Annotated in this window: 87 protein-coding genes and 2 pseudogenes (1 of these 89 running past the window's edge); 21 read left to right on the top strand and 68 right to left on the bottom strand. The window is 72.4% G+C overall.

Annotated features, from left to right (window positions below):
* Positions 1–353, bottom strand: partial view of a BlaI/MecI/CopY family transcriptional regulator gene (locus ACIRPP_RS22295; RefSeq protein WP_164339234.1) — the 5' portion only. The gene continues 37 nt to the left of window position 1, outside the view; the window shows 353 of its 390 coding nt (coding positions 1–353); the start codon lies at positions 351–353; the stop codon falls past the left edge of the window.
* A 184-nt stretch (positions 354–537) separates the two neighbouring features.
* On the opposite strand from ACIRPP_RS22295, the gene ACIRPP_RS22290 reads away from it, so the two are divergent.
* On the top strand, positions 538–837 hold the full coding sequence (locus ACIRPP_RS22290; protein WP_403645556.1) for a twin-arginine translocase TatA/TatE family subunit: 300 nt from the start codon (positions 538–540) through the stop codon (positions 835–837).
* 152 nt (positions 838–989) lie between these two features.
* Here ACIRPP_RS22290 and ACIRPP_RS22285 read toward each other — a convergent pair.
* Positions 990–1,271, bottom strand: a pseudogene (locus tag ACIRPP_RS22285) (TIGR03943 family protein); the annotation flags it as partial.
* Positions 1,272–1,744: 473 nt separating this feature from the next.
* On the opposite strand from ACIRPP_RS22285, the gene ACIRPP_RS22280 reads away from it, so the two are divergent.
* The gene (locus ACIRPP_RS22280; protein WP_403645902.1) at positions 1,745–3,709 is read left to right on the top strand and encodes an NAD-binding protein; all 1,965 of its coding nucleotides are present in this window, start codon (positions 1,745–1,747) and stop codon (positions 3,707–3,709) included.
* 49 nt (positions 3,710–3,758) lie between these two features.
* On the opposite strand, the gene ACIRPP_RS22275 is transcribed toward ACIRPP_RS22280, so the two are convergent.
* Positions 3,759–5,603 (bottom strand): prolyl oligopeptidase family serine peptidase, encoded by a 1,845-nt coding sequence (locus tag ACIRPP_RS22275; RefSeq protein ID WP_403645553.1) that lies wholly within the window; start codon positions 5,601–5,603, stop codon positions 3,759–3,761.
* 152 nt (positions 5,604–5,755) lie between these two features.
* Between ACIRPP_RS22275 and ACIRPP_RS22270 the strand changes: the two genes are divergently transcribed.
* Positions 5,756–6,130, top strand: coding sequence for a nuclear transport factor 2 family protein (locus ACIRPP_RS22270; RefSeq protein ID WP_403645550.1), 375 nt, complete (start codon positions 5,756–5,758; stop codon positions 6,128–6,130).
* Between the two features lie 122 nt (positions 6,131–6,252).
* On the top strand, positions 6,253–7,143 hold the full coding sequence (locus ACIRPP_RS22265; RefSeq protein ID WP_403645547.1) for an SURF1 family protein: 891 nt from the start codon (positions 6,253–6,255) through the stop codon (positions 7,141–7,143).
* An 80-nt stretch (positions 7,144–7,223) separates the two neighbouring features.
* Here ACIRPP_RS22265 and ACIRPP_RS22260 read toward each other — a convergent pair whose 3' ends face one another.
* The 7 genes from ACIRPP_RS22260 to ACIRPP_RS22230 form a co-directional block, all read right to left on the bottom strand.
* Complete coding sequence (locus tag ACIRPP_RS22260) at positions 7,224–8,648, bottom strand: hypothetical protein (protein ID WP_403645544.1); 1,425 nt, start codon at positions 8,646–8,648, stop codon at positions 7,224–7,226.
* Entirely contained in the window at positions 8,645–9,220 is a 576-nt protein-coding gene (locus ACIRPP_RS22255; RefSeq protein WP_362098649.1) for a SigE family RNA polymerase sigma factor, read from the bottom strand. Before ACIRPP_RS22255 ends, ACIRPP_RS22260 begins: the two co-directional genes overlap by 4 nt.
* Before the next feature lie 572 nt (positions 9,221–9,792).
* Positions 9,793–10,866: an aspartate-semialdehyde dehydrogenase gene (locus ACIRPP_RS22250; protein ID WP_403645540.1), complete on the bottom strand. Its 1,074-nt coding sequence runs from the start codon at positions 10,864–10,866 to the stop codon at positions 9,793–9,795.
* Positions 10,866–12,143, bottom strand: a complete 1,278-nt coding sequence (locus ACIRPP_RS22245) for an aspartate kinase (protein ID WP_192231453.1) — start codon at positions 12,141–12,143, stop codon at positions 10,866–10,868. Before ACIRPP_RS22245 ends, ACIRPP_RS22250 begins: the two co-directional genes overlap by 1 nt.
* 232 nt (positions 12,144–12,375) lie before the next feature.
* Entirely contained in the window at positions 12,376–13,038 is a 663-nt protein-coding gene (locus ACIRPP_RS22240) for a DUF5063 domain-containing protein (protein ID WP_403645536.1), read from the bottom strand.
* Entirely contained in the window at positions 13,031–13,630 is a 600-nt protein-coding gene (gene recR / locus ACIRPP_RS22235; RefSeq protein ID WP_164443860.1) for a recombination mediator RecR, read from the bottom strand. Before recR ends, ACIRPP_RS22240 begins: the two co-directional genes overlap by 8 nt.
* A gap of 59 nt (positions 13,631–13,689) precedes the next feature.
* Positions 13,690–14,031: a YbaB/EbfC family nucleoid-associated protein gene (locus ACIRPP_RS22230; protein ID WP_164334234.1), complete on the bottom strand. Its 342-nt coding sequence runs from the start codon at positions 14,029–14,031 to the stop codon at positions 13,690–13,692.
* A gap of 274 nt (positions 14,032–14,305) precedes the next feature.
* Between ACIRPP_RS22230 and ACIRPP_RS22225 the strand changes: the two genes are divergently transcribed.
* A complete protein-coding gene (locus tag ACIRPP_RS22225) occupies positions 14,306–15,049 on the top strand; it encodes an SLATT domain-containing protein (RefSeq protein WP_403645531.1) in 744 nt (247 codons plus the stop codon).
* Positions 15,050–15,785: 736 nt separating this feature from the next.
* Here ACIRPP_RS22225 and ACIRPP_RS22220 read toward each other — a convergent pair.
* The 3 genes from ACIRPP_RS22220 to ACIRPP_RS22210 form a co-directional block, all read right to left on the bottom strand.
* Positions 15,786–17,708 carry a serine/threonine-protein kinase gene (locus ACIRPP_RS22220; RefSeq protein ID WP_403645528.1) on the bottom strand — a complete coding sequence of 641 codons (1,923 nt, stop codon included), beginning with the start codon at positions 17,706–17,708 and terminating at the stop codon, positions 15,786–15,788.
* 76 nt (positions 17,709–17,784) lie between these two features.
* The gene (locus ACIRPP_RS22215; protein ID WP_403645525.1) at positions 17,785–18,276 is read right to left on the bottom strand and encodes a MarR family winged helix-turn-helix transcriptional regulator; all 492 of its coding nucleotides are present in this window, start codon (positions 18,274–18,276) and stop codon (positions 17,785–17,787) included.
* Entirely contained in the window at positions 18,273–18,878 is a 606-nt protein-coding gene (locus ACIRPP_RS22210; protein ID WP_403645521.1) for a DJ-1/PfpI family protein, read from the bottom strand. The genes ACIRPP_RS22215 and ACIRPP_RS22210 overlap by 4 nt, the downstream gene beginning before the upstream one ends.
* 214 nt (positions 18,879–19,092) lie before the next feature.
* On the opposite strand from ACIRPP_RS22210, the gene ACIRPP_RS22205 reads away from it, so the two are divergent.
* The 3 genes from ACIRPP_RS22205 to ACIRPP_RS22195 all read left to right on the top strand — a co-directional run bounded on the left by ACIRPP_RS22205 (position 19,093) and on the right by ACIRPP_RS22195 (position 22,146).
* The gene (locus tag ACIRPP_RS22205) at positions 19,093–20,448 is read left to right on the top strand and encodes an aspartate aminotransferase family protein (RefSeq protein ID WP_403645518.1); all 1,356 of its coding nucleotides are present in this window, start codon (positions 19,093–19,095) and stop codon (positions 20,446–20,448) included.
* A 166-nt stretch (positions 20,449–20,614) separates the two neighbouring features.
* A complete protein-coding gene (locus ACIRPP_RS22200) occupies positions 20,615–21,316 on the top strand; it encodes a GntR family transcriptional regulator (protein ID WP_164333390.1) in 702 nt (233 codons plus the stop codon).
* 179 nt (positions 21,317–21,495) lie between these two features.
* Positions 21,496–22,146, top strand: coding sequence for a hypothetical protein (locus tag ACIRPP_RS22195; protein ID WP_403645515.1), 651 nt, complete (start codon positions 21,496–21,498; stop codon positions 22,144–22,146).
* 58 nt (positions 22,147–22,204) lie between these two features.
* Here the strand turns inward: ACIRPP_RS22195 and ACIRPP_RS22190 are convergent, their stop codons facing one another.
* On the bottom strand, positions 22,205–23,596 hold the full coding sequence (locus tag ACIRPP_RS22190; RefSeq protein ID WP_403645512.1) for a helix-turn-helix domain-containing protein: 1,392 nt from the start codon (positions 23,594–23,596) through the stop codon (positions 22,205–22,207).
* Positions 23,593–24,135 (bottom strand): hypothetical protein, encoded by a 543-nt coding sequence (locus tag ACIRPP_RS22185; protein WP_403645509.1) that lies wholly within the window; start codon positions 24,133–24,135, stop codon positions 23,593–23,595. Before ACIRPP_RS22185 ends, ACIRPP_RS22190 begins: the two co-directional genes overlap by 4 nt.
* Before the next feature lie 184 nt (positions 24,136–24,319).
* Here ACIRPP_RS22185 and ACIRPP_RS22180 point away from each other — a divergent pair, with 184 nt between their 5' ends.
* The gene (locus tag ACIRPP_RS22180) at positions 24,320–25,327 is read left to right on the top strand and encodes a LuxR C-terminal-related transcriptional regulator (RefSeq protein WP_403645506.1); all 1,008 of its coding nucleotides are present in this window, start codon (positions 24,320–24,322) and stop codon (positions 25,325–25,327) included.
* Between the two features lie 34 nt (positions 25,328–25,361).
* On the opposite strand, the gene ACIRPP_RS22175 is transcribed toward ACIRPP_RS22180, so the two are convergent.
* The 13 genes from ACIRPP_RS22175 to ACIRPP_RS22115 all read right to left on the bottom strand — a co-directional run bounded on the left by ACIRPP_RS22175 (position 25,362) and on the right by ACIRPP_RS22115 (position 57,441).
* Positions 25,362–26,165 (bottom strand): thioesterase II family protein, encoded by an 804-nt coding sequence (locus tag ACIRPP_RS22175; protein ID WP_403645503.1) that lies wholly within the window; start codon positions 26,163–26,165, stop codon positions 25,362–25,364.
* A gap of 14 nt (positions 26,166–26,179) precedes the next feature.
* Positions 26,180–35,953 (bottom strand): amino acid adenylation domain-containing protein, encoded by a 9,774-nt coding sequence (locus ACIRPP_RS22170; protein WP_403645500.1) that lies wholly within the window; start codon positions 35,951–35,953, stop codon positions 26,180–26,182.
* 280 nt (positions 35,954–36,233) lie between these two features.
* Positions 36,234–40,919: an amino acid adenylation domain-containing protein gene (locus tag ACIRPP_RS22165; protein WP_403645497.1), complete on the bottom strand. Its 4,686-nt coding sequence runs from the start codon at positions 40,917–40,919 to the stop codon at positions 36,234–36,236.
* Complete coding sequence (locus tag ACIRPP_RS22160; protein ID WP_164335406.1) at positions 40,916–41,122, bottom strand: MbtH family protein; 207 nt, start codon at positions 41,120–41,122, stop codon at positions 40,916–40,918. Before ACIRPP_RS22160 ends, ACIRPP_RS22165 begins: the two co-directional genes overlap by 4 nt.
* Positions 41,123–41,130: 8 nt before the next feature.
* On the bottom strand, positions 41,131–42,168 hold the full coding sequence (gene sbnB / locus ACIRPP_RS22155) for a 2,3-diaminopropionate biosynthesis protein SbnB (protein WP_403645492.1): 1,038 nt from the start codon (positions 42,166–42,168) through the stop codon (positions 41,131–41,133).
* A gap of 37 nt (positions 42,169–42,205) precedes the next feature.
* A complete protein-coding gene (gene sbnA / locus ACIRPP_RS22150; protein ID WP_403645489.1) occupies positions 42,206–43,189 on the bottom strand; it encodes a 2,3-diaminopropionate biosynthesis protein SbnA in 984 nt (327 codons plus the stop codon).
* Positions 43,186–44,532, bottom strand: coding sequence for a serine hydroxymethyltransferase (gene glyA, locus ACIRPP_RS22145; protein WP_403645486.1), 1,347 nt, complete (start codon positions 44,530–44,532; stop codon positions 43,186–43,188). Before glyA ends, sbnA begins: the two co-directional genes overlap by 4 nt.
* Before the next feature lie 116 nt (positions 44,533–44,648).
* Positions 44,649–45,959 (bottom strand): cation:proton antiporter, encoded by a 1,311-nt coding sequence (locus ACIRPP_RS22140; RefSeq protein ID WP_403645483.1) that lies wholly within the window; start codon positions 45,957–45,959, stop codon positions 44,649–44,651.
* A gap of 72 nt (positions 45,960–46,031) precedes the next feature.
* Positions 46,032–51,311, bottom strand: a complete 5,280-nt coding sequence (locus ACIRPP_RS22135) for an amino acid adenylation domain-containing protein (RefSeq protein ID WP_403645480.1) — start codon at positions 51,309–51,311, stop codon at positions 46,032–46,034.
* Positions 51,312–51,411: 100 nt separating this feature from the next.
* A complete protein-coding gene (locus ACIRPP_RS22130) occupies positions 51,412–53,520 on the bottom strand; it encodes an ABC transporter ATP-binding protein/permease (RefSeq protein ID WP_403645477.1) in 2,109 nt (702 codons plus the stop codon).
* A 6-nt stretch (positions 53,521–53,526) separates the two neighbouring features.
* Positions 53,527–55,935: a M20/M25/M40 family metallo-hydrolase gene (locus ACIRPP_RS22125; RefSeq protein ID WP_403645474.1), complete on the bottom strand. Its 2,409-nt coding sequence runs from the start codon at positions 55,933–55,935 to the stop codon at positions 53,527–53,529.
* Positions 55,932–56,507: a cysteine hydrolase family protein gene (locus ACIRPP_RS22120; protein ID WP_164350014.1), complete on the bottom strand. Its 576-nt coding sequence runs from the start codon at positions 56,505–56,507 to the stop codon at positions 55,932–55,934. Before ACIRPP_RS22120 ends, ACIRPP_RS22125 begins: the two co-directional genes overlap by 4 nt.
* Before the next feature lie 181 nt (positions 56,508–56,688).
* Positions 56,689–57,441, bottom strand: coding sequence for an ArpA protein (locus tag ACIRPP_RS22115; protein ID WP_164338695.1), 753 nt, complete (start codon positions 57,439–57,441; stop codon positions 56,689–56,691).
* A gap of 285 nt (positions 57,442–57,726) precedes the next feature.
* Between ACIRPP_RS22115 and ACIRPP_RS22110 the strand changes: the two genes are divergently transcribed.
* Positions 57,727–57,999, top strand: coding sequence for a hypothetical protein (locus ACIRPP_RS22110; protein ID WP_403645470.1), 273 nt, complete (start codon positions 57,727–57,729; stop codon positions 57,997–57,999).
* A gap of 88 nt (positions 58,000–58,087) precedes the next feature.
* Here the strand turns inward: ACIRPP_RS22110 and ACIRPP_RS22105 are convergent, their stop codons facing one another.
* Both ACIRPP_RS22105 and ACIRPP_RS22100 read right to left on the bottom strand, forming a co-directional pair.
* Positions 58,088–58,894 carry a M48 family metallopeptidase gene (locus ACIRPP_RS22105; protein WP_403645467.1) on the bottom strand — a complete coding sequence of 269 codons (807 nt, stop codon included), beginning with the start codon at positions 58,892–58,894 and terminating at the stop codon, positions 58,088–58,090.
* A 4-nt stretch (positions 58,895–58,898) separates the two neighbouring features.
* Positions 58,899–62,621 (bottom strand): type I restriction endonuclease subunit R, encoded by a 3,723-nt coding sequence (locus ACIRPP_RS22100; RefSeq protein WP_403645464.1) that lies wholly within the window; start codon positions 62,619–62,621, stop codon positions 58,899–58,901.
* 344 nt (positions 62,622–62,965) lie between these two features.
* On the opposite strand from ACIRPP_RS22100, the gene ACIRPP_RS22095 reads away from it, so the two are divergent.
* Both ACIRPP_RS22095 and ACIRPP_RS22090 read left to right on the top strand, forming a co-directional pair.
* Positions 62,966–63,313, top strand: coding sequence for a hypothetical protein (locus ACIRPP_RS22095; protein WP_403645461.1), 348 nt, complete (start codon positions 62,966–62,968; stop codon positions 63,311–63,313).
* 91 nt (positions 63,314–63,404) lie between these two features.
* Positions 63,405–64,037 carry a restriction endonuclease subunit S gene (locus ACIRPP_RS22090; protein ID WP_403645459.1) on the top strand — a complete coding sequence of 211 codons (633 nt, stop codon included), beginning with the start codon at positions 63,405–63,407 and terminating at the stop codon, positions 64,035–64,037.
* Positions 64,038–64,076: 39 nt separating this feature from the next.
* Here the strand turns inward: ACIRPP_RS22090 and ACIRPP_RS22085 are convergent, their stop codons facing one another.
* The 11 genes from ACIRPP_RS22085 to ACIRPP_RS22035 form a co-directional block, all read right to left on the bottom strand.
* Positions 64,077–64,340 carry a hypothetical protein gene (locus tag ACIRPP_RS22085; protein WP_403645456.1) on the bottom strand — a complete coding sequence of 88 codons (264 nt, stop codon included), beginning with the start codon at positions 64,338–64,340 and terminating at the stop codon, positions 64,077–64,079.
* Positions 64,337–64,714, bottom strand: a complete 378-nt coding sequence (locus tag ACIRPP_RS22080; RefSeq protein ID WP_403645453.1) for a DUF6247 family protein — start codon at positions 64,712–64,714, stop codon at positions 64,337–64,339. Before ACIRPP_RS22080 ends, ACIRPP_RS22085 begins: the two co-directional genes overlap by 4 nt.
* A gap of 119 nt (positions 64,715–64,833) precedes the next feature.
* The gene (locus tag ACIRPP_RS22075; RefSeq protein ID WP_403645450.1) at positions 64,834–65,115 is read right to left on the bottom strand and encodes a hypothetical protein; all 282 of its coding nucleotides are present in this window, start codon (positions 65,113–65,115) and stop codon (positions 64,834–64,836) included.
* Entirely contained in the window at positions 65,115–65,528 is a 414-nt protein-coding gene (locus tag ACIRPP_RS22070; RefSeq protein ID WP_403645447.1) for a hypothetical protein, read from the bottom strand. The genes ACIRPP_RS22075 and ACIRPP_RS22070 overlap by 1 nt, the downstream gene beginning before the upstream one ends.
* 166 nt (positions 65,529–65,694) lie before the next feature.
* The gene (locus tag ACIRPP_RS22065; protein ID WP_403645444.1) at positions 65,695–65,883 is read right to left on the bottom strand and encodes a DUF397 domain-containing protein; all 189 of its coding nucleotides are present in this window, start codon (positions 65,881–65,883) and stop codon (positions 65,695–65,697) included.
* A gap of 13 nt (positions 65,884–65,896) precedes the next feature.
* The gene (locus ACIRPP_RS22060; RefSeq protein WP_403645441.1) at positions 65,897–66,751 is read right to left on the bottom strand and encodes a helix-turn-helix domain-containing protein; all 855 of its coding nucleotides are present in this window, start codon (positions 66,749–66,751) and stop codon (positions 65,897–65,899) included.
* 16 nt (positions 66,752–66,767) lie between these two features.
* Positions 66,768–68,000 carry a hypothetical protein gene (locus ACIRPP_RS22055; RefSeq protein WP_403645438.1) on the bottom strand — a complete coding sequence of 411 codons (1,233 nt, stop codon included), beginning with the start codon at positions 67,998–68,000 and terminating at the stop codon, positions 66,768–66,770.
* Positions 67,990–70,680, bottom strand: coding sequence for an N-6 DNA methylase (locus ACIRPP_RS22050; protein ID WP_403645435.1), 2,691 nt, complete (start codon positions 70,678–70,680; stop codon positions 67,990–67,992). Before ACIRPP_RS22050 ends, ACIRPP_RS22055 begins: the two co-directional genes overlap by 11 nt.
* Before the next feature lie 89 nt (positions 70,681–70,769).
* A complete protein-coding gene (locus tag ACIRPP_RS22045; protein ID WP_403645432.1) occupies positions 70,770–71,519 on the bottom strand; it encodes an RloB family protein in 750 nt (249 codons plus the stop codon).
* Entirely contained in the window at positions 71,519–72,820 is a 1,302-nt protein-coding gene (locus ACIRPP_RS22040) for an ATP/GTP-binding protein (RefSeq protein WP_403645430.1), read from the bottom strand. Before ACIRPP_RS22040 ends, ACIRPP_RS22045 begins: the two co-directional genes overlap by 1 nt.
* A 111-nt stretch (positions 72,821–72,931) precedes the next feature.
* Entirely contained in the window at positions 72,932–74,215 is a 1,284-nt protein-coding gene (locus ACIRPP_RS22035; RefSeq protein ID WP_403645427.1) for an adenylosuccinate synthase, read from the bottom strand.
* A 186-nt stretch (positions 74,216–74,401) separates the two neighbouring features.
* Here ACIRPP_RS22035 and ACIRPP_RS22030 point away from each other — a divergent pair, with 186 nt between their 5' ends.
* Complete coding sequence (locus ACIRPP_RS22030) at positions 74,402–75,280, top strand: diacylglycerol kinase (RefSeq protein ID WP_403645423.1); 879 nt, start codon at positions 74,402–74,404, stop codon at positions 75,278–75,280.
* A gap of 25 nt (positions 75,281–75,305) precedes the next feature.
* Here the strand turns inward: ACIRPP_RS22030 and ACIRPP_RS22025 are convergent, their stop codons facing one another.
* Positions 75,306–75,803, bottom strand: coding sequence for a GbsR/MarR family transcriptional regulator (locus ACIRPP_RS22025; protein WP_403645420.1), 498 nt, complete (start codon positions 75,801–75,803; stop codon positions 75,306–75,308).
* 104 nt (positions 75,804–75,907) lie between these two features.
* Here ACIRPP_RS22025 and ACIRPP_RS22020 point away from each other — a divergent pair, with 104 nt between their 5' ends.
* Positions 75,908–76,879, top strand: a complete 972-nt coding sequence (locus ACIRPP_RS22020; RefSeq protein ID WP_403645417.1) for an ABC transporter ATP-binding protein — start codon at positions 75,908–75,910, stop codon at positions 76,877–76,879.
* On the top strand, positions 76,876–78,534 hold the full coding sequence (locus ACIRPP_RS22015) for an ABC transporter permease (RefSeq protein ID WP_403645414.1): 1,659 nt from the start codon (positions 76,876–76,878) through the stop codon (positions 78,532–78,534). The genes ACIRPP_RS22020 and ACIRPP_RS22015 overlap by 4 nt, the downstream gene beginning before the upstream one ends.
* Positions 78,535–78,549: 15 nt before the next feature.
* Here the strand turns inward: ACIRPP_RS22015 and ACIRPP_RS22010 are convergent, their stop codons facing one another.
* The 17 genes from ACIRPP_RS22010 to ACIRPP_RS21930 form a co-directional block, all read right to left on the bottom strand.
* Positions 78,550–79,143 (bottom strand): Uma2 family endonuclease, encoded by a 594-nt coding sequence (locus ACIRPP_RS22010; RefSeq protein WP_403645412.1) that lies wholly within the window; start codon positions 79,141–79,143, stop codon positions 78,550–78,552.
* 82 nt (positions 79,144–79,225) lie between these two features.
* On the bottom strand, positions 79,226–80,446 hold the full coding sequence (locus ACIRPP_RS22005; protein WP_403645409.1) for a cytochrome P450: 1,221 nt from the start codon (positions 80,444–80,446) through the stop codon (positions 79,226–79,228).
* Between the two features lie 107 nt (positions 80,447–80,553).
* Positions 80,554–81,219, bottom strand: coding sequence for a response regulator (locus ACIRPP_RS22000; protein ID WP_403645406.1), 666 nt, complete (start codon positions 81,217–81,219; stop codon positions 80,554–80,556).
* Positions 81,216–82,592, bottom strand: coding sequence for a sensor histidine kinase (locus tag ACIRPP_RS21995; RefSeq protein WP_403645403.1), 1,377 nt, complete (start codon positions 82,590–82,592; stop codon positions 81,216–81,218). Before ACIRPP_RS21995 ends, ACIRPP_RS22000 begins: the two co-directional genes overlap by 4 nt.
* A gap of 210 nt (positions 82,593–82,802) precedes the next feature.
* On the bottom strand, positions 82,803–83,465 hold the full coding sequence (locus ACIRPP_RS21990) for a response regulator (RefSeq protein WP_403645400.1): 663 nt from the start codon (positions 83,463–83,465) through the stop codon (positions 82,803–82,805).
* Positions 83,462–84,745, bottom strand: coding sequence for a sensor histidine kinase (locus tag ACIRPP_RS21985; protein WP_403645899.1), 1,284 nt, complete (start codon positions 84,743–84,745; stop codon positions 83,462–83,464). The genes ACIRPP_RS21990 and ACIRPP_RS21985 overlap by 4 nt, the downstream gene beginning before the upstream one ends.
* 425 nt (positions 84,746–85,170) lie before the next feature.
* Positions 85,171–86,049, bottom strand: coding sequence for an alpha/beta hydrolase (locus ACIRPP_RS21980; RefSeq protein ID WP_403645397.1), 879 nt, complete (start codon positions 86,047–86,049; stop codon positions 85,171–85,173).
* A 510-nt stretch (positions 86,050–86,559) separates the two neighbouring features.
* Entirely contained in the window at positions 86,560–87,792 is a 1,233-nt protein-coding gene (gene kynU, locus ACIRPP_RS21975) for a kynureninase (protein ID WP_403645394.1), read from the bottom strand.
* On the bottom strand, positions 87,785–88,615 hold the full coding sequence (locus ACIRPP_RS21970; protein ID WP_403645391.1) for a tryptophan 2,3-dioxygenase family protein: 831 nt from the start codon (positions 88,613–88,615) through the stop codon (positions 87,785–87,787). The genes kynU and ACIRPP_RS21970 overlap by 8 nt, the downstream gene beginning before the upstream one ends.
* A 149-nt stretch (positions 88,616–88,764) precedes the next feature.
* Positions 88,765–89,178, bottom strand: coding sequence for a DUF3151 domain-containing protein (locus tag ACIRPP_RS21965; protein WP_164332981.1), 414 nt, complete (start codon positions 89,176–89,178; stop codon positions 88,765–88,767).
* An 88-nt stretch (positions 89,179–89,266) separates the two neighbouring features.
* Positions 89,267–90,754, bottom strand: a complete 1,488-nt coding sequence (locus ACIRPP_RS21960; RefSeq protein WP_403645387.1) for an MFS transporter — start codon at positions 90,752–90,754, stop codon at positions 89,267–89,269.
* A 71-nt stretch (positions 90,755–90,825) separates the two neighbouring features.
* A complete protein-coding gene (gene fbaA / locus ACIRPP_RS21955; RefSeq protein WP_403645384.1) occupies positions 90,826–91,857 on the bottom strand; it encodes a class II fructose-bisphosphate aldolase in 1,032 nt (343 codons plus the stop codon).
* A gap of 232 nt (positions 91,858–92,089) precedes the next feature.
* The gene (pyrE, locus tag ACIRPP_RS21950; protein WP_403645381.1) at positions 92,090–92,638 is read right to left on the bottom strand and encodes an orotate phosphoribosyltransferase; all 549 of its coding nucleotides are present in this window, start codon (positions 92,636–92,638) and stop codon (positions 92,090–92,092) included.
* A 10-nt stretch (positions 92,639–92,648) separates the two neighbouring features.
* Entirely contained in the window at positions 92,649–93,437 is a 789-nt protein-coding gene (locus ACIRPP_RS21945) for an aldose 1-epimerase (protein ID WP_403645379.1), read from the bottom strand.
* Between the two features lie 41 nt (positions 93,438–93,478).
* Positions 93,479–94,345 carry an SRPBCC family protein gene (locus ACIRPP_RS21940; RefSeq protein WP_403645376.1) on the bottom strand — a complete coding sequence of 289 codons (867 nt, stop codon included), beginning with the start codon at positions 94,343–94,345 and terminating at the stop codon, positions 93,479–93,481.
* Positions 94,346–94,433: 88 nt separating this feature from the next.
* Positions 94,434–96,101, bottom strand: coding sequence for a polyamine aminopropyltransferase (locus ACIRPP_RS21935; protein ID WP_403645373.1), 1,668 nt, complete (start codon positions 96,099–96,101; stop codon positions 94,434–94,436).
* 168 nt (positions 96,102–96,269) lie between these two features.
* The gene (locus tag ACIRPP_RS21930; RefSeq protein WP_164337406.1) at positions 96,270–96,788 is read right to left on the bottom strand and encodes a DUF2617 family protein; all 519 of its coding nucleotides are present in this window, start codon (positions 96,786–96,788) and stop codon (positions 96,270–96,272) included.
* Between the two features lie 945 nt (positions 96,789–97,733).
* Between ACIRPP_RS21930 and ACIRPP_RS21925 the strand changes: the two genes are divergently transcribed.
* Both ACIRPP_RS21925 and ACIRPP_RS21920 read left to right on the top strand, forming a co-directional pair.
* Positions 97,734–98,915 (top strand): pyridoxal phosphate-dependent aminotransferase, encoded by a 1,182-nt coding sequence (locus ACIRPP_RS21925; protein WP_403645370.1) that lies wholly within the window; start codon positions 97,734–97,736, stop codon positions 98,913–98,915.
* Positions 98,916–99,550: 635 nt separating this feature from the next.
* On the top strand, positions 99,551–99,814 hold the full coding sequence (locus ACIRPP_RS21920; RefSeq protein WP_403645367.1) for a hypothetical protein: 264 nt from the start codon (positions 99,551–99,553) through the stop codon (positions 99,812–99,814).
* 249 nt (positions 99,815–100,063) lie between these two features.
* Here ACIRPP_RS21920 and ACIRPP_RS21915 read toward each other — a convergent pair whose 3' ends face one another.
* The 3 genes from ACIRPP_RS21915 to ACIRPP_RS21905 form a co-directional block, all read right to left on the bottom strand.
* Complete coding sequence (locus ACIRPP_RS21915) at positions 100,064–100,588, bottom strand: YbjN domain-containing protein (protein WP_403645364.1); 525 nt, start codon at positions 100,586–100,588, stop codon at positions 100,064–100,066.
* A 256-nt stretch (positions 100,589–100,844) separates the two neighbouring features.
* Positions 100,845–103,442: an ATP-dependent chaperone ClpB gene (gene clpB, locus ACIRPP_RS21910; protein ID WP_403645361.1), complete on the bottom strand. Its 2,598-nt coding sequence runs from the start codon at positions 103,440–103,442 to the stop codon at positions 100,845–100,847.
* Between the two features lie 546 nt (positions 103,443–103,988).
* Positions 103,989–104,285, bottom strand: a complete 297-nt coding sequence (locus ACIRPP_RS21905; RefSeq protein ID WP_192229836.1) for a (2Fe-2S)-binding protein — start codon at positions 104,283–104,285, stop codon at positions 103,989–103,991.
* A 340-nt stretch (positions 104,286–104,625) separates the two neighbouring features.
* Between ACIRPP_RS21905 and ACIRPP_RS21900 the strand changes: the two genes are divergently transcribed.
* Positions 104,626–105,636 carry a helix-turn-helix transcriptional regulator gene (locus ACIRPP_RS21900; protein WP_403645358.1) on the top strand — a complete coding sequence of 337 codons (1,011 nt, stop codon included), beginning with the start codon at positions 104,626–104,628 and terminating at the stop codon, positions 105,634–105,636.
* A 22-nt stretch (positions 105,637–105,658) separates the two neighbouring features.
* Positions 105,659–106,651: a LuxR C-terminal-related transcriptional regulator gene (locus ACIRPP_RS21895; protein WP_403645356.1), complete on the top strand. Its 993-nt coding sequence runs from the start codon at positions 105,659–105,661 to the stop codon at positions 106,649–106,651.
* On the opposite strand, the gene ACIRPP_RS21890 is transcribed toward ACIRPP_RS21895, so the two are convergent.
* A complete protein-coding gene (locus ACIRPP_RS21890; RefSeq protein ID WP_403645353.1) occupies positions 106,614–107,651 on the bottom strand; it encodes a LuxR C-terminal-related transcriptional regulator in 1,038 nt (345 codons plus the stop codon). The genes ACIRPP_RS21895 and ACIRPP_RS21890 overlap by 38 nt on opposite strands.
* Positions 107,652–107,921: 270 nt before the next feature.
* On the opposite strand from ACIRPP_RS21890, the gene ACIRPP_RS21885 reads away from it, so the two are divergent.
* On the top strand, positions 107,922–108,101 hold the full coding sequence (locus ACIRPP_RS21885; RefSeq protein WP_403645350.1) for a hypothetical protein: 180 nt from the start codon (positions 107,922–107,924) through the stop codon (positions 108,099–108,101).
* A gap of 54 nt (positions 108,102–108,155) precedes the next feature.
* Here ACIRPP_RS21885 and ACIRPP_RS21880 read toward each other — a convergent pair whose 3' ends face one another.
* From ACIRPP_RS21880 to dnaK, 5 genes are all read right to left on the bottom strand, one after another.
* A complete protein-coding gene (locus ACIRPP_RS21880) occupies positions 108,156–109,277 on the bottom strand; it encodes a sugar ABC transporter substrate-binding protein (RefSeq protein WP_403645347.1) in 1,122 nt (373 codons plus the stop codon).
* 305 nt (positions 109,278–109,582) lie between these two features.
* Positions 109,583–110,035, bottom strand: a complete 453-nt coding sequence (locus tag ACIRPP_RS21875; protein WP_164345840.1) for a heat shock protein transcriptional repressor HspR — start codon at positions 110,033–110,035, stop codon at positions 109,583–109,585.
* Between the two features lie 5 nt (positions 110,036–110,040).
* Positions 110,041–111,222 (bottom strand): molecular chaperone DnaJ, encoded by a 1,182-nt coding sequence (gene dnaJ, locus ACIRPP_RS21870; RefSeq protein ID WP_403645343.1) that lies wholly within the window; start codon positions 111,220–111,222, stop codon positions 110,041–110,043.
* Between the two features lie 36 nt (positions 111,223–111,258).
* The gene (gene grpE, locus ACIRPP_RS21865; protein ID WP_192229832.1) at positions 111,259–111,936 is read right to left on the bottom strand and encodes a nucleotide exchange factor GrpE; all 678 of its coding nucleotides are present in this window, start codon (positions 111,934–111,936) and stop codon (positions 111,259–111,261) included.
* Positions 111,933–113,786: a molecular chaperone DnaK gene (gene dnaK, locus ACIRPP_RS21860; protein WP_164334036.1), complete on the bottom strand. Its 1,854-nt coding sequence runs from the start codon at positions 113,784–113,786 to the stop codon at positions 111,933–111,935. Before dnaK ends, grpE begins: the two co-directional genes overlap by 4 nt.
* Positions 113,787–114,261: 475 nt before the next feature.
* On the opposite strand from dnaK, the pseudogene ACIRPP_RS21855 reads away from it, so the two are divergent.
* Positions 114,262–115,343: pseudogene (locus ACIRPP_RS21855) on the top strand (Fe-S oxidoreductase); the annotation flags it as partial.

Genomic DNA, 115,343 nt, shown 5'->3' with positions numbered 1-115,343 from the left:
TCGCGCAGCAGCCGTTCGTCGTCCGGATCGAGTCCGGTGACGAAGCTCGCCAGCACGGCCTCCCGGTCGGTCTCCGCGTCCAGCACCTTGCGCATCTTGTGCGCGGCCAGCCCGGCGTGGTCCGAGGCGGGCGTCCAGGCGAACGACCGGCCGGCCCGCTCCCGGGTGACCGCGCCCTTGGCCAGCAGCCTGGTCAGGATCGTGATGACGGTCGTGTAGGCGAGGTCCCCGCCGAGGCGTTGCTGCACCCAGCCCGCCGTCGCCGGGCCGTCCGCCTCCCGCAAGGCCGACAGCACCAGCGCCTCGAGCTCGCCCTGTCCCCGCCGCCGGGGACGCTGCCCGTGGTCCGACACGGCCTGTCTCCCTTCCGCCGCCTTCCGTCCACCCGGCGGACATCGTATAGATGAGCGGACACCGTCAACTTCTCTACATTGCTGTAGATTCTACGGGCCCCCGCGGCCGCCCCCGCGGCTTCCGCAGCCCCGCCCGGCTCCATCCGGCAGCCGTCCGGTACCGGCCCACGAGAGGAACCGACCCATGTTCGGACTGAGCGAGTTCGCGATCATTCTCATCGTCGTGATCGCCCTCCTCGCCGCCAAGAAGCTGCCCGGCCTGGCCCGTTCGGCGGGCAAGTCGGCCCGCATCCTCAAGGCGGAGGCCCGGGCCGTCAGGGAGGCCGACGAGGGCCGGGGCGACGACCGGGGCACGGGGGCCGCGGACTCCGGCGGGGCCCAGGGGGACGGACCGCGCCCGCGGGTGATCCGGGGCGAGACCGTGAAGCGGGACACTACCGGCACCGGCACCGGCGGGGTCGACGACGGGACGCATCGCGTCTGAGGTGCCCGGGGCTGTCCTGGACGTCAGCCGGAAGCTGCTTCCGGGCCTCCACCCGGTGGCTCCCAGACCGCACCCAGCGCTCCCGGATGTCTCCCCGTGGCTCCCGGACCACCCCACCCCCAGCGCCCCGGGCAGGCCGGTTCTGAGCGGTCTCAGCCGGTCCACGCGTCGTCGTACGGTTCCGACGGCGGCGGCACCGGCCGGGACGCGGTGACCTTCACGTAGGGGACGGGGCCGTCGTTGACGGGGTCCTTCGTCCGGCGGGGCGTGTAGGTGCCGGTGATCTCCAGCCAGCTGTCCGGCCGGAGCACCGGCGGGACGTTTCCGGTGAGCGCGATCTTGACCGGCTGGGCGTCGGCGGCACAGCAGTTCAGCGTCATGCGGACCAGGTAGGGGGCGCCGTCGCGGCCCAGGGTCACGAAGCCGGTGATGCGGCGGGAGTCCTCGGTGTCCCGAGCGCGGCCGGGCTCCCCGGCGGGCTCCGGCGGGACCGTGCCGCCGGGCTCCCGGGTGTCCCGCGGTGCTGACTTGGTGACGGCCACGGGCCGGGGTACCTCCGGGTGCGCATGCCAGTTGTCGGCGGTCAGGGCTGTCGGTGGACGTAGACAGGGACTCGGTGGACGTAGACAGGGACTCGGTGGACGTAGACAGGGACTCGGCGGACAGGAACGTCGGTGGACCAGGGCGAAACAGGGCGCCGGGCCGGGTTCCGGTGGGTGCGCCTGCCGGGACCGCGGGCGCCGCACCCGCTTCTCCCTGGGGTACGTGACGCGGGGCCGTGGCGTTCAGGCCGCTGCCACGCACACCCGACGTGATCATGTCTGGAACCGCCCGCCGGAATGGGGCAGTCTCTTCCCCTGTGGTGAGCCTTCCGAATCAGGTGCTGCCGGGCGGCCCTTCAGCGCACATGGTGGTCTGCGGCGACGACGGTCTGGCCCACCGCCTCGCCGCCGAACTGCGGGGCGTGTACGGCGAACAGGTCACCCTGGTCGTACCGCCGTCCGGGAGGCAGGTGCCGCAACCCGTCGTCGGGCGGGCCCGCGCGGCCTCCGCGGCCCTGCTGGACCGGGTGGTGAACGCCACCGTCAACCGGGGCGGCGGCAACGGGGGCACCGGCGGCGGCCCCGACAGCGCCCCGGACGAGCGTGAGGTGGAGGCCGCCGAACCCACCGAGAGCGTGCTCGCCGGCGTCGGCGTGGACCGGGCCGCCGCGCTGGCCCTGGTGTACGACGACGACGACGAGACCAACATCCGGGCCGCCCTCACCGCCCGCCGCCTCAACCCGCGCCTGCGGCTCGTCCTGCGCCTGTACAACCGGCGGCTCGGCCGGCACATCGAGGAACTCCTCGACCAGGCGGCCGAGCTGGCGCTCGGGGTGGAGGAGCACGAACGGCCGGGCTGGATCGACGACAACTCCACCACCGTGCTCTCCGACGCGGACACCGCCGCGCCCGCGCTGGTCGCCACCGCCCTCGTCGGCACCAGTAAGGTCGTCGACGCGGACGGCCTGCTGCTGCGCGCGGTGGAGCGGCAGCCCCCGGCGGCGGGCGAGGTCGCCGACCCCGGTCTGTGCACGCTGGCGCTGCTGTCCGCGACGAGCAACGACCCGGCCGGCGCGGAGGGTTCGGAGGACAGCGGCGATCAGGGGCCGCAGCTCCTGCCCGACGCGGAGGCGGTGTCGGCGGCCACGGGACGCGGCACGGTGGTGCTGGAGCAGGTGTCCTACTCGGGGCCGCCGCTGCCGCCCGTGCGGGCGCGGGTGCCGCCCATCGCCTCGCTCTTCTCGCGGCGGCTGCGCTGGTCCCTCGCGGGCCTCGTCGCGGCCACCGTCGCCCTCGCCGTCACCCTGACCCTGGTGACCGAGGACGACCCGCTGCACGCCACCTACGTCACGCTGCTCGACCTGTTCGCGATCAACGAGCCCGCGCACAACGACTCCATGGGCCGGCAGATACTGCAACTGCTGTCCGGGCTGGTCGGGTTACTGCTGCTGCCGGTGCTGCTGGCGGCCGTCCTGGAGGCCCGCGGCCTGTTCCGCAGCGCCTCGTCGCTGCGCAAGCCGCCCCGCGGACTGAGCGGGCACGTGGTGCTGCTCGGGCTCGGCAAGATCGGCACCCGGGTGCTGACCCGGCTGCGCGAGCAGCACATCCCGGTGGTGTGCGTGGAGTCGGATCCCGACGCGCGGGGCATGGCGACGGCCCTGCGGCTCAGGGTGCCGGTGGTGCTCGGCGACGTGACCGAGGAAGGTGTCCTGGAGGCCGCGAAGATCCACCGGGCGGACGCCCTGCTCGCGCTGACCAGCGTGGACACCACCAACCTGGAGGCCACCCTGTACGCGCGGTCGGTACGGCCCGACCTGCGGACGGTGCTGCGCCTGTACGACGACGACTTCGCCAAGGCCGTGTACCGCACGCTGCGGGCCGCGCACCCGGACGCCCTGACCCGCAGTCGCAGCGTGTCCCACCTGGCCGCGCCCGCGTTCGCCGGGGCGATGATGGGCCGGCAGATCCTCGGGGCGATCCCCGTGGAGCGGCGGGTGCTGCTGTTCGCGGCGATCCAGGTCGGCGGGCACCCGCAGCTGGAGGGGAGGACGGTCGGCGAGGCCTTCCGCGCCGGGGCCTGGCGGGTGCTGGCCCTGGACACGGCCGCCTCCGAGCAGCCGCCGGCCGGGGCGGGTCCCCCCGCCGTGGCCGGGACGCCCGCGGGGCCCGGCCAGCCGCCGACCGGCACCGCGGCGCGCGACTCGGGCCTGGTCTGGGACCTGCCGGAGACGTATGTGCTCCGGCGCGAGGACCGGGTCGTCCTGGCGGCCACGCGACGAGGGCTCGCGGAACTGCTGGGACGGCGGGGGCGGGCGCGGAGGGGGGTCTAGGGTCTCCCCGCCCCCCTCCCCTCCCCTCCTCCGTCCTCCGTCCTGCGGGTCAGCGGCCGATGTGGCGTTCCGCGAAGTCCAGCTCCAGCCGGACCTGCTTGATCCGCTCGTCCACCACCAGGGAGCCGTGCCCCGCGTCGTAGCGGTAGACCTCGTGAACGGCCCCGCGGGTCTCCAGTCGCTTCACGTAGTTCTCGATCTGGCGGATGGGACAGCGCGGGTCGTTGACCCCGGCGGAGATGTAGACGGGGGCCTTTACCTCGTCGACGTACGTGATCGGCGAGGACACCTCGAAGCGGTCCGGGACCTCCTCGGGGGTGCCGCCGAACAGCGTGCGGTCCATCGCCTTCAGTGCCTCCATCTCGTCGTGGTACGCCGTGACGTAGTCCGCGACCGGGACCGCCGCGATGCCCAGTGCCCAGGCGTCGGGCTGGGTGCCCAGGCCGAGCAGCGTGAGGTAGCCGCCCCAGGAGCCGCCGGTGAGGATCAGCCGGGCGGGGTCCGCGAGGCCGGAAGTGATCGCCCACTCGCGCACCGCGGCGATGTCCTCCAGCTCGATGAGGCCCACCCGGTGCTTCAGGGCGTCGGTCCAGGCGCGCCCGTACCCGGTCGAGCCCCGGTAGTTGACGCGGACCACCGCGTAGCCGTGGTCGATCCAGGCGGCCGGACCGGCCGCGAAGGAGTCGCTGTCGTGCCAGGTCGGGCCGCCGTGGATGTCGAAGACGGTGGGGAGCGGGCCGGTCGTGCCGGCCGGCCGCTGCACCAGCGCGTGGATACGGCCGCCGGGCCCCTCCACCCACACGTCCTCCACCGGCACCGAACCGGGCGACTTCATGCCCGGCGGGTCCAGCACGACCCCGCCGGTCGTGGACCGGACGGCCGGCGGTTCGGCCGCCGACGACCACAGGTACTCCACGCTGCCGTCGGGGCGGACCGTCGCCCCCGAGATCCCGCCGCGCGGGGTGGAGATCTTCTCCAGTCGGCGTGCGGCGAGGTCGTAGCGGAACAGCTCGCCGCGCGCCTCGAAGCCGTGGGCGATCAGCAGGCCCGAGCCGTCCGGGTACCACTCGGCGCTCACGTCGCCGGGCAGGTCCAGCGCCAGGTCGCTCTCCTCGCCGGTCGCCACGTCCCACACCAGGGGCTCCCAGCGGCCGCGGCGCTGGTGGCCGATGAGCAGCCGGGTGTCGCCGGCGACGGGGGCGAAGCCCAGCACGTCGAGGCCCAGCTCGCGGGTGCCGCCCTCGGTGTCGTCGAGCTCCGCGACCGTGCTGCCGTCGGGCCTCACCACGCGGAGCGCGGAGTGCATCGCGTCCCCGTGCTCGGTGTGCTCCACGGCGATCAGCGAACCGTCGTGGGAGAGGTCGCCGACGCCCGCCGACTCGCGGTGGCGGTAGATCTCCACCGGCTGCTCCCCGGTGCGCACCAGGTGGATGGTGGTGCCGTCCTCGTCCGTGGAGCGGCCGACGACCGCAGTGCGGCCGTCCCGGCCCAGGGCGAGACCTGCGGGATAGGAGGGGTCGAGGCCCGGCGTGGCGAGCTCGTCCTCGCCGCCCTCGAAGCGCTGACGGCGCCAGACGCCGAACTCGTCGCCGTCCTTGTCGTCGAACCACCAGATCCACTCACCGTCCGGCGAGAGCACGCCGTCCGTGGTGCCGTTGGGCCGGTGGGTCACCTGTCGTTGCTCACCGGTCGCCCGGTCCCAGGCGTACAGCTCGTACGTCCCTGTCGCGTTGGACACGAACAGGGAGCGGTCGGGTGCGTCCTCCGCCCAGTCGGGGAGGGACACCCTGGGCGCCCGGAAGCGCTTCTCCCAGGCAGGCATGTCCTCGCCCTGTTGCACACGCTCGGTCTGGTCCGCTCGATTCGGCGCGTCGGACCCGTTGCTCTCAGTCATGGATCCATACTGCCCGTCCCGGCGGCCATCGTGCTCCCGAGGTCCCCAGCCTGTGGAAAACCTCGACCGGAACGTTCACCGGATGTCCCCGGATCCCCCGGCGGAAGCGTTCCCGGGGGCCGTTGTCAGTGGCGGGGTGCAGACTGCCCGGCATGACCGATCTCCGAGAGACCGTCCAGCGGTTCTGGGCCACCGCCGAGGCCCGGGACTGGACCGCGTTCGCCGCCACGCTGGCCGAGGACGTCGTCTACACCCTGCCCCAGACCAGGGAGCGGATCAGCGGCCGCGAGCGCTACGTCCGGTTCAACCGCGAGTATCCGGGCGACTGGCACCTGCGGATCGAGCGGATCGTCGCCGAGGGGGACCAGGTGGTCACCTGGGCGCGGTTCACGGTCGGCGAGGAGGAGATGCCGGCCCTCTCCTTCTTCACCGGGGACGGCTCGGGCCGCATATCCGCGATCACGGACTTCTGGCCGGAAGCCTACGAGCCCCCGGCGGGCCGCGAACACCTCGCCGAGCGGTACTAGCGGAGAGGCACCAGGTGGGCGGGTAGCGAGGCGGGCACCGCTCCCGCGGTCGCCCGTGACGGGCCGGGGCGGCGCGTACCCCGCGCACGGGGACGGGCCGCGGGCCCCGTACCGTTGAGGGCGTGTACCGGTTTCTGCTGACGCCCCGATGGTGGGGGATCAACGTCTTCGTGCTGCTCGCCATCCCCTTCTGCATCTACATGGGCTCATGGCAGCTGGGCCGGTTCGAGGACCGGGTGGAGAGCCACGAGGGCGCCCGGGAGCAGGCCGAATCGGGCGCTCGTGAGGCCGCCGAGCCGCTGGACTCGCTGCTGCCCGTGACGAAGGCGACGTCCGGCAAGCAGGCCACCGCCAGCGGGCGCTACGACGAGCAGTTCCTCGTCCCCGACCGGGACCTGGACGGCCGGACCGGCACGTATGTGATGACGCTGCTGCGCACCGACTCCGGCCGGGCCCTGCCGGTGGTGCGCGGCTGGCTGCCCGGATCGCCCGACCCCGCCTCGGTGCCCGCGCCGCCCACCGGTGAGGTCACCGTGACCGGGGCGCTGCAGGCGTCCGAGACGCCCGGCAGCAACGGCGTCAGCACCCGCGGCGGCCTGCCCGAGGGGCAGACCGGTGCGATCAGCGCGGCCTCGCTGGTGAACCTGGTGCCGTACGACGTGTACAACGCCTGGATCACGCTCAACCGCGGGGACTCGGGCATGACGGCGGTGCCCGCGCGGGCGCCGAGCGGCACGGGACTGGACCTGAAGGCGTTCCAGAACCTCGGCTACACCGCCGAGTGGTTCGCCTTCGTGGGCTTCGTGATCTTCATGTGGTTCCGGCTGCTGCGCCGGGAGCTGGAGTTCGCCCGGGACGCCGAGCTGGGCCTGCTCCCGGACGGGGACGACGGCGGGCGCGCGGGCCAGGGCCAGGACGCGGACGCGGACCGGTCCGAGGGCCCGGACGCGTCCGGGAGGCCGGAGGACGCGCGGGAGCAGGAGCGCGAGCGGCCCAGCCCCTCCGGGGTGTGAGGGGGCCCTTCGGGGGGTCGGGGGGTGAGAGACGCCGGGCCCGTGTGTACGGTCCCGGCCGCTCCGCTGTCGGGCGGCCGTCAGGACGCCGTCAGGATGCCCGTCCAGTAGACGGTGCCCGCACAGGCGTTGGCCACCGTCGCGCTGGCCGCGCCGGTCCCGGTGGCCGCCGTGTACGTCACCGTGACACTGCCCTCGACCGTGCCGTCGCCGCGCAGGGTCTGCGGGGAGGCGCCGTCGTCACCGCCGGCGCCCGTGGTGGCACCGGTGGTGGTCGTGCCCCCGCTGGGCGTCGGGTCGGGCGAGGGGCCGCCCGTTCCTCCCCCTGAGGCGCCGCCGGTGGTCGGGCAGGTCTCACTCGGCACCCACGCGAACTTCACCTCGTAGGCCGCGCCCGGCTTCAGCAGCAGCCCCGAGGCGGCTTCCAGGGACGGGTCGGGCAGTCCGGCCGCCGCGTCGCCCGGCGCATGCCGCATGGTGGAGACCTTGGCCGGGTCGGCGGCGCCCTGCGTGGCCACGCCGATCCCGCCCGGGGCGCCGACCGTGCAGGTGTCCCCCGAGTTGTTGGTGACCCGGAACGCGCCGTACACGGTGCCCGTGGAGTCGGGTGCCGCGGTGCTCGCGACGGCGGCACCGAGGTGGTCGGCGGTACACGCGGGGGCGCCGGTGTCGGCGCTGGACGAGGGGCCGGTGCCCTCCGTCGCGCCGGCGCCGGTGCTGTTGCCGGTGCCTTCGTCCTTGCCCTTCTCGCCGCCCTTGCCGGTGCCCTCGATCTCGTCGGAGGAGCCTCCGGCGGTGCTCGCGCCGTTGTCCGGGCCCTTGCCCTGGCTGGTGCCGCCCTGCGCCTGCGAGGCGTGGCCGACGGCGGACGGGTTGGCGTCGGAGCCGGACGAGGTGGACACGTGCACGACGGCGGGGACGGCGGTGCCGACGAAGAGCGCGGCGGCCGCCATGCCGACCAGTGCCTGCCGTTTGCGGGCCCGGCGGGCGGGGACGGCCCGGCGCAGGTAGTCGAGGGTTCCGTCGCTGGGCTCCACCTCGCGCACCGCCTGGTGCAGCAGGTCACGCAGGGCGCGTTCGTCCGCGCCGAGCTCCCCGGTGCTGCCCGGGTCCGCGGAGTCCGCCGGTCCGTGGGAGGCTCCAGCGCGCGCGGACTCCCCGGCGTCGGCCGCGTTCCCGGCGCCGGCGGAGCCCGCCGGCCCCTCGGCGTTCGCGGAGCCCTCATCGTCCGCAGAGCCCCCGGCGCTCCCGGAGCCCTCGACGCTCACAGATCCCTCGGCGCTCACGGGCTCCCCGGAACGCGGACTCGCCGGTTCCGCCGGGCTCCCGGAGCCGCTGGAGTCACTGGAGCCGCTGGAGCCGCTGGAGCCGCTGGAGCCGCTAAGGCTGCCGCCGCTCTCCGCTTCCTTCCCGGGGCCGGGCCGGTCCGGACGTGCGGGATCCTCGGAGGGCCGGTCGCCGCCGCTCGGGCGGTCGTGGTCGTGCATGCCCTTACCGTCGCTCATGCCGGCGCCTCCATGGCGACCCGCAGCGCCGCGATGCCGCGCGAGCCGTACGCCTTCACGGAGCCCAGCGATATGCCGAGCGACTCGGCGACCTGTGCCTCCGTCATGTCGGCGAAGTAGCGCAGCACCAGCACCTCGCGCTGGCGGCGCTGCAGGCCCTTCATGGCCTGGATGAGGGAGTCCCGCTCCAGCTGGTCGTAGGCGCCTTCCTCCGCGCTCGCCATGTCGGGCATGGGCTTGGACAGCAGCTTCAGGCCGAGGATGCGGCGGCGCAGCGCCGAGCGGGAGAGGTTGACGACCGTCTGCCGCAGGTACGCCAGGGTCTTCTCCGGGTCACGGACGCGTTTGCGGGCCGAGTGCACCCGGATGAACGCCTCCTGGACGACGTCCTCGCAGGAGGCGGTGTCGTCGAGGAGGAGCGCGGCGAGGCCCAGCAGGGAACGGTAGTGGGCGCGGTAGGTCTCGGTGAGGTGGTCGACGGTGGTACCGGCCGCGACGGCGTCGTCGGTGCCGTCGCGCTGATCGGGTATGCGGACCGGCCGCGCTGCGGGCATGGGCGCGATCACCGGCATGCCACCGGGCACGCCGGCCAGTCGCGGTCGGAGAGCCTGGCGGGGGGAACGGGGGCGGAGAGCCGCACCGCGCGCCGCTGTGAAGTCGAGTACCTCAGCCACGCCAGTTGGACACGTCTCCCCCCGTAAGGGTTGTACGTGCCGGGCATCACTTTTGCGCCGACCGCCGCGGAGGGTGGCACGCCGGGCGCCCCGGCCGCGGGCCCGTCGGACAGCGACCCGGGTGCCACCGCCTCGGCTCCGCCGGCGTGCCCCACCGCGTCCGACCACGCACTCCATGACCTCATGCGTCCCGCTCTTCCCCTGTGTCTCATATGAACGGGCGTCCCCACGCCCGGTTCCAGACGTCCCCACGTCTGAAAGACCGCGTCCCCACGCACCGGCAAAGGGTGACCGCAAAGACGCTCCCCGCCCGCCGCTCGGTTGCGGCGGGCGGGGAGGTCGATCCTCGGGTTCCCATCCTCGGTTCCCGGACCGGCCGGTTCAAGTGATCGGGACCATCAACCCGGCCCACTCGACTGACACAGATCCTACAAACGAAACCCGCCGGAACCAGGGGGTTTCACGCTCCGTCAGGTCTCGGCCGCCACCAGTTCGGCGATCTGCGCCGTGTTGAGCGCGGAGCCCTTGCGCAGGTTGTCCCCGCAGACGAAGAGTTCGAGCGCCGTCGGATCGTCCAGGGCGCGGCGCACCCGCCCGACCCACGTCGGGTCGGTGCCGACGACGTCCGCGGGCGTCGGGAACTCGCCCGCGGCCGGGTTGTCGAACAGCACCACGCCGGGGGCGGTCGCGAGGATCTCGCGGGCCCGGTCCACCGTGACCTCGTCCTCGAAGCGGGCGTGCACGGTGAGGGAGTGCGTGGTGACGACCGGGACCCGTACGCAGGTCACGGCGACCGGCAGGCGGGGCAGGCCGAGAATCTTGCGGGACTCGTCGCGGACCTTCATCTCCTCCGACGACCAGCCGTCCTCCCGCAGGGAACCGGCCCACGGCACGACGTTGAGCGCGACGGGTTCCGCGAACGGCCCGGTGTTGTCGCCGACGGCCCGCCGCACGTCGCCCGGGCTGGTGCCGAGCTCCGTCCCGGCGACCAGGGACAGCTGCTCGCGCAGCGTGCGGACGCCCGCATGTCCGGCCCCGGAGACCGCCTGGTACGAGGAGACCACCAGCTCCCGCAGGCCGAACTCGGCGTGCAGCGCGCCCAGCGCGACGATCATCGACAGGGTGGTGCAGTTGGGGTTGGCGATGATCCCGCGCGACCGCATCCGGGCGGCGTGCGGGTTGACCTCCGGGACGACCAGCGGCACCTCGGGGGCCATCCGGAAGGCGCCGGAGTTGTCGATCACCACCGCGCCCCGGGCGGCGGCGAGGGGGGCCCACTGCGCGGACACCTCGTCGGGGACGTCGAACAGCGCGACGTCGACCCCGTCGAAGGCCTCCTCGGTGAGGGCCACGACCTCGACCTCCTCACCGCGCACGGCCAGCTTGCGGCCGGCCGAGCGCGAGGAGGCGATCAGGCGGATCTCCCCCCAGATGTCCGCCCGCTGGGACAGGATCTGGAGCATGACCGTGCCGACGGCGCCGGTCGCTCCCACGACCGCGAGCGTCGGCCGTCCGGAGCGGCCGGACCCGGTGGAGGCGGCCATCAGCGGCCGGTGCCCCCGTAGACGACGGCCTCGTCGCTGTCGGAGTCCAGCCCGAAGGCGGAGTGCACGGCGCGGACGGCCTCGTCCACGTCGTCCTTGCGGGTGACCACCGAAATGCGGATCTCGGAGGTCGAGATCAGCTCGATGTTGACCCCGGCGTCGCTGAGCGCGGTGAAGAAGTCGGCGGTGACACCCGGGTTGGTCTTCATGCCCGCGCCGACCAGGGAGATCTTGCCGATCTGGTCGTCGTAGCGCAGGGAGTCGAAGCCGATGGCGCCCTTGTTGCGCTCCAGGGCCTCGATGGCCTTGGGCCCCTCGCTCTCGGGGAGCGTGAAGGAGATGTCCGTCAGTCCGGTGGACGCGGCGGACACGTTCTGCACGACCATGTCGATGTTGATCTCGGCGTCGGCGATCGTGCGGAAGATCGAGGCCGCCTCGCCCGGCTTGTCCGGCACACCGACGACCGTGACCTTGGCCTCGGAGGTGTCGTGTGCGACACCGGAGATGAGAGCCTGCTCCACCTTCTTGTCCCCTTGCTTGATCGGCTCGCTGCTGACCCACGTGCCCTGGAGCCCGCTGAACGACGAGCGGACGTGGATCGGGATGTTGTACCGGCGGGCGTACTCCACGCAACGGTGGAGCAGCACCTTGGAACCGGAGGCCGCCAGTTCGAGCATGTCCTCGAACGAGATCCAGTCGATCTTCCTGGCCTTGGTCACCACGCGCGGGTCGGCGGTGAACACGCCGTCCACGTCGGTGTAGATCTCGCACACCTCGGCATCGAGCGCCGCGGCCAGCGCGACGGCGGTGGTGTCGGAGCCGCCCCGGCCGAGCGTGGTGATGTTCTTGCCCTGCTGGCTGACGCCCTGGAACCCGGCGACGATGGCGATGTTGCCCTCGTCCACCGAGGCCTGGATGCGGCCCGGCGTGACATCGATGATGCGGGCTTTGTTGTGGACGGAGTCGGTGATGACACCTGCCTGGCTGCCGGTGAAGCTCTGGGCGTTGTGGCCCAGGTTCTTGATCGCCATGGCCAGCAGGGCCATGGAGATCCGCTCTCCGGCGGTCAGCAGCATGTCGAGCTCGCGCCCGGCAGGAAGGGGGGATACCTGCTCGGCGAGATCGATCAACTCGTCCGTCGTGTCGCCCATCGCGGAAACCACGACGACCACCTGGTGGCCGTTCTGCTTGGCTTCCACGACCCTCTTGGCGACGCGCTTGATGCCTTCGGCATCGGCTACGGAGGAGCCTCCGTACTTCTGCACGACAAGGCCCACGTGCGCTCCTCGCTCAGTCCGTTGTTGTCCCACGATGTACACACATGTGTGTGATGCGTGGCGGGCTCATTCTATCGAGCGTCCGAAAATCCCCTCGGCGATATCGCATGGTGAGACCTCCGGGCGCCCGCGCAGGGGGCTCATGCCCAGCCCGGCGCAACGCACTCGGAAAAGCGACCTGCGTCACATGGGGAGGCGGTTCGTGAAGGCCCGGGCGGGGCCCGGCGCGCGGCTACCTGACCGGTGAGCGCAGGCCCAGCGGCTCCGCGATCTCCTCCGCCATCACCTGGCCCGCCTCGAACTCCAGGGTGTCGTCGCCCACGCCCTGGTCGGTGTCGAGGCCGTCGAGTGCGGCGAGGGGCTGGTTGAGGCGGACGTGGGCGACGACCGACTGCAGGGCGCGCAGGGTCGCGGACGCCGTGGAGCCCCAGTTGGAGAAGTAGGAGAACTGCCACCACCACAGGGCCTCGGTGGTGCGGCCCGCGCGGTAGTGGACCATGCCGTGCCGCAGGTCGGTGATGACGTCCGTGAGGTCGTCGGAGATCCGGGCGGGCACGGGCGCCGTGCGGGGCTCGTAGGGGTCGAAGACCTCGGAGTAGACGTCGATGGGGTCCAGCATGCGCGCGAGGTTCTCGCGGAGCTCGTCCACGTCCGGCTCGGGGCCCGGGTCGGGCTCGTAGCGCTCGTCGGGGACGATGTCCTCGTGGGCGCCGAGCCGGCCGCCGGCCAGCATCAGCTGGGAGACCTCCAGCAGCAGGAACGGCACCGCCGAGTCGGGCTCGTCGCCCTTGGCGACCTCGGTGACGGCGACGAGGAAGCTCTCGATCTGATCCGCGATCTGGACGGCGAAGTCGTCCGGATCCTGGTCCGTGACATGCAGCGTGGCATCAGACATCTAGGAGTCGTCTCCCCTCGAAGGCGCGGCCGAGGGTCACCTCGTCCGCGTATTCCAGGTCGCCGCCCACCGGGAGGCCGCTGGCCAGGCGGGTGACCTTCAGGCCCATGGGCTTGATCATGCGGGCGAGGTACGTCGCCGTGGCCTCGCCCTCGAGGTTGGGGTCCGTGGCCAGGATCAGCTCGGTGACGGTGCCGTCGGCCAGGCGGGCCAGGAGCTCCCTGATGCGCAGGTCGTCAGGGCCCACGCCGTCGATGGGGCTGATCGCGCCCCCGAGCACGTGGTAGCGGCCGCGGAACTCGCGGGTGCGCTCGATCGCCACGACGTCCTTGGGCTCCTCCACGACACAGATGACCGCGGGGTCGCGGCGGGTGTCGCGGCAGATGCCGCAGAGCTCCTCCTGCGCGACGTTGCCGCAGGTCGCGCAGAAGCGGACCTTGGCCTTGACCTCCATCAGCGCGTGGGCGAGACGGCGGACGTCGGTCGGTTCGGCCTGGAGGATGTGGAAGGCGATCCGCTGGGCGCTCTTGGGACCGACGCCGGGCAGCCTGCCCAACTCGTCGATGAGGTCCTGTACCACGCCTTCGTACAACGGACTGCCGTCCTTCCTGGGGTCACGTCACTAGGTACCGTAGAGGTCCGCGGGCCGTCTTAGAAGGGCAGTCCGGGGATGCCGCCGCCGCCCAGGCCCTGGGCCAGCGGGCCCAGCTTCTGCTGCTGCAGGTTCTGGGCGTTCTCGTTGGCCGCGTGGACGGCCGCGAGGATCAGGTCGGCGAGCGTCTCGGTGTCCTCGGGGTCCACCGCCTTGGGGTCGATCTGCAGGGCCCGCAGTTCACCGGAGCCGGTGACGGTGGCCTTCACGAGCCCGCCGCCCGCCTGGCCCTCGACCTCCGTGCGGGCCAGTTCCTCCTGGGCCTTGGCGAGGTCCTGCTGCATCTTCTGGGCCTGCTGCAGCAGCTGCTGCATGTTGGGCTGGCCACCACCGGGGATCACGATTCAGCTCCTTGTGGTCGGTCGGCCGGGCCGCCGGCCGGTCGGGCCGTCGGTCCGGCGGGCTGTCGGGCGTTCCTGCCGTTCGGCACGAGCCTACGTGGTCGCGGCAGCCGTCGCCCCAGCACTCTTTCGAGTGAGTCCCACGGGGCGCCTATACCTGATCACGGCCCTCTTCCGGGCGGAAAAGGGGCCGAACCCGCCACTGGGCCACCCATTGGGCGGTAGGAAGGGTCCGGCAGGTCGCGGATCAGTCACGGTCAGTAGGGAGTACCGGGTGGGTCAGCCGGAGATGCAGCCCGAGGGACGGCCTCAGGACCGGCACGGCAAGGGGGCCGCACCGCGGTCGGGTGATCTGACCGGGCGGGTCTTCCCGCTCGGTGACTGGGGCGAACCGGCGGCCCGGCTGGACGAGTTGTACCGGTGGGTCGAGCGGGGGGCGCTGGACACGGCCGCCTGGTATCTCACCGACCGGATGTGGAAACGGCGCTGCGGGCAGGTGCTGCGCGCCGGGACGGCGGTGGGCGCGGTGACCGGGGCGGCGCTGCCGCTGCTGGACCTGGCCGGGGCGCTCGGCGGGGTGGCCCCGTGGGGGTACCTGTCGCTGCTGGTGGCGGTGGCGTGCGTGGCCGCGGACCGGTACTTCGGGGTGACGTCCGGCTGGATGCGGGACCTGGCGACGGCCCAGGCGGTGCACCGCCGGCTGCAGGCCCTCCAGTTCGACTGGGCGTCGGAGTGCGTCCGTGAGGTGCTGGGTCCGGCGGACGGCACGGCGAGCGAGGCGGCCGAGCGGTGCCTGTCGGTGCTGCGGCGGTTCTCCGAGGACGTCGCGGAGCTGGTGCGGGTGGAGACGGCCGACTGGATGGTGGAGTTCCGCACCGGGGGCTCGCCCCTGGGCGTTCAGGGGGCGGTGTCGGGCCCGGGCCGTCCGGAGCCGGTGATGCCGCACGGCCGGTTCTCCACCCCGCCCGGGTCGGCCCGCCCGAACATGCCGAGGCAGCGCCCGCCGGAGCCGCGGTAGCGCGTCCGGCGGGCACTGTGCCCCTGGCCGTCGGCCGGCGGCCGTCGACCCGCAGCCGCGGCGATGCGTCCGGGGTCAGCGGGGCCCGGCAGTGCGCGGGCGTCGCGTTCTCCCCGGCGGTAGGAAGTCACGGACGGGCCGGGGCGCCCCCCGCCTGCCGGGTACGGGCATCCGGCCCCCGGCCTGCCGGGAGACGGGCATCCGGCCCCCGGCCTGCCGGGAGACGGGCATCGATCCCTCGGCCGACCCACCGGGCACGGGCACCCGGACCCCCGCCTGCCGGGACGCGGGCATATGGCCCCCCGCCTGCCGGGACACGGGCATCGATCCCTCGGCCGACCCACCGGGCACGGGCACCCGGACCCCCGCCCGCCGGGACACGGGCATCCGGCCCACCGCCTGCCGGGACACGGGCATCCGGACCCCCGCCTGCCGGGACGCGGGCATATGGCCCCCCGCCTGCCGGGACACGGGCATCGATCCCTCGGCCGACCCACCGGGCACGGGCACCCGGACCCCCGCCCGCCGGGACACGGGCATCCGGACCCTCGGCCGACCCACCGGGCACGGGCACCCGGACCCCCGCCTGCCGGGACACGGGCATCCGGCCCACCGCCCGCCGGGACACGGGCATCGATCCCTCGGCCGCCCCACCGGGTACAGGCATCCGCCCCCGGCCCCCTCACCCGCCCCCGCTCAGTCCCGCGCGGACGCGCTCACTCCCGCGTCGACGCGCTCAGTCCCGCGTGTAGGTGAGCTGCTCGCCGCTGCTGGTGTTCACGCGCTGGAGGGTGTCGCCGGGCAGCAGCCGGACCTGGGTCGCGGCGCCCGGGGTGCAGGCGCTGCGCGGCCGGCCGCTGGTCACGCTCGACGGCCCGAGCTGCAGCCCGCCGGAGTCGGAGGCGGAGGTCAGCCGGGCCTCGAACACGCAGCGGTAGGTGCCGTTGCCCGTGGGCCCCTCGGCGAGGAGGGACAGGACCGTGTCGCCGACCCCGCCCTGCTGGATGGTCAGCCGGCGGGAGTGCACCCCGCTCGTGTTGTCGATGGTCGCGGACCAGCTGCCCAGGTAGGCGGCGGGGACGGTGCCGTCGGGCGGGGACGTGGTGCCGGGCCCGTCCGTGCCGGGCTGCTTGCCGTCGGACGGGGTGGCGTCGGAGTCCCCCCGGGCGGCGTCGCCGGAGGCGGACGGTGAGGCGGACGGGCCGCCGCCGGCGCCGGTGTCGCCGTTGCTCATCAGGGCGTACACGGTGCCGCCCGCGGCGAGCGCGACGACCAGGGCGATGACGACGAGCAGTGCGGTGGACCGCGCGTCGCGGCGCGGGTCCCGGGGCGGGCCGTAGGGAGGGGTCCCGGTGAAGGGCGGCGGGCCGTAGGGCGGGGTGGCTCCGGCGCCGTGGCCGCCGTAGGGGTAGCCGTAGCCGGGGTGCGGCTGGGGATGGCCGTACGCGGGCGGGTTCTGCGGGCCGGCGGGGTGGGCCGGGGCGCCCGGGGCCGGCGGCTGGGCGGCGTGCTGCCCGGCGACGACGACGGTGGGGAGGTGGTTCACCGGGGTGCCGGCGCCGGGCGCGCCCGGTGCGGGCGGGGACGGGCGGCCGGGGGTGTCGTCGGCGGCCGGGGCGTGCTCGGGGGTGGCGGCGGGCGCGGGCAGGGCGCGGGCAGCCGGGTCCTGCGCCGCCGGCGCCCCGGGCGCCCCGGGCGTCCCGTCGGGTCCGTCGGGTCCGTCGGGTCCGTCCGGCGTCTCCGGGTTCTCCGTGTCGAGCAGCCGCACCGCGTGGCGGCCGAGCTGCGCGACGAGGGCGCTCGGCAGCCAGGGGTCGCGGGAGCGGCCGTCGGTGACGGTGTCCTCGGCGCCGGTGCGGTCCAGGATCCGGCGGAGCGTGGGCCGCGCGGCGGGGTCCTTCTTCAGGCAGTCGCGGACCAGGTCGGCGATGCCCTCGGGCACGCCGTCGAGGTCGGGTTCCTCCTGGGCGATGCGGAACATCAGGGCGTGCACGCCGCTGTTGGCGGTGCCGAAGGGCAGCCGGCCGGTGGCGGCGTAGGCGAGGACCGCGCCGAGGCAGAAGACGTCGCAGGCGGGGGTGATGCGGTCGCCGCGCACCTGCTCGGGCGCCATGAAGCCGGGCGATCCGACGAGCGCGCCGGTGCGGGTGAGCCCGCCGTCGGTCACGGTCTCCAGGGCGCGGGCGATGCCGAAGTCGATGACCCGCGGCCCGTCGATGGTGACGAGGATGTTGGACGGCTTGAGGTCGCGGTGGACGATGCCGGCGGCGTGGATGTCCTGCAGCGCGTGCGCGAGGCCGGCGCCGAGGATGCGGACCGACCGCTCGGGCAGGGCCCCGTGGTGGTGGCCGACGACCTGCTGGAGGCTGGGCCCGGCGACGTAGCCGGTGGCGACCCACGGCACCGGCGCCTCGGTGTCCGCGTCGAGCACCGGAGCGGTCCACGCGCCGCCGACCTGCCGGGCCGCCTGCACCTCCTGCCGGAAGCGCGCCCGGAACTCCTCCTGCCGGGCCAGCTCCTCGTGCACCAGCTTCACGGCCACGGTCCGTCCCCGGTCGGAACGGGCCAGGTAGACGGACCCCATGCCGCCCGCGCCGAGCCGCGCGAGCAGCCGGTACGCGCCGATGTGCGGCGGATCCCCGGGACCGAGCTTCTCCATCGTTGCGCCGCCTTCCCCCCAGTGAGCAACATCATGAGGATAGTGCGGGGCCCGTGCGGACGGCCGGGGACGACGTCTACGGTTCCGTAACAGGCGCGGGGCCGGTGGCCGGCCGGGCGGTCTCGGGCGGGCCGAGCCCGTCGAGGACCTCGGACAGGCGCCCGAGCAGCCGGACCGTCCGCTCCAGGTCCTCCTGCCCGAACGCCTGCGCGAGCCGGTCGGCGAAGGCCGCGTGCCCGGGGTCGATCCGGGCGACGGCTTCGCGTCCCGTTGCAGTGGGGGTGAGCAGCTTCGCGCGGCGGTGGGCGGGGTTGGTCCGGTACTCGGCGAGCCCCTGGTCGACCAGCAGGTCGGCGATGCGCTGCACGCTCTGCCGGGTGATGCCCATGGCGCGGGCGATCCCGGAGACGGTCAGCGGCTCGGTGAGGACCGCGCCCAGCACCTGCCAGCGGGCGGCGGTGAGCCCGGCGGGCCGGGCCAGTTCCTCGGCGACGGCGAGGAACTGGCCGTTGAGCCGGAACACCCCGAGCGCGCTGCCGCTCAGCAGTTCCTGCCGGGCCCGGCTCACCGGGACAGTGCCTTCTCGTACGCGGCGTAGGCGGCCGGGTCGGAGTCGTGGAACAGCCGGAACCAGGGGTCGATGACGGTCTCGTCGTAGGCGCCGAGCAGGCGGAAGACCTCGCGGGCGAAGGCGACGGGTTCGGTCGGGCCCGCGGTGACGAGGAGGCCGTCGGTGACGGCGTCGGCCTCGGTGTACCGCCCGCCGCCCCGGTAGCCGGTGGCGGCCAGGTAGTGGGGGGAGCCGCTGGTGTGCGCGCGGTCGTCGAGCAGGCCCTCGCGGGCGAGTCCGGCGGTGGCGCCGCAGATCGCGGCGACGGGCACGCCCGCGTCGAGGAAGGCGCGCGCGGCGCGGGCGAAGGGGGCGAGCGTGTCGCCGGTGTCCCAGAGGGACGCCCCGGTGAGGATCAGCAGCGCGCTGTCCTCGGGGCGGAGGGCGTCGAGCGGGAGGCCGGGCAGGACGCGCAGGCCGCCCATGCTGGTGACGGGGCCGTCGGCGGGGGCGACGGTGCGGATCTCGTACCCGGCGAGGGCGAGGTGGGCGGTGGTGTGGCCGGGTTCCCAGTCGGCGTAGGTGTCGTAGACGGCGAGGTGGACGGGCTTGCGGGTCATGACCGCTCCCTGGGGTCTCGACGGGCGGGAGGGCCGCCGGACGGTGGCGGCCGGGGACGATGACGCCCCTTCCCATGACAGCAATCTGTCATGTCGACAGCTTGCTGTCAATGGGGGGCGGGGCGGGACGTTCGACAACCTGTCGCGGAAAGCCCGCGACCGCAGACAGGGCGCCGATGTCGCGGGGCGCCCCGGGCGGCCTACCCTCGGCGGCATGACCGCTCAGCCGAACCCCGAGGCCGGCGCCGCAGTGAAGGCCGCCGACCGTGCCCATGTGTTCCACTCCTGGTCCGCGCAGGAGCTCATCGACCCGCTCGCCGTCGCCGGGGCGCAGGGGTCGTACTTCTGGGACTACGACGGCCGGCGCTATCTCGACTTCGCCAGCGCGCTCGTCTACACGAACATCGGCTACCAGCACCCCAAGGTCGTCACCGCGATCCAGGAGCAGGCCGGACGGATGACGACGTTCGCGCCCGCGTTCGCCGTCGAGGCGCGCTCGGAGGCGGCCCGGCTGATCGCCGAGCGGACCCCCGGGGACCTGGACAAGATCTTCTTCACCAACGGCGGCGCCGACGCCGTCGAGCACGCCATACGCATGGCCCGGCTGCACACCGGCCGCCCCAAGGTGCTGTCCGCGTACCGCTCCTACCACGGCGGCACCCAGCAGGCCGTGAACCTCACCGGTGACCCGCGGCGCTGGGCCTCCGACAGCGGGACGGCCGGGGTCGTGCACTTCTGGGCGCCCTTCCTGTACCGCTCGCGCTTCTACGCCGAGACCGAGGAGCAGGAGTGCGCGCGGGCGCTGGAGCACCTGGAGACGACGATCGCCTTCGAGGGGCCGTCGACGATCGCCGCGATCATCCTGGAGACGATCCCGGGCACCGCGGGCATCATGATGCCGCCGGCCGGCTACCTCGCGGGCGTGCGGGAGCTGTGCGACACGTACGGCATCGTCTTCGTGCTGGACGAGGTGATGGCCGGGTTCGGGCGGACCGGCGAGTGGTTCGCGGCCGACCTGTACGACGTCGTGCCGGACCTGCTGACCTTCGCCAAGGGCGTCAACTCGGGATACGTGCCGCTGGGCGGGGTCGCCATCTCCGGGGCGATCGCCGACACCTTCGGCAAGCGGCCCTACCCGGGCGGCCTGACGTACTCCGGGCACCCGCTGGCCTGTGCGGCGGCCGTCGCGACGATCCGGGTGATGGCGGAGGAGGGCGTCGTGGAGAACGCGGCCCGGCTCGGCTCGGACGTCCTGGAACCCGCGCTGCGCGAGCTGGCGGAACGGCACCCGAGCGTGGGCGACGTCCGCGGGACCGGCATGTTCTGGGCGCTGGAACTGGTCCGCGACCGGGAGACCCGCGAGCCGCTGGTCCCCTACAACGCGGCCGGTGAGGCCAACGCCCCGATGGCCGCGTTCGCCGCCGCCGCCAAGGAGGGCGGGGTGTGGCCCTTCGTGAACATGAACCGCACGCACGTGGTGCCGCCGTGCACCGTCACCGAGGCGGAACTCAAGGAAGGCCTGGCGGTGCTGGACTCCGCCCTGTCGGTGGCCGACGAGTACGTCGCCTGACCCCTCCGGGGCCGGGGAGCGGGCGGGTGCGGGCGGGTGTCCCGATCCCCTCCGTACCGGCCCCGGTCGAACGTTCCTGCCGCACTCGAACGCGTAAGGTGTCGTGCCCGTAGGACACCATGTGCGTGCACGGCACGCGCCACGCGACGAGGGAGCCCCCCGGACCATGCCCGGCAGCAGCGGCAACGCCGCGGTGACCCGCAGCACCCTGCGGCAGCAGATCGCCGACGCGCTCCGCGACGAGGTGCTGGCCGGACGGCTCCAGCCGGGGCGGGAGTTCACCGTCAAGGAGATCGCCGAGCAGTACGGGGTGTCCGCGACGCCGGTGCGGGAGGCGCTGGTCGACCTGTCGGCCCAGGGCCTGCTCGACGCCGACCACCACCGCGGCTTCCGGGTGCACGCGTTCACCGCCCCCGACTTCCGCGGCATGATCGAGGCCCGCAGCCTGGTCATCGACGGCATGTTCCACTCCCTGGCCCACGGCCACCGGGCCCGCTTCCGGCCGGACGAACCCCGTGTGGCCGCCGCGCTCGCCGGGGTCCGGCGGCGCGGCGAGGAGGCCCGGCGCGCCGCGCTCGCCGGGGACCTCGCCATCCTGATCGGCTACGACCTGCGCTTCTGGCGCGAGCTGACGGCCGTGTTCGGCAACCCCTACCTCACCGAATTCCTGCACCGGCTGCGCGTCCAGACCTGGGTGGGCATCGTGCAGCACCTGCGCAACCTGCCCGACCTGCGGGGCCGCCTGTGGTCCCGGCACACCGAGCTGGTCGACGCCCTGTCGCAGCGCGACACCGACACGGCCCGCGCGATCATCGCCTCGTACAACGCCCACTCGCTCGCCCTGATCGAGCGTCTGGCGGACGGGTGAGCAGTTGCGGGGGCCGCGGCCCGCGTCGTCGGGGCTCGCCCGGGTATGGGACGTGCACGAGGAAAACGTCTCCTCGCACCGCGCCGATACCCTTCCATGACCGCTGTGTCCGCGGTGACCACCGCGAGCGCGGCCACCGTGACCGCCGTGACCGCCGTGCTATATGCGAGGAGCCCTCTTTGGCCTGTGACCTGTGGCTGGTACCGCTCGTCGACGTCTTGTGCCACACGCCCGACAATCCGTTCGCCGAGGAACTCGCGCAGTACAACAGGGTGCTCGCGGACGGCGGGCTGCCTCCGGTGCCGGTGTACCAGTACATGCCGGGGCTGTCCGGCGAGGTCGCCCCGGTCGCGGGATTCGACTACGACGCGCTGCACTTCCTGCGCCGCGCCTACCTGCTCCACGTGTGCGGGCTCCCCGTCACCCCGGTGGGCGAACTGGGCGGCGACTACGAGCAGTTGCTGGAGATGTTCGAGTCGACGGCACAGCAGTCCCACCTCGTCTGGCACTACGACCACGCGGGCGCCTACGTGCCCGTCGACTTCCCGCACCCGCTCTCCAGCGACGAACTCCTCGCGGGCGGCGGCCCCCTGGGCTCCTCGCACGCCCTGCTGCGGGAACTGGAGGCCGTGGCCCCCGCCCTCGGCATCGATCCGGCCAACCCCCCGGAGGCCCCCGAGCCTCCGCAGGGCCCGACGGAGCTGGAGGAGCCGGCCGTCCCCGCCCCCTACGATCCCAGCCCCTTCGCCCGCGAACGCCACGTCTGGCTGGGCCTGCACGCGGCGGCGACCCGGAGCCTGGCCCAGGGATCGATGATCGTCTTCAGCTGAGGCGTCCCCGGGGCGCGCCCCGGCCGGTCCCGGCCTCCCCCGCGCCGCCGGGTACGGGTCAGACGTGGGCGACGGCCGCCCGCGGAGCGCGCTCCCGGGCCGCGAGGACCGTGTGACGCACCAGGTTGAGGACCGAGACGGCGGTGCCGCCGCCCGGCAGCCGCTCCTCGCGGATCAGGCCCCGCAGCAGCAGGCCGTGCAGCGCCCGGACCACCTCCTGAGCAGGACGCCCGAGGAGGCGCTGCACCTCTTCCGTGGCCGACGGCTGACGCCGCAGGGCCAGCGCGGTCAGCACGCCGGACTGCGCCGGGCGCAGCCCTCCGACGGCACCACGGATCAGCGCCCCCAGGTCGGCCTCCCCCTCGGACTCCCCGGCGAAGACCGGTTCGAGCAGCGGCAGCGGGTTGTCCCGCGCCTTGTCCAGCAGCTGCTCGGGCGAGTACATCGGCAGCCAGCCCGCCGCGAGGTGGAGGGCGAGCGGGATGCCGTCCAGGAGCCGGCACAGCCCGGTCACCGCTTCCGTCACGGCCGCCGTCTGCTGCATCGCCGGGCGCGTGTAGGCGACGTGCGCCAGCATCAGCCGGACGGCGGGCGACGCCGCGCCCTGGCCCGGCTCCGCCCCCGGCGCGGCCAGGGGCAGCGGGGCGAGCGGCACGGCCCGCACGCCCAGGACGGGCAGCGGGGTCCGCATGGTGACGAGCACCTGGAGGTTGGTGCAGCAGGCGAGCAGGTGCAACAGCCGTCCGCCGTCGGCGACGGGGCCGTCGTAACCGTCGACCACCAGGAGGGTGCGGCGGTCACCGATCAGCCCGGCCAGTTCGTCCAGCGGGCCGTCGCCGCAGAGCCGGTCCAGCATCCACGACGTCAGCAGACTCGGCCCGTGGTCGGCCGCCGGTGCGCTTCCGCCCCCGGGCGCCCGGGCGGGGAGCCAGACGACCCGGCCGCCCCCTCTGGCGGCGTGGCGGTGCGCCACCGCCAGGGCGAGCAGGCTCTTGCCCGCCCCGGGCAGTCCGACGAGGGACAGGATGCGTTCCCGGCCCGCGAGGAGGGCGCCGGCCACCACGTCGAGTTCCCGCTCCCTGCCGACCAGCGGGTGCATCGCCGACGGCGGCGAGGCCGCGTCCTCCTCGTACATCTGCCGCAGGGTGGTGTCCACGGAGACCTGACCGGACGCCTGGTCGAGCAGGAACCGGTGGGAGCCCGTCAGACCGAGGGCCTCGGCCAGCAGGCGGGTCGTCTCCCTGCGGGGGCGGCTGGCCCGCCCCAGTTCCAGGTCCCGGATGGCCCGGACGCTGACGCCGGACGCCGCGGCGAGCTGCTCCTGGGTGAGACCGGCGCGTTTGCGGGCCAGTTGGAGCGCCCTGCCGTACTGCGTGGAACCGGCGGCCTCGGGATGCGTGCGCCGCGCCTGTGGCCGGTCCGGTCCCACTCCGTCCAGGCGTACCGTCATGCGGCGCCGCCGGCTGCCGCGGGGGACGGCCCGGCCGGCGAGCCCTCGGCACCCGGCCCGTTCCAGCCGATGTCCCCGAGCCGCACGGCCGGACGCTCGGCGTTCCAGCCGATGTCCCCCTGGAGCGCACCGGGCTTCGGCCCGTTCCAGCCGATGTCCCCGAGCCGCACGGCCGGACGCTCGGCGTTCCAGCCGATGTCCGCGTGGAGCGCGCCGCGCTTCGGGCCGTCCCAGCCGATGTCGCCGGGCCGGTGACCGCTCCCCGCACTGTTCCAGCCGATGTCCCCCTGCCGGGCGTCCCGCTTCGGGCCGTCCCAGCCGATGTCGGCGTGGAGCGCGTCCCGCTTCGGGCCGTCCCAGCCGATGTCGCCGGGCCGGTGACCGCTCCCCGCACTGTTCCAGCCGATGTCCTTCGCCGACACGCTCGTCTCCTGCCCGCTGCCGTCCGTGCCGAGCGATCCGCCGACGCCCGTGAGCAGGGCTCCGGACCCTGCCAGGAGCGCACCGGCCAGAGTGGCGGCGACCACGGTCCGCCGCACGGGGCGCACCGTCCCGCCCGTGGTGCGTGTTCCCCTGTCAGCAGCCTGAACCATCATGCGAATCACAGTCTCCCCCTGAGCACGCGGCAATGTTTTGTCCTCTGGAGGCTAGGTTTCGGTCAACTAGGATCACCACGGTGCGTAGGGGGCAGATTCCTGCACCGCAAAGATCTGAGGGAGACATATGGGGGCAGATCGACAGGAACCACCGCCGGAACTGTCGGAGGCGGCACTCGTCGTCTACGAGAGGGCTCTGCGGGAGCACGCCGTCGCCCATGACCCGGACGTACCGGAGCTGACCACTCTGGTCCGGTTCGGGCTGCTGGAGCCGGCACCCGGCGACCCGTCGGTCCTGCGGCCGGTGGACCCGCGGCTGGCGGAGGCCCGGCTCGCCTCGCAGTGGCGTACGGAAGCCTGGCAGCTGGAGCTTCAGGCCGCGGAAGTGGAGCACCGTCTCGCACCGGCGCTGCGGCTGTTCATGACCGAGGCCCAGCCCGAGAGCGCCGTGCCCGCCGTCGAGTACGTGCACGGCATGAGCGAGATCCGCGCCTTCATCGACCGGGTCACCGGCGAGGCCAGGGAGGAGATCCTCACCGCGCAGCCGGGCGGCGGGCGCCCGGCCACCGTGCTGCAGGCGGTGCTGCCGCTCACGCTGGAACGGCTGAACCGCGGGGTGGCCATGCGCACCCTGTACCAGCACCCGGCCCGCTTCAACGCGCCCACCCGGGCCTACGTCGAGGCCGTGACGGAGAGCGGCGGCGAAGTGCGCACGCTCGACGAGTTCTTCGAACGGCTCATCGTCATCGACCGGTCGGTCGCCATCCTGGCGACGGGTGAGGACCGCACCTCGGCCGTCGTCATCCACGACGAGGCGCTGGTGCGCTTCCTGACGGACGTCTTCGACCGCAACTGGCAGCGCGCGACGCCCTTCACGCCCGCGCGCACCGGGCACGCGCCCGCCGAGGTCATGCCCGACATCCACAACATGATCAAGCGGCTGCTGGTCGAGGGCCTGACCGATGCCGCCATCGCCCGCCGGATCGGCATCAGCGAGCGCACGTACCACACCCACCTGGCCCGCATCCGGGAGAGCATGGGCGCGCAGAGCCGCCTCCAGCTGGGCTACCTGCTCGCCAAGGAGGAGGCGGGCAGGGGCGAGACCGAGCCGGAGCCCCCGGAGCAGGCCGGCTGAGCCCGGCCCCGCCCCGGCGGGACACCGCCCCGGTTCAGCGTCCCTCGCACGCCGCCCGGACAGCGGCCAGCACCTCGTCGAGCCGGTCGTGCAGGTAGAAGTGCCCGCCGGGGAAGAGCCGCATCGCGTATCCGGCCGTCGTCAGGTCGCGCCACGCTGCGAGTCCGGCCGCCGGGGCACCGCGATCGGCGGCGCCGCCCAGCGCGGTGACGGGAACCCGCAGCGGCTCCCGCGGGGTGAACCGGTAGTCGTCGCACACGCGGTAGTCGGCGCGGAAGACGGGCAGCAGGAGCTGCATCATCTCCGCCGAGCGCAGCACGTCCCGGGGCGTGCCGCCCAGCGCGCGGATCCGCTCGACCAGTTCGTCGTCCCCGAGGGTCTCGGCCGCGGGCCGTTCCCGCCCGGCGGCCAGCGGGGGCGCGGTCATCCCGGAGACGACGAGGTGCGCGGGCGGGTTGCCGGCCGAGGACATGCGGTGGGCCACCTCGTAGGCGAGCAGAGCGCCCATGCTGTGCCCGAACAGCGCCCAGTGCCGGTCCCCGCGCTCGGCGAGGGCGGCACAGAGGCCGTCCGCGATGTCCTCCGCCGTGGTGAGCGCCTCCTCGCCGAAGCGGCCCTCGCGGCCGGGGAGCTGGACGGGCACCACGTCGATGCGGTCGCCCAAACGGCCCGCCCAGGAACGGTAGGCGGACGCTCCGGCGCCCGCGTGGGGGAGGCAGTAGAGCCGCAGCCGGAACGGGTCGGCGGTGCCGCTCCGCGGCGGGAACCACGCACTGCCGGCCGCGGGCCGGGCCGCGTCGGGGGTCGTTCGGCCGGGAGACCAGGTCGTCGTGATCACGGTGTGTTCGCTCCTCAGATCCGGCCGGAGGGGTGGGGTCGGCGGACGGCGTCCGGAGCCGGGCCCTCGCGGTCACCGGGTTCCGTCAGGGCCGTGGCGGGCGCCGACGATGCGGCGGGCGCCGGTGCTGCGGGTGCTGATGCCGCAGGTGCCGATGGGGCAGGTGCCGATGGTGCGGGTGCCGGGGCTGCGGTGTCCGCTGCCGACGGGGCCGCCGCCACCGGCTCCGGTCCCGGCGCCGGCGGAGCCGGGGCGTCGGCGGCGACCTGGGACAGCAGGGCCTCCGCCTCCTCGTCGGACAGGTGCTCGATCTCGGCCAGCAGCGCCTCGACCCCCGCGGCGTGGTCACCGTCCTTCCCGCCCGCGGGGGCGAGGGCGGCGATCTCGGCGGCCAGGGCCTCCACGACCGGCGTCTCGAACAGGGTGCGCAGCGGCAGCTGGACATCGAAGTCGGAACGGATGCGGGCGATCAGCTGCGTCGCCAGCAGGGAGTGTCCGCCCAGGTCGAAGAAGTCGTCGTCCAGACCGACCTGTTCCACCCCGAGCACCTCGGCGAAGAGGTCGGCGACCAGCCGCTCGTCGAGGGTGCGGGGCGCCCGGTACGCGGTGCGCTCGGCCTGGAGGCCGGGCTCGGGCAGCGCGGCCCGGTCCACCTTGCCGTTGGCCGTCAGCGGCATCTCGTCCAGGCACACCACCGCCGACGGCACCATCGCCTCCGGCAGCGTCCGCGCCAGCTCCTGACGGAGCCGCTCCGCACCGGCCGCCCCCGTCACGTAACCGACCAGACGCAGCTGACCCACCCCGTCGACCCGGGACACGACCACGGCATCGGTGACCTCGGGCAGGGCGCGCAGGGCGTTCTCGACCTCGCCGAGTTCGATGCGCTGGCCCCGGATCTTGACCTGGTGGTCCCGCCGGCCCAGGAACTCCAGCTCCCCGCCCGGCAAATACCGCACCACATCACCCGTGCGATACAGCCGCGCCCCCGGCACCGCCCCGAACGGATCCGGCACGAAGGCCGCCGCCGTCTTCACCGGATCGTCCAGATAACCGCGGCCCACACCGGCGCCGCCGACGAACAACTCCCCCCGCACACCCACCGGCACGGGACGCATCGCATCGTCCAGCACATACAGGCGGGTGTTGCGGACCGCCGAGCCGATCGGGACACGGTCGACCTCCGTGGTGAGGGTGGCATGGGTGACGTCGTCCGAGCACTCGGTCGGACCGTAGGCGTTGACGATCCCGATCCCCGGATACCGGGCGAACCAGCGCGCGCACAGATCCGGAGGCAGCGCCTCACCGGTCACCACCAGCTTGCGCAGATCCGCCAGCCCCGGCGCCGAACCCGCCACCGTGTCCCACGCGTCCAGCGCCGCCCGCAACAGGGACGGCACCACCTCCAGCACCGTGACCGCGTCCCGCTCGGCCCGCACGAACAGACCCGTCGCATCAAGGGCGGTCTCATCGCCATAGACGGCGGTGCGGCCGCCCACAACGAGTGCGGCCACCATCTGCCACACCGAGATGTCGAACGTCAGCGCCGCGTTCTGCACCACCACATCCGCGCCGGTCAACGCCAGGTCGTCCACCTTCGCCAGCAGGTGGTTGTTCATTCCCGCCCGGTGCACCATCGCACCCTTCGGCAGACCCGTCGAACCCGACGTGAACAGCACATACGCCAGATCGTCACCCGCACCCCGCAGCGGAACCAGCTCGTCCGGTGTATCCCCCGACCGCGGGCAGACCAGGACCTGCGGGCCGCTCTCGGTGGCGTCGGCAAGGACCCGGGCGGCATCGGCCAGGGCGGGCGGGGCGACGATCCATCGTGCGCCGCACGCCGACGTCATGTGCGCGTTGCGGGCAGCGGGGGCACGGAGGTCGAGGGGGACGTAGACGCCCCCGGCGCCCAGGACACCGAGCAGGGTGACCACGGCGTCGATACCCCGCTCACCGTGGTAGACCACCCGGTCGTCCAGCCCGACACCCGCCGCGAGCAGCGCACCCGACAGGCGGCTCGCCCGCCCCGTCAACTCGGCGTAAGTGACCGCGCCTTCGTCATCGGTGACGGCCACCGCGTCCGGACGGGACACGGCCAGTTCGCGCACCCTGCCCACGAGGCACGTCAGTTCATCGGTGCGGTCGGTCGCGTTCCAGGTGTGGAGCAGCAGTTCACGCTCCGCCTCCGACACCTCGGTCAGCTCACGCACCGGCCGCGCCGGGTCGTCGGCCGCCGCACGGCACGCCCGCAGGACATCGTCCAGCACCGCCCGGGCCGTCGCCTCGAAGAACAGATCGGTGCTGTACTCCAGGGCCAGCGACAGACCGCCGTCCTCCGCCTCCTCGGCCACCAGCATCAGGTCGAACTTCGCCGTGGTCTCCTCAAGAGCCAGCTGTTCCAGCCCCACCCCGCTCGGACCGCTCACCTGGTGCGGTGCGTTCTGGAAGGCCAGCATCACCTGGAAGAGCGGGTTGCGGGAGCGGTCGCGGTCGGGGACCAGCTCCTGCACCAGCCGCTCGAACGGCACGTCCTGGTGCGACAGCGCCTCCACCGCCGTACCGCCCACCCGGCCCACGAGGTCCAGGAAGGATTCCTCACTGGAGATCCGTGTACGCAGCGGCAGGGTGTTGACGAAGAAGCCGATCAGCTCCTCCGTCTCCACCCGGGACCGGTTGGCCACCGGCACACCGATCACCACGTCGTCCTGACCCGCCCGCCGCGACAACACCGCCGACAACACCGACTGCACGACACCGAACAGCGTCGCCCCCTGCTCCCGGGCCACGCCCGCCAGCCGGCTGACGACGTCGGCGTCCAGCACCGCCGCCAACTGCGTGCCCCGGTAACTGGGCACCGCCGGCCGCGGCCGGTCCGTCGGCAGGTCCAACGCGGGCGGGGCACCCTTCAACGCCTGACGCCAGTACGCCAGCTGCTCCTCCAGGACGTCTCCGGAGAGCCAGTCGCGCTGCCACGCCGCGTAATCGGCGTACTGCACGGCAAGCCCGGGCAGTTCCCGGCCGTCGTAGGCGGCCTGGAGGTCCCGCAGCAGGACCCCGACCGACCAGCCGTCCGAGACGATGTGGTGCATCGACAGGGCGAGCACATGCTCGTCCGCACGCACCCGCATGACGACCACGCGCATCAGCGGGCCGTCCACCAGGTCGAACGGCAACCGCGCGACCTCGTGCGCCACCCCCAGCGCCGCCGCGCCCGGATCCACCGCCCCGGAGAGGTCCCGGATCTCGACGCCGACGGCGGGCTCCTCGCCCACGATCTGCACCGGACCCGCGGCCTGCTCCTCGAACCGGGTCCGCAGCACCTCGTGCCGGGCCGCCACCGCGAGCAGCGCACCCCGCAACCGCTCCACGTCCAGCTCCCCCGTCAACCGGACGGCGGCGGGGACGTTGTAGAACGCACTGTCCGGGTCGAGTTGATGCAGGAACCACATCCGCTGCTGCGCGAACGACAGCGGAAGGGGCCCCGCACGCTCCACCCTGCGCAGCTCCGGCAGCGCATCGACGCACTTCGCCGCCATCACCGACGCCGACACCCCCGCGACATCCGACGCCTCGAACAACGCACGCAACGGCAGCTGCACGTCGAACTCGGAACGGATGCGGGCGATCAGCTGCGTCGCCAGCAGGGAGTGCCCGCCCAGGTCGAAGAAGTCGTCGTCCAGACCGACCTGCTCCACCCCCAGCACCTCGGCGAACAGCCCCGCGACCCGACGCTCCACGTCAGTCACCGGCGCCCGGTACACCGCCTGACCCGAACCGAACTCCGGCTCGGGCAGCGCCGCCCGGTCCACCTTGCCGTTCGCCGTCAACGGCATGGCGTCGAGGCGGATCAGCACCGAGGGGATCATCGCCTCGGGGAGCGCACGCGTGAGTCCGGCCCGGATGTCGGCGGTGTCGACACCGCCCACGACGTATCCGACGAGCGCGGTCGTCCCCGAGGGGTGGGGACGGTCCAGGACGACGGCGTCGGTGACCTCGGGCAGGGCGCGCAGGGCGTTCTCGACCTCGCCGAGTTCGATGCGCTGGCCCCGGATCTTGACCTGGTGGTCCCGCCGGCCCAGGAACTCCAGCTCCCCGCCCGGCAGATACCGCACCACATCACCCGTGCGATACAGCCGCGCCCCCGGCACCGCCCCGAACGGATCCGGCACGAAGGCCGCCGCCGTCTTCACCGGATCGTCCAGATAACCGCGGCCCACACCGGCGCCGCCGACGAACAACTCCCCCCGCACACCCACCGGCACGGGACGCATCGCATCGTCCAGCAGATACAGGCGGGTGTTGCGGACGGCCGAGCCGATCGGGACGCGGTCGACCTCAGTAGTGAGGGTGGCGTGGGTGACGTCGTCCGAGCACTCGGTCGGACCGTAGGCGTTGACGATCCCGATCCCCGGATACCGGGCGAACCAGCGCGCGCACAGGTCCGGAGGCAGCGCTTCACCGGTCACCACCAGCTTGCGCAGATCCGCCAGCCCCGGCGCGGAGCCGGCCACCGTGTCCCACGCGTCCAGCGCCGCCCGCAACAGGGACGGCACCACCTCCAGCACCGTCACCGCATCCCGCTCGGCCCGCACGAACAGACCCGTCGCATCCAACGCCGTCTCGTCGCCGTAGACGGCCGTGCGGCCGCCCACAACGAGTGCGGCCACCATCTGCCACACCGAGATGTCGAACGTCAGCGCCGCGTTCTGCACCACCACATCCGCGCCGGTCAACGCCAGGTCGTCCACCTTCGCCAACAGGTGGTTGTTCATCCCCGCCCGGTGCACCATCGCACCCTTCGGCAGACCCGTCGAACCCGACGTGAACAACACATACGCCAGATCGTCACCCGCACCCGGGACCGGCGGACCGTCCACCGCACCACCGTCCTGGGGGCAGAGCACGACCTCCGGACGAGCATCCGTGGCCCCGGCCAGTGCGCGCGCGGCGTCCGCCGTGCCCGGTTCCGCCACGATCCATCGTGCGCCGCACGCCGAGGTCATGTGAGCGTTGCGGGCAGCGGGGGCGCGCAGGTCGAGGGGGACGTAGACGCCACCCGCGCCGAGAACTCCCAGCAGGGTGACCACGGCGTCGATACCCCGCTCACCGTGATAGACCACCCGGTCGTCCAGCCCGACACCCGCCGCGAGCAGCGCACCCGACAATCGCCCGGCCCGCCCGGCCAGTTCGGCGTATGTCACTTCACCGCGGTCGTCGCTGACGGCGACCGCGTCCGGCTGCTCCGCGGCGAGCTGCCGCACGCGCGTGACGAGGCAGTCCAGCCGGTCTGTGCGGTCGGTCGCGTTCCAGGTGTGGAGCAGCAGTTCACGCTCCGCCTCCGACACCTCGGTCAGCTCACGCACCGGCCGCGCAGGATCGGCAATCGCCGCACGGCACGCCCGCAGCACGTCGTCCAGCACCGCCCGGGCCGTCGCCTCGAAGAACAGATCGGTGCTGTACTCCAAGGTCAGCGACAGCCCGCCGTCGTCCGCCTCCTCGGCGACCAGCATCAGGTCGAACTTCGCCGTCCCGTCGCTCACCGGGAGATGCGTCATCTCCACACCGTCGAGGCGCTGTTCGACGGTCGGCGCGTTCTGGAGGGCGCACATCACCTGGAAGAGGGGGTTGCGGGAGCGGTCGCGGTCGGGGACCAGCTCCTGCACCAGCCGCTCGAACGGCACGTCCTGGTGCGACAGCGCCTCCACCGCCGTACCGCCCACCCGGCCCACCAGGTCCAGGAACGACTCCTCCCCCGACACCCGCGTGCGCAGCGGCAACGTGTTGACGAAGAAGCCGATCAGCTCCTCCGTCTCCACCCGGGACCGGTTGGCCACCGGCACACCGATCACCACGTCGTCCTGACTCGCCCGCCGTGACAACACCGCTGCAAGCACCGACTGGATCGCACCGAAGAGCGTCGCTCCCTGCTCCCGGGCCACGCCCGCCAGCCGGCCCACCGCATCGGCGTCCAGGGCCGCCGTCAACTGGGCACCCCGGTAACTGGGCACCGCCGGCCGCGGCCTGTCCGTCGGCAGATCCAGTGCCGGCGGGGCGCCCTGCAACGCCTCACGCCAGTACCCGAGCTGCTCCTGAAGCACCTCCCCCGACAGCCACTCCCGCTGCCACGCCGCGTAGTCCGCGTACTGCACCGCGAGGGCCGGCAACTCCTGTCCTCCGTACGCGGCCTGGATCTCGCGCAGCAGGATTCCGACCGACCAGCCGTCCGAGACGATGTGGTGCATCGACAGGGCCAATACGTGCTCCGTGTCGCCGGTCCGCATCAGCACGACCCGCATCAGCGGGCCGTCCACCAGGTCGAACGGCAACCGCGCGACCTCGTGCGCCACCCCCAGCGCCGCCGCGTCCGGATCCACCGCCCCGGAGAGGTCCCGCACCTCGAAGCCGACGGCGGGCTCCTCGTCCACCACCTGCACCGGACCGGTGTCGACCGCCTCGAACCGGGTCCGCAGCACCTCGTGCCGGGCCGCCACCGCGAGCAGCGCACCCCGCAACCGCTCCACATCCAGCGCACCCGTCAACCGGACCGCCGCCGGAACGTTGTACGAGGAACCGTCCGGGTCGAGCTGGTGCAGGAACCACATCCGCTGCTGCGCGAACGACAGCGGAAGGGGCCCCGCACGCTCCACCCGGCGCAGCTCCGGCAGCGCATCGACGCGCTTCGCCGCCATCACCGACGCCGACACCCCCGCGACATCCGACGCCTCGAACAACGCACGCAACGGCAGCTGCACGTCGAACTCGGAACGGATGCGGGCGATCAGCTGCGTCGCCAGCAGGGAGTGCCCGCCCAGGTCGAAGAAGTCGTCGTCCAGACCGACCTGTTCCGCCACGAGCACCTCAGCGAACAGTGCCGCTACCCGACGCTCCACGTCAGTCTCCGGCGCCCGGTACACCGCCTGACCCGAACCGAACTCCGGCTCGGGCAGCGCCGCCCGGTCCACCTTGCCGTTCGCCGTCAACGGCAGCACGTCCAGGCTCACCACCACCGACGGCACCATCGCCTCAGGCAGCGTCCGCGCCAGCTCCTGGCGGACCCGCTCCGCACCGGCCGCCCCCGTCACGTAACCGACCAGACGCAGCTGACCCGCCCCGTCGGTCCGGGACACGACCACGGCATCGGTCACCTCGGGGACGGCGCGCAGGGCGTTCTCGACCTCGCCGAGCTCGATGCGCTGACCCCGGATCTTGACCTGGTGGTCCCGCCGGCCCAGGAACTCCAGCTCCCCGCCCGGCAGATACCGCACCACATCACCCGTGCGGTACAGCCGCGCCCCCGGCACCGCACCGAACGGATCCGGCACGAAGGCCTCCGCCGTCTTCACCGGATCGCCGAGGTAGCCCCAGGCGACCTGGACGCCTCCGATGAAGAGTTCGCCCGGCACGCCCACCGGCACGGGCACCATGCGCTCGTCCAGGACGTACAGGCAGGTGCCCGCGATGGGGCGGCCCGCCGGGATGCCGGGACGGTCGGGCACGGCGTCGCCGGGGGTGAGGGTGTGGACGGCGCAGCCGACGACGGTCTCGGTGGGGCCGTACTCGTTGACGACGGTCGCCGCGGGTGCCAGCGCGCGGAACTGATCCACCAGCACGGGGGACAGGGCCTCCCCGCCGACGACGAAGCAGGCGTCCAGGTCGGCGAGTCCGCCCTCGGGGAGGAGCCGGCACAGGGCCTGGAGGTGGGAGGGGGTCAGCTTGACGAGGGTGGGCCGGGCCGGGCCGGTCAGGACGGACACCAGGCCGTCCAGGGGGTCGGCCTCGTCGACGAGGTGGATGGTGCCGCCCGCGGTCAGCGGCAGCCACAGGCTGGTCACCGTGAGGTCGAAGGCGACGCTCGAGTGCACCGGCGCCACGGGGGCGCGGCCGGGGCTGTAGGCGTCGGCGGCCCAGCGCAGGTAGTTGGCGAGACCGCGGTGGGGCACGACGACGCCCTTGGGCCGGCCGGTCGATCCGGACGTGTAGAGGACGTAGGCGGTGTCGCCCGCGCCGGGAGTCCGGGGGGCGGGCTGCCCGGGGAGGGCGTCGACGTCGACGACGGGGGTGCCGCCCGCGATGTCGGCGGCCCGCTCGCCGGTGGCGACGAGGGCGGTGGCACCGGCGTCGCGGAGCAGGGCGGCGAGGCGTTCCGTCGGCTGGGTCGCGTCGAGCGCCAGGTAGGAGGCGCCGCACTTCCAGGCGCCGAGGAGGGCGGCGACGAGGTCCACGGAGCGGGGCAGCAGGACGCCCACCACCTGGCCGGGGCGCACGCCCGCGGCGAGCAGAGCGGCGGCGACGCGGCCCGCCCGGCGGTCCAGCTCGGCGTAGGTGACCCGGGTGTCGCCCTCGACGGCGGCGGTGTCGTCCCCGGCGGCGGCGACCTGCCGGTGGAACAGGTCGAGCGCGTTGGTGTCGCCGTCGACGGCGGGGCCGCCGCGCGACCAGCCGGACAGGCGCACCTGGTCCTCCACGGACACGCAGGTCAGGCTGCGCAGGGCGCGGTCGGGGTGGTGGACGGCGTTGGTGGCGAGGGCGAGCACCGCGTCGAGCAGCCGTTCGGCGGTCTGCTCGGTGAACAGTTCGGTGCTGTACTCGAGGGTGAGTCCGGCGCCCTGGCCCGGGGTGTCCGCGACGAACAGGGTGAGGTCGAACTTGGCGGTGGCGTTGGGCACGTCGAACCGTTCGGCCCGCAGACCGGGGGCGAGGTCGAAGCCCTGCGGCATGTTCTCCTCGGCGACCATCGCCTGGAACAGGGGCGGTGCCGTGCGGTCCGTGCCGTGACCGAGGGCCTGGACGACGTCGCGGAACGGCACGTCGGCGTGGTCGAGGGCGGTGGCGAGCCGGGTGCGGACCTCGCCGAGCAGGGTGCGGAAGCCCTGGGCGCGGTCGATCCCGGTGCGGACGACGAGGGTGTTGGCGAAGAAGCCGATGAGGTCCTCGGTGTTCGCGTGGCGGCGTCCGGCGGCGGGGACGCCGATCCGGACCTCGCTCTGCCCGCTGTAGCGGGACAGGGTGGCGGCGAACGCGGCGTGCAGCGCGGCGAACAGGCTGGTCCCCTGGGAGGCGGCGAGTTCGCGGAGCCGCCGGGTGAGGTGTTCGGGCAGCCGGCCGGTGACGCGGTCGCCGCCGCGGGCCGGGCGGGCGGGCCGCGGGTGGTCGGTGGGCAGGTCGAGGGCCAGGTCGTCGGCCAGGTCGGCGCGCCAGTGGTCCAGTTGGCGGGCGGCGACACCGCCGGCCAGCCAGTCGCGGTGCCAGACGGCGAAGTCGGCGTACTGCAGCGCGGGCGCGGGCAGCGCGTCCGCGCCGTGCCGGTAGAGGGCGCTCAGTTCGGCGGCGATGACGCCGGTGGACCAGCCGTCGGTCACGATGTGGTGCAGGGCGAGGAGCAGCACGTGGTCGTCGTCGGCGAGGCGGTAGAGGACCGGTCGCAGCAGCGGGCCCGCCGCGAGGTCGAAGGGGGCGAAGGCGCGGGCGGCGCTGTGGTCGCGGCACGCCTCCTCGGCGGCCTCGCGGGGGAGATGGTCGAGGGAGACGTGTTCCATGCGCCAGGCCGGTGCGGGGTGGATGAACTGGGACACCTCCCCGTCGGCCGTGCCGAAGGTGGTGCGCAGGATCTCGTGGCGTTCGCCGAGCAGCCGTACGGCCTCCTCCAGGGCGGCCGGGTCGAGCGGGCCGGTCAGGCGCACGGCGAGGGGGACGTGGTAGGCGCTCGACGTGGGCTCCAGCTCGCTCAGCAGCCACAGGCCGAGCTGGCTCGGGGAGGCAGGCATGACATAGACCTGGTCTGTGGGCATGGGGTTCCTCGCTGTTCCCTCTCGCGACTCTCGCGACGTTCGCGGTGCTGCCGGTGATCTGTGCTGCCGGTGATCTGTGCAGCCGGTGGATCTGTGCTGCCGGTCTGTGTTCCGGTGCTGCCGGCCTGTGATCTGTGCTGCTGGCCGGTGTTCGGTGCCTCTGGTGGTCCCGCGCCGGGGTGCGGACAGCCGGCGCTGTCGTGCGGTCGGCCGGCGCCCCGGGGCTGGCGCCGGGCGGGGGTGTCCCGCCCGGCGCGCGCCCGTGGGGCCCCGGGTCACCTCACGCGGCGGGTGCGTCCGCCCGGTCGGCCGCGGCCCGTGGTGCGGGTCCGGCTTCCGCCGGCCCGGACTCCGCCGGCCCGGACTCCGCCCGGTCCGCCAGGGAGCGCAGGGCCGCCACCCACCGGTCGGCGAGCGCGTCGGCGTCGGCGGGTGCCTCGCGGTCGCCCGCGAAGGTGAGGACGAGCGCGTCCTCCGCCCCGCGCAGCACGTCGACCCGGACCGGGAACTCGGTCTGCGCGACGGAGTAGCTGCGGTGGGCCAGCGGGTGGTCCGGTGCCGTGGCCTCGGACACGGCACCGAGCGATGCGTCCACCGGGTAGTTGTCGAAGACCAGCACCGATTCCAGCGGGCGCCCGCCGGTCATGACGGCCAGTTCGACCCCGCCGAACTCCTCAGCCTCCAGGCGCTGCAGGTGCAGCCGGCGCACGGCGTCCGTCACCGGCTCGTCCGGTGCGAACCGGAACCGGACGGGCAGCGTGGTGATGAACGGGCCGACCGCGGCCTCCGCCTCGGCGGTCACCGGGCGGCCGTTGGACGTGACGCCGAAGACGACGTCCTCGCTGCCGGTGCGGTCCGCGAGGACCCGCGCCCAGGCGAGCTGCGCGAACGTCGCGTACGTGGTCCCGGCCCGCTGGGCCGCCGCGTCCAGGCGGGCGGTGAGCCGCGGGTCGAGCGCGCGCTGGACCTGCACCGGGCGGCCCTGCGTCCGCTCCGGCTCCCCCGCCCACGGGCCGGGGCTGCCGTCGAGGGCGCGGGCCCAGTAGGCGGCGGCCGCGTCCCGGTCCAGGCCCTCCACCCAGGCGACGTGCTCGGCGAACGGCCGGGCCGGATCGGCGTCCGGCCGGCCGCCCGACGCGAACGCCTGGTAGGCGAGGAGGAGTTCCTGGCGCAGCCGCATGCAGGACCAGCCGTCGAGCAGGCTGTAGTGATGGTGCTGGACGACCAGTTGCAGCTCGTCCGTCAGCCGGTACCGCAGGATCCTCACCAGCGGGGGACGGCCGAGGTCGAAGCCGGCCAGCCGCCGCTCCTCCAGCTCGGACAGCAGCCGCTCCTCCTGCACCACGGGGCCGAGGCCGCGCAGGTCGTGCTCCTCGAACCACGGCTCGACGTGGTCGGCGACCCGCTGCACCGGGCTGTCCGTGTCGAGCCCCTCGTAATAGGTGCGCAGCACGTCGTGCCGGGCGAACAGCCACTCCCAGGCGGCACGGAAGGCCGTCTCGTCCAGCTCGCCCGGCAGCGGGAAGCCGGACTGGATGACGTAAAGGCCGGGGAACGGCCGCTCGCGGGCGGTGGTGAGCATGTGACGCTGGATCGGTGCCAGGCCGTACCGGTCGCGCGGTGCGCCCGTGGCCGGCGGCCCGTCCGTCCCGGCCGGGGCGCCCGCCGGGGTTCCCGGTGCGGGGCCGGACGCGTCGACGGCGCGGGCCAGTTCCTCGATGGTCTGGTGCTGGAACACCATGCGGGGCGTCACCGGCAGGCCCGCGGCCTGTGCCCGGGTGACCATGCGGATGCAGGTCACCGAGTCGCCGCCGAGGGCGAAGAAGCCGTCCGTGGCGCGCAGGCCGGTCAGCTGGAGCAGTTCCTGCCAGACCCCGGCCAGCAGCAGCTCGGTCGGGGTCGCGGGGGCGCGGCCGGCAGAGCGGGCGGCGGTGCCGCCGGTCAGGGTGTCGGGGGCGGGGAGGCGGCCGCGGTCGACCTTGCCGTTGGGGGACAGCGGCAGCCGCTCCAGTGCGACGAGGACGGACGGCACCATGTAGCCGGGCAGCCGGGTCGCCAGGTGCTCGCGCACGGCGGCCGGGTCGACCGGGTCCGCGCCCTCCTCGGGGACGACGTAGCCGACGAGGCGGCGCTGTCCGTCCACGGTGACGGCGGCGGCGACGGCCTGGACGATGCCGGGCCGGTCCCGCAGGGCGGCCTCCACCTCCCCCAGCTCGATGCGGTGCCCGGCGATCTTCACCTGGAAGTCGACACGTCCCAGCAGTTCGAGGCTGCCGTCGGGCCGGTAGCGGGCCAGGTCGCCGGTGCGGTACATGCGGTCGCCGGGGACGCCGCTGAACGGGTTCGGCAGGAAGCGGTCCGCGGTCTGGCCGGGCGCGTCGGCGTAGCCCCAGGCCAGTCCGGTCCCGCCGAGGTACAGCTCGCCGGGCACCCCGGGCGGGACGAGCCGCAGGTCGGGGTCGGTGACGTAGGCGGTCTGATTCGCCATGGGCACGCCGTACGGGATGCTCTGCCAGTCCGGGTCGACCTGCTCGACCTCGAAGATCGTGGAGTCCATCGACGCCTCGGTGGTGCCGCCCAGGCTGATCACCCGGGCGCGGGAAGCGCGGGCGCGCAGCCGGCCGGGCAGGGTGACGGGGATCCAGTCGCCGCCCAGCAGCACCACCCGCAGGTCCGGCAGGGCGTCGACGCCGAGGTCGTCCATGCCGTCGAGGAGCAGGCCCAGCAGGGCCGGTACGGAGTGCCACAGGGTGACCCGGTGCTCCCGCATCAGGTCGAGCCAGTGGCCGGGGTCGCGGTCCCGCTCCGGTGCGGGCAGCACCACCGAGGCCCCGGCGATGAGGGCGCCCAGCAGGTCGTAGGCGGTCATGTCGAAGCCGAGCGAGGACACCGACAGGACCGCGTCGCCGGAGGAGACGTGGAAACGCCGGTTGAAGTCGGTGAAGTTGTTCACCCGGCCCCGGTGGTCGAGGAGGACTCCTTTGGGCCGCCCCGTCGACCCCGAGGTGAAGATCATGTAGCAGAGGTCGTCCGCGCCGGCCGGGCAGGGCAGCGGCGCGTCGGAGGCGGCGTCGAGCTCGCGGCGGGTGTCGTCCGCGTCGAGGACGAGGACCGGCACCTCGGTCGCGGGGAGCCGGTCGCGCACGGCCGCGGTGGTGACGACGGCCCTCACGCGGGCGTCCTGCAGCATCATCGTGAGCCGCTCGGCGGGCTGGTCGGGGTCGACCGGCAGATAGGCGGCCCCCGACTTCAGCACGCCCAGCACCGCGAGCGGCAGGTCCGCGGTCCGCTCCACGGCGACGGCCACGACCTCGCCGGTGCCGGCGCCACGCCCGTGAAGGACACGGGCGAGCCGGGAGCTGCGCCGGTCCAGCTCCCCGTAGGTGACGGTGCCCGACGGGGTGCGTACGGCGGGGGCGTCGGGGCGGGCGGCGGCCTGCTCGGCGAAGAGGTCGGGCAGGGTGCGCTCGCGGGGGTACTCCGCCCCGGTCGCGTTCCACTCCAGGGCGGCGCGGCCCTCCTCCTCGGCGGTGAGCACGCCGAGGTCCGCGACGGTGGTGTGCGGCGCCTCGATCATGGTGACCAGCGCCTGCTCCAGGTGGGCGAGCAGCCGGTCGACGCGCTGCGCCGTGAAGATCCCGGCGTCGTACTCGCAGGACACCTCGATGCCGTCGGGCCCGTCGAGGAGGGACAGGTCCAGGTCGAACTTGGCGGTGCCGTTGTGGGTGTCGAAGGTCTCGGCGCTCACACCGGGCAGGCCGATGCCGCCGTCGACCTGCTGGTAGACGAACATCACCTGGAACAGCGGATTGCGGTCCGCGCTGCGCTCGGTGCCGGTGCGGGCGACGACCTTCTCGAACGGCACGTCCTGGTACTCGTAGGCGGCGGTGACGTCGTCCCGGATCCGGCGGACCGCCCCGGCGGCCGTGTCGGCGGGGTCCAGGCGCAGCCGCAGCGCGAGGGTGTTGGCGAAGCAGCCGATGAGGTGCTCGGTCTCGGCGGTGGGCCGGTTCATGGCCGGGGTGCCGACGAGCAGGTCGCTCTTGCCGCTGTAGCGGCGCAGCACCAGGCCGAGCCCGGTGAGCAGGGTCATGAACGGGGTCGCGCCCTGCTCCCGGGAGAAGGCGTGCACGCGTTCGGCCAGGTCCGGTTCGAGCCGGCGGCGGCGCTTCCCGCCGCTGCGCTGCCCGTCGGCGGGCCGCAGCCGGTCGGTGGGCAGGTCGAGGGAGGTGTCCGCGCCCTCCAGCAGCTCGCCCCAGAACTCGATGCCCTCGCTGAGCCGGGCGGCGCCGGGGCCGGTCTGCTGCCAGCGGGCGTAGTCGGCGTACTGCACGGGCAGTTCGGGCAGGGTGAGCGGCTCGTCCTCCCACACCGAGCGGCACACGGCGGCGAACTCGCGGAACAGGATCTCCACGGACGCGCCGTCGGTGGCGATGTGGTGGACGACGACGGCGAGCACGTGGTCCTCGTCGTCGAGCCGGATCAGCACCGCCCGGACGGGGATCTCCGCGGCGAGGTCGAAGTCGTACGCGGCCCAGCGGTCGACGATCGCGCGGGCCGCCTGCTCGCGCTCGCCGGCGGGCAGGGCCGTGACGTCCTCGGCGGCCAGGGAGAAGCCCGCGGCGTCCGTCGTCACGGCGACGGGGCCCTCGTCGGTGCTCTCGTAGCGGGTGCGCAGGATCGCGTGGCGTTCGATGACGCGCCGCAGGGCCAGGTCGAGGGTGGCCGGGTTGATGGCCCCGCGCAGCCGCAGCGCCATCGGCACGTTGTAGACGCCGGAGCGGTCCGGGTCCTGCTGCCACAGGAACCAGAACTGCCGCTGTGCCGCCGACAGGGGCGCCGGGCCGTCGTCGCCGCTCGGGGTGATCCGGGGCCGGCCGGCCGCCCGGCGGTCCCGCAGCATCCGGGCGAGTAGGGCCTGCTTGGCCGGGGAGAGTCCCGCTATGCGGGTGTCGAGGTCGTTCATGCCGGGACGCTCCGGCGGCGCTCCCGCACGGAGCGGGGGGTGAGGTCGGTCCACACCTCGGCGATGTGGGCGAGGCACTCCTCGCGCGTCCCGGTGAAGCCGGTGTCCGTCCAGCCGGCCGGGAGGGGGCGCTCCGGGAACCAGACGGAGTACTGCTCCTCGATGTTGACGACGACGCGGAAGCGGATGCTGTCGTTGCTCATGGGCTGCCTCACTTGGTGGTGACGGTGGATGCGAAGAAGTCGTCCACGACGCGGCCGGTGCCCGCCGCCCGGGCGCGCTCGTGCACCCAGGAGCCGACGGCCAGGTCGAGGACGCCGAGACCGAACGGGGAGAAGACGACCGGCCGGGACGGGTCGGTGCGGACCTTCCCGAGGAGCACGTCGGCGAGCGTGCCGGTGATGAAGTCCCGGCCGCCTGTGGCCTGTTCGGCCAGGTGCAGGGAGGTGCGCTCGCGGACCGCGTGGTCGGTGTCGTCGGTGATGTTCTGGGCGGCGAGCACCAGGTCCGGGCCGAGGTCGCGCAGGGACAGGTGCAGCACCAGCGGGGCGTGGTCCAGCAGCTTCGGGTCGTGGATGTGGGGTTCGCCGGCGACGGTCGTGAGGACGACCAGGTCGCACTCGGTGAACGCCTCGGCGACGTCGTCGGCGACGGTGAATCCGGGCGCGCCCTCGGCGACGAGTTCCGAGCCGAAGGCGTGCGCCGCCTCGGGGTTCAGGTCGTGGAGGGTGAAGCCGCCGATGTCCCACTTCAGGTCGCGCAGGAACGTCCACACGTGCCGGGCGATCAGGCCGGTGCCGACGATGCCGACGCGGCGGGCGGTGCGGCCGCCGGAGAGGGTCTCGGCGGCGAGGACGGCGGACGCGGCGGTGCGGGTGGCGGAGATGACGGAGGACTCCAGGCAGGCCGCCGGGTAGCCGGTCACCACGTCGTTGAGCAGCAGGACCGCGGAGGCGCGCGGGATGCCGTGGGTGCGCGGGTTGTCGGGGAAGCTGGCGATCCACTTCAGTCCGGCCACGCCGAACTCGCCGCCCAGGTAGGCGGGCAGGGAGATGATCCGGGCCCGCGGCCGGTCGGGGAAGCGCAGGAAGCCGCTCTGCGGGTTGACGCTGTCGCCGCCGTCGTGCGTCAGGTAGGCACGGCGCACCAGGTCGAGGCAGTCCTCGCGGTGGCCCTCGATCTGCGCGGCGACGGCGTCCTCGGAGACGAAGGTGAGCGACGGCGGCGAGTGCGGGATGCGGTCGGACACGGTGGTTCCTTACGTGGTGTGGGAGGGGCGGGCGGGGTCAGGCGGTGGCGGTGGCCACCGTGTCCGAGCTGAGGGTGCGCTCCACCCAGTCGGGGTCGTAGACGGTCTGCGAGTAGGGGATGCCGCGGTCGGCGCAGAGGAAGACGGTGGTGGGCCGCTGCCCGGCGGGCGGCGGGTGCTCGGCGAAGTACCGGCCGATCGCCGCGTACACGCTGCCGGTCGAACCGCCCGCGTACAGGCCGTGGTCGGCGTACAGGGAGCGGCAGCCGAGGACGGTCTCGTACTCGCTGACGCGGACCACGTCGTCGATGACGGCGCGGTCGACGAGCGGGGGCACGATGCTGGACCCGAGGCCGGGGATGTGGCGCCGGCCCGGTGCGCCGCCGAGCGCGACGGAGCCGAGCACGTCGACGGCCACGACGGTCGCGGCGGGGAACTGCTCCTTGATCCGCCGGGACAGACCGGCGATGGTGCCGCCGGTGCCGACGCCCACGAAGAGGTAGTCGAGGCGGGAGAAGGAGCCGCTCAGTTCGTTGCCGGTGGTCTGGTAGTGGGCGTCCGCAGCATCCGTGTTGGCGTACTGGTTGGGCCAGTAGACGTCGGGGATCTCCTCGCGGAGTTCGGCGACCCGCGCCAGCCGGGCGGTGAGGAAGCCGTGGGCTCCCGGGTCGGCGACCTTCTCGACCCGTTCGCAGCAGGAGCGCAGCACGGACTCGGTGAGCGCGTTGCAGTTGGCGTCGATGACGGGCACGAAGGGGATCCCGAGCGACCGGCAGAAGGTGGCCAGGGAGGTGGCGAAGTTGCCCGACGACGACTCCACGACGGTCGTGCGCTCGGTGATCTCGCCCCGCTCGACGGCGTTCTTCAGGATCCAGTAGGCCGAACGGTCCTTGGTGCTGCCGTTGGGGTTGACGTACTCCAGCTTCGCGAAGAGGTTCAGCTCGTCGTCCGGCAGGGCCAGCAGCGGGGTGCGGCCCACGGAGGCGCCGATCATCCTCAGGCGCTTGTGCAGGGGGGTCACGGGCGGCCGTCCAGCCCGTAGCGGGGCAGCGGGAACTGGGCGGTCAGCTTGTCCACCTCGGCCCGCAGGCCGGAGGCGGTGAACTCGTCGAGGACGAAGTCGCGGTCGCCGTCGGGCCGCATCTGGGTGAGGACGGAGTGGATGATGCCGGCGCAGGTCCGCATCTCGTTCGGCCCGAGGCCCCGCTGGGCGACCGCGTTGGTGCCGATGCGCACCCCGCTGGTGACGGCGGCCGGGCGGCCGTCGCCGGGGACGCGGTTCTTGTTGACGACGACGCCGATGGACTCCAGGGCGCGTTCGGCGGCCAGGCCGCTGACCCCGTCCCGGGTCAGGTCGAGCAGCACGATGTGGTTGTCGCTGCCACCGGTGACCACGTCGTGGCCGAGCGCCGTCAGTTCGGCGGCCAGCGCCGCGGAGTTGTCCAGGATGCGCCGGGCGGTGGCCCGGTAGCCGTCGGTCGCGGCCAGCGCGAAGGCCCGCGCCTTCGCCGCGATGACCGGCAGGACGGGGGCGCCCTGGAAGTACGGGAAGACGGCACGGTCCAGGGTCCGGGCGAGCGTCCGGCCGGTGCCGGGCAGGACCATGGCCGCGTCCTTGCCGGACATGATGAGGCCGCCGCGCGGGCCGGAGAGCTGCTTGTGGGTGCAGCTGGTGGTGATGTGCGCGTGGTCGACGGGGCTGGGGTGCAGGCCGGCGGCGACCAGCCCGGCGATGTGCGAGATGTCGGCCATCAGCAGGGCGCCGACGCTGTCGGCGATGGCCCGGAAGCGGGCGAAGTCGACGGTGCGCGGGTAGGCGGTGGCACCGCAGATGATCAGCTTCGGGCGGTGCTCGGCGGCGAGCGCGGCGACCTCGTCGTAGTCGATGCGGCCCTGCGCGTCCAGGCCGTAGTTGACCGGGGTGAAGTAGGTGCCCGAGTAGGCGACGCCGTAGCCGTGCGTCAGGTGGCCGCCGTGGTTGAGGCGCATGCCGAGCACGACGTCGCCGGGGTCGAGGAGGGCGGAGAGGACGGCGTAGTTGGCGGTGGTCGCCGAGTGCGGCTGCACGTTGGCGTACCGGGCGCCGAAGAGGGCGCGGGCGCGGTCGACCGCCAGCTGCTCGACGGGGTCGATCGCCTCGCAGCCGGCGTGGTAGCGGGCGCCCGGGTAGCCCTCGGCGGTGACGTTCATCGAGGAGGTCGCCAGGCAGGCCAGCACCGACGGGTCGGTGACGCTGGAGGAGGCCACCAGCATCAGGGAGTTCTCCTGGCGGGCGTCCTCCCGCTCGATGGCGGTGACGAGTTCCTCGTCGTCCGATGCCAGCAGCCGTGCGGCGTGCGCGGCGAATTCTTCGGTGGCGAGCATGGTGGATTCAGCCCCTCGTGACGATGTGGGAGAAGAAGCGGAAAGTGGAAGGCGGAAGAGGACGGCGGAGCGGAGTGCGCGCGAGGTGGGCGGCCGGGGAGGTGGCCGGTGCCGGCTCAGACCTTCTGCGGCACGGACACCGGCGCCGTGGACGGCGGGGGTCCGGGCGCCGGGTCCGGTGGACGGTCGTCGGCGGCGCGGCGGAGGAACAGGCCTGGCAGGCAGGTGGTGAACAGCGCCATCACCACCATCAGGGTGTAGATCTCCTGGTCCAGCAGGCCCAGGCCGACCCCGATGTTGAGCACGATCAGCTCGGTGAGGCCGCGCATGTTCATCAGCAGCCCGAGCGTTCTGCTCTCCTGCCACGACATCCCGGACAGCCGGGCCGGGAGGGCCGCCCCGGCGAGTTTCCCGGCGCAGGCGACCCCCACCACGAGCAGGGCCTCCAGCGCGTTGTCCGCCGACATCGCGCGCAGGTCGATGGACAGGCCGACGACGATGAAGAACAGCGGCAGCAGGAAGTGGCTGACGTGTTCGAGGGGTTCGAGGGCGTGCTTCTGCAGCTGGGGGTGCACCGGGCGCGGCATGACGAGGCCGAAGACAAAGGCCCCGAAGATGGCGTGCACGCCGATCCACGCGGTCGCACACGCGGAGAGCAGCACCCCGGCACCCACCACGGCCGGCAGGTAGGGGGCGCCCGTCCCCATGCTCATGCGTTCCACCAGCCGGGCCAGCAGCGGGCGCACGGCCAGCACCATCACCGCCAGGAACAGCGCCAGCCAGCCGGCCATGGCGGCCACCCCGAGCAGGGAGCCGGCCGTCACCACGACCACCACCACCGCCAGCGAGCACCAGGCCAGCGCGTCGCCGAACGCGGCGGAGGCGAGCGCGAGCACCCCCACCGGGGAGTGCTGCATCCGCCGGTCGGCCAGGAACTTCGCCAGTACCGGGAACGCCGTGATGGACATGACCACGCCGATGTAGAGGACGAAGGGGGCCTTCGCCACCGGTTCGCCGTCCACCACGCCGTGCCCGCGGTGGAGCAGCAGGGCCAGCGGCAGCCCGAGCAGGAACGGCACGGCCGTCGAGGACAGGGACACGCCCACGACCACGCGCCGCTTGCCGCGCAGCAGCCGCCCGTTGAACTCCCAGCCGATGAGGAAGACGAACAGCACCACACCCACCTGGGCCAGCACGGACAGGTAGGGGCGGGCCGCGGCCGGGAACAGCACCTCGGTCGGGTTGCCCGGCAGCAGGCCGAGCAGGGACGGGCCGAGGACGAGACCCGCGCACAGCTCGCCGATGACGGCGGGCTGCCCGACGCGCAGCGCCAGGCGGCGCAGCACGACCCCGCTGAGGAGGATGACCGCGATGCCCGCCATCACGGTCGCGACGACCGTCTCGCTGTCCTTCACTGGTCCGGCCACGGCCACACCACCTTTCGTTCCTGGTCCGTTCTGTGGTCCGGCGCCCGCCCGCGGCGGGCGCCGGATGCGCGGTCAGCGCGCCGCGGTGCCGCGGGCGTACCGGGCGCGCGGCAGGGCGACCGGGCCGGGCACCGCCTCGGGTTCCGCCACCGCCCCCGCGTCCCGCAGTTCCGTCAGGCGGCGCGCGACACCGCGGGCCGTCGGCTCGTCGAAGAAGGCGTTGAGGTCGAGTTGCACGCCGTGCCGCTCGCGCAGCCTCGTGGTGAGGCGGATGGCGAGCAGGGAGTGGCCGCCGACGTCGAAGAAGTTGTCGTCGACCGCCACGTCGGGCACCCCGAGCACGTCGGCGAGGAGCGCCACGACCTCGCGTTCCAGCGCGGTCAGCCGCTGCCCGCCGCCGGCCGGCGTGCCGGACGCGGCGGCCGGCGGCCGGGGCAGCGCGGCCCGGTCGATCTTGCGGTTGGGGTTCTTCGGCAGCTCCGGCAGCGGCAGCAGCACCGGCGGGATCATGTACCGGGGCAGCCAGTCGGCCAGGTAGGCGGTCAGTTCGCGCGGGTCGGGCGTGCCCGCGTAGTAGCCGACCAGGCGCTTGTGCCCGGCGCTGTCGTCCACCACGGTCAGCGACTCGCGCACGCCGGGGTGGGACAGGACGGCGGAGTCGATGTCGCCCAGTTCGATCCGGTAGCCGCGGATCTTGACCTGGAAGTCGATGCGGCCGAGGAAGTCGAGCATGCCGCCGGGCAGCCACCGCACCTGGTCGCCGGTCGCGTACATCCGGGCGCCCGGCTCGCCGGCGAACGGGTCGGGCAGGAACGCCCCGGCCGTCAGTTCCGGCCGGCCGAGGTAGCCGCGGCCCAGTCCGTCACCGCCGATGAACAGCTGGCCCGGCACACCGACCGGCACCGGGCGCAGCCACGCGTCGAGCACGTACACCCGGGTGTTGGCGATGGGCCGGCCGATCGGCACCCGCCAGGTGCCCTCCGGCACCTCGCGGACGGCGAAGGTGGCGGCGATGCTGGTCGACTCGGTCGGGCCGAAGTCGTTGATGAGCAGCGGCCCGCCCAGCTCGACGACCTCGCGGGCCCGCTTGGGGTCCATCGTGTCGCCGCCGACGACGAGTTCGCGGGCGTTCTCGAACACCGTCGGGTCGTGGGCCGCGACCTCCGTGAACAGCGGGGTGGCGAAGACGACGGTGTCGATGGCTCCCGCGCGCAGCGCCTCGCCGAGCACCGGCGGGTTCAGCACGGTGGCCAGGTCGAAGCCGTGCAGCACGGCGCCGTTCAGCAGCGCGCCCCAGATCTCCAGGGTGGCCGCGTCCCAGGCGGCGTTGGAGATCTGCGCCATCCGGTCGCCGGGGGCGATGTCGATGAAGTCGGTGTTCCGCACCAGCCGGATCACGTTGCGGTGCGTGATGCAGATGCCCTTGGGCCGGCCGGACGAGCCCGAGGTGTACATGACGTACAGCAGCGAGCCGGGGCCCGCTCCCCCGTCGACGGCGGCGTCGTGTGCCGGGTCGGCGGCCACCTCCGGGCCCAGGTACGGCTCGACCGCCACCACGGGCACCCCGTCCGCCAGCTCGGCCAGCCGTTCGCCGGACGGCGTCAGCACCACGGCCGGGCGCGCCTCGTCCAGGATCTGCCGCAGCCGCCGCGCGGGGTGGGAGGGGTCGAGCGGCAGGTAGGCGCCGCCCGCCTTGACCACCGCGAGCATCGCGACGACGACGGCCGGGTCGCGGTCCACGTGCAGGCCGACCAGGGTCTCCGGGCCGACGCCCAGCTCCCGCAGCCGGGCCGCCAGCGCGTTGGAGCTGCGGTCCAGCTCCCGGTAGGTGCGGCGGGTGCCGCCGTAGACCAGCGCCGGGGCGTCGGGCGTGGCCCGCACATGCTCGGCGAACAGGGCGGTGAGCGTGCTGTCCTTCGGGTAGGCGGTGGCGGTCTCGTTCCACCCCGCGATCTCGCGCTGCTCGGCCTCACTCGCGTGCGGCAGCAGGCGCAGCGGGGTGGCGGGGTCCGCCGCGACCTCGGCGGCGAGCCGGACGAAGTGGCCGACGAGCCGCTCGACGGTGCTGCGGTCGAACAGGTCGGTGCTGAAACCGGCCACGCCTTCGAGGCCCTCGCCGGTCTCGGAGAGCGTCATCCCGAGGTCGACCTGCGACACCGGGCGGTTCAGCCCGACCGACTCCACGTCCAGGTCGCCGATCCGGGCGCGCAGTCCGCCCCGGCCGGTCTGGAGCGCGCCGAGGCCCTCCTGCCCCAGCAGGTGGGGGTTGGTGAGGCTGAACATGACCTGGTAGCCGGGCGAGCGGGAGGCGTCCCGGTGCAGTTTCAGCTGCTGCACGAGCACGGGGAAGGGCATCTCCTGGTGGGCGAGCGCGCCGACCACGGTCCGCTTGGTCTCCCGCACGTGCTCCTCGAACGTGGCCTCCTCCCCGACCCGGGAGCGGATGAGCAGCGGGTTGACGAAGTAGCCGATGACGCGGTGCAGGTCCGCGTCGTGCCGGCCGGAGCCGGGCACGCCGACCAGGAAGTCCTTCTCACCGGTGTACCGGTGCACCAGCAGCTGGAAGACCGACAGCAGGGTGACGAAGAGGGTGGTGTCCTCGGCCTCCGCGCGGCGCCTGAGCCGCCGGGTCACATCGGCGTCGAGGGTGAAGGTCACGCTGTCGCCGCGGTGGCTCTGCACGGGCGGCCGGGGCCGGTCGGCGGGCAGTTCCAGGACCGGGTCGCAGCCCTGGAGCTCCGTCGTCCAGTACTCCCGCAGCCGCTCGCCGCGCGGCGAGGCGAGAAGCGCGCGCTGACGGCCGGCGAGCTGGAGGTAGGCGGCCTCCGGCGGGGCGGGCAGCGCGGGCCCCTCGCCGGTCTCCGCCGCGTACAGCCGGGCGAGTTCGTCGGTGAGCAGCGCCATGGACCACATGTCGGCGGCGACGTGGTGCAGGGTCAGCGACAGGAGGTCGCCGCCGTCCCGGCGCAGCAGCAGCGCGCGCAGCACCCGGCCCTCGTCGAGCGCGAACGGGGTCCCGTCGGCGGCCCGTTCGAGGCGGGCGGTGAGGGCGGCGTCGTCCAGGCTGCGCGCGTCCTCCACCGAGAAGTCGACGTCCAGGGCGGGCAGTACGGTCTGGTACGGCTCCCCGTCCGCCCAGCGCAGCGCGGTCCGAAGGACGGGGTGGCGGTCGACGAGCTGCTGGAAGGCGCGGTGCAGGGCGTCGGGCCGCACCTCGGTGAGCAGCCGCACGGCGAGGGAGATGTGCAGGGCGGACGTGCCGGGGTGCTGCTGCTCCAGGAAGACCATGGCCTGCTGGTTGGTGCTCAGCGGCAGACGTTCCCCGGGCGCGGCGGACGCGGGCCGGGCCGCCGGCGCGGCCGGGGCGTCCAGGGTGAGGTCGTCGACGCAGGCGCCGGCGAGCAGTTCCTCCAGGGAGAGTTCCACGCCGGTGGCCCCGGCGACGGCGGCCTGGAGTTCGACGGCGGCCAGCGAGTCCAGGCCCTGTCCGACGAGCGGGGCCGCCGGGTCGACGGTGGCGCCGAGGCGGCGCGCGGCCAGTTCCGCGACGACGGCACGCACCCGGCCGGCGTCCGGAGCCGCGGCCGGAGCCGCCGGGGGCGCCGACGGCTGCGGGGCGCCGGTGTCCGACCGGCGCACCACGGTCAGGGTGCCGTCGGTGAAGGCCGCGCGGGTGGCGGAGCGCTGGATCTTCCCGCTCGTGGTGCGGGGGATGACACCGGGACGCACCAGGGCGACGGTCCCGGCCGCCACGTCGTGCTCCCGTACGAGGGCGGCGCGCACCGCGCCGATCACGGCGTCGGCGGTCTCCGCGACGTGGCCGTGCGCCGTCTCCACGACGAGGCAGATCTCCTCGCGGCCATCCCGTTCGACGGCGAAGGCGGCGGCGCCGCGCCGCAGGCCGTCGTGGGCGGCCAGCGCGGTGGTCTCCAGGTCCTGCGGGTAGTGGTTGCGGCCCCGCACCACGATCAGGTCCTTGCTGCGGCCGGTGACGTGGAGGCGGCCGTCGCGCACGAAGCCGTAGTCGCCGGTGCGCAGGTGGCGGCGCGGGTCGCCGGGCAGCCGGGCCCCGAAGGTCTCGCCGGTGTCCGGGTGCCCCCAGTAGCCGTCCGCGACGTTGTCGCCGGCCACCCAGATCTCCCCGACGGTGCCCGGGTCGCAGGGCCGGCCGGTCGCGGCGTCGGCGACGGTGAGGTCCAGGTCGGCGGCGACCGGCCCGCAGTCCACCACGGGCAGCCCGCCGGGCGCCGGTTCGGGACGGCGGCCGGGGCCGAGCGAGTCCGCGTCGAAGGTCTCCGCGAGGCGTTCGCCCGCCACCCGGCGGCCGGACACCATGAGGGTGGCCTCGGCCAGCCCGTAGCACGGGAAGTAGGCCTCGCGGCGGAACCCCAGGGGCGCCATGCGCTCGGCGAAGCGTTCCAGTGTCCGGGCCCGCACCGGCTCCGCGCCGTTGAACGCCACCTGCCAGTGCGACAGGTCCAGCCCGGCCAGCTTCTCCTCGGGGATGCGGTCCACGCACAGGTCGTAGGCGAAGTTCGGCCCGCCGCTGATGGCCGCGCCCAGCTCGGAGACGAGTTCCAGCCACAGCAGCGGCCGGGTGATGAACGCGGTCGGGGACATCAGGGTGACCGGGGCGCCCGCGTAGACGGGCTGGAGGATCCCGCCGATCAGGCCCATGTCGTGGTACGGCGGCAGCCAGCTGACCACGCCGGTGTCCGGGCCGGAACCGAACCGCTCCTGGATCTGCGCCGAGTTGACCACCAGGTTGCGGTGGGTGACCCGTACGCCGCGCGGGGTGCCGGTGGAGCCGGACGTGTACTGGAGGAAGGCGAGCGTGTCCCCGTCGATGCCGGGCCGCCGCCAGTCGCCGGCCGGGGGCAGGTCGCCGTCGACCGCGAGCAGCGGCAGGCCGGGGGCCCTCAGTTCCCCGGCGAGTTCGGCGGCGCGCGGCAGCTGGTCGCCGGGCACGAGGGCGGCGGCGGGCTGCGAGTCGGTCAGGACGGCCGCGTGGCGGGCGGTGTACTTGCCGCCGCTCGGCGGGTACAGCGGCACCGCGACGGCCCCCGCGTACAGGCAGCCGAGGAACGCCACCACGTAGTCCAGTCCCGGTGGCAGCAGCACCAGGACCCGCTCGCCGCCGAGTCCCCGGCCGGCCAGCAGGGCGCCCACCGACCGGGCGCGGGCGTCCAGTTCGGCGAAGGTCAGCGACGGCCGCTCGTCCCGGCCGGGGCTCACGAAGGTGTAGGCGGTGCCGCCGCCGAGCGCGGCGCGCTCGGTCACGACGTCCACGAAGGTCGGGGCTCGCCGGACGGCGAGGTCCGTGGGCGGGCTCGCCAACTTGGACATGGGCATGTCAGGGGTCCTCACGCGGGAGTACGGGATCGGGACCGGGCGGCGGGGTGCCGCGCGCGGTGGTGCGCTCAGAGGTGACCGGTGCGACCGGGCGCCGGGGTCAGGCGGTGCGCCAGCGCAGCCAGCGGTTGGCACCGGCCAGGCCGACGGCGGTCATCGCGCTCAGGGCGGCGATGTTGAGCAGGAACGCCGTGCCGAAGTCCCCCATCAGCGCCAGGCGCAGGGACTCCGCCGCGTAGGTGGGCGGCAGCAGGTAGCCGAAGATCTGCAGCGGCACCGGCAGCGACTCGATCGGGATGAGCACCGGCGCCACCAGCAGCAGCACGAAGATCATCAGGTTCACGATCACCAGCAGCAGGTCCATGCTGCGCACCAGCGTCCCGATGGCCAGGCCGATCGCCGACAGCGCCATGCACGACAGGGGCAGCACGATCAGCAGCGCGGGCGAGATGACGAAGTCCGTGTCGTACATCAGCTTCGCCGTGATCATCGGGGTGATCAGGCCCGGCAGGATGAGCAGCAGCCGGGAGAAGACCATCGCGGCGAGGAAGGAGATCTTGCTGATGGGCAGCGACGCGTAGTAGACCATCATCCCGTCCTGCCGCAGGACGCCGATGCGCTGGGCGAGCGTGCCGATGCCCTCGTTGGCCACCGAGAAGATCGCGGCACCGCTGACGATGAACAGCAGGCTCTGCTCGTCGGACAGGCCGTTGCCGATCCGGGTCAGGCCGAACACCATGGCGGCCGGCATCAGCAGGCCGAACATCAGCACCCACGACCAGGTGGTGCGGACCTCCAGCATCTGCTCCAGCCACAGGTACTTCAGGTCCACGCCCATCCGCCGGACCCGGGCGGCGATCCCGCGGGCGGGCGCGGCCGGTACGGCTGCCGCAGCCGCCGCGTCCGGTCCGGTCCGGGGCGCGGACACGACGGGCGCGGGGGGTGCCGTCTCCGGCACGGCGGGCGCCGGCACCTCCTCGTCCGTCGCGGTCAGCACCGCCGCCGGGGCGACGGCGGCAGCGGCCGGGGACGGGCCGGCAGACGCGGGCGGGGCTGCCGGGGCGACGGCGGTCGCCGTCGCGGTCGCGGTGACAGCCGCCCCGGCGTCCCCGGCACCCGCCGGGATCCGGTCCGCGTCCGGTCCGGCACCCGCCGGGGTCCGGGACACGTCCGGTCCGGCACCCGGCGCGATCCGGGCCACGTCCGGTCCGGCGCCCGGCGCGGGGCCCGCGCCCGGCTCGGAACGGCCGTCGAGCGTCAAGTAGACGTCCTCCAGCGTCGGCCGGGTCAGCCGGAAGTCGGACACCCGGTCCATCCCCAGCTCACCGTGGACCAGCCGCATCAGGTCCGGCATCCGCGCCGAGTCCGTCTGCACCAGGTAACTGCCCTCCCGCTTGCCCTCGGTGAGCGTGCCGACCGCGCCGAACAGCTCCCGTTCCCGGTGCTCCAGCGGGTGGTCGTCCCGCACGAAGAGCTCCAGCCGGATCCGGTCGCCGAGCGCCTCCTTGAGATGCCCCGGCGTGCCCATCGCGGTGATCCGGCCGCCGTTCATCACGGCCACCTGGTCGACCGCCGACTCCGCCTCCAGCACGTTGTGCGTGACGAGGACGACGGTGGTGCCGTCCCGGGCGCTGCGCCGGGACACCATGTCCCACACCAACCGCCGGTTGTGCGGGTCCAGTTCATTGGTGGGCTCGTCCAGGACGAGCAGCTTGGGCCGCCCCATGAGGGCCATGCCGAAGTTGACCAGCCGGGTCATGCCGCCGCTGAGCTGGTCGACGTAGCGGTCCTTGACGTCACCGAGGCCGAGTTCGTCGATCAGCTCTGCGGTCTGGCGGCGCGTGTCCGCCTCGCCCTGGCCGCGCAGCCGGCCCGTGTAGTGCAGCGCCCGCCGCACCTCCACCAGCCGCATCGACAGGCCGGTCTGCGGCAGGTAGCCGGTCATGGCCTTGACCTCGTCGGGCCGGTTGACGGCGTCGATGCCCTCGACGACGATCTCGCCCGACGTGGGCCGCATCAGGCCGAGGAGCTGCGACACCAGCGTGGTCTTGCCCGCCCCGTTCGCGCCGAGCAGTCCGAAGACCTGGCCGCGGGGGATGCTGAACGTCAGGTCGTCGTTGGCCCTGACGACCGTGTCCGTGCCCCCGGCCGGGAAGACCCGGGTGAGGTTGCGGACCTCTATCGCGTGGTCCCGTGCTGTGCGTGTCATGATTCCTCAGATCTCTTCCCTGGTACGGGCGATGACGGAGTCCTCCGGCAGGAAGCCGAACGCCACCGGGACGGTGTTCCGGGGACGCGGGCCCACCAGTTCGGCCACCGGGGGCGTCAGGCCGAGGCTGTAGTCGGCGACGTCGACCGGCAGCCGGGTGCCGGCCGGCACCTCACAGCCGACCTCGAAGGCGCCCGCACCGTAGTGATGCAGGACGACGTCGTCCGCGCCGCCGGTCTGTTCCGCGAGCGCCGCCCGGTCCAGGCGGGTGCCCCCGACGGTGCAGGCGGCCAGCGGTTTCCGCGGCAGCCGCACCTGCAGGCGCCAGGCGGACCGCTGCGACGCGGCCCGGAAGCGGACCGTGCGGACGTCGCCGCGGGTGCGGTCGGCGACCACGGTGAGCGTCGGCAGCTCGATCGCGAGGCCGGGCGCGGGCGCCACCATGGCCGGTTCGTCCCCGCGCGGCGGGAAGTAGTCGGCCACCGGGGCCCGCTTCGGGTCGTCGCCCAGCACCGTGCGGGTCCAGGCGTCGGGTGCCGGGTCGGCGCTGAACCACAGCGCCTCGCCCTTCACCTCGTCGCGCACGTACAGCAGGGAATTCGGGCGCGGACGGTCCGGGCCGAACCCCTGCGTGACGACGCAGGTCGCCAGCAGGGCCAGCGCGGCCCCGGCCGCGGCCAGCGCGCCCCACCCGGTCGCCGGCACCCGCACCAGCAGCGGCAGAGCCAGGACCGCGCCGGCCGTCACGAAGACCATGGCCACCGAGGCGAGCGGGATGCCGAGCGCCGTCAGCAGGCTGCCGGTGAGCGGCACGAAGAGGACGGCCGCGGCCGTCGGCCCCGCCGACCACAGCAGGGCACCGGCCCACACCCGGCGCGCCCCGGCCTCCGCCTCGTCCCCGGCCCGGGCCCGGCTGCGGCAGGTCCACCACAGCGCGGGCAGCGCGGCCAGCAGCGGCCACTGCAGGAGGTAGCCCGCACCGGGCAGCAGCAGGGTCAGCACCGTCAGCAGCAGTCCGGCGAACAGCAGCACGCCCGCCGCGACCTCCGCCGGGCGCAGCCGGCGCAGCAGCCGGGCGGCCGCCAGCAGCACCGCGCCGGTGACCGCGCCGAACGCCGCCACGAACCAGCCGCCGTCGTACGGTTCGGCCAGCGGCAGCGCGGCCAGGCCGGGGGCGAGCGCCAGCGTCAGCGTCCACAGCCCGTGGACGACGGCGCCGGCGGCCACCAGCGCGCCGCACACCGTGCCCGCCGCGCCGAGAACCCGCCCCGGGCGCAGGACCGCCCGGCGCGTACCCCAGGCCAGCAGTCCGCCGAGCGCGGCCAGGGTGACCCCGGCGAGCGGCAGGGCCCACGCCATGGGGTAGCGCACGAGGACCCGGGCGAAGAGGTCGAAGTAGACCCCGTTGTCGCCCCGCATCCGGTCCGGGCCGGCGCCGTCCAGGGTGCGCACCATGGCGAGCATGGTGTCGCCGTGGTGCTGCATGCTGTCCCGGTCGAGCCGTGCCACGGTGTCGGACCGCGCGTGGTAGTCGTGGAAGCCGTCGATGAACGCGGAGTTCAGGCCCGCCACGCCCTCCCGGCGGAAAACGGTGAAGTCGCTGTCGTTCGGCAGCCGCCGGTACACCTCGTACGCCAGCGAGTTGGCCACCGGGCGCGGGTTGGCCCCGGCGAACGCGTCGACGAGCGGCAGGTTCCCCTCACCGGTCTCGAACATCATCAGCGGGCCGCCGCTGCCCCGCGCCTCCCAGTTGAGCACCGCCCCGAACGCGTCGAGGCCGTGCTCCCGGACGAACAGTTCGGCACCCAGCGCGCCGAGTTCCTCCCCGTCGCTGAACAGCACGACGACGTCGTGCCGGACCCCGCCGGACGCCTTCAGGGCGCGCAGCGTCTCCAGCAGGGACGCGACCGCGGCCCCGTTGTCCGCCGCGCCCGGCCCGGTGGGCACGGAGTCGTAGTGCGCGACGAGCAGCAGCGCCCCGCCGGGGGCGGCCGGCCCGTCCCGGCCGGGCAGCCGGGCGACGACGTTGTGCACGGTCGCCGACGCGAACGGGCTGCCCATCTCCGGCTGGACGGCCTCCCCCGACTGGACGGTGACCTCTGCCCCCAGCTCCCGCGCCGTCCGCACGAGGTACTCCCGCACCCGGGTGTGCTCGGTGCTGCCGACGGGGTGCGGGGCGCGGGCGAGGCCGGTGAGGTACCCGGCGGCACGGGCCGCCGAGAACTCACCCGCCGGCGCGTCCGTGCCCCGGGCGGCCGGCGGTGCCTGCGCCAGCACGCCCAGCACCGCCGTCAGCAGGACCACCGCCAGGCCGGTCAGCGGCGCAAGCACCGCCGTCCGCCGGGCGGCTGCCGCGCCGGGTGCGGAACCGGACGCGGTGTCCGGCGGGTTCGCGGGGGCAGAGGTGGCGGTCATGGCGTGCCGACCGCCTGCGGCTCGGGCTCCTCCGGAGCGACGAAGTCGACCTCGGCGGCCGACTGGAGGCGGATCTCGTACGGCCGGCGGTTGATGTAGACGCCGTAGCCGTCGAGGATCCGGTGGTGGTGGTCGACGATCGCCTGGACGGGCAGGTGGTCGGACGGCGTCGAGTGGCCGTCGGACACCAGGGTCACGTCGTAGCCGAGCGTCACCGCCTTACGGCAGGTGGAGTCGATGCACAACTCGGTGGTCAGACCCGCCACGACGAGGTGCCGCACGCCGCGCGCCCGCAGCAGTTCGTCCAGCTCGGTCTCGTGGAAGGCGTCGCACTCCGCCTTCCGCACCCTGAGGTCGTCGTCCTGCGCGCCGAGCCGCGGGTCGATCCGCCACTCCTCGGAGCCGACCTCGCCGAGGTCGTCGTCCTGCACGTGGACGACGGGGATGCCGAGTGCGCGGGCGCGCTCGGCGAGCGGGCGCAGTCGGTCCAGCAGGGCGTCCGCCTCGGGTACCGCTTCCTCTCCGGCCAGCAGGCCGACTTGGAGATCTACCAGGACAAGGGCCGTCGTCATCCGACTGCTCTTTCTTTTGGGGGGGTTGGGGGGCGCGGGCGGGCCGGTGCCGGCCCGCCCGCGCTTCGGCGCCGGGCGCCGAACGTGCGCAGCGAACCACACCGGCCCGTCGAGCGTGAACGCCTGACGCGACCCGCCGGTCCCGTCGAACGGCGCCGAATTCCGGCAGGAAGGCGCGGAATCAGTTGAACATCGCCTGCATGGTTTCGTGCGTCGCCGACTTCTGCTGGTCCTTCTCGCTGCCCCAGCAGGTGTTGAGAATGATCCGCGTCCGGTCGGCGTTCAGCGGAATGGTGCGGTGCAGGGTGGTGTCCGAACGCAGGAAGTACATTTCCCCGGTCGCGTGCGGATAGGTGCTGATCTGGTGCTTGGCGAGGTACTCGTGGACCCGCGGGTCGTCCTTGTTCCAGTCCGTGTGCGGAATGGCCTGCAGCTGGCCGCCGAACTCCGGGCCCGGGGCCTCGATGATCCAGATGACGGTGAAGCTGAAGTCGCCCCAGTGCCAGCCGTGGGTGTCGCCCTGCTTGTGCTGGCGGATGAGGACGTACTTCTCCTCGTCCCACGGGCAGGGCAGGACCGGCTCGGCCGCGATGCGGGACAGGGTGCCCATCATCGCCTCGGAGTTGTAGATGGTCCGCACGAGCTCGCTGTCCTGCTCGATGGCCTTCTGGCTCACCGTGCTCATGAAGCGCGGCGAGTTGCCGGTCTCCTTGAGGTGGATGTCGATGCGCTGCTGGTGCAGGTCGAGCAGGCGGTGGCACTCCTTCGTGACGGTCGCGAAGAGGTCGCGGCTGACGAAGTCCGGGAGTTTGACGTAGCCGTTGCGGCGGAAGTTCTGCGAGAGCTCGCGCAGTGTGGCGTCGTCGAAACGGTCCGCGAAATGGCTCGCCAGTTCCTTCTCGATACCCTCCGGGGCGATCTCGTCGAATGACATGGGGTTCTCCCTACTCTGTGACGCCGAAGCCCGTTCACGGAAGTCGTCGGGCGAGTCGGGAAGGAACGTAGGCGGATTCCGAGAAGCCGAACAAGGCGGGAGGCAGGGAATGCGGCGCTGTTTGCCGGTGGCGCCGCCGTTCTGCCGCACCGGTGCCGGAACTGCCGGGAAACTGCCGCCCGACCGCCGGTTCGGCTGCCTGGCCCGCACGGCGCGGTCACGAAAGCCTTGGCGGGTTTCCTGCCCCCCGTCCGCAGGACCGCCCCCGAGGGAGGACCCGATGTGATGACCCGATCCCCCGAGCCGCAGGTCGCCTCGGCACAACGTCAGCTGGAAGCGCTGCTGGAGGATGTGGGCCGGCGCGGCACCACGCCGCCCGACCCGTCGGTCCGCGCCCAGCTCAGCTGCCTGCGCACCCTCCTGAGCCTGATGGAGGCCGACGAGCACCTCCGCTCTCCGGGGCAGCGCCTCTCCCTGCTGCGCAGGGCCCGCGCCCACGCCCGCACCACCACGGTCCTCACCGCGCACCTGCTCAACGAGGCCACCCACCCCCGCTGAACCCCCCGCACGCACGACGACGGGACGGCCGGTGCGATCGCCTCGCACCGGCCGTCCCGTGGTGTTCCCGGATGCCCCGGGAGGGGCATCAGAGATCGCCCATCCACACGCGTCGGCCAAGCTCGTCCAGCTCCTTCTTGACCTGCCGGCACTCGGGCAGCGCCCGGCCCAGCAGTCTCCAGTAGTCGGGGCCGTGTCCCGCGACCCGGACGTGAGCCAGCTCGTGTGCGATCACGTAGTCGACCAGGTGGATGGGCAACTGGAACGCGGCCCAGTGCAGGGAGATCACGCCGTTCCCCGAACCGGCGCGGTAGCTCCCCCACCGGTGTCCGAGGTCGCGTACCTGGATCTGCGGCTCGGGGACGTCCATGCGCGCGGCCCAGGGTTGAAGGCGTCCGCGCGTCCACCGCTGCCCTGCCCGGGCGTACCAGTCCGCGAGGGCCTTACGGACGCGTACCGGGTCTCGGGCGATCGAGCGGTTGACGCACAGCCGCCCCGCGACCAGTCGCACGGGCGGCGTTCCGGTGCCGTCCTCCGGTCCCGGTGACTCCTCCCCCTCGACGACGAGCAGTCGGTAGTCCCGCCCGAGGTACCGGTGGATCTCGCCGTCCTGGAGCGTACGGACCGGGTGCAACTGGCGGCGGTCCTCGCTGAGCCGCGTCTTGCCGTCGATCCAGGCGCTGCTGCCGCGCACGAACTCCTCGAGCCGTCGGACCTCGCAGCCTCGAGGAACGTGCACCGTGAGTGATCTGTCCCGTTCCACGGTCAGACCGATGCGGCGGCGCCGGGCACTGATCCGCACGCGCAGCTCACGTCCGTCCACCATCAGAGAGCCGTCCTCGATGAGGACCGGCTCACCGAGTCGCTTCTCGGACTGCTCGGGATGCTTGGGCACTGGCCTATTCTCGCCGTGCCTCCGCCCGGAACTCCTCAAGGCGGTCCACGGCATAGCCGGCGAGCGCCGAAGCCAGTTTTTTCACCTCCTGGCGTCCCTCTCCTCCGAGGCGGTACCCGGCCGCCCTGAGGCGCTCGTACAGGCGTGCCTCCAGTTTCGTCACATGGGCCTCACGCCCGCCGAAGGACGCCAGCCGGACCTGGCTGGTGATCTCGTCGTACACCTCGGTCACGAGTCGGCGGCGCTCCTCGGGCCCGGGGTCGTCCAGGATGTCGCTCTCCGAGAGCTTCTCGCCCAGCAGCACGTACAGCCGATGCTCCATCGGGCTCAGGTCGGCCAGGGCGGGATCTCTCCGCTCCGCCTGCCGGGCCCGCTCGACCAGCGGGCCGAGCCGGTCGCCGATCTCCTCCCAGCGTCCGGCGAATTCCCTCAGCACCCGCTCCAGCTCCTTCGAGAGCTGGGTGTAGACAGGCCGGTCCTCCACCGCGCGCCGCTCCTCCAGGTGGTAGCGCAGCGCCTGAACCTGCTCGGCGGCGGCCTCGCGCACCGGAAGGGTTCCGACGATCTCGTCGAAGTCGGGGGCGAGGATCGACACCGGCGGGATCTTCTGCTCCACCTCCTGGGCCTGAAGATGCTCGGCGATCAGCGCCCGCACCTTCCGGCCGTAACCGCGCATCGCGAAACCGCCGCCGGTGTCGTCCCGGTAGTGACGGCGGACCCGCATCTGCAGCACGCTCCACGCTCGCAGGTCCGGCAGGTGCTCCAGGGCGTCTTCATGCGGCAGGACACGGTTCACGGCATCCAGGAACGCACCGAGGCAGGTGTCGAAGGCGGCGCGGTCCTCCGGGTCCTCCAACGCCATCACCGCGCGGGCGAGGGCGGCGGCAGTGGTCAGGCCGTCCGGGGCGACGCCCAGACGGCCGAGGAAGGCTCGGAAGTCCTTCGCCGTCCGCCTCAGCTCCGGGATCTCCCCCTCCATGCTGTGCAGCGAGTCCAGGGCCCTCGGGTTGCCCCGGTACGCGGCCAGGGTCGCGCCCAGGTTGTTCAGCACGCCGTAGTAATCGACCACCAGACCCTCGGTTTTGCGGCGGGCGGTGCGGTTGACGCGGGCGATCGCCTGGAGCAGTTCGGCGTCGCGGATGGGCCGGTCCAGGTACAGGGCCTGCTCGATGGGGGCGTCGAAGCCGGTGAGCAGCATGGATTTCACGATGAGGAAGGCAATCGGCGGTTGCTCGGCCTCCTGGTCCCCGCCCCACACGAGGTCGCTCCACGGGTTCATCCCGCCCACCGAACCGGCAGGCACGGGGTCGGGCTCGACGACCGGCCTGGTGATCCACGGGTTGTCCGGCGGCAGCTCGGGGAAGGGCGCCAGGAAGCGCGCGATGTGGTCCTGCTGTCGGTCCTCGTCGGTCCACTCCCGCCACAGCCCGTCCTTCTGCTCGGCCCCGGCGGAGATCACGGGCACGAAGTCGATCCGGCGCAGCAGCTCCTGGTACTGCCAGGCCCGCAGCAAGAGCGTCTCCTCGGCGGTGTACGTCTCCGGTTCCCGCCCTCGCAGCGCCTCACGCCGACCGCTGTCGTCAAACTTCGAGACCCGGCGCAGCAGATCGGCCCGCGCGTCCCGCAGCGCATCCCGGTACAGAACCGCGGCCCGTCTGCTGACCGCGGCCACCTGGGCCTTGAACCCGCCGGTCAATGGCCCAGTGACGTAGTGCGCCAGCATGTCGGCGGCCTTGCGGCGGATCAGCGGCGTCGACTCGGCGACAGCCCGTGCGGACGGTGTGCCGTACTTCCTGCGCACCCGCTCGCGCTCGGACTCGTCCAGCGGCTCGATCAGGTCCTCGAAGCACTCGTCCATCCGCTCCCGGTCGCGCACCTCGGCAGTGGTGGCCCGCCCCTCGTAGCGCACGGGGACGACGACCCCGTCCCGTTCGGCCTCGGTCATGCGGTACGTGTCGAGGAACTCCGGCGCGCCACCGGGCAGGCTGCTGGGCTCCAACCCGAAGATGCGCCCGGTGTCGTCGAGCCGGCCTCGCATGAGCGGCGTGCCGGTGAAGCCGATCCGGGCGGCGTTGGGCAGGGCCTTGCGCAGGCAGGCGTGGAGGACGGAGGTATGGGACCGATGCGCCTCGTCGACCAGAACGACCACGCGGTCCCCGTCACTGCACTCCGGGAAGATCCGCTCGGCGCGGCGCAGTGTCCGCTCGTCCGGGGCAGGGTCGGCGACCTCCTCGGCATCCTCCCCCGCCGCCACGCGCCTGCGCGCCTTCTCGAAGTCCTCGGCCAGTGCCCGGTCCTCCCCGTCGGCCGTGTCACCCGTTCCGTCCCCGGAACCGGGCGCCAGGTCGCCGAGGAACTTCTGGATCGTCGCGAACACCACCATCCGGCCACCGGGCCTGCCCGCTTTGGCCAGCAGGTGTTCCAGGTCGGTGCGCGACTTGGCCTGCACCACCTTGGAGTCGCTCAGTTCCACCGCCTTGCGCAGCTGCCGCTGGAGGTCGGTGCGGTCGGTGACGGCGACCAGGGTGATGCCGTTGAGGGCGGGGTCCCCGCTCATGTGGAGGCGACGGGCCAGGAATTGCATGGTGAAGCTCTTGCCGGCGCCCTGGGTGTGCCAGACGACACCGCCCCGCTCGTCGCGGTCGCGTCCGGTGACGCGTCGGCTGGGGCGGGTGCGCAGCCGCTGGACGATCTTCTCGGTGGCCCGGTACTGCTGGTGGCGGCAGACCACCTTCGCCGTTCCGGACTTCCGCTGCGCCGTCCCCGCCCGGCGGCTGTCGTCGTTGTCGTCGCCGAGCGGTTTCTCGAAGACGTAGTGCCGCACGATGTTCAGCAGGCTTCCCGGCCGGAGCACCATGGCCGTCAGCCGGTGCTGGAGCGTGGGCTGCTCGTCCGGTCCGAGCAGGCCCCAGCCGCGCAGTTCGCGGCGCAGTGCTGCCGTTCCGTCGTCGCCGGGTACGGCGGGGTCGGCGTAGTCGGGGGTCAGGCTGCGCCACAGCGCGTAGTGCTCCTCGGAGGAGGAGTACGTGCCGAGCGCGGCGTCCCTCCCGTCGGCGGCCACGAGCAGCTGTACCGGCGCGAACAGGTGCGGTACGCCTCTCGGGGCGCCGGTGCCCTGCCGGGTGTCGTCGTCCAGGGGGCGGCCGGTGTAGGCGCGCAGATCGCGTACGGCCCGGCCGAGCGGGTCGCGGACGTACGGCGACTTGCACTCCACGACGACCAGCGGGATGCCGTTGACGAACAGCACGAGGTCCAGCACGGCCGGCCTGCCGTCCGCGTCATGCACCCGCAACTGGTCGACGACGAGGTAGTCGTTGCGGCCGAGGACCTCCTCCCGGCTCCCCTCCAGCGCCTCCTGCGACCAGTCCACGAACTGTGTCTTGAAGTCCTTGTCGCCCGGCCCTGGTTGCAGGATGCCGTGCAGGAGGAGCGTGGTGGCGTCCCGGTTGGCCTGGGCCAGCGATCCTGCGGCCACATGGCGGGCGGCGGAGCGCAGCCTGGCGACGGCCTGCTCGGCCTGCGTGTCGCTCGTCATCCAGGACGAGTTGCGCCGTACGGCCGCACGCAGCCGCTTCTCCAGCAGCACCGTCCGGAAGTCGTCCCGCTCGCCCTCGTCCCGCAGCCGGGCGCCCTCGACGTGCTGCCATCCCATCGCCTTGAGGTGGTCCAGGAGCGGCCGTTCGGCCTCGTCCTTCTCGGCCGTTCCCCCGACCGCCCCGGCAGCCATGCCCTACGCCTCCCCATGTCCCGGTGACCCGTGAGAGGCCCATTGTGGGTCAGGGCGGAGTCGGTTCACCTTGCGTGAGCGTCACGAGCTCTACTCATGCTGCCGACGGAACATGGCGCAAGTTTCTTTCAGGCCAATGATGCTGACGTGACGTCGATCAAATCACGAACCCCGACAACCGGACCAGCCGCCCTTCGCAGTGGACTATGAAGGTGCGACTTGCACGGGCTCCCGACCCCCGGCTACCTTCATGCCCGGTTGATACGGGGTGGGCGGCTGAGGCTCAGGTGCCGGCCGCGCCGTGCATCGCTGCGCGCAGGGCGCGACGAGAAGTGGGGGCAGGAATGGGAAGCGGCTACGAGGAGCTCCGTGCGGCTGTCACGGCCGACGGTGGTCTGCACGTCATCACTATGGGCGTGCTCCGCGACATCCAGGGGGCCGGTCGACTGGGCAGCCGGGTACTCGGCACGATCTCCGGGCAGCTGTCGTCCCACGGCATGGGTCATCTCCCCAAGGAACTTCCTGCCAGCCAGGACAGTCCGGTCCGTGTCTACCTTCTCGGGACCCCGATCGCCGAGATCGTCGACGCCGTCCACCACCCGAGCCTCAAGGGTGACGAGGTACTGCGCGGCGTCGACGGCTCCGAGGCGCGCGCTCTACTTCAGAAGATCCGCGAGATCGTTGGCGGCTGACCCCAGTGCATCGCCCGGGCCCCGTTCCAGTGGGTTCACTCGAACATCTCGAATGTAATCGGCACAGCAACAGCAAGGACGGACCGTCGAAATGCCCCCCCGTCAAGCCCACCGCCTCATCGACCTCTGCGAGATCGTCTCCGGGCCGTCCGGGCAGCAACTGGGAGGGCTTTCCACGAGCTCGGAGGGCGTCCCTGTCGTCTCGCCCTCCGATCTGACAACCGAGCACAAAATCGACGCAAGCAACATCAAACATGTCAGCCGCTGGACCGCGGCTGCTCTGGAGCGGTTCCAGTTGCGCAAGGGCGACCTGGTCTACGTACGTCAGGGGACACCCGGAGGAGCCCTGGGCCGGACAGCCCTCATCGGTTTCGCGGAGGCCACGTGGCTCTTCGGTGCCGCCTGCCTGCGCATCAGGCCGAGAAGCTCGGCGGTCCTGCCCCAGTACCTTCTCCACTACCTCGGGCATCCGCTCGTCCACGGCCGGATCACCTCACAGGCACACCAGAGCGGGACAGTCGAGACCCTTCCTTCCCGGGCGCTCGCCATGACACCGGTCTTCGTTCCTTCACTGGAACGACAGCGGGCCATCGCCGGGGCACTGAACGAGATCGACACGCAGATCGAGGCGCACAGGCAACTGATCACAAAGCACGATGCGCTCCGACAAGGCCTCTTGATGGACCTGCTCAGTGACGCGTTCGCCGAGCCGGGTACGCCATGAGATCGACTGCTTCTTCCACGAGCCGCGCGCTGCTCACGCTCACCCGAACCACACGATGGTGCAGATGTAGACGCACTCGTGTCCGGGAACGGCGAGGAACTGGAGGAAACCACGTCCACCGAACAGTGGGAAGTTCCTCAGCCCTCCGGGCCTGTCCTCCGGCCTGCTGCCCGCCAGCTCGGAGTCACGTCCGAGCGCGGCCAGCTCGGTGGCGATCCGTTCCACCTCTGCGACCACACCGACGGGAAGGCCGCCGGTCAGGTGCTCCGCGCTCGGGTTGTAGTCCCATTTCCAGTCGCTCATAGCCCGGCTTCGGCCTCGGCGTCCACATGGATCTTCCTGATCTCGGCCATGGCATCGGCCGGATCCTCCGCCCCAGCGCTCACCAGCTCTTCCAGATGGCGTAGGCGGGCGGCCCGCGAGGGATAGCGCTGGATCGCCACAAAGACACCCCACGTACGGACGAACGTACGCAGCGGCGCGAACGACTGGAGTTCCTGGGCGCGCGTAGTGGCGCTGACAAGATCGCTCACGAACGTCGGCATCCGGCTCGGCGTCAGGGTCTCGACGGCGGTCCGCAGCGCACCGGGCGTGAGCGCGGGCATGGGGATGAGCGGCTCGTCGGCCTGTGGTTCCGCGGGGAGGGCGGTCACGGCGTGCTCCTGGTCGGTGGACATTCGCTGTGTTGTCGACGGTACCCGCAGGCGTCAGGAAGACGAAGAGATACGAATGGCCTGCGGCTGTGTGGGCGACACCCCGTTGATCGGTGTGCCGCCCACACGCGGAAGATCCGACTCTACGGCCGGTGAGCTCCGTCGCCGCCCACCACAGGCTTGCGACAGTCGGGCCGCTTGCTCTCCGGCACGATGAGGGCGGCGGTGTCGTCGTCGAGGGCGTAGCAGAGCTGGGCGTGCAGCACTTCGGCCTCGGTGGGGGTGAGCTTCAGCGCCACGTCCGAGTCGAAGACCCCGTCCCGGCGCAGCCAGAGGTCGATGGCGATGGTCCCGTCGCCCTGGCGGCGGACGGGCTTGCTGGGGACGCGGTCCACCTGGACCCGCGCGTTCGGCGTCGCGCCCATCAGGCCGCCACCCCCAGGGACACGGCGGGCGTGCCGAGGCGGTGACCGTGGATGACCCACGGCCCGACGTCGATCCCGTCGAGGGCGAGGACGAGGGCGGCACGGCGTTCGACCTGCCGCTGCCGCCGTTCATGGGCGAGCAGGTAGGGACGGACGAGGGGGCCGGTGTCGTCGAGCGGGACGGAGTCGTCCGACCGCCTCCCGCTCCTGGACGTCATCCTTTGCGCGAGGAGTTCGGCCAGGGCGGGTACGGCAGCACGGTGGACGAACAGCCGCAGGCCGGAGAGGGTGCGCTGGGCCGCGTGGGCGGGCCGGGGCCGACCACGACGTCGGCGCCGGCCGGTGGCGGGAAAGAGGAGGGCGAGGATCAGGGCGAGTGCCCGTTCGAGGGCATGCCGGATAGGCTTGGGCATGTTGACGCTCCTATGCAGCGTTGGCCTGCCCCGGGGTGCTGGAGACACCGCCGGGGCATCTAGCATCAGGGGGTAACCACGTGACTACCGCCCGAAGTCAGGCTAGCGCCAACGCTGCTGATGCATCAACATTGATGCACTTTTTTTCCGTGGCTGGTGACCCGGGTCAGAGCAGTTCGTCGAACTCGCCGGCCTTGGCTCCGGCCAGGAAGGCCGCGAGCTTGGCACGGGTGGTCCTGACGACGACGTCGGGCTCGTCGCTCTCCCTGACCAACACCTGCCCGTCGATCACTGCCAACTCCAGGCAATTTCCCGCCTGTTCGGAGTAGGACGACTTACGCCACTGAATGTCCATCCGATTCACGCTCTCACAGTTCGTGCAGCACCTTGCGTATGAAGTCACGCGAGGGTCCGGGCTCCAGGGACCGCTGCTCCATGCGGTCAAGTACAGCGCGGTAGTTCGTCAGATGCGTCTCCGAGTCCAGGAACGTCACGCCGTTCGGCACATCGATTTGAACGGTGTCGAGCTGCCGGACGGGACCGCAGGCGTACATGGTCGAGCTGCCCGCGCTCGGGAACCCGCCTGCCGAGAAGGGCACCACACGAAGCGTGACGGCCTCACGCTCCGACTGCTCCAGCAGGTACTCCAACTGCCGCTTCACGACAACCGGTCCTCCGAAGAGCATCCGCAGCGCGGCCTCATGGAGCAGGAAGGAACACGCCGGAGGGTCCGCGCGGTCCAGCAGCGCCCGGCGACGCATGCGGAAGTCGACCTGGAGGTCCAGGGCCTCCGAGGACAGCGGCGGCACGGCCTCTCCGAACACTGCCCGTGCGTAGTCCTCGTGCTGAAGCAGACCGGGAAGATGCGTGATCTGTACGTGGCGAAGAGCCACAGCGTGATGCTCCAGCTCGGCCAGGTCGAGCATGAACGAGGCGATGGAGTCCCTGTACCCGTCCCACCAGTGGGAGCCGGCCCGCTCCTTGGCCATGCCCGCGAGAGCATCGACGTAAGCGGGATCGGGACAGGAGTAGTTGGCCGCCCACACCCGCACGCGATCAGGGCTCACGCCGAACCGGGCGGACTCGGTGTTGCTGATCGCCGTCTTGTCCACGCGATGCAGCGCGGCAGCCTCGGTGAGGGAGAGTCCGACATGTTCACGCATCCGCCGAAGCTCGGTTCCGAGGCGCCGCTGCCGAGCGGTAGGCGGCTTCCGAATAGGCAAATTGATCTCCTACACCCTAAGCAGCCCGGCTGATCTTTGCCTCATCTAGCAACTCAGAAGCGAGCGTCCGCTTCAAAATTCGCAGCTTATTCAACTCATTCACCTCTTCATGAATACGTCGGTCGCAGGCCGCGAGTGTCGCGACAAAGCGACGCTGCTCAGCAAGGTCAATAGGGACATCGATCTTCAACTCGCGGAGCCGAGAGGGATTCACATTGACCTGTTGGACAGCGACGGTCGCTACTGCCTGAACGCGCTGCCGGATGACCGGGTGCTGAAGCCATTCCACCAAGTACTGCGGCATCACCCGATTGGCATCGATATTGAGTCGCACTAGGTACGAGGCAAACGTTGCCTCCTTGAGCTCCCCTCTCCATACTCCAGCCCTACCAACATGCTCCATACTGTTTGTTCTGTTGAAGAGAACGTCACCGTCTCGCAAGATGAGACGAGGATGCACTGGCTGTGAACAATAGCGCAGATCTGCGAGATAAGGGCGACCCTCCTTAAGGTTATTCATCCGCAGAGTGGGGAGGCCGCGACTATCCCTATTCAGCGGACAGGAGATACCGTAGTCAATTGAAGGTACAATTTCCTTAAGTGGGACACGCTCCCATCCAGCCCGAGCGCTGGGTTCTACTACTGACGACATCCCCTTCAAAAGGATTGCATTGCGTGCAATATTCAATTTTTCAATCATTGCTTCAGCGGAACGCTCTGAACTAGCAAGTGAATCTAGGAATGCGACAATTTCGCGCTGCTCGCAAGCGGGGATGTCGGGGATCATTAGCGCCGCCAACGCACGACGGCTGATTGTATAGAGGCCCGAACTAGTACCCGCATTGGCTAGCCAATAGCGTCGGACGTTGGCCGAATTCAACAATTCCGCAGCGAGTCGCGGAATTATCCTCTCACCCCGAAGTCTGAACAAATGGTTCTGATGCAGGAGCCCTGCAGAATCAGCACCCGCTACAGCACACCGGCCGATTTCGTTCGGGTTTGCGTGTCCTTCAACAACAAGCAGATCACCCTCAGCCACAGCATAACGCTGATCGTCTCCAGGAAGCTCCTCGATATCCATCACATCACTTAGATCGATCCGGCCTCGCTGAACATTCGCTACTCGAAGATAACCACGTGTACGCTTCACCGGTTTCCGTGCCGGCCCGACAGTAATGCCCGAGTTGATTTCGAAAAGTTCGTCGACTCGACGGTGCTTCCACACGCTCTTTTTCGGCTCATCCGACATAGCCAAGCTCCTTCAGGAACCCGTTCAGCTTTTCCGTCGAAACCTCGCGCCGCTTTTCGATGTCACGCAGCGACATTAGATACTTTCGTTCCCACCTCAGGTATGCGTCGATCACCACTCGACGCCTGCGCACCGCATGGCCTTCCAGCTTCAATGCCAGGTCGTCACGAAGGATGCTGAGCACAATCTCGCGGGCTCGGTCATCACTCAGTTCTTTCCGGGCATTGCGCAGACGAGGAGCCGGGCAACCCTCAGGTTCGCCTGCCACGGCTACAGCCAACTCGGTCTGACCTGACACGTCTTCTTCCGCCGCCTTATGCTTTTTCTTCGCTGTGGGCGCCAACCGACCCCCCATCCCCTCAAACGGATAGAACGCCTCCTCCAGCGTCTTCACCGCCTTGTTCGCCGCTGTGCGTTCCCGCTTCAGCTTCTTCAGGTCCGCCTCGCTCAGCAGCGCTTCCGCGATCGCCGGGTCGAGGCCCGGGGCCTCCCCATCACCGCCGGTCTCGGCGCCGTCCTCCGCGCCCCCCACCGCCGCAGCCGCCCGCGCGGCCTCCGCCTCCTCCGCAGCCTTCACCTTCGCGTCCAGTTCCGCCTTGCGGGCGTCCGCGTCCGCGAGTTCCTTCAGGAAGTCAGGGACGAGACGTGCCACCACCTTGTGCGCGTACGCCTGGCGCCGCTCCGCCGCCGAGCGCTTACGGGCGCCACCGGTCCACGGGTCGGGCTCCGGCTCCAGCATGGTCTCGACCGTCTCGACCCAGCCGTCGACGACTCCCCGGAAACCGTTCCCCGCCAGGGCTTTCAGCTCGTTCTTCGCGTCCTGCCACCACCCGGCGACCGCTCCGGCCAGTGCAAAGCGGTCCAGCACGCCCACCCCGAGCAGGGTGTCGCGGAAGGAGTCGATGAGATCGGCCCGCAGCCGGGCCAGCTGGGCCCGCTTCTCGAACTCGGTGCGGTCGTCACCCTCGCAGGGGGCCAGCGCGGCGATCTTCTCCGTCTCCCTCGCCCACCACTTCTCGAACGCCTCCGACAGCTCCTTTTCACGCGCCGCCGCCAGCTCGGTCAGGCGTTCCGCGTCGGGACGCCGGCCTTCGGGCAGGAAGTCGACGTACTCGGGGTCGTCCGGGCGCTCGACGAACAGGTCGGTCAGCTCAATGCCGTACGCATCCAGCAGCTGCTTCTTCTCCGGCGCCTCGATCTCCGCGCGGGGCACCCCGCCCACCAGGTGGGCGCGTACGTCCTGCGGCTCGGGCGGCGGAGTGTTGTCCACGTACCGGCGGATGTTGAGGTTGTACTTGTTGTCCCGGAGTTCCTTCCGCTCCACCCAGCGGGCGAAGCGCGGCACGTCCTCACCGCCACGGAAGGTGGAGACGATCTTCTCCACGTGCTCCGGGAGCAGCACGTTCTGCGCCCGCTCCGCGTGGAATTCGCGGTCGGCGTTGATGAAGAGGACCTTGTCCTCGCGCTCCGGCCGCTTGCGGCCGCGCGAGCGCAGCACCAGGACGCAGGCCGGGATGCCGGTGCCGTAGAAGATGTTCGACGGCAGGCCGATGACCGCCTCCAGCAGGTCGGCCTCGATGAGCCTGGCGCGGATCCTCTCCTCCGCACCGCCGCGGAACAGCACGCCGTGCGGCATGACCGTGAAGACCGAGCCGCCCCGGCGCTCCACCATGTGCAGCATGTGCTGGAGGAACATCAGGTCGGCCTTGCCCTTCTCGGACGTCTGGCCGTACGGCATCCGCTCCTCGATGTCGAGGATCTGATCGGCCTTGTAGTCCATGGAGAACGGCGGGTTGCTGAGCACGATGTCGTACGACTCGTCCAGGTGCGCTGGACTGGTGAGGGTGTCCCCGATGCTCAGGCTGAAGTCGACGGCCCCGTGGAACAGCATGTTCATGGTGGCCATGACCCAGGAGCCGTTGTTGGCGTCCTGGCCGGCGAGCGCCAGGTCCTCGGTGTCGCCGCCGTGCTCCTCGATGTACTCCTTGGCGTGGATCAGCATGCCGCCCGAGCCGACGCACGGGTCGTACACCCGCTGGCCCGCGCGGGGCCGCGCCAGCTCGACCATCATCCGCACCACCGCACGCGGGGTGTAGAACTCGCCGCCCTTGGCGCCGGCCGAGTCGGCGAAGTCCTTCAGCAGGTACTCGTAGGCGGCGCCGATGACGTCAGGGAACTCGAAGTCCTCACCGCGCAGCCGCATGCCGCCGAAGTGCTCGATGAGGCCCTGGAGCCGTTTGTCGGCGAGCTTGGCCGCCGCCGTGCCGGTGCCTCCGCCACCGCCGATGCGGTTGAAGTTCACGTGGTCGAAGAGGTGGCGCAACCGGGGGTTGTCGGCCTCCATCGCGTCGAGCGCGGGCTGGAGGTGCTTGGTCGCCACGTCGTCCACCGCACCGGCCAGCTCGCTCCAGCGAGCGGCCTTGGGGACGTACATCACGTTGCGGGCGGTGTACTTGGCCGGCTCCTCGGCCTCCTCCTCCGCCTCCTCGCGCGTGGCCCCCGCCGCCAGCTCCTCGGCGATCACCTTCTCCCGGAGCGCCTCGAACTCGTCGTTGGCCCGCTTGAGGAAGAGCAGGACGAGCAGGAAGTCGCGGTACTCGGCGGCGTCCATGGTGCCGCGGAGGATGTCCGCGGCGGCGAAGAGGTGACGCTCCAGCTGTTCGAGCGTGATCCTGGCCACGTTACGGCTCCCTGTTCACGTGTGACGAGTGGTGGAGGTGGCGGCGGCCGACGGAGTGCGCCGGGCCGCCGCGTGTGCACCCATGCAGCCTAGTAGCCGCTGAGGAGCAGTCCGTCCTCCACGAAGCGCCACACGTCCGTGTACGGGTCCCAGCCGTGGGGATGCGCCGTGGAGTGACCGTCGTTGATCTTCTGGGCGTGCTTCCTGGCCGTTCTGTACCGGCTGAGGGCGTCGTCGGTGGCGGGGGTGAGTACCTGCTCCTCCCGCACATGCTTCGACTGCTGCGCGGTGACCGTCCGCACCCCTCGCCCGTACGTCGCCGCGAACCCGGGGCGTGAGCGCAACCGGCTGTTGGCGTCGTTGCAGACTCCGCCGAAGGTGGCCGTGTAGTTGGTGTAGTGCAGCAGCCGCCACAGTTCGAAGCACGGGTGCGAGTAGGCGACGCGGACGCCCTCCTTCTCCGCGAGGCTGAGGGCCTCGGGGATGCCCTGGTGGTCGTCGCGGTCGAAGAGGACCCACACCTGGGGCCAGTTCCAGTCCTTGCCCTGCCGCAGCCCGGCGTCCTTCGCCTCGCGCTCGACCTTGCGCAGGGTGCGGACGGCGTCCTGGACCATCCGTAACGGCTTGCGGTGCTTGCCCTCGGCGTTGGGGTTCGCGATGTGGTGCTGCACTGTCCGGCCGGATTCGGCCCACGTCCCGTTGCGGACGATGATGTCGATGTACTCGGGCTCGGTCACCTCGCCCTCGGTGTAGATGTACACCTGGCGCGCTCGGCTCCCCCGGCCCTTCGCGGCGCCCTTCCTGCGGGAGACGCTGTCCCCTCCCCGTGCCCTCGCCATCAGAGCCCTTCCGTCCCCGTCCGTACGTCGTCGTCCGCCGGGCCCTCGCCCAGCGCGGCCGTCTCCTGAGTACGCAGCAGCCGTCGCCCGACCTGCCCCTCCGACACCTTCGGTACGGCCCCGAAGGACCCGGCGAGATAGGAGGACATCAGGTCTTCCTCCGCCGTCGGTTCCCAGTCGGCGACCGAGGTCAGGCTCGTGGCACCGCGCTCGTCCTTCTCGGTGAGCCAGATCTGGCCGGGGTGCAGCAGCCGTCCGCCGCCCGGGGTCCGCAGAAGGGAGAGGTCGTGGGCGGTGAAAATGAGCTGTGCTCCCTTGCGGTTGAGCCAGGGAGCCTGGAAGAGGCGTACAACCTCGGCAGCGAAGCGCGAGTGGAGACTGGCGTCGAGTTCGTCGACGAGGAGAACCGCTCCGGTGTCGAGGGCGAGCAGCAGGGGGCCGATCAGGGCGAACCAGGAGCGGGTCCCCCAGGACTCCGCCTCCCAGTCGAGCGCGGTCGGCTCACCCCCGCCCTCGTGGACGAGCCGTACCAGAGGCTTCCCGGAGGAAGTCCGTTCGACCTCCACTCCGGCAATGCCCAGATCGGCGACCTTCAGGAGTTCCTCGGCCCGGAGCCGGAAGCCCTCGTCCTGCAGCAGCCGCAGGGCGGTGTAGTCCTCGCGCTGAGTCCGCTCGGTCTCGGGCGTGACATCCCAGAAGTTGTTCTTGAACCAGTCGAAGACCGGGGTGAGCTGCTCATGCCCGTCGTTCGCGGCGCGTGTCAGGAGCAGGGCGTCCCGACGTGTCGTGCGGGCCAGTCTGGCGCGGTCGCGAAGCCGGTCGCCGGGGAAGTCGAAGTTCTTCTCACGGGCGGCGTCCCGCTCGAACCACACCTGGCGGCGGCCCTTGGGATAGGCGTAGAGCCACTCGGCCTCCACCCGGTGCTGTCCGAGTTCGAAGCCGTACGTCCAGCGCACCCCGTCGGCGAGGACGAAATCCGCCTCGTACAAGGAGGTCTCGGCGGCAGCCTTCGGATCGAGAGCGAACTCGTCGCGTGGGATGCCGTCATAGGACGTCCAGTCGGCGTACGAACGCAGTACGCAGCGGCGCATGTTCCGGAGGGCGGCGATCAGGTTCGACTTGCCGGAGGCGTTGGGACCGAAGACGCCGAGGACGGTGTGGACGGGGATGCGCCGGCCGTCGGACAGTTCCGTCTCTCGTGCGGTGGCCCACTCGTTCTCGTCGTCCTCGGGCGCGACGAACGACAGTTCCTGCTCGTCGCGCAGGGACCGGACGTTGGCCACCCGGAATCTCAGCAGCATCCCGCTTCCTTCGCGACGGTCACAAGGGGCGCCCCCTCCGAGCGAGATGGCCGGCCGGTGTCACCCGCACCGGCCATCTCATCAGATCTCCAAGTCCTCCGGAAGGAGAACTCAGAGGAAGGAGTTGATCTGAATCGTCTCGTCGCGGCCCGGTCCCACGCCGATCGCGGAGATCGGGGCGCCGGACATCTCCTCCAGCGCCTTCACGTAGCCCTGCGCGTTCTTCGGCAGGTCGGAGAAGGACTTCGCGCCGGTGATGTCCTCGGACCAGCCCGGCAGCATCTCGTAGACCGGCTTGGCGTGGTGGAAGTCGGTCTGCGAGTACGGCAGTTCCTCGACGCGCCGGCCGTCGATCTCGTACGCCACGCACACCGGGATCTGCTCCCAGCCGGTGAGGACGTCCAGCTTGGTCAGGAAGAAGTCGGTGAGGCCGTTGACGCGTGTGGCGTAGCGGGCGATCACCGCGTCGAACCAGCCGCAGCGCCGGTCGCGGCCGGTGGTGACACCGCGCTCGCCGCCGATGCGCCGCAGGGCCTCGCCGTCCTCGTCGAACAGCTCCGTCGGGAACGGTCCGGCGCCGACCCGGGTCGTGTACGCCTTGAGGATGCCGATGACCCGGCTGATCTTCGTCGGGCCCACGCCCGCGCCCGTGCAGGCGCCGCCCGCGGTCGGGTTCGAGGAGGTGACGAAGGGGTACGTGCCGTGGTCGATGTCGAGCAGCGTGCCCTGGCCGCCCTCGAAGAGGACCACCTTGTCCTGCTCCAGCGCCTCGTTCAGCACCAGGACCGTGTCGGCGACGTAGGGGGCCAGCTTGTCCGCGTAGCCCAGCAGCTCCTCGACCACCTGGCCGACGGCGATGGCACGCCGGTTGTAGAGCTTGGTGAGCATCTGGTTCTTGACGTCGAGGGCCGCCTCGACCTTCTGCGTCAGGATCGACTCGTCGTAGAGGTCCTGGACGCGGATGCCGACCCGGTTGATCTTGTCGGCGTAGGTGGGGCCGATGCCGCGGCCGGTGGTCCCGATCTTGCGCTTGCCGAGGAAGCGCTCGGTGACCTTGTCGACCGTCACGTTGTACGGCGTGATGATGTGGGCGTTGCCGCTGATCAGCAGCTTCGAGGTGTCGACGCCGCGGTCGTTCAGCCCGCTCAGCTCGGAGAGCAGGACGGCGGGGTCGACGACGACGCCGTTGCCGATCACCGGCGTGCAGCCGGGGGAGAGGATTCCGGAAGGCAGCAGGTGCAGGGCGTACTTCTGGTCGCCCACCACCACCGTGTGGCCGGCGTTGTTGCCGCCCTGGTAGCGCACCACGTAGTCGACGGAACCACCGAGCAGGTCCGTCGCCTTTCCCTTGCCTTCGTCACCCCACTGAGCACCGAGCAGCACAAGTGCGGGCACGCGCGTACACCCCTTCCGGGCGGGGCATGTCCAGGGTCAGGGGCGTACGCGGAGGATCTCCGCCGCGTGCACCGCGACCATCGTTGGCCGCCGACCGTCGGACCGGGTGCCCCGGAATAGACGAAGCCCCTGGCGCAATAGCGCAAAGGGGCTCTTGCACAAAGATGCTACCCGAGGAAGCGAGGCATGGCCGAGGTGGCGACTTCCGCGACGTCCGATCAGCTCCTGGTGGTCATCGATCCGGTCGCGCGGCGAACGGACGGCGAATCCGTCCGTATCGCGAAAGACGTGCTCAGCGGGGGTGCGGCCGGCACCAAGGTGTGCCTGCCGGACGGCCCGGAGGAGTTCGACCGGGCGCTGGCCCGGCGCGGCGCCCGGCGCCCGGTGGTGGTCGGCGACGACCGGGCGCTCATACGGGCGGTGGGCCTGCTGCACCGCCGGCGGGAGCTGGCCGGATGCGTGCTGTCCCTGGTGCCGGTGGGCGGCGCGCTGTCCCTGGCCCGCTCGCTGGGCGTGCCCACGGGGGCGGTGGGCGCGGCGCGGGCCGTCCTGGAGGGCGCGGAACGGCGCATGGACCTGCTGGTCGACGACAGCGACGGCGTGGTCCTCGGCAGCCTGCGCATCCCGCCGGTCGGCGCGACGGTGCGGGAGGCGGCCGACACCGCCCGCCCCTGGCTGCGGACCTGCCACTCCCTGGTGCGGACCCTGGTGCCCGCCCGCCCCTCCCGCACCGTCTCCGCACCGGAGGCGCGGCACGCGCGGCTGCGCGTGGAGGTGGACGGGCACACCCTCGTGGACCTGCACCAGCCGGTGGAGGCCGTGTCGGTCGTCCCCGCCGCCGCGGGCACGGCCCGCGTGGAGGTACGGCCCCTGTCGGTGGGCGCGGAGGCGTCCCCCCTGCTCGCCGAGGGCCGCACGGTGACCGTCTCGGGCGCCCACTTCCGCTACCGCGCGGACTCGCTCGTCTCGGGCCCGGTCCGGACCCGGACGTGGGAGGTGCGGGAGGGGGCGTGGGGTCTGACGGTGCCGACGGCGCAGGGGACGGGCCTCTTCAGGGGGCCGTGAATCGCGTGGCGGGTCACCGGACCGCTCACGCCCGCCCGAAGCGCTTCTCCCTCTGCACCCGCCAGCGCTCCATCATCCCCTCGAACTCCTTCTCGACGAACTCGAGGAAGGCGAGGGTCTCCGCCAGGCGGCGGCCCGCCGGGGTGTCGGCGCCGACGCTGACGACGCCCTCCCGGAGGGCGTCCTCCCAGCGCCTGATGACCGCCTCACGGTTGGTCAGGGCCTCGTACCACTGGTCGCCGTGGACCCGGTACCGCTCCCGGCGGGAGCCCGGAGCCCGCTCGCGGGAGACCATGTGCTGCTGCGCCAGGTAGCGCACCGCACCGGACACCGCGGCCGGGGAGATCCTGAGCAGTTCCCCCAGTTCGGCGGAGGTCAGCACCCCGGTGTCGGACGCGAGCAGGGCCGCGAAGACACGGGCGGGCATCCGCGGCAGCCCTGCTTCCACGAGTTGCGCCGCGAAGTGCTCCACGAACCGCGAGACCGCTTCCGGGTCCCGGGCCGGTCCGTTCGGTTCCGCCATGACCCGACCATCTCCCCTGCTCAGACACCGCGGGTCAGTCTAATCAACGATTCATACGTTTCCTTAACTTCACAAATTTCTGAATCTCGCGTACGTTCCGAAGCATGACGAAGGCCATCACCGTGTCCGGACTGCGCAAGTCGTTCGGCCGCACCCGCGCACTGGACGGTCTCGACCTGGAGGTCGCGACCGGCGAGGTCCACGGCTTCCTCGGGCCCAACGGCTCCGGCAAGTCGACCACGATCCGCGTCCTGCTCGGCCTGCTGCGCGCCGACTCCGGAACCGCCCGGCTGCTCGGCCGGGACCCGTGGACGGACGCCGTGGAACTCCACCGGCGCCTCGCCTACGTCCCCGGCGACGTGGAACTCTGGCCGAACCTCACCGGCGGCGAGGCCATCGACCTGCTGGCGCGGCTGCGCGGCGGCCTGGACGGGAAGCGGCGCGCCGAGCTCCTCGACCGCTTCGACCTGGACCCCACCAAGAAGGGCCGCGCCTACTCCAAGGGCAACCGGCAGAAGGTCGCCATCGTCGCCGCGCTCGCCTCCGACGCCGAACTGCTGCTCCTGGACGAGCCGACCGCGGGACTGGACCCGCTCATGGAGGTCGTCTTCCAGGACGTCATCGGCGAGGCCAAGGCGGCCGGCCGCACCGTCCTGCTGTCCAGCCACATCCTGGCCCAGGTGGAGAAGCTCGCCGACCGGGTGAGCATCATCCGGCTCGGCCGCACCGTGCAGTCCGGCAGCCTGGACGAGTTGCGTCATCTGACCCGCACCACCGTCGAGGCGGAGACCGAGCGGCCGGCCACCGGCCTGGACGGCCTGCCCGGTGTGCACGACCTGCGCACCCTCGACGAGGCGACGGGGCGGATCCGCTTCACCGTGGACGGCGGCCAGGTCGGCACCGCGATCCGCCTGCTCACCGAGTCCGGCATCCGCGTCCTCGTCAGCCACCCGCCGACCCTGGAGGAGCTGATGCTCCGCCACTACGGCGACGAACTCGCCGCCAACGGCCACGGCGACGACCGCTCCGACGCCCCGTCCGCCGGGCACGCCGCCACCGACGGAGAGCCGCGATGACCACCGCGACCGCCACCGGAGCACCGGTGCCCGCCGGGCGGGCCGCGCGCGGCACCACGCTGACCGGCACCGGGACGCTGATCCGGTTCGCCCTGCGCCGGGACCGCGTCCGGCTCCCGGTATGGGTCCTGGCCCTCCTCCTGTCCACCCTCGCGACGGCCGACAGCTTCCGGACGCTGTACCGCGACCCGCAGGACCGGGCGAACGCCGTCGAGAGCGTCGACAGCCCGGCCGGCCTGGCCATGTCCGGCCCCCGCCACTACCTCGTCGACGACGGTTTCGGCTCCATCCTCAGCCACCAGATGCTGGGCTTCACCGCCGTCCTCGTCGGCCTCATGAGCGTGCTGGTCATCACCCGGCACACCCGCGCGGAGGAGGAGACCGGCCGCGCCGAGCTGGTGCGCTCGGGCGTCGTCGGCCGCCACGCCCAGCTCGCCGCCGCACTCTCCGTCGCCCTGCTGGCCAACGTCGTCCTCGCCTTGCTGCTGACCCTCGGCCTGACCGGCCTCGGCATGGACGGCGTCGACGCCACCGGCTCCCTGGTCTACGGCTCCGCCCACGCCGCGGCCGGCCTCGTCTTCGCCGGCGTCGCCGCGGTCACCGCCCAGTTCACCGCGCACACGCGCGCGGCGTCCGGCACGGCCCTGACCGCCATCGGGGTGGCCTACGTGCTCCGCGCCGCCGGGGACAGCGGCGAGAACGACACCCTGTCCTGGCTGTCCCCGATCGGCTGGGTGCAGCGCAGCTACCCGTACGTCGACAACCGCTGGTGGCCGCTGCTGCTCTGCCTGGCGCTCGCCGCGGCGTGCGCGACGGCGGGCTTCGCGCTCTCCACCCGGCGGGACGTGGGGGCGGGCCTGCGTCCCGAGAAGCTGGGCAGCCCCACGGCCTCGGCCGCGCTCACCACCCCCGTCGGCCTCGCCCTGCGGCTGCACCGCGGCATGCTGACCGGCTTCGGCGCGGGGCTGTTCCTGATGGGTGCCATGTACGGGGCGATCCTCGGGGACGCCGAGGACATGCTGGCCGGCATCGACGAGATCGAGGAGGCCCTGGAGCGCCTCGGCGGGGCGAGCATCGCCGAGTCCTTCGCCTCGATGGTCATGGTCGTCCTGACGGTCGTGGCGGCGGTGTACGTCGTCATGGCGGCGCTGCGGCCCCGGTCCGAGGAGACCGCGGGCCGTGCGGAGCCCCTCCTCGCCACCGGGCTCTCGCGCACCCGCTGGGCCGGCGGCCACCTGACCGTGGCCGTGGGCGGCGGTACGGCCGTCCTGCTGCTGGCCGGGCTCGGCTTCGGCATCGCCGGCGCGGCCTCGACCGGTGACGCGGGACTGGTGCCCGACCTGGTGGGCGCGGCCCTCGTGTACGCACCCGCCCTGTGGGTCACGGCCGGCGTGGCCGTGGTCCTCTTCGGCTGGTTCCCCCGGGCCGTGCAGGCCGCCTGGATCGTGCCGGTGTACGCCTTCGTGGTCGGCTACCTCGGCCAGATCCTCCGGTTCCCGGGCTGGATGAACAACCTGTCCCCGTTCGGCCACGTCCCCCGGCTCCCCGCGGCCGACCTGCACTGGACCCCGCTGGTCCTGCTGACCCTCGTCGCCGCCGGCCTGATGTGGCTGGGACTGACGGGCTTCCGACGCCGGGACCTGGAAACGAAGTAGGTCACGAGAGGGCCGTCAGTCCATGTACGGCTTGAGCTCCTCGGTGTCGAACTCGATGGCGACGGGCTCGGGAAGCGCCACCCTCTGGCCCACCTGGCGCTTCTGGACGTTCCGGTAGCCCACCAGGGGGTCCGGGTCACTGTGGACGAGGACCGAGCGACGGTCACGGTCGATCAGCAGGTGGACGGGAATCCCGGATTCGGCGTAGGCCTGGGGCTTCTCCACACGGTCGCGATCGTGGGTGTCCGCGTCGAAGGAGGTGACCTCCACCGTCATCAGCACGCCGCGGGTGTCCGCCCAGTCCCCCTGCCCCGCGAAGTGGGCGACCGGAGCGAGCACGGCGTCCGGCAGGGCCCGTCCCTTGCGGTAGGACTCCGCCTTCAGCCCCTGCACCGGGCTGAGGTCGAGATCCGGCCTGGCCTGCATGCACTGACGGACCAGACACATGATGATCGCGCCGTGATTGCCGTCGGCCGGTTTCCTGAGCCCGATCCGTCCGTTGATGAACTCGAACCTGACCGTCTCGTCCTCACGTTCGGCGAACTCGGCGATCCGCTCGAACATGTCCACCGACAACCGGGATGACCCACGTTCTGCCATAGCCGTCATGGTGCCTCCCTCCGCAGGCAGACACCTTGACGAGCCCCTGACGTCCATCGCCCGGAACCGCCGGGATCACCCGGACGGGGGATCACCGCACCTCGACGGCCAGCCCCTCCAGCCCCCTGATCACGAAGTTCGGCTTCCGCAGCGGCTCCGCCGCGAGGCGGAGACCGGGGGCCTTCTCCAGCAGGGCCGTCATCGACGCGGCGAGCTCGATGCGGGCCAGCGGGGCGCCGATGCAGTAGTGGATGCCGGCGCTGAAGGAGATGTGGGGGTTGTCGGCGCGGGTCAGGTCCAGGCGGTCCGGGTCGGTGAAGACGGCCGGGTCGTGGTTGGCGGAGCCGAACAGCATGGCGATCTCGGCGCCCCGGGGGATGACCTGCCCGTCGATCTCGATCTCGTCCAGCACCCAGCGTTCGAACAGCTGGAGCGGGGTGTCGTAGCGCATCAGCTCCTCGACGGCCCGCGGCACCAGGGAGTGGTCCGCGCGCAGGGCGGCGAGCTGGCCGGGGTTGCGGAACAGCGCCCACCAGCCGTTGACCGTGGAGTTCACGGTGGCCTCGTGGCCCGCGTTCAGCAGCAGGACGCAGGTGGAGATCATCTCCTGCTCGGTGAGGCGGTCGTCCTCGTCGTGGGCCGCGATCAGCCCCGAGACCAGGTCGTCGCCGGGGTTCTTGCGGCGCTCGGCGATCAGCTCCCGCAGGTACTCCGAGAACTCCAGCGACGCCCGCACGGCCTTCTCGGCCGCCTCCCCGGACGGGTTCAGCTCGTACATCCCGCAGATGTCCGCCGACCAGGGACGCAGCGGCGCCCGGTCGGACTCGGGGATACCCAGCATCTCGGCGATCACCGCGACCGGCAGCGGCTCGGCCACGTCCCGCAGCAGGTCCCCGCCGCCCGCGTCGACGAGCGCGGTCACCAGCTCGCCGGCGAGCCCCTCCACGTACGGCTTCAGCCGCTCCACGGTGCGCGGGGTGAACGCCTTCGACACCAGCCGCCGGATGCGGGTGTGGTCCGGCGGCTCCAGGTCGAGCATGCCGTGGTCGTTGAGCGTGTGGAACGGCTCCTGCTCGGGCGGGGGCGGGGTCCGCCCGAACTCCTCGTGGGTGAAGCGGTGCAGGTAGGTCCGGCCCAGGCGGCGGTCGCGCAGCAGCGCCGACACGTCCGCGTGGTGCGGGACGAGCCACTGGTTCGTCGGCTCGAACCAGTGCACCCGGCCCCGCTCGCGCAGCTCGGCGTAGGCGGGGTACGGGTCGGCGACGAAGGCCGGGTCCCACGGGTCGAACGCGAGGTCGGGCTGAGCCATCATGCCCGGACCTTAGAACGCCCACCTGCCGTGTGCCAGTGCCCGGCCCTTGCGGACTCCGGTCGCCGCGGTGTCCGACGGGGCCCCGGATGCGCGGGGCGCACATCCGGTCAGCCCGGGGTGACCAGCCGGGCCTCGTAGGCGAAGACGGCCGCCTGCGTGCGGTCCCGCAGGCCCAGCTTCACCAGGATGCGGCTGACGTGGGTCTTGATCGTCGACTCGGCCACCACCAGCCGTCCGGCGATCTCCGCGTTGGACAGGCCCTGCGCGATCAGCACCAGCACCTCCGTCTCCCGGTCGGTGAGGTCGCCGTACGCGGCGTGCGCGGCCGGCATCAGGCGGGGGCCCTCGGACAGCTTGGAGAACTCGGTGATCAGCCGCCGGGTCACCGTCGGGGCGAGCAGGGCCTCGCCGGAGGCGACCACCCGGACCCCGTCGGCGAGCTGGCGGGCCGAGGCGTCCTTGAGGAGGAAGCCGGAGGCGCCCGCCCGCAGGGCCTGGTACACGTACTCGTCGAGGTCGAAGGTGGTCAGCACCAGCACCTTCGCGGTGCCGTCGGCGGCGACGATCTCCCGGGTCGCCTCGATGCCGTTGAGTTCCGGCATGCGGATGTCCATCAGGACGACGTCGGGACGCAGCTCCCGCACCCGCTCGACCGCCTGCCGCCCGTTGACGGCCTCGCCGACGACCTCGATGTCGGGCATCGCGTTCAGCAGGACCGAGAAGCCCTCGCGCACCATCATCTGGTCGTCCGCGATCAGCACGCGGATGGTCATGCCGTTTCCCCGCTCGTCTCGTGGGCCACGGTGACCGGCAGGAACACCGCGACCTCGTAGCCACCGTCGTCGGTCGGTCCGGCCGTCATCTCGCCGTTCAGCATGGAGACCCGTTCGCGCATGCCGGTGATGCCGTGTCCGGCACCGGGCGAGGGCTTGATCAGGCTGGGGGAAGGCGCGGGGCCGTTGACGACGCGGACGCCGAGCCCGCCGAGGACGTAGCCGATCTCCACGCGGGCGCTCGCCCCGGGCGCGTGCCGCAGGCTGTTGCTCAGCGCCTCCTGCACGATGCGGTACGCCGACAGCTCCACGCCCTGCGGCAGCTCCCGCACCGCGCCGGTCACCACCTTCTCCACCTCCAGGCCGGCGTCGCGGACATTGGCGAGCAGGGCGTCCAGGTCGGCGAGGGTGGGCTGCGGGGCGTCGGGGGCCTCGTAGTCCTCGGCGCGCACCACACCGAGGACGCGGCGCAGCTCGGTGAGGGCGGCCACCGCGTTCTCCCGGATGGTGGCGAAGGCGCGCTCCAGCTCCGGCGGCGGGTTCTCCACCCGGTACGGCGCGGCCTCGGCCTGGATGGCGACCACCGACATGTGGTGGGCGACCACGTCGTGCAGCTCGCGGGCGATGGTGGTGCGCTCCTCCAGCAGCGTGCGCCGGGACCGCTCCTGCGCGGTGACCGTCTGCTGCGCGGTCACCTCCTGCCTGGCGGTGTGCCGCACGTGCCACAGGGACACCGCGAGCAGGGCGAAGGCGGACGTCACCATCATGGGTCCGCTGTTCGTGTAGTAGTACGGCCCGCCGAAGACCACGTCCGACAGGAGCGCGTACAGGGCGGTCAGCGCCCACATCCAGGCGGCCGTCCGCGGCCGGGTGCGCAGCGCCACGACGACCAGCACGGTCAGGTGGCAGAGGAAGGCGCCCGGCATCCACGGCCAGTCGCCCGCGCCGCTGCCGCTGAGGACGGCGACCACCGGGGTCACGCCCAGCGACAGCCAGAACGCGCCCACCGGCCGGACCAGCGTGGCGAGCACCGGGAGCGCGCACAGCATGCCGGTCAGCAGGGCGAGGGCGTCGCCGCCGGGGATGCCGCCCGACACCGCCCCGACGAAGAGGGCGAACAGCGCGATGCCTCCCACCACGGCGTGCGGCAGGTGCCGCGCGGCCGACCGCAGCCGCCCGGGCAGCCGGCGCACGAACGGGCCGTCGGTGCGCCGGGGCGGCAGCGGGCGGTAGGCGAAGGGGTCGTGGAACAGGTCCTGGCGCAGGCCCTGCAGGACGTTCTGGGCCAGCCGGTACTCCGGGCTGCGGGAATCCGCCCCGTCCCCGGCGCGGCGCGGGCCGCCCGGGGGCTGCGTGTGGGTCGTCTCGGTCACGCTCACACGGTAGGCCGACCGGGTGACCGCGGTCGTCCCCGTGGAGACGGGTTCCCGGCCGTCCGTCTCAGGTACTACACGGCTGCCGTACGCGGCCGGCACGGGCCCGCCCCCGAGGCCGGGCACCCCGTCGCATGGCTCCCGGGCGGCACCCCGGGCGGTACGGCGCCCCCGGTGTACGCAGGGTCCGGGCCACCCGGCCGTCGCCGCTCAGTACCCGGCGGGCCGGACCAGTCCCGACTCGTAGGCGAAGACCGCCGCCTGGGTGCGGTCCCGCAGGCCCAGCTTCACCAGGATCCGGCCGACGTGCGTCTTCACGGTCTGCTCGGCCACCACGAGACGGACGGCGATCTCCGCGTTGGACAGGCCCTGCGCGATCAGCACCAGCACCTCCGTCTCGCGGTCGGTCAGCTCGGCGACCCGCTGTGCGGGCGGGGTGCGAGGCCGGGGGTCCAGCCGGGAGAACTCCGCGATCAGCCGCCGGGTGATGCCCGGCGCGAGCAGGGCGTCCCCGGCCGCGACGACCCGGACCGCCTCGGCGAGCTGCTCGGCGGAGGCGTCCTTCAGCAGGAAGCCGGACGCCCCGGCGCGCAGCGCCTCGTACACGTACTCGTCGAGGTCGAAGGTGGTCAGGACGAGGACCCTGATCTGCGGGGTCGCCGCGGTGATGCGGGCGGTGGCCTCGATGCCGCCGAGTTCGGGCATACGGATGTCCATGAGGACGACGTCGGGGGCGAGGTCGGCGGTCCGCCGGACCGCGTCCAGCCCGTCGACCGCCTGCCCGACCACCTCGATGTCGGGCTGCGTGTTGAGCAGCACGGTGAAGCCCTGCCGGACCATCTGCTGGTCGTCGGCGACGAGTACACGGATCATGCGGTGCCGTTCCGGAGAGGGAGGGGCGAGGTGTGCGGCGCGGGCGCGGGGAGGTAGGCGTCGACCCGGTAGCCGCCTCCCGACCAGGGGCCGGCCGTCAGCCCGCCGCCCAGCATGACGGCCCGCTCCCGCATGCCGAGCAGTCCGTGGCCGGCCCCGGCCGACGGCGGCGCCTCCCGGGACGGGCCGGTGTTGACGACCTCCACGCGCAACCCGCCCGGGTCGTAGGCCAGGACGACGCGCGCGGTCGCCCCGGGCGCGTGCCGCAGGACGTTGCTCAGCGCCTCCTGCACGATCCGGTACGCCGACAGCTCCACGCCGGGCGGCAGCGGGCGCCGCCCGCCGCTCACCTCGGTGGTGACGGCGAGCCCGGCGGCGCGGGTGTTCTCCACCAGCGCCTCCAGCCGGTCCAGGGTGGGCTGCGGGGCGTGCCGGGAGGTCTCCGGGCCGCCCGGGCCGTCGTCGGGGACGGGATGCTCGGAGCGCAGCACGTCCAGGACGCGGCGCAGTTCGGTGAGGGCGTCGACCGCGTTCTGCCGGATGCCGGCGAGGTTCTCCTTCAGCTCGCCGGGCGGGTCCTCGACGAGGTGCGGGGCGACCTGCGCCTGGATGGAGATCACCGACATGTGGTGGGCCACCACGTCGTGCAGTTCCCGCGCGATGCGGCTGCGCTCCTCCAGGAGGGTGCGGCGGGCGCGTTCCTCGGCGGTCAGCGTGGTCTGTTCGACGAGTTCGGCGCGGGCCTCGCGGCGGCCCCGCAGGGCGATCCCGAGCACGACGGCGACGGCGGACAGCATTACGGCGGCCTCACCGGTCGGCGAGTGGTACCAGGCGCCCCACACGCCCTGGAGGACGTAGGTGAGCAGTGCGGTCAGGGCCAGCGCCGCGGCGGAGGCCCGGGTGGGCACCCGCAGGGCGAGCAGCAGCAGCACGAGCAGGTGGGCGGCGAGGCCCCACGGGTTCCAGGGCCAGGGGAAGCCGAGGATCTGGTACCCCATCAGCAGGGGGCGCAGCAGGACGGCTCCGGTGAGCGTCGCGGTGAGCGACAGCCACAGCGCCGGCACCGGGCGGTGCAGCGCGAGGGCGACCGCCCCGCACTGTCCGGCCGCGATCAGCAGGGACGTGGCCGTGCCCAGCTTCCCGTCCCCCTGGAGCTGGTTGACGTCGCCGAGGAAGAGGGCGACCGCCGCCAGGCACACCACTCCGTGCGGCACCCAGCGCAGCCACACCGACGGGGGCATCGGGTCGGGCCGCAGCGTCAGCAGGTCGTGCCGCAGCATCAGCAGCAACCGCAGTCCGCGTCGTCCCCCCCGTGTCCGTCACGCGCTTCAGCCTAGACATGGCGTACTCCTTTCGAGGTCGGCCGGCGGGCCGTCCGGTGCCGGAGGAGTACGGCCGTCGCGGAGAGGTCGATGAGCGCGGCGGGCAGGCCCCTCCCCCGCGCGCGGCACGCCCCGCCCCGCCCCGGCGCCGTCGCAGTCGCCGTCGCCGTCGCCGTCGCCGTCGCCTGGGCCACGCTCCCCCGCCGCATCGCCTCTCCGCCTCCGTGCGGCGCCCGGCCATCGGGCCCGCTGGGCAAGGAAGTTACGCAGCCGCGGGGTGATCCGCGTCCCGCCGCGGGACTCACCTGCGGGGTAGCTCCCAGGTATGAGGGGTACGACGGGCGACCGCCCCGACGGCGGGGCAGTGGTCCGGAACCGAGCCGTCACCAGGCCAGTTGGGCGATCTCCTCCGCCACCACCGCGCACGCGTCGGCCGCCGGGTCGATCAGGGGGAAGTGGCCGACGTCCTCCAGCAGGGTCAGGCCCACCACCTCGCCCGCCTTGGCCGCGGCGTCGGCGTAGGACTCGGCGACCGCCTGCGGCACGTCGAGGTCGGTGCGGCCCTGGACGATGGTGGTCGCGATGCCGGTGGGCAGCAGGACCGCCGGGTCGGCGTACGGCAGGCGCTCCGCGAACCGCTCGTCGCCGCCGAGGAGTTGGCGCACGGCGCCCCCGCACACGGCCAGCTTGTCGGCGACCTCGAGATCCGCGACGGGGGCGAGGGCGACGACGCCGCGCAGCGGGGCGGGGCGGTCGGTGCGCCAGGGCGCGTCGGCGGGCAGCAGGTGCCGGGCGGCGGCCCACAGGGCGAGGTGGCCGCCCGCCGAGTGGCCGGTGACGACCGTGCGGCCGGGATCGGCCTGCGGCAGGTGCCGCCGGGCCAGGGCGGGGAGGGCGTCCAGGGCGGCGGCGACGTCGTCGAAGGTGTCCGGCCACCGGCCCGCAAGGTGCTCACCGGCCGCGTCCCGGCCCGCGCCGCGCCGGTACTCCACGCCGGCCACGGCGAAGCCCCGCCGGGCCAGGAAGGCCGCGAACGGGCTGATGTGCCGCCGGTCGTAGGGGTCCCGCCAGGCCCCGCCGTGCAGGACGGCGACCAGAGGGGCCGGACCGCCCGGGCCGGCCGCTGCGCGCGGCGCGTAGAAGTCGACGACCTGGTCGGGGCCGTCGCCGTAGGCCGCGCTCGTGTCCGGGTCGACGGGCGCGTGGGACAGGGCCGCCTCCTCCTCGGCGGCGGCCCGGGCGGCTGCGGCGGCGTCCGTCATGCTCGACCTCTCAGCGGTGCGATGTGAATGCGGACCGGTGAAGGATCCGGCCGTTTGGCCGGGACGGTATCAGCACCACGACCCGCGTGGACATGGGGATATCACGCTCGGTGAACCTCCGGGTCCGACGGTGCCGGCCCACCCCGCACCGGGGGGCGGGGTGGGCCGGAACACGGCTGCCGGTACGGCGCGCGGGGGGCAGTCCCCGTGCGCCGCCGGCACCCCGGCGAGCACCGGCGTGAGCCGGAACGCGGCACGCAGCCACCACGCGCGGAGTCAGCCCCCATCCGCCGCCGGCACCCCGGCGAGCAGCGGGGTGAGCCGGAACGCGGCACGCAGCCACGACGCGCAGGGTCAGTCCCCGTCCGCCGCCAGCACCCCGGCGAGCAGCGGGGTGAGCCGGAACGCGGCACGCAGCCACGACGCGCAGGGTCAGCCCCCGTCGGCCGTCAGCACCTCGGCGAGCAGCGGGGTGAGCCGGAACGCGGCACGCAGCCACGACGCGCAGGGTCAGTCCCCGTCGGCCGTCAGCACCTCGGCGAGCACCCGCGCCGCCCGCTCCACGTCCGCGAAGCCGAGGTACAGCGGGGTGAAGCCGAAGCGCAGCACGTCCGGGTGCCGGAAGTCGCCGACCACCCCGCGGCCGATCAGCCGCCGCATCACGTCACCGGCGTCCGGGCAGCGCAGGGCGATCTGGCTGCCCCGCTCCCCGTGCGCGAGCGGGGTCAGGCACTCGACCCGGCCGTCCGGGACGTACGCGGCCACGCACTCCAGGAAGAAGTCCGTCAGCGCGAGGGACTTCGCCCGCACCTGTTCGACCGACACTCCGTCCCAGACGTCCAGCGCCGCCTCCAGGGCGAGCATCGACAGGATGTCGGGGGTGCCGACCCGCCCGCGCAGCGCACCCGGCGCCGGCTCGTACTCCGGTCGCATCCCGAAGGGCTCCGCGTGGGAGTTCCAGCCGGGCAGCGGGGAGTCGAAGCGGTCCTGGAGCTCCTCGCGGACGTAGAGGTACGCGGGTGAACCCGGGCCGCCGTTCAGGTACTTGTAGGTGCAGCCGACCGCGAGGTCCACGCCGTGCCCGTCCAGGCCCACCGGCAGCGCACCCGCGCTGTGGCACAGGTCCCACACCACGCGGGCGCCCGCCGCGTGCACGGCGGCGGTGAGCGCGGGCAGGTCGTGCAGCCGGCCGGAGCGGTAGTCGACGTGGTTGAGCAGCACGGCGGCCGTCCGCTCCCCGAGCACGCCCGGCACCCGGTCCGGGGTCACCGGCCGCAGCGTGCAGCCGGTCATGCGGGCCGCGGACTCGGCGATGTAGCCGTCCGTGGGGAAGGTGGTCGCGTCGACCACGATCTCGTCCCGGCCGGGGTCCGCGAGCCGGGTGAGGCGCACCGCGCCGACCACGGCCTTGAACACGTTGACGCTGGTCGAGTCGCCGACGACGATCTGTCCGGCCGCCGCGCCCACCAGCGGGGCGATCCGGTCGCCGATCCGCTCGGGCGCGGTCCACCAGCCGCTCTCCGTCCAGGACCGGATGCGCAGCTCGCCCCACTGCCGGGCCACCACGTCCGCCACCCGGGCGGGCACGGCGGCGGGCAGCGCGCCGAGCGAGTTCCCGTCCAGGTAGACGCCCGCGGTGCCGGACGCCCCGTCGGACGCGGTGTCCAGTACGAACTCGGCGCGCTTGCCGGCCAGTTCGTCGGCCCCGTCCAGTTCCTTGGCCCGTATGCGCAGCTCAGACATAGGACCGCGCCGTCCACAGCTCGGGGAACACGCTCTTCTGCGCCCGCTTCTCCAGCCAGGCCACCCCGGCGGAGCCTCCCGTCCCGGTCTTGGCGCCCATCGCGCGGCGGGTGGCGACGAGGTGATCGTTGCGCCAGCGCCACACCAGCTCGGCGACGTCCGTCAGCGCCTCGCCCAGGCGCGCGGTCGCGTCCCGCTCGTCACCCGCGTACACGGCCGTCCAGACGGCCTCCACCTGCGGGGACGGCTCGTAGCGCTGCGCGACGTCGCGGCGCAGCACCTCGTCCGGGACGGGGTGCCCCTGGCGGGCGAGGTACCGCAGCACCTCGTCGTACAGGCTCGGCTCGTGCAGCGCCTTCTCCAGCTCGGCGTGCACGCGGGGCGCGCCCCGGTGCGGGACCAGCATGGACGCCGACTTGTCGCCGAGCAGGAACTCCATCCGCCGGTACATCGCCGACTGGAAGCCGGACCCCTCGCCGAGGGCACCCCGGTAGGAGTTGAACTGCGCCGGGGTCAGCCCGCTCAGCGGCTTCCAGGAGGCGTTCAGCGCCTCCAGCTCGCGCACCGAGCGCTTCAGCGCGTCGGTCGCGGTCGGTACGTCGTCCTCCCGCAGCGCCTTCGCGGCCGTCTCCCACTCGTGGACGATGACGGTGAACCACAGCTCCATGACCTGGGTGGTGACCAGGAAGACCATCTCTCCGGGATCGTCGGAGAGGGTGTGCTGGAGGTGGGTGAGGACATCGGCCTTGACGTAGTCCTCGTACGGGGTCGTGCCCTGGAAGTCGAGATGCGGGGTCTCGGGCTCGTGAGCCTCGTGGGACATCGCTGTCTCCTGAAATGTGCTCCGGGTAGCGGTCCGCCCCTGCCGTTACCGGCACGGGGGCCCCGGTCCCCATCGCATCCTGCGCACGAGCCCCACTGATCCGCAAGGCCCGCCCGCTCACGGGCGGGCCTCGACGCGGTCACGACCGCTCAGCCGAGGACCTCGGCCGCCGTCGGGGAGGAGTCCTTCAGGAACTGCGAGCAGCGCTCGTACTCCTCCTTCTCGCCGATGGCCTGGGCGGCCCGGGCGAGGGCGTGCAGGGCGCGCAGGAAGCCGCGGTTGGGCTCGTGCTCCCACGGCACCGGGCCGTGGCCCTTCCAGCCGTTGCGGCGCAGGGCGTCCAGCCCGCGGTGGTAGCCCGTACGGGCGTAGGCGTACGACTCGACGACGCCGCCCCGCTCGAACGCCTCGTCGGCCAGCCGGGCCCAGGCCAGCGACGAGGTGGGGTACTGCGCGGCGACGTCGGTGGGGGTGGCGCCCGACGCGAGCAGCTCGCGCGGCCCGGGGTCGTCGGGGAGGTGCGTGGGGGGCGGGCCCCCGAGGAGGTTCTCGTGAATCGACATGCCCCCAGTCTCGTACATCGGGCAGGACGTCGCGCCGGTGCGTCGGGCCGCGACGGGAGGCGTGGCACCGGCCCGCGCGCCCCGCCTCTCAGCGGGGCCCGCGACCGTCCTCCCGCAGCGGTCCGGCACCGGTGCGGGGCTCCAGCGGGGGGACGGTGACACTGCCGTGGACCCGGCACTCGGGGCGGCGGCAGTCCGGGGCGGGACGCCGCACGGTCGCGAAGGCGAGGACCGCGCCGGCCACCAGCAGGCCCGCGCACCACAGCATCGCCCGGCCGAACGCGGCGTCGAAGGCGTCCGGCCGCCGGTACGCCTCCGGGCCCATCCCGGCGAGCAGCGGCAGCGCCGCCACTGCCAGCAGCCCGGCCGCGCGGGCGGCGGCGTTGTTGATGCCGCTGGCCAGCCCGGCCCGGCCGACGTCCACCGAGGCGAGCACGGTCGCCGTCAGCGGCGCCACCAGGGCGACCATGCCGAACCCGAGGACCAGCAGCGCGGGCAGCACGTCGGCCGGGTAGGAGGCGCCCGGCCCGACGCGCAGCATCAGCAGCATGCCCGCCGCGCACAGCAGCGGCCCCACGGTGAGCGGCAGGCGCGGGCCGATGCGGTCGGCGAGCTCACCGGAGCGGGCGGAGAGCAGCAGCATCAGCGCGGTCGTCGGCAGCAGGGCCGCGCCGGCGGCGAGCGCCGAGTAGCCGACGACGACCTGCAACTGGAGCGCGGCGAGGAAGAAGAAACCGCCGAAAGCCGCGTACACGCACAGGGTGAGCAGGTTGACCGCGGTGAACTGCCGGGAGGTGAAAATGGCCGGCGGCATCATGGGATCCGGGTGGCGCCGCTCGACCCACACGAAGGCCACCGCGGCCGCCAGCCCCGCGGCCCCCGCGACGGCCACCGCGGGGGACGCCTCCTCGGCGCCGATCAGCGCGTACGTCACCAGGGCGAGCGCCAGCGCGCCGAGACCGGCGCCGGCCACGTCGAACCGGCCGTGCCGGCCGCCGCCGGAGGACTCGGGCACATGGCGCACGGCGACCGGGGCGCACACCAGGGCGACCGGCACGTTGATCAGGAACACCCAGCGCCAGCCCGGCCCGTCCACCAGCCAGCCGCCGAGGAACGGGCCGACCGCCGCCCCGATCCCCCCGAAGCCGGACCACAGGCCCACCGCGCGGCCCCGGTCCTCGGGGTGGAACGACGCCTGGATGAGGGCGAGCGAGCCGGGCGTGAGCAGGGCGCCGCCGACGCCCTGCAGCGCGCGGGCGGCGATCAGGGTCCCGGCGTCCGGGGCCAGCCCGCACAGCAGGGAGGCGGTGGCGAACCACACCACGCCGACGACGAACACCTTCCGCCGGCCGAACCGGTCCCCGAGCGCCCCGCCCAGCAGGATCAGCCCCGCCAGCGTGACCATGTACGCGTTGACGGTCCACTGCAGGGCGGCGAGGTCGGCGTCGAGGTCGCGGCCGATGCGCGGCAGGGCGACGTTGACCACCGTGGAGTCGAGCATGGCCATGCCGGAGCCGAGGACGGTGGTGAGCAGGATCCACCGGCCCTGCGGGGAGGCCAGCCGGACGTCGGACATCTTCGGAGCATACGGAAGAACCCGGCACCGCGGAGGGTGCCGGGTTCTTCCGCGGGTGGTCCGCTATCCGGTCACTTGATGCGGGTGCCCGTGGAGCGCAGGTGGCGGCAGGCCTCGACGACGCGCGCGGACATCGACGCCTCGGCCAGCTTGCCCCAGGTCCGCGGGTCGTAGGTCTTCTTGGAACCGACCTCGCCGTCGACCTTCAGGACACCGTCGTAGTTCTTGAACATGTGGTCGGCGACGGGCCGGGTGAAGGCGTACTGGGTGTCCGTGTCGATGTTCATCTTGACCACGCCGTTCTCCAGCGCGGTCAGGATCTCCTGCTCGCTGGAGCCGGAACCGCCGTGGAAGACGAAGTCGAACGGGCCGGGGGAGGCCTGCTTGCCGAACTTGGCGGCGACGCCCTCGTTCAGCTCCTTCAGCAGCTCCGGGCGCAGGCGCACGTTGCCCGGCTTGTACACGCCGTGCACGTTGCCGAAGGACGCAGCCAGCAGGTAGCGGCCCTTCTCGCCGAGGCCGAGGGCCTCCGCGGTGCGGATCGCGTCGTCCACGGTGGTGTAGAGGGAGTCGTTGATCTCGTGCGAGACGCCGTCCTCCTCGCCACCGGTCGGGGTGATCTCGACCTCGAGGATGATCTTCGCGGCGCGGGCGCGCTCCAGCAGCTCCTGCGCGATGGTGAGGTTGTCGGCCAGGGTCTCCGCGGAGCCGTCCCACATGTGGGACTGGAACAGCGGGTTGCGGCCGGCCTTGACGCGCTCCTCGGACACCGCGAGCAGCGGACGGACGTAGCCGTCCAGCTTGTCCTTCGGGCAGTGGTCCGTGTGCAGGGCGATGTTGACGTCGTACTTCTCGGCGACGATGTGCGCGAACTCGGCCAGGGCGACCGCGCCGGTCACCATGTCCTTGCTGTGCTGGCCGCCCAGGAACTCGGCGCCGCCGGTGGAGATCTGGACGATGCCGTCGCTCTCCGACTCGGCGAAGCCGCGCAGTGCCGCGTGCAGGGTCTGGGACGAGGTGACGTTGATGGCCGGGTAGGCGAACTTGCCTGCCTTCGCCCGGTCCAGCATCTCGTTGTAGACCTCGGGAGTTGCGATGGGCATCTGTCCGCTCCTCTTAGCGTTGCGGGTTGGCGTACTGCGTACTGTCGGCCCTGACCTGGAACCTTGGATGCGACGTCATTGTCGGCCCCATCTTCCCAGACTTGTCCGCCGGGTCCACGGCGCAGGTCAAGTCGTGATGTGGGCGGATCCCGGGGGAATGCCCCGGGGATGTCCCGCAGGCCCCGCCGCCCGGCCGCCCGGCCGACGGACCGCCCGGCCTGTGGCGGGCCGGTCAGTCCAGCCCGAGCTCGTCCTTGGCGTACGCGAACAGGTAGGGCACGCCCGCGCCGTCCCGGATCTTCTCGGCGGCGCCGGTCGCCCGGTCGACGATGGTGGCGACGGCCACCACCTCGGCACCCGCCTCCCGCACCGCCTCGACCGCGGTGAGGGGGGAGCCGCCGGTGGTGGAGGTGTCCTCGACGACCAGGACCCGGCGGCCCGCGATGTCCGGGCCCTCGACGCGGCGCTGCAGGCCGTGCGCCTTGGCGGCCTTGCGGACGACGAAGGCGTCCAGCGTCCTCCCGCGCGCCGCTGCGGCGTGCAGCATCGCGGCGGCCACCGGGTCGGCGCCCATGGTCAGGCCGCCCACCGCGTCGAAGTCCAGCCCCTCGGTCAGGTCGAGCAGCACCTGACCGACCAGCGGCGCGGCCTCGCCGTCGAGGGTGACGCGGCGCAGGTCGACGTAGTAGTCGGCCTCCAGACCGGAGGAGAGCGTCACCTTGCCGTGCACCACGGCCTTGTCCTTGATCTGCTGCAGCAGCGCGCCGCGCGTGTCCGTCATGGCAGCCAGCTTAAAGGCGGGCCCACGTCCAGGTCGTCGAGGCCTCCAGCGGCTCCAGCGGGGTGACCAGACGCGGGGCGGTGTTCAGCCCGTCGGGCGGCCCGGTCTGCGGCTCCACGCACACGGCCTCGCGCTGCTCGTCGTAGATCACCACCCACTCCTCGCGGCTGGTCACCGTCAGACGCAGCTGTCCGGGCCAGGTCAGGGTGACGTCGACGCCGCCGGGCATGCCGAAGCAGTCGTCCCAGGGGCCCGGCCGCGGGTCGACGCGGCGGCCGGTGGGCAGGTGGTCGTCGCCGCGTTCCTCCTGCCAGGCGGGCGCGAAGTCCAGGACCGCGTCGGCACCGCCGAGGTTGCGGAGGAACCAGGGGTGCCAGCCGATCTGCGCCGGGAAGGACGACTCGTAGGTCTCCACGGACATGGTCAGCGTCAGGGAGTCCGGGGCGAGCTCGATCTGCTGGGTGACGCGGCCGGGGTAGGGCCACGGATCGGCCAGGTCGTGGGTGAGGACGGCTTCGCCGTCGCCCGCGCGGGCCGTGCGCCAGGCGGCGTCCCGGGCGGTGCCGTGGATGGCGTTCGGCGGCGCGTTCAGCGGCAGCTGGTGCACGGTGGCGCCGTCCCGGAACCGGCCGTCGCGGATCCGGCCGCACCAGGGCACCATCGGGAAGCACCCGAACCGCTCGCCCTGCCGCAGCAGCTCCGTGCCGCCGACCCGCAGCCCCTGGACCCGGCCGCCGTTGCCCGGCCGCACGGTCACCTCCGCGTCGCCCGCGGTCAGCGTGATCTCGTCGTTCCTCACGGGACCGACCCTACTGCGCTGATCAAGACCGCCCGGGCCGGTCAGCGGCGGCGGCGCAGGATCCGGACGGCGACGACCGCGGACGCGACCGCGAGGGCCGCCGCCGGGGCCGCCCAGCGCAGCGGGGTGGGCGGCGACACGGTCTGCGGTGCGGGCACGGGGGCGTACCGGCCGCGCGGCGGGGCGTGGTCGACCTCCTCGGCGCTGCGGCCGATCATCGTGCGGCGCGCGTGGGCGGCCTCCGCCACGGCGTCCCGGGCCTCCGCGTCCTCCCCCTCGGCCACCGGGTCGAGGGCGGACGGGGAGACCTCGGCGTCGAGACCCGCGGCGGGGTCGGGGGGCGGGGCGTCGTCCGCGTCCGGGGCGGCCTCGAAGTCGCCGGTGGCGCCCGGTGCGAAGTCCTCGGCCGCCGCCGCCTCGACCGTCGGGGCGGACGCGTCGGGCGCCGGGGGCGCATCTGGCGACGGGTCCGGTGTCGCGTCCTCGCGGGCGGCCGTGGCCAGGTTGTCCGCGAACCGGGTCAGCAGCCGGGTCACCGCCGCGGTCACCGCGTCCTGCGGGAGGCCGGTGATCCGGCCGTCGGCGCTCGCCGTGCCGTCAGCGGTGAGCGCGGCGCCGCCCTCCGCCTCGCGCAGCCTCAGCCGCACGGTCAGTTTCACCGAGCCGGTGCCGCGGGTCTCCGCCGCGTCGCCCTCCACCTCGTAGGACCCGTCGTCCCGCCCGGTGACGCGCACCGCGCCGCGGTAGGTGATGGAGTGACTGCCGATACGGACCTTCAGCCGGCCGGCGACCGGTTCCGCACCGGCGTCGTGCTGGAGCCCGGGCACCGCCCGGGCGACCCGCGCGGGGTCGTCCAGCACTGCTCTGAGCCGATCGACCGGAACCGGAACGAACACCTCGTGCTCCATGAGTGCCGAGCCTACCCAGGGGACGCCGGGCTGCACCCCCGTCCGCGCGAAGTCGCGGCGCGTCGGGGCACGGGCCGGCGTCGGCGGGTCAGCGGGCGTACCGCGGGTGGACCAGCGTGGAGGGCGGCAGGCCGGGCACGCGGGTGCGTGCGGCCTGCCGGGCCGCGGCGTGGAGGGAGGCGTCGGTGAGGGTGTGCGGGCGGGGACCGGACGGGTCCAGGCGCAGCGCGGACCCGGTACGGGAGGCCAGGACGAACCCCCAGTCGCCGCCCGTCCCGCCCCTGGGTGTGCGGTCGGGGCCGGCGGCACCGGCCCGGCGGCCGGTCACCCGGTACGGGCTGGTGCCGAACCCGGCCGCGCGCAGCGTCGACTCCACCGTCCACAGGATGCGGGGGCGGCCGGCGACCGGCCCGGCGTGCGCCACGAGGCGTCCGCCGGGCGCCAGCACCCGCCGGGCCAGACCGTAGAACTCCTGCGAGTACAGCTTGCTGCTCTCGGTGATCGCGGGGTGCTGCAGATCGGAGACCACCACGTCGTAGGCGGCCCGGGGGCCGCCGCGCAGCCAGGTGAAGGGATCGTCGGCCATGACGTGGACGCGGGGGTCGTCGAACGCGCGCCCGTTCAGCGCGGCGAGCGCCGGGTCTGTGCGGGCCAGCCGCACCACCTCCGGATCGCGGGTGACCACGTCGACCCGGTGCACGCCCCCGAACCGCAGCACCTCCCGCAGGGCCAGCCCGTCCCCGCAGCCGAGGACGAGCACGCGCGCGTGCGGGCCGTTCATCGCGGGGTGCACCAGCGCCTCGGCATAGCGGGGCGCGTCGCGGCCGCTGATGCGCAGCCGCCCGTCGAGGAACAGGTCGAGGGGCCGGCCGTCCCGCCCTCCGCTGAGCACCACCTCCTGCACCTCGGTGCGCAGCGCGACGCGGACGTCGGAGCCGTACATCGCGTGCCGGGCGGCGCGTTCGAAGTCGTCGACGAGGACGGCGGCCGAGGCGAGCAGGGCGAGCACACAGACGTTGGCCGCCACCAGCAGCCGGCGGTCCCGGCGGGTGAGGTCCTGCCGGAACAGCCCGAGCACCAGCGCCCCGCCGACCACCGCGTTGACGGCCCCCGTGATCAGCGCGCCGGTCAACTGGCCCAGGAACGGCAGCAGCAGGAAGGGGAACGCGAGGCCGCCGACCAGCGCGCCGACGTAGTCCGCGGCGAACAGGTCGGCCACCGCGCCGCCCGCGTCCTGCCGCCGGATCCGCTGGATCAGCTCCATCAGCAGCGGCACCTCGGCGCCGATGAGCAGACCCGTGGCCAGGGAGAACGCGACCAGGAGCCAGCGCGGGCCGTTCACCCAGGCGCCGCCCCAGTCACCGGTGAAGGCGTAGACCGCGTACAGGGCCATGGCGCTGCACCCGCCGATGAGGGCCAGCGCCGCCTCGACGGCCCCGAACCCGGCCGCCGCGTTCCCCCGCAGCCGCTTGGCGGCCAGGGAGCCGATGCCCATCGCGAACACCATGACGGACAGCACGACCGAGGCGTGGGTGACCGAGTCGCCCATCAAGTACGTGGCGAGCGCGAGCAGTTCGAGCTCGTACACGAGTCCGCAGGCCGCACAGACGAACACGCCCGCCAGGACCAGGAACCGGCCGGTGCCCTGCCGGACGGGCAACGGGGGCGGACCGCACCCCGGACCTCCGCCGGAGCCGCAGGGCCCGCCCCCGGGTGCTGCGGAGCGGGGCGGAGCGGGGGCCTGCGGTTCGATCACCCTGCGACGTTACGTCACACCTCCGGTGCGGATCGTCACCCACACGTGTGGTGCTGGTTTACTCCTGACCGATAGTGGGATGAGCAGGAACCCGCGCCGCGCCCGGGCCGCCCGCCCTCTCCGCCGCAGGCGCCGCACGCCCCCGGTCCGCCGCCGGCGCCGCACGCCTCAGACGGCCGCCTTGACCCGCGTACCCACCCGGGTCCGGGTCGCCACCAGCTGCCCGTCCTGCGGGTAGGCGTGCCAGGTCCGCCAGTGCACCTGGCCCTCGTGGCGCTGGGCGAGCAGGGCGGTGAAGGCGTGCGGGCTGCCCGGGAACACCCCGGCCAGGCCCTGCGGGTGGTCGGCCACCAGTGCCAGCAACTCCTGGGCGCGGCCCGCGAACGAGCCCGGGGAGAGCACCTCCACCCGGGCCGCGAACTCGTACTCCCAGTCGCCCACCCGCTTGGCGACGCCCAGGGGCAGGGGCGTACTGCTGCCCGGGATGCACGCCACCGTCTCCGAGCACAGTCCGCGCTCCTCCTCCACGAGCACCTGGTGGGACGCGCCGAGCAGGCGCATCTGGAGCTTCACGCCGGTCAGTTCGAGATCGAGCGTGGCCAGAGCGGGCAGCGGCTCGCGGCCCAGGGCCCAGGCGAGGTCGGCCGCGCACGTGTCGGTGTAGGCGGTGTTCAGGGTCGTGAGCATGGATCGGCTCCGCAAGCGCGCAACGAGGAAGAAATGGGGGGGAGTCCGGCGCACCCCGGTCGCACCGGGAATCGGCCCGTCAGACCGGTCGGCCGGTCGGGACGGGCTCCGCTGGAAGTCCGAGGGCTGCGTTGGTGGTTGAGAGGGAATCATGAACCGTGGCGCCGATACAGCGTTTTTACCCAAGTTCAGGCGGTTTCCATCCCGTAGAGGGCTATACAGCTCAACTGTTCAATCATGTTGCGCGCGTTGTTGCTCCCCGTGCGCCCCCACGGCTCGAACACGCGCTCTCCGGGACCGTCCGGCGGGACCCGGAGCGACGGGGCCGGCCGTGCGGTCGTCCACGGCCGGCGCCGCCACAGCGGCGAGGTCACAGCGGCGGGGTCCGCCCCCCGCGCGGACCCCGCCGTGGCCGATGCGTCCCCCCGCGGCGGAACCGAGCCTCACACCACCCCGGTGCTCAGCTCCCTCCGCCGCCGCATCCGCCCCCGCCCCCGCAGGACGACCCGCCTCCGCAGGACGAGCCGCTTCCTCCGCAGGACGACCCGGCGGAGCCTGCCCCGCCGTCTCCCGTCGCCCACCAGCTCTCCCGCCGCCGCCTGGACGCGGGCCCGGCCCGCCTGGCTCCGCCGGATGTCAGGGTGCCGAACAGCACGACCGCTCCGATGATCGCGAACATGACAACGACCCAGTAGAGGGCTTCCATGAGGCCCCTCCTCCCGTTCCCCCGTGATCCCCCGAAGCGCCCCCCGTGGGTGCCTCGCTCACGCGTGTGAGCGGGAGATGCCCGATGCCGTCACGGCCCAAAGCAGAGTTGAGGAAGTTCTGAGGGTGGAACAGGGAGAGATTTCCGGAGCGCATGCGTCCGGCATCAGCCCCTGTCACCGCACCACGCCCACGGCCGCCCCGCTTGAGGAAGTTCCGGGCTTCGGCGCAGGATGGCCCATGACCTCCAGCGCGCGCCCCCTCCTCAACCGCCGCCTCGCCGAGTTCGGGACGACGATCTTCGCCGAGATGTCCGCCCTGGCGCTGAGCACCGGGTCGATCAACCTCGGCCAGGGCTTCCCGGACACCGACGGTCCCGAAGAGGTCAGGGAGGCCGCCGTGCGCGCGCTGCGGGACGGCCGCGGCAACCAGTACCCGCCGGGCCCCGGCATCCCCGAACTGCGCACCGCCGTCGCCGCCCACCAGCAGCGCCGCTACGGCCTCACCCCGGACCCCGACACCGAGGTCCTGGTCACCGCCGGCGCCACCGAGGCCATCGCCGCCGCCCTGCTCGCCCTGGTGGAACCCGGCGACGAGGTGATCGCCCTGGAGCCGTACTACGACTCCTACGCGGCGTGCATCGCCATGGCGGGCGGCCGCCGCGTCCCGGTCACCCTGCGCCCCCGGGACGGCCGCTTCCGGCTCGACCTCGACGAACTGCGCGACGCCGTCACCGACCGCACCCGCATGCTGCTGATCAACACCCCGCACAACCCCACCGGCACGGTCCTCACCCGCGCGGAGCTGGCGTCGATCGCCGAGCTGGCCGTGGAACGGGACCTCCTCGTCGTGACCGACGAGGTCTACGAGCACCTGGTCTTCGACGACGCCGAGCACATCCCGCTGGCCACCTTCCCCGGCATGCGGGACCGCACGGTCACCATCTCCAGTGCCGGCAAGACCTTCTCCTTCACCGGCTGGAAGGTCGGCTGGGTCACCGGATCCCCCGAACTGGTCACGGCCGTCCGCTCGGCCAAGCAGTACCTGACCTACGTCTCCGCCGGCCCGTTCCAGTACGCGGTCGCGGAGGCGCTCGCGCTGCCGGAGTCGTACTTCACGGGGCTGCGGGACGACCTGCGCGGCAAGCGGGACCTCCTCGCCGCCGGCCTGGAGGAGGCAGGCCTCTCGGTCTTCCGCCCGTCCGGCACCTACTTCATCACCGCCGACATCCGCCCCCTGGGCGAGACCGACGGCATCGCCTTCTGCCGGGCCCTGCCGGAACGCGCGGGCGTGGTCGCCGTCCCGACCGCGGTCTTCTACGACCACCGGGAGACGGGGGCGCCGTTCGTACGGTTCGCGTTCTGCAAGAGGGACGTCGTCCTTCAGCAGGCGGCCGGCCGCCTACGCCGCTTGGCGCCCTGAACGCACGACCGAGTCGTCCCGGACATACCCGCCCGTCTTCGATCTCATGTGATCATTCTGGCCGAATGCGAGATCGACGGAGTCCCGGTCAGCCGGTAGCTGTTGCGTGGAGGGGTGACACCACGTCATTCCTTCGTGAACTGGGGTGATGACTGCCGGTGATGTCACCCGCTCATGAATCCCACTTCCGACGGTTGGCGATTCATCCCTGATTGCCCCGCTTTGAAGCTGGCGTGAATGTTCGAGCTACGCGCGTGCATTCCTGGTGACCAGGTGTGCTGTTGTTATCTTCCTTCACGGGGTCTTATTTGAGTCCTTACGGGGAGGATGTCATCGCTTTGACCAGGCGAGATACACCTGATGCACGTAGTAGTGGCAGTGGTATTCCAGCGGGCGGAGGTTTCCGGCCAGAAGTGCCCGGCGATCTCAGCAGCGCGGCGCGACTCACGAGCCCATATGCCCTCCGAGGCAATGCCCGCAGCATCCACGTCGCCCGTTGCCACCACCCAGGGCGGCGTGGAGGCCCAGCACCTCGCTCACATGGGCTATCAAGGCGGTCCCGCATATGTAATTGACGAGGCCATCACCTACCTCGTCAACCACTTCCAGTAGTACGTGACGGTTCAGGAGATCTCATGTCGGAGCGACAAGAAACCATCGAGCGCAACCTCTGGGCCGCGCCCGCGCTGTTCGTCTTCGCTGCCTGGATAATATTCAAGACAGATGGCGGATCGTCCGTATCTACGGCCGGGTGGATTGTGTATGCCGCAGGATGGATACCGGCTCTGGTGATGCTTGTGCGATCCGTCACGCAAGGCAGGAATCCGGGAATCGGTGCTGCTGTCGCATACGGGATTCTGATCCTTATGGGCATTCTTTTCTGGGGAAATCATGCGTGACGCATGGGGGTGAGCGGGCTGTGGACGGGGTTTCGATATCTTCGAAGCCCGGGCCGTGACCGGATTCTTGGGGATGATGGGAGCGGGAGCGCGGCAGCCGTCCGCGTAGCGGGCCGGGCATGACAGAGCCCGGCCCCTCGACCGGCCAGTACGGCCGGCCGTCGGGCCGGGCTCTCCCCGCGCGCGGCGGGAGACGTGTCCCAGGGCGCCGCGGCGCCGGGTGCCGGCGGCCGTCCGCCGGCGGACGATTCACTCGTCGTCGGGCTTGTCCGCCTCGTTGATGTCCTGCTCCAGGCCGAGCTGCTCCACGAGCCACTTGTCGAACTCGATGGCGGCCCGCACCCAGCTCACCGTGGACGACACGAAGTGCTCCAGGCTGACGCCCATGCCGATGAGCATCTGCGCCTCACCGATCAGACGGACGGTGCCGTCGTCGTGGGTGTGCGTGTAGACCTTCGGCCACAGGGTGCGGCGGTTCCAGTCGTCGACGGACTCGAGCAGCTGGGGCTTCTCGTCGATCTGGTGCGGGCGGTCGTAGAACGTCCGCACGGAGAAGATCTGCTGCTCCTCCTCACCGCGGAACATGAAGTAGGTACGGAACTGCTCCCACGGCGCCGCGAGGTCACCCTCGTCGTCGACGACGTACTTCAGCTCCATCTGGTCGAGGAGCTGCTTCACGAGGTCCTGATCCGGGACGACGGGGCCCGCCGGTCCTTGGGGCTGCGGCTCGGGCTGGCCCCCGAAACTTGGAATCGAGGACGGGTCGATGCTCACCGTGATTTTCCCTTCGTACGGATCCCGCCATCCTCTCCCATACGGGGAGGGGCGTGGCAAGCCCCGACGGGGCCTGTCAGCCCTCGGCTGACTCGATCCGGTCAATGATCCGGTCAGTGGTCCTGCCGGGGCCCGGGTACCCCTTGAGGGGAGCGCCCACCGTACACGGGGACACCGGGCCGGAAACGGGTCTGGCCGGGCCCGCGGCGGGGTGTCGCCGCAGGGCCCGGCCCGGTGTACCGGGCGGCCCGGGTGCCTACAGGGTCTTGCCGGTGGCCGGGCCCACGATGAGCTCGTCGCCGAAGCGGTCGACGCGCACCGTGTCGCCGTCCCGGATCTCGCCGGAGAGGATCTCCTTCGCGAGCCGGTCCCCGATCGCGGTCTGGACGAGCCGGCGCAGCGGCCGGGCACCGTAGGCCGGATCGTTGCCCTCGTCGGCGAGCCAGGCCAGTGCCTCGTCGGTGACGTCCAGGGTGAGCCGGCGCTCGGCGAGCCGCCGGGCCAGCCGGTCGATCTGGAGGGCGGCGATCCGCTCCAGCTCGGGCTTGGTCAGCGCCGAGAAGACCACCAGGTCGTCGAGGCGGTTGAGGAACTCCGGCTTGAAGGAGGCCCTCACCACCTCCAGCACCTGCTCCTTCTTCTCCGTCTCTGTGGTCAGCGGGTCCACCAGGAACTGGCTGCCCAGGTTGGAGGTCAGCACCAGGATGGTGTTGCGGAAGTCGACGGTGCGGCCCTGGCCGTCGGTGAGGCGGCCGTCGTCCAGCACCTGGAGCAGGATGTCGAAGACCTCCGGGTGGGCCTTCTCCACCTCGTCCAGCAGCACCACGCTGTACGGGCGGCGCCGCACGGCCTCGGTGAGCTGACCGCCCTCCTCGTAGCCGACGTAGCCGGGCGGGGCGCCGACCAGCCGGGCCACGCTGTGCTTCTCGCTGTACTCGGACATGTCGACGCGGACCATCGCCCGCTCGTCGTCGAAGAGGAAGTCGGCGAGGGCCTTGGCCAGTTCGGTCTTGCCGACACCGGTCGGGCCGAGGAAGAGGAAGGAGCCGGTGGGGCGGTCGGGGTCGGCGACGCCTGCCCGGGAGCGCCGGACCGCGTCCGACACCGCCCGCACGGCCTCGGTCTGGCCGATGAGGCGCTTGCCGAGCTCGTCCTCCATGCGCAGCAGCTTCTGCGTCTCGCCCTCCAGCAGGCGGCCGGCGGGGATGCCGGTCCAGGAGGCGACGACGTCGGCGATGTCGTCGGAGCCGACCTCCTCCTTGACCATGGTGTCCCGGGCGACCTCCTCCTCGGCCTCCGAGGCGGCCTCCAGGTCCCGTTCCAGGGACGGGATCTCGCCGTAGAGCAGCTTGGAGGCGGTGTCGAAGTCGCCGTCGCGCTGGGCCCGTTCGGCCTGGCCGCGCAGCTCGTCCAGCTTCTCCTTCAGCTCACCGACCCGGTTGAGGGACTGCTTCTCCTTCTCCCAGCGGGCGGTCAGGCCCCGCAGCTCCTCCTCCTTGTCGGCGAGGTCGCGGCGCAGTTTCTCCAGGCGTTCCCGGGAGGCCGGGTCGGTCTCCTTGCCGATGGCCAGCTCCTCCATCTTCAACCGGTCGACGGAGCGCTGGAGTTCGTCGATCTCGACGGGCGAGGAGTCGATCTCCATGCGCAGCCGGGACGCGGCCTCGTCGACGAGGTCGATGGCCTTGTCGGGCAGGAAGCGGGAGGTGATGTAGCGGTCGGAGAGGGTCGCGGCGGCGACCAGGGCGCTGTCGGCGATCTGCACCTTGTGGTGCGCCTCGTAGCGTCCCTTGAGCCCGCGCAGGATCGCGATGGAGTCCTCCACGGACGGTTCGGCGACCAGCACCTGCTGGAAGCGCCGCTCCAGCGCGGGGTCCTTCTCGATCCGCTCGCGGTACTCGTCCAGCGTGGTGGCGCCGACCATGCGCAGTTCGCCGCGGGCCAGCATCGGCTTGAGCATGTTGCCCGCGTCCATCGCGGAGTCGCCGCCGGCGCCCGCGCCGACGACGGTGTGCAGCTCGTCGATGAAGGTGACGACCTGCCCGTCGGACTCCTTGATCTCCGCCAGGACGGTCTTCAGCCGCTCCTCGAACTCGCCCCGGTACTTGGCACCGGCGACCATGGCCCCGAGGTCGAGCGCCACCAGCCGCTTGTCCTTCAGCGACTCGGGGACGTCGCCCTTGACGATCCGCTGGGCGAGCCCTTCGACGACGGCGGTCTTGCCGACGCCGGGCTCACCGATGAGGACGGGGTTGTTCTTGGTGCGCCGGGACAGCACCTGCACGACGCGCCGGATCTCCTGGTCGCGTCCGATGACCGGATCCAGCCTGCCCTCCCGGGCGGCGTCGGTGAGGTCGGTGCCGAACTTCTCCAGCGCCTTGTACTGGCCCTCGGGGTCGGCGGTGGTCACCCGGCGGGATCCCCGCGTCTTCTGGAAGGCGTCCTGCAGCTTCTTCGCCGTGGCGCCTTGCTGGGACAGCACCTCACCGGCGGCCCCGCCCTTGGCGGCGATGCCGATCAGCAGGTGCTCGGTGGACAGGTACTCGTCGCCGAGGTCGCGGGCGCGGGCCTGGGCGTCGGCGATGACGGCGAGCAGCTCGCGGTTGGGCTGGGGCGGGGCGACCGTGGACCCGGTGACGCTCGGCAGGCCGGCGAGGACGCGCTCGGCCCCGGAGCGCACGGCCGCCTGGTCGGCGTCGACCGCGGCGAGCAGGTCCGTGATGTTCTCGTTGTCCTGCCCCTGGAGCAGCGAGAGCAGCAGGTGGGCAGGGGTGAGGTCGGGGTGTCCCTCGGTCACGGCGCGGTTGCCGGCGGCGTTGATCGCGTCCCGGCTCCGGTTGGTCAGCTCGGCGTCCACGTGTCCGTTCTCCTCCTTGCGGTGACCCTTCAGCGGCCTTCGTGGCTGACTCGGTCAACGTACATAAACTTGAGTCTATTCCACTCAAGGCCAGAACGAGGGGTACAACGGGCGAGTTCCCGGCGCGCACGGCACCATGACCGCCCCCATCGGGGCAGTCGCCTCTTCTGACGGCGCCGGGGGCCGGGCGACTCGTTAACGGGGCCGGGGGCCGGGAGGCTCGCTTACGGCGCCGGGGGCCGCGTAACTCGCCCCTTCTTACGGCGCCGGGGGCAGCGTGACTCGACGCACCCGGGGCCGCGCAACCACTCACCGGGCACCAGGCAAACACGAAGACCCGGCGCGCGCAGGGCGGCCGGGTCGCACGGGGTGTCGGGCACGGCGGACGGCGGCCGCACGGACGGCCGATCGGTTCCGGCCATCGGGCGGGCCGCCCCATAGCCGCACATGTCCGCCCGAACTGCAGCGGCGTCACCGTGTTCAGGTCACGGTGACGCCGCTGCGGGGGGAAGCACCTGAGCGATCTTTTACGACGGGGGAATCGCGTCAGGCACTGCGGGGGGTGGCCGAGATGGTCCGGGTCGCGGGGGAGTCGGACTCCACCCGCTGATGGTCCCGCTGGTCCAGGTTCACAAAGATCATTCCGTACCGGATGGCGCACCGCACGGGCTGGGGGGCGCCCCGGGGGCGGCGCAGACACCGGTACGCCCGTACGTCACCGTCCTCGTCCCGCGTGACCACCACCGGTTCGCCGAACACCGTCACCATCAACGAGTCACCGCTGTGGGGGATGGCGGTGACCAGGTCGATGAAGTGCCAGCCGGACCGGTAGGCGGTGGCCATCTCCCTGCGGAAGGAGCGGTCGTCGGGTGGAGTGGTCACGTCAGCTCCCGGCTCCGTCGGCCCCAGGGCTCGGCCATTGGGTGTTGCCGGCCACCGTGGAATCCACGGCTACCGCCGGCCACTGCGTGTTCGCCCGAATATCGTCCTTCTCATCGGAGAGGCCACTCAGCGTTCCGAGAGCCACAACGGCGGAGAAGGTGGCGACAAGCACCGAGCGAAGCATTCTGTTACGCATAGTCGGCTTCGTCCTCACTTGATGGTCCCCTCTATCCCCCGTCACATAAGACGATGGCTCATTCGGGCACGTCATGGCCACACAATCGGTGCATCATGTTCCTGCATGTTCAGGACCCTGGGGGGTGGAGATTTGGGTACGAATGGGGCGAAGGGCACACATCCCCACTCGATCACGGAGCTCTGTGAGGAGGGCAGCCGCCTCTATACCACGGCACTGCGTGCCGGGCGCATAGCACGTGTGGACACGGAGCCGGCTCCCTGCCTGGTGGAGCTCGCCCTGCTGCACCCCGACCCTGACGATCCCACCTGGTTGCGGCCCATTCCACCCGCCGTGGCGCTGGCCCAGCGCCTCCACCCCATCGAGCGGGAGATCACCGAACGCCGGCGCCGATCGGTGCAACTCGCCGACGCCTTCGAACCGTTCATGGCACTCGGTATGCAGACCGCGTCGACGAGCGACTCCATCACCGTGCTGGAGGGCGGGGAGCGGATCAACGCGGCACTCAATCTGGCCACCACCCAGTGCCGCAGCGAACTGCTGACGGTCCAGCCCAGCGACCGCGTCTCCGAGAGCAGCCTGCTGCGCAGCCTGGAACGCGACAAGCCGCTGATCGAACGCGGCGTGAAGGTCCGCAGCCTCTACCAGCACACCGCCCGCTACAACCCGGAGAAGCTGTCCTACGTCGCGCGGCTGTCCGAGGGCAAGGTGGAGTACCGCACCATCGACGAGCTGGTGGAGCGGCTCATCATCTGCGACGAGGCGGTCGCCTTCATCCCGGCCCGCGACGACCAGCAGGTCGCCCTGGAGCTGCGTCACCCCGGCATCGTCCGCTACCTGATCAAGGTCTTCGAGTACCTCTGGGACCGCGCGGTCCCGATGAGCACCGGCGCCCCCTACGAGGCCGCCTCCGACGGCATCTCCGAGATCCAGCACTCGATCGCGAAGCTGCTGGTGGAGGGTCATGTCGACGAGGCCATCGCCCGCCGGCTCGGGATGAACGTCCGCACCTGCCGGGCCCACATAGCCAAACTGGCCACGGCCCTCGGCAGCGGCAGCCGAGCCCAACTCGGCTATCTCATCGCGCAGTCGGGGATCCTGAAGCAGGAACACTGAGACCGGGACGGACCAGCCGCACATGACCGCACCCCAGCACGACCACCCGGCCGAGGAGCTCTGCGACGAGGCGGTGGAGCTGTACGCCGACGCACTGCGCTCGGGCCACGTGCCCGCCGCCCGGGCCCGCACGGCGCCCTGCCTGCTCGACCTCTCCCTGCTGCATCCGGCTGTCGGCGACCCCGGCCGGCTCGAACCGGTCGCCCCGGCCGCCGCCCTGCACCGGATGCTGCGCGTCTCCGGTGAGCGGATCGCCCGCGAACGACGCCGCGAGGAACAGCTCGCCGAGACCTTCCGCCCGCTCATCGGCCTCGCGCTGGGCGGCACGGCCGCCACGGCGTCCGAGAGCCTGCGCGTGATCAGCGGGCGGCCGGGCATCAACCAGGCCATCGGGGAGGCCATGGAGAACACCTCCGAGGAACTCCTCGCCGTCCAGCCCCGTACCGGACGCACCAGCAAGCGGGGCGAGGCCGCCGACGCGATCGCCCTGCCCCGGGACCAGGCGCTGCTGGACCGCGGGGCCCGCATCCGCACCCTCTACCAGCACACCCTGCGCCACTTCCCGTCCATCACCGCCCGCTACGAGAGCCTGCGGGGCGACGTCGAGGCCCGCACGCTGGACGAGGTCACCGAACGGCTCATCGTCCTCGACCGCACCGTGGCCTTCATCCCCGCCAACTCCGACCAGACCCTGGCCCTGGAGATCCGCCACCCGGCGATCGTGGAGTACTTGGGCACCGTCTTCGAGCGCCTGTGGCGGCTGGCCAGCCCGATGCACCCGCGGGCGGGCGCGGTCGAGCAGCCCGCACGCAACGGCGTCACCCCCCGCCAGCGCGCCATCGCCGAACTCCTCACCGAGGGCCACACCGACGCCGTCATCGCCGAACGCCTCGGCATGAACATCCGTACCGCCCGCGTCCACATCGCCAAGCTGGCCGCCACCCTGGGCAGCAGCAGCCGGGCGCAGCTCGGCTATCTCATCGCACGCTCGGGGATCCTCGACCCGGAACCGTGAGCGGGGCCGCCGGTCGGGGCCGGGGGCCGTCCAGGCCGGCCTGGGCGATGCGGACACCCAACTGCGTGCGGCTGGCCGCGCCCAGGGTCTCGGAGAGCCGGGCGATGTGCGCGCGGCAGGTGCGCACGCTGATGCCGAGGCGCTCGGCGATGACCGCGTCCTGGTGGCCCTCCGCCAGCAGCGCCGCGATGGACTGCTCGCGGTGCGAGATGCCCTCGATGCCGGTGTCGGGCAGCGGGGCCGTCAACGGGATGGCCAGCCGCCACAGGCGCTCGAAGACCGTGCCCAGGTACTCCACCAGCGCCGGGTGCCGCAGCTCCAGCGCCATCGTGCGCTCGGAGTTGGCGGGGATGAAGGCGACCGTGCGGTCGAAGAGGATCAGCCGCTCGATCACCTCGTCGAGCGTGCGTGCCTCGACCGCGTCGCCCATCAGCTCCAGGTAGGAGAGCAACCCGTGGCCGTGCCGCGCCACATGCGTGTACAGGTCCCGCATGCGCACGCCGCGGCCCCGCAGCGCCATCGCCCGGTGCATGCCCTCCGACAGCTCCGCCTCCCGCCGGATGCCGCCGGGCTGCACGGTCAGCACCTCGGCGGTGCACGCCTGCGTCGCCTCGTCCATCGCGGCCTGGATGCGGGCCAGTCCGTCCAGCACCCGGATCGCCGGGCCCTCCGCCGACACCGCCGGCGGCACGTGGCGGCCCAGACCGGCGTACCACTCGAACGCCTCCACGGCCGCCCCGACCCGGCGCTGGCTCTCACTGACCTCGTCGTACATGCCGCGCAGCAGCCGGGTCATGACCTCCTGCGGGGAGGTCGGCACCAGCCAGTCCATGTCGTCCGGATCGGGGTGCAGCAGGGCCAGTTCCAGCAGGCACGGCACGGGCTCCGCGTCCCGGCGCGGCACCCGTCCGCGGCGCACGGCGCGGGAGTAGACGCGGTCCCCGGCCTCGCACAGCCGGTCAGCACCGTGCGGATGCCCGTCCGTCCCGTGCCCGGCCATCGCCCGTCCCACCCCCGGTTGCGCCGCATTCCGAAGCGCAACTATGCGCGGACGGAACGTGATCCGCAACACGACTCCCGCACGCGCCGGTCACGAGAAGTCCCCATCCGTCCCGGTATTCCCCCTCTCAGGTATGACGTGCCGCAACAAGATGAGGGTGGTGACGGCGCACGGCCGGTGCCAAGGTCGGTGCACCGGGGGAAACCGCCCCGGGACCGCCGCGCCGGCGGTCCCGGGAGCGACGCGTGACGGGGGAAGGTGCGCACCACTGTGACCAGGTGGGAAAGCGAACAGCCGGGCACCCGGGCGGCGTCGGCCGCTCCGCCGCCCGAGGTGCACGGCACGGAACGCGTCGTGTCCGCTCCCGGTCCGGGTCTGTTCACGGACCGGGAGCGGGAGTGGCTCAGGCTGCTGGGCGAGGAGTGTCCGCCCGATTCCCCCGCTCCTTGAACGCGCGGCTCCGGCCGTCCCCCCGGCCGGGGCCGCGCCTTCCCGCGCGGGGGTCTACTTCAGACCGATCGCGCTGCACGCCGCCTTGTACTTGGCGGTGCAGATGTCCGACTTGGTGTAGATGCCGTCGGCGATGACGGTGTCCTCGATGTTGTCCTGCGTCAGCGCCACCACGGGCACGAGCTGGGCCGGGATGTTCTTGTCCGTGGGGCTGTCCACCCGCTCCCGGGTCAGCGCGTCGAACTGGATGGACCGGCCCTGGACCTTCGCCACCGCCATCTCGGCGGCGCTCTCCGCCTCTTCGGGGTAGGACTTGTACACGCTCATGTACTGCTCGCCGCTGATGATGCGCTGCACGGCCGCGAGTTCGGCGTCCTGGCCGGTGATCGGGGGCATGTCGGTCACCCCGGCGGTCTGCAGGGCCTTGATGATGCCGCCGGCCATGCCGTCGTTGGCGGAGTAGACCGCGGCGATGTCGTCCTTGCCGATGGCGTTGATCGCCTCGGTCATGTTGGCCTCGGCGTTCTCCGGCTTCCAGTCCTTGGTGTCGTAGGACTTGGCGATGGTCACCTTGCCCTTGAGCTCGGACAGCGCGCCCGCCTTGAACTGCTTGGCGTTGGGGTCCGTCGACGAGCCGTTCATCATCACGATCTTGTCGGTGAGGTCGCCCTTCTCACCGAGCGACTCCAGCAGCGAGCGTCCCTGCACCTCGCCGACCAGCTCGTTGTCGAAGGAGATGTACGCGTCGATCGGGCCCTCGGCCAGCCGGTCGTAGGCGATGACCGGGATGCCCGCGTCCTTGGCCCGCTTCACCCCGTCGGCGATCGCCTTCGAGTCGACCGCGTCGAGCACGATGACGTCGACCTTGTCGTCGATCATCCGCTGCATCTGCCCGGCCTGCTTGTCCGCGCTCGCGTCCGCGTTGGCGTAGTCGACCTTGCCCTTGCCGTTGGTGAGCGAGTCCACCTTCTTCTTGAAGATGGGGTAGTCGAACTGCTCGTAGCGGGTGTTGGACTTCTCCGGGAGCAGCAGGCCGACCCTGATGTCGTTGCCCTTGGCCGGACTCGCGTCGTCGCTGCTTCCCGTCGCGTCGAGCATGCCGCAGCCGGCGAGCACGACGGACAACGAGGTGACAGCCACGACGGATATGGCATTGCGACGCATGCGACAGCTCACTTCGGGGTGCGTTCGGGACGTGGGCACAACTTTGCGACCCTTGTGACTGAAAGCCAACGCTTCAGCCACCACTGGAGTCAAGTGGAACCACTTAACGAGATGGACACATCACGGTCCGCTGAACTCGTGAGGGCCTCGCGAAGGGGGCATGGAGGTTCTCCGGACGTCCCTGCATGCGTCCCGCACAGCCGTGAGCGGAATGCGCGTGGGCGGTCGAGGAAGCGCCACAGCACCCTTCACACGCGCGGGAGCCCGGAGGCAGGTGAACCTCCGGGCTCCACGCGTGTCTTCACCGGCCGCCGGTGTCAGTCGGCCTGCTGCTGCCGCTTCGGCCGCCACACCACCAGCGCGCTGGTCTGCTGGACCTCCTGGTAGGGCACCAGGTCACGCCGGTAGGAGGCGTGCACGGCGGCCTCGCGCTGACGCATCGCCGCGGCGGCCCCGTCCACGGCGTCCTCCAGCTCGGCCACCCGGGCCTGGAGGGCGGCGACCTGGTTCTCCAGTTCGATGATGCGCTTGATACCGGCCAGGTTGATGCCCTCGGTCTGCGACAACTGCTGCACCTGACGGAGCAGTTCGATGTCGCGGGCCGAGTAGCGCCGGCCCCGGCCGGCCGTGCGGTCCGGGGACACCAGCCCCAGACGGTCGTACTGACGCAGGGTCTGCGGGTGCAGACCGGAGAGCTGGGCCGCCACCGAGATGACGTAGACCGGAGTGTCCTGGGTCAGTTCATACGGGTTGCGTCGACGGCCGTCCATCTGTATCAAGCTCCCTTCGCGGCCTGGAACAGATCCGCCCGCGGATCCTCGTCCGCGGTCGCCTCGCGATACGCCTCCAGCGCGTCGCGAGCCTTCCCCGACAGGTCCCCCGGAACACTCACCTCGACGGTGACCAGCAGATCACCGCGGGTGCCGTCCTTGCGGACCGCGCCCTTGCCCCGCGCCCGCATGGTGCGGCCGTTGGGCGTGCCCGGCGGCAGCTTCAGCGTGACCGGAGGGCCTCCCAGGGTCGGGACCCGGATCTCGCCGCCGAGCGCCGCCTCCGGATAGGTGACCGGCACGGTGACGGTGAGGTTGTCGCCCTTGCGCCCGAACACCGGGTGGGTGCCGACGTGCACGACGACGTACAGGTCACCCGCGGGACCACCGCGCTCGCCCGGGGCGCCCTTGCCGCGCAGCCGGATGCGCTGCCCGTCGCTGACGCCCGCGGGAATGCGCACCTGCATGGTCCGCGAGGACTTGGCCCGGCCGCTGCCCTTGCAGACGTCGCAGGCGTGCTCCGCGATCAGCCCGCGGCCCTTGCAGTCGGGGCACGGGTCGGTCAGGGAGAAGCCGCCCCCGCTGCCCCGCGCGACCTGCCCGGTACCGACGCAGGTCGGGCACACGCGCGGTGTGCCGTTCTTGTCGCCGGTGCCGGAACAGGCCTTGCAGGGCTGCTGCGAGGACATGCGCAGCGGGACCGTCGCGCCCTCGATCGCCTCGGTGAAGCTGAGGGTGACCTCGGACTCGATGTCCTGCCCGCGCCGCGGCTGGGTGCGCGTGGTGCCCGCGCCGCCCCGGTTGAACAGGCCCCCGAAGACGTCACCGAGGCCGCCGCCGAAGCCGCCGGCCCCGGCCTGGCCGCCGCCCTGGGCGCCCCCGAAGAGGTCGCCCAGGTCGAAGTTGAAGGAGCCGCCGCCCGCCCCGGGGCCGGGACGGAACCCGCCGCTGCCGAACAGCGCGCGGGCCTCGTCGTACTCCTTGCGCTTCTTGGGGTCGCCGAGGATGTCGTTCGCCTCGGAGATCTCCTTGAAGCGCTCCTCCGCCTTGGCGTTGCCCTTGTTGGCGTCCGGGTGGAACTCGCGGGCGAGCTTCCGGTACGCCTTCTTGATCTCGGCCTCGGTGGCGTCCTTGGGGACGCCGAGGACCTTGTAGTAGTCCTTCTCGATGAAGTCCTTCGTGCTCATCCCCGACGTCCCTCCTTCCGCGTGTCCTTCGCGACGTCAGCCCTCCTCCGGGCCACCGGTCTCCTTGTCGTCCTCCGCCTCGGCCTGCTGCTCCTCGGCCTGCTTGGCCGGCTGCGCGCCCGGCTGGGGCTCGGCGACGGCCACCCGCGCGGGGCGGATGGTGCGCTCGCCGATGCGATACCCGGGCTGCAGGATCGCCACGCACGTCGTCTCGGTGACGTCCGGGGCGTAGGAGTGCATCAGGGCCTCGTGGATCGTCGGGTCGAAGGGCTCGCCCTCCTTGCCGAACTGCTGCAGGCCCATCTTCGCGAGCGTGCCCTCCAGCGATTCGGCGACGGACTTGAACCCGCCGACCAGTTCGCCGTGGTCCCGCGCGCGGCCGATGTCGTCGACCACGGGCAGCAGTTCGCCGAGGATGTTGGCGACCGCCGCCTCCTTCACGGCGACCCGGTCCCGCTCCACGCGGCGACGGTAGTTCTGGTACTCGGCCTGGAGGCGCTGGAGGTCCGCGGTGCGCTCGTTGAGCGCGGTGCGCACCTGGTCCAGCTGGGCCACCAGGCCCGCGTTCTGACCCGCGTCCCCGACCTCGGCCGCCCCCTCCTCGGTGGAGGAGGGAGTGGCGGCGGCCGTCGGCTCGGTGTCGTCGGAAGAGGCGGGAACGTCGGGCTGCTGCGGCTGCTGCTGCTCGTCGAAGCCCGGAGTCTCTTCCGTCACGCCGCACCGTCCTTGCGTTCGTCGTCCACGATCTCGGCATCGACCACATCGTCGTCCGCCTTGGCGTCACCGGCATCCGGACCGGCTCCGGCGGAGGCACCGGCGGCCTGCGCGCCCTGGGCGTCGGCGTACATGGCCTGGCCCAGCTTCTGGGAGACGGCCGCGACCTTCTCGGTGGCGGTACGGATCTCGGCGGTGTCGTCGCCCTTGAGCTTCTCCTTCAGCTCGGCGACGGCGGACTCGACCTCGGTCTTGATCTCGCCGGGCACCTTGTCCGCGTTGTCGGCCAGGAACTTCTCCGTCTGGTAGACGAGCTGCTCGCCCTGGTTGCGGGACTCGGCGGCCTCGCGGCGGGCGTGGTCCTCCTCCGCGTACTTCTCGGCCTCCTGGCGCATCCGGTCGACCTCGTCCTTCGGCAGCGAGGAGCCGCCGGTGACGGTCATCTTCTGCTCCTTGCCGGTGCCGAGGTCCTTCGCCGTGACGTGCATGATGCCGTTGGCGTCGATGTCGAAGGAGACCTCGATCTGCGGGACGCCACGGGGCGCCGGCGGCAGACCGGTCAGCTCGAACATGCCCAGCTTCTTGTTGTACGCGGCGATCTCGCGCTCGCCCTGGTAGACCTGGATCTGCACGGACGGCTGGTTGTCCTCGGCCGTCGTGAAGATCTCGGAGCGCTTGGTCGGGATCGTGGTGTTGCGCTCGATCAGCTTGGTCATGATGCCGCCCTTGGTCTCGATACCGAGGGACAGCGGGGTGACGTCGAGCAGCAGGACGTCCTTGACCTCGCCCTTGAGCACACCGGCCTGGAGCGCGGCACCGATCGAGACGACCTCGTCCGGGTTCACACCCTTGTTGGCCTCCTTGCCGCCGGTCATCTCCTTGACGAGCTCGGCGACGGCGGGCATACGGGTGGAGCCACCGACGAGAACGACGTGGTCGATCTCGCTGAGCTGGATGCCGGCGTCCTTGACGACGTTGTTGAACGGCGTCTTGCAGCGCTCCAGCAGGTCCGCGGTCAGCTGCTGGAACTGCGCGCGGGTGAGCTTCTCGTCGAGGTGCAGGGGACCCTCGGCGGACGCGGTGATGTACGGCAGGTTGATCGTGGTCTCGGTCGACGAGGACAGCTCGATCTTGGCCTTCTCGGCGGCCTCACGCAGGCGCTGCAGCGCCATCTTGTCCTTGGACAGGTCCACGCCGTGGCCGGACTGGAACTGCTTCACCAGGTAGTCGACGACGCGCTGGTCCCAGTCGTCACCACCGAGGTGGTTGTCGCCGTTCGTCGCCTTGACCTCGACGACGCCGTCACCGATCTCCAGCAGGGAGACGTCGAACGTACCGCCACCGAGGTCGAAGACCAGGATGACCTGCTCGTCCTTGTCCAGGCCGTAGGCCAGGGCGGCGGCCGTCGGCTCGTTGACGATCCGCAGCACGTTGAGACCGGCGATCTCACCGGCCTCCTTGGTGGCCTGGCGCTCGGCGTCGTTGAAGTACGCCGGGACGGTGATGACCGCGTCGGTCACCTTCTCGCCCAGGTACGCCTCGGCGTCCCGCTTCAGCTTCTGCAGCACGAAGGCGCTCATCTGCTGCGGGTTGAAGTCCTTGCCGTCCAGGTTGATCTTCCAGTCGGTGCCCATGTGGCGCTTGACCGACCGGATGGTCCTGTCGACGTTGGTGACCGCCTGGCGCTTGGCCACCTCGCCGACCAGCACCTCACCGTTCTTGGCGAAGGCGACGACGGACGGCGTGGTCCTGGCGCCCTCGGCGTTGGTGATGACGGTGGGCTCGCCGCCCTCCAGAACGCTGACGACGGAGTTAGTCGTGCCCAGGTCGATGCCGACCGCACGTGCCATTTCGATTCCTCCAGCTGACTTGAGTGGATCAGACTCAAGCATGCCTGACTCGCCGCGCAGAATCAACAGAGCTGAGTCGGCTGGGCTCAACTCTTATCCGTTCCTTACGCGCAACCGCCGCACACGCGCGAGCGGGCGCCGCCGAGGGAGCCGGACAAGGGCCAGGGCAGAGCCGGGAACAGAGCCGGGAAGCCGCGGGGCCGCACGTCGCATGCGCGGCCTCCGGGGATAGGTTAGAGGGCGATGCCCCCTTTTGCGGCGATCTGGTCACCGCCCCGCGCGGGCGCCCTCCGGGTGCCCTCTCAGGCAACCCTCAGCGACTCAGATCACCCCGCGCCCGGCTACAGTGCGGCTGAAGATAGGGGTAGTCTCAAACGGACTGCATAAGTTACCGCTTAGTAATCTCGGGGAAGCCCGTCATGGAGCACCCCGAGGACGACCCTCACCAAACCCCTCGCAGGCCCGAGGAGCCCCCATGCAACTCGCCGCGATCATCGTGTCGCTGGTACTGACCGTGGTCGGCGTTGCGCTCATCGCACGCGCGATCGGCCAGTTCGTCCGGTACTTCAGGCTGGGCCAGCCGGTCCCGGCCGGCACCCGGACCGACAATCCCTACCAGCGCAGTGTGACCCTGGTGAAGGAGTTCCTCGGCCACACCCGCATGAACAGGTGGGGCATCGTCGGTGTCGCCCACTGGTTCGTCGCGATCGGCTTCCTGACGCTGCCGCCGACCCTCGCCCAGGCGTACGGCCAGCTCTTCGAGGCCGACTGGGTGCTCCCGGTCCTCGGCGGCTTCCTGCCGTTCGAGATGTACATCGAGTTCATCGGTGTCATGACGGTGATCGGCATCGCCGTGCTCATGGTGATCCGGCTGCTGAACCTGCCCTCCCGGGCCGGCCGAAAGTCCCGCTTCACCGGCTCCACCGCCTGGCAGGCGTACTTCGTCGAGTACGTCATCCTCACCATCGGCCTGGCGATCTACGTCCTGCGCGGCCTCGAGGGCGCCCTGCACCACGTGGAGAGCTACGAGGCCGCCTACTTCGCCTCGTACCCGCTGGTCCTGGCCTTCAAGGGCCTGTCCGTCGGCGTGCTGCAGAACCTGGTCTACTTCGTCGCCATGATCAAGATCAGCACCTCGCTGATCTGGATGATCACCGTCTCGCTCAACATCGACATGGGCGTGGCCTGGCACCGCTTCCTGGCGTTCCCCAACATCTGGTTCAAGCGCGAGGCCGACGGCGGCACCGCCCTGGGCGCCCTGCAGCCGATGACCTCCGGCGGCAAGCCGATCGACTTCACCGACCCCGGTGACGACGACGTCTTCGGCGTCTCCCAGGTCGAGCAGTTCTCCTGGAAGGGCCTGCTGGACTTCTCCACCTGCACCGAGTGCGGCCGCTGCCAGTCGCAGTGCCCCGCCTGGAACACCGGCAAGCCCCTCTCCCCCAAGCTCCTGATCATGTCGCTGCGCGACCACGCGCACGCCAAGGCGCCCTACCTGCTGGCCGGCGGCGGCAAGACCATGGAGGGCGAGGAGAAGGCGTCCGAGGAGCAGCTCGC

The sequence above is a fragment of the Streptomyces sp. NPDC101219 genome (assembly GCF_044767675.1).
GTDB lineage: Bacteria > Actinomycetota > Actinomycetes > Streptomycetales > Streptomycetaceae > Streptomyces.
Note: the sequence above shows the minus strand (reverse complement) of the source record. Positions and strands in the feature narration are given on the sequence as shown.

Excerpts from the sequence above, each read along its gene's own strand:
- ACIRPP_RS22165 (WP_403645497.1), bottom strand. The coding sequence starts at position 40,919 with ATGAACGACCTCGACACCCGCATAGCGGGACTCTCCCCGGCCAAGCAG.
- ACIRPP_RS22080 (WP_403645453.1), bottom strand. The coding sequence starts at position 64,714 with ATGTCCACCGACCAGGAGCACGCCGTGACCGCCCTCCCCGCGGAACCA.
- ACIRPP_RS22205 (WP_403645518.1), top strand. The coding sequence starts at position 19,093 with ATGACCGCTCAGCCGAACCCCGAGGCCGGCGCCGCAGTGAAGGCCGCC.
- dnaJ (WP_403645343.1), bottom strand. The coding sequence starts at position 111,222 with ATGAGCACGAAGGACTTCATCGAGAAGGACTACTACAAGGTCCTCGGC.
- ACIRPP_RS22180 (WP_403645506.1), top strand. The coding sequence starts at position 24,320 with ATGGGGGCAGATCGACAGGAACCACCGCCGGAACTGTCGGAGGCGGCA.
- ACIRPP_RS21905 (WP_192229836.1), bottom strand. The coding sequence starts at position 104,285 with ATGGCCACCGCCTACCGGTCCGGCTGGCACTTCATCGACCTGGTCACC.
- ACIRPP_RS21895 (WP_403645356.1), top strand. The coding sequence starts at position 105,659 with ATGACCGCACCCCAGCACGACCACCCGGCCGAGGAGCTCTGCGACGAG.
- ACIRPP_RS22260 (WP_403645544.1), bottom strand. The coding sequence starts at position 8,648 with ATGAGCGACGGTAAGGGCATGCACGACCACGACCGCCCGAGCGGCGGC.
- ACIRPP_RS22200 (WP_164333390.1), top strand. The coding sequence starts at position 20,615 with ATGCCCGGCAGCAGCGGCAACGCCGCGGTGACCCGCAGCACCCTGCGG.
- ACIRPP_RS21890 (WP_403645353.1), bottom strand. The coding sequence starts at position 107,651 with ATGGCCGGGCACGGGACGGACGGGCATCCGCACGGTGCTGACCGGCTG.
- dnaK (WP_164334036.1), bottom strand. The coding sequence starts at position 113,786 with ATGGCACGTGCGGTCGGCATCGACCTGGGCACGACTAACTCCGTCGTC.
- ACIRPP_RS22280 (WP_403645902.1), top strand. The coding sequence starts at position 1,745 with ATGGTGGTCTGCGGCGACGACGGTCTGGCCCACCGCCTCGCCGCCGAA.
- ACIRPP_RS21965 (WP_164332981.1), bottom strand. The coding sequence starts at position 89,178 with ATGTCGATTCACGAGAACCTCCTCGGGGGCCCGCCCCCCACGCACCTC.
- ACIRPP_RS22190 (WP_403645512.1), bottom strand. The coding sequence starts at position 23,596 with ATGACGGTACGCCTGGACGGAGTGGGACCGGACCGGCCACAGGCGCGG.
- ACIRPP_RS22125 (WP_403645474.1), bottom strand. The coding sequence starts at position 55,935 with ATGACCGCCACCTCTGCCCCCGCGAACCCGCCGGACACCGCGTCCGGT.
- ACIRPP_RS22075 (WP_403645450.1), bottom strand. The coding sequence starts at position 65,115 with ATGGGCGCGACGCCGAACGCGCGGGTCCAGGTGGACCGCGTCCCCAGC.
- ACIRPP_RS22255 (WP_362098649.1), bottom strand. The coding sequence starts at position 9,220 with ATGCCGGTGATCGCGCCCATGCCCGCAGCGCGGCCGGTCCGCATACCC.
- ACIRPP_RS22270 (WP_403645550.1), top strand. The coding sequence starts at position 5,756 with ATGACCGATCTCCGAGAGACCGTCCAGCGGTTCTGGGCCACCGCCGAG.
- ACIRPP_RS22015 (WP_403645414.1), top strand. The coding sequence starts at position 76,876 with ATGACCACCGCGACCGCCACCGGAGCACCGGTGCCCGCCGGGCGGGCC.
- ACIRPP_RS22005 (WP_403645409.1), bottom strand. The coding sequence starts at position 80,446 with ATGATGGCTCAGCCCGACCTCGCGTTCGACCCGTGGGACCCGGCCTTC.
- ACIRPP_RS22240 (WP_403645536.1), bottom strand. The coding sequence starts at position 13,038 with ATGTCTGATGCCACGCTGCATGTCACGGACCAGGATCCGGACGACTTC.
- fbaA (WP_403645384.1), bottom strand. The coding sequence starts at position 91,857 with ATGCCCATCGCAACTCCCGAGGTCTACAACGAGATGCTGGACCGGGCG.
- ACIRPP_RS21985 (WP_403645899.1), bottom strand. The coding sequence starts at position 84,745 with ATGCTGCGGCACGACCTGCTGACGCTGCGGCCCGACCCGATGCCCCCG.
- ACIRPP_RS22135 (WP_403645480.1), bottom strand. The coding sequence starts at position 51,311 with ATGCCCATGTCCAAGTTGGCGAGCCCGCCCACGGACCTCGCCGTCCGG.
- kynU (WP_403645394.1), bottom strand. The coding sequence starts at position 87,792 with ATGTCTGAGCTGCGCATACGGGCCAAGGAACTGGACGGGGCCGACGAA.
- ACIRPP_RS22290 (WP_403645556.1), top strand. The coding sequence starts at position 538 with ATGTTCGGACTGAGCGAGTTCGCGATCATTCTCATCGTCGTGATCGCC.
- ACIRPP_RS22045 (WP_403645432.1), bottom strand. The coding sequence starts at position 71,519 with ATGGCGAGGGCACGGGGAGGGGACAGCGTCTCCCGCAGGAAGGGCGCC.
- ACIRPP_RS22000 (WP_403645406.1), bottom strand. The coding sequence starts at position 81,219 with ATGACCATCCGCGTGCTGATCGCGGACGACCAGATGATGGTGCGCGAG.
- ACIRPP_RS22220 (WP_403645528.1), bottom strand. The coding sequence starts at position 17,708 with ATGGAGAAGCTCGGTCCCGGGGATCCGCCGCACATCGGCGCGTACCGG.
- pyrE (WP_403645381.1), bottom strand. The coding sequence starts at position 92,638 with ATGACGGACACGCGCGGCGCGCTGCTGCAGCAGATCAAGGACAAGGCC.
- ACIRPP_RS21920 (WP_403645367.1), top strand. The coding sequence starts at position 99,551 with ATGTCGGAGCGACAAGAAACCATCGAGCGCAACCTCTGGGCCGCGCCC.
- ACIRPP_RS22065 (WP_403645444.1), bottom strand. The coding sequence starts at position 65,883 with ATGGACATTCAGTGGCGTAAGTCGTCCTACTCCGAACAGGCGGGAAAT.
- ACIRPP_RS22040 (WP_403645430.1), bottom strand. The coding sequence starts at position 72,820 with ATGCTGCTGAGATTCCGGGTGGCCAACGTCCGGTCCCTGCGCGACGAG.
- ACIRPP_RS22030 (WP_403645423.1), top strand. The coding sequence starts at position 74,402 with ATGGCCGAGGTGGCGACTTCCGCGACGTCCGATCAGCTCCTGGTGGTC.
- ACIRPP_RS22025 (WP_403645420.1), bottom strand. The coding sequence starts at position 75,803 with ATGGCGGAACCGAACGGACCGGCCCGGGACCCGGAAGCGGTCTCGCGG.
- ACIRPP_RS22115 (WP_164338695.1), bottom strand. The coding sequence starts at position 57,441 with ATGTCATTCGACGAGATCGCCCCGGAGGGTATCGAGAAGGAACTGGCG.
- ACIRPP_RS21980 (WP_403645397.1), bottom strand. The coding sequence starts at position 86,049 with ATGACGGACGCCGCCGCAGCCGCCCGGGCCGCCGCCGAGGAGGAGGCG.
- ACIRPP_RS21970 (WP_403645391.1), bottom strand. The coding sequence starts at position 88,615 with ATGTCCCACGAGGCTCACGAGCCCGAGACCCCGCATCTCGACTTCCAG.
- ACIRPP_RS22110 (WP_403645470.1), top strand. The coding sequence starts at position 57,727 with ATGACCCGATCCCCCGAGCCGCAGGTCGCCTCGGCACAACGTCAGCTG.
- ACIRPP_RS22010 (WP_403645412.1), bottom strand. The coding sequence starts at position 79,143 with ATGACGGCTATGGCAGAACGTGGGTCATCCCGGTTGTCGGTGGACATG.
- ACIRPP_RS22020 (WP_403645417.1), top strand. The coding sequence starts at position 75,908 with ATGACGAAGGCCATCACCGTGTCCGGACTGCGCAAGTCGTTCGGCCGC.
- ACIRPP_RS22170 (WP_403645500.1), bottom strand. The coding sequence starts at position 35,953 with ATGCCCACAGACCAGGTCTATGTCATGCCTGCCTCCCCGAGCCAGCTC.
- ACIRPP_RS21940 (WP_403645376.1), bottom strand. The coding sequence starts at position 94,345 with ATGGAGCACGAGGTGTTCGTTCCGGTTCCGGTCGATCGGCTCAGAGCA.
- ACIRPP_RS22160 (WP_164335406.1), bottom strand. The coding sequence starts at position 41,122 with ATGAGCAACGACAGCATCCGCTTCCGCGTCGTCGTCAACATCGAGGAG.
- glyA (WP_403645486.1), bottom strand. The coding sequence starts at position 44,532 with ATGCTCGCCACCGAAGAATTCGCCGCGCACGCCGCACGGCTGCTGGCA.
- ACIRPP_RS21925 (WP_403645370.1), top strand. The coding sequence starts at position 97,734 with ATGACCTCCAGCGCGCGCCCCCTCCTCAACCGCCGCCTCGCCGAGTTC.
- ACIRPP_RS22070 (WP_403645447.1), bottom strand. The coding sequence starts at position 65,528 with ATGCCCAAGCCTATCCGGCATGCCCTCGAACGGGCACTCGCCCTGATC.
- ACIRPP_RS22085 (WP_403645456.1), bottom strand. The coding sequence starts at position 64,340 with ATGAGCGACTGGAAATGGGACTACAACCCGAGCGCGGAGCACCTGACC.
- ACIRPP_RS22210 (WP_403645521.1), bottom strand. The coding sequence starts at position 18,878 with ATGACCCGCAAGCCCGTCCACCTCGCCGTCTACGACACCTACGCCGAC.
- ACIRPP_RS21875 (WP_164345840.1), bottom strand. The coding sequence starts at position 110,035 with ATGGACGGCCGTCGACGCAACCCGTATGAACTGACCCAGGACACTCCG.
- ACIRPP_RS22130 (WP_403645477.1), bottom strand. The coding sequence starts at position 53,520 with ATGACACGCACAGCACGGGACCACGCGATAGAGGTCCGCAACCTCACC.
- ACIRPP_RS21930 (WP_164337406.1), bottom strand. The coding sequence starts at position 96,788 with ATGCTCACGACCCTGAACACCGCCTACACCGACACGTGCGCGGCCGAC.
- ACIRPP_RS22055 (WP_403645438.1), bottom strand. The coding sequence starts at position 68,000 with ATGTCGGATGAGCCGAAAAAGAGCGTGTGGAAGCACCGTCGAGTCGAC.
- ACIRPP_RS22090 (WP_403645459.1), top strand. The coding sequence starts at position 63,405 with ATGCCCCCCCGTCAAGCCCACCGCCTCATCGACCTCTGCGAGATCGTC.
- ACIRPP_RS22100 (WP_403645464.1), bottom strand. The coding sequence starts at position 62,621 with ATGGCTGCCGGGGCGGTCGGGGGAACGGCCGAGAAGGACGAGGCCGAA.
- ACIRPP_RS22095 (WP_403645461.1), top strand. The coding sequence starts at position 62,966 with ATGGGAAGCGGCTACGAGGAGCTCCGTGCGGCTGTCACGGCCGACGGT.
- ACIRPP_RS21960 (WP_403645387.1), bottom strand. The coding sequence starts at position 90,754 with ATGTCCGACGTCCGGCTGGCCTCCCCGCAGGGCCGGTGGATCCTGCTC.
- ACIRPP_RS22120 (WP_164350014.1), bottom strand. The coding sequence starts at position 56,507 with ATGACGACGGCCCTTGTCCTGGTAGATCTCCAAGTCGGCCTGCTGGCC.
- ACIRPP_RS21900 (WP_403645358.1), top strand. The coding sequence starts at position 104,626 with ATGTTCAGGACCCTGGGGGGTGGAGATTTGGGTACGAATGGGGCGAAG.
- ACIRPP_RS22250 (WP_403645540.1), bottom strand. The coding sequence starts at position 10,866 with ATGGCCGCCTCCACCGGGTCCGGCCGCTCCGGACGGCCGACGCTCGCG.
- ACIRPP_RS21990 (WP_403645400.1), bottom strand. The coding sequence starts at position 83,465 with ATGATCCGTGTACTCGTCGCCGACGACCAGCAGATGGTCCGGCAGGGC.
- ACIRPP_RS22275 (WP_403645553.1), bottom strand. The coding sequence starts at position 5,603 with ATGACTGAGAGCAACGGGTCCGACGCGCCGAATCGAGCGGACCAGACC.